Origin of the sequence: Phytomonospora endophytica (genome assembly GCF_014202425.1) — a bacterium.
In the GTDB taxonomy this organism is placed as follows: Bacteria; Actinomycetota; Actinomycetes; order Mycobacteriales; family Micromonosporaceae; genus Phytomonospora; species Phytomonospora endophytica.
On the sequence record NZ_JACHGT010000018.1, the window covers coordinates 55200 to 167034 of the forward strand.

At 71.9% G+C, this 111835-nt stretch carries 106 protein-coding genes (2 of these 106 only partly in view); 54 read left to right on the top strand and 52 right to left on the bottom strand.

Annotation, left to right across the window (positions count from 1 at the left end):
- The 4 genes in view from HNR73_RS32520 to HNR73_RS41020 are tightly spaced (at most 49 nt apart) and all read right to left on the bottom strand, a layout consistent with a single transcriptional unit that may run on beyond the window.
- Nucleotides 1-3692: the 5' portion of a tetratricopeptide repeat protein gene (locus HNR73_RS32520; protein WP_184791533.1), read on the bottom strand. The gene continues 463 nt to the left of window position 1, outside the view; only the first 3692 of its 4155 coding nucleotides appear in the window; its start codon is at nt 3690-3692; its stop codon lies beyond the left edge, outside the window.
- Nucleotides 3693-3740: 48 nt separating this feature from the next.
- Complete coding sequence (locus HNR73_RS39245) at nt 3741-6707, bottom strand: AfsR/SARP family transcriptional regulator (RefSeq protein WP_203686537.1); 2967 nt, start codon at nt 6705-6707, stop codon at nt 3741-3743.
- A gap of 49 nt (nt 6708-6756) precedes the next feature.
- Complete coding sequence (locus HNR73_RS32535; RefSeq protein ID WP_184791534.1) at nt 6757-7098, bottom strand: hypothetical protein; 342 nt, start codon at nt 7096-7098, stop codon at nt 6757-6759.
- Nucleotides 7095-9122 (bottom strand): helix-turn-helix domain-containing protein, encoded by a 2028-nt coding sequence (locus HNR73_RS41020; RefSeq protein WP_203686535.1) that lies wholly within the window; start codon nt 9120-9122, stop codon nt 7095-7097. Before HNR73_RS41020 ends, HNR73_RS32535 begins: the two co-directional genes overlap by 4 nt.
- Before the next feature lie 88 nt (nt 9123-9210).
- Between HNR73_RS41020 and HNR73_RS32545 the strand changes: the two genes are divergently transcribed.
- Nucleotides 9211-9579: a nuclear transport factor 2 family protein gene (locus HNR73_RS32545; protein WP_184791535.1), complete on the top strand. Its 369-nt coding sequence runs from the start codon at nt 9211-9213 to the stop codon at nt 9577-9579.
- A gap of 38 nt (nt 9580-9617) precedes the next feature.
- On the opposite strand, the gene HNR73_RS32550 is transcribed toward HNR73_RS32545, so the two are convergent.
- Entirely contained in the window at nt 9618-10988 is a 1371-nt protein-coding gene (locus HNR73_RS32550) for a tannase/feruloyl esterase family alpha/beta hydrolase (protein WP_184791536.1), read from the bottom strand.
- Between the two features lie 91 nt (nt 10989-11079).
- The gene (locus HNR73_RS32555) at nt 11080-12099 is read right to left on the bottom strand and encodes a saccharopine dehydrogenase family protein (protein ID WP_184791537.1); all 1020 of its coding nucleotides are present in this window, start codon (nt 12097-12099) and stop codon (nt 11080-11082) included.
- A 93-nt stretch (nt 12100-12192) separates the two neighbouring features.
- Between HNR73_RS32555 and HNR73_RS32560 the strand changes: the two genes are divergently transcribed.
- From HNR73_RS32560 to HNR73_RS32575, 4 genes are all read left to right on the top strand, one after another.
- A complete protein-coding gene (locus tag HNR73_RS32560) occupies nt 12193-13131 on the top strand; it encodes a helix-turn-helix domain-containing protein (protein WP_184791538.1) in 939 nt (312 codons plus the stop codon).
- Nucleotides 13132-13217: 86 nt separating this feature from the next.
- Nucleotides 13218-13913 carry a hypothetical protein gene (locus HNR73_RS32565; RefSeq protein ID WP_184791539.1) on the top strand — a complete coding sequence of 232 codons (696 nt, stop codon included), beginning with the start codon at nt 13218-13220 and terminating at the stop codon, nt 13911-13913.
- Complete coding sequence (locus tag HNR73_RS32570) at nt 13913-14473, top strand: hypothetical protein (RefSeq protein ID WP_184791540.1); 561 nt, start codon at nt 13913-13915, stop codon at nt 14471-14473. The genes HNR73_RS32565 and HNR73_RS32570 overlap by 1 nt, the downstream gene beginning before the upstream one ends.
- A gap of 71 nt (nt 14474-14544) precedes the next feature.
- Nucleotides 14545-15171, top strand: a complete 627-nt coding sequence (locus tag HNR73_RS32575; RefSeq protein ID WP_184791541.1) for a sulfotransferase family protein — start codon at nt 14545-14547, stop codon at nt 15169-15171.
- On the opposite strand, the gene HNR73_RS32580 is transcribed toward HNR73_RS32575, so the two are convergent.
- Nucleotides 15168-15338, bottom strand: a complete 171-nt coding sequence (locus tag HNR73_RS32580; RefSeq protein WP_184791542.1) for a DUF8730 family Cys-rich protein — start codon at nt 15336-15338, stop codon at nt 15168-15170. The two genes, HNR73_RS32575 and HNR73_RS32580, sit on opposite strands and share 4 nt — an antisense overlap.
- 33 nt (nt 15339-15371) lie before the next feature.
- The gene (locus HNR73_RS32585) at nt 15372-15773 is read right to left on the bottom strand and encodes a carboxymuconolactone decarboxylase family protein (protein ID WP_184791543.1); all 402 of its coding nucleotides are present in this window, start codon (nt 15771-15773) and stop codon (nt 15372-15374) included.
- A 116-nt stretch (nt 15774-15889) separates the two neighbouring features.
- On the opposite strand from HNR73_RS32585, the gene HNR73_RS32590 reads away from it, so the two are divergent.
- The 7 genes from HNR73_RS32590 (at nt 15890) to HNR73_RS32620 (ending at nt 21556) form a co-directional block, all read left to right on the top strand.
- Nucleotides 15890-16150 carry a metal-sensitive transcriptional regulator gene (locus HNR73_RS32590; RefSeq protein WP_184791544.1) on the top strand — a complete coding sequence of 87 codons (261 nt, stop codon included), beginning with the start codon at nt 15890-15892 and terminating at the stop codon, nt 16148-16150.
- A gap of 144 nt (nt 16151-16294) precedes the next feature.
- Entirely contained in the window at nt 16295-16975 is a 681-nt protein-coding gene (locus tag HNR73_RS32595) for a TetR/AcrR family transcriptional regulator (RefSeq protein WP_184791546.1), read from the top strand.
- A gap of 72 nt (nt 16976-17047) precedes the next feature.
- Nucleotides 17048-17953 (top strand): alpha/beta fold hydrolase, encoded by a 906-nt coding sequence (locus tag HNR73_RS32600; protein WP_184791561.1) that lies wholly within the window; start codon nt 17048-17050, stop codon nt 17951-17953.
- Entirely contained in the window at nt 17950-19551 is a 1602-nt protein-coding gene (locus HNR73_RS32605) for a long-chain-fatty-acid--CoA ligase (RefSeq protein ID WP_184791563.1), read from the top strand. Before HNR73_RS32600 ends, HNR73_RS32605 begins: the two co-directional genes overlap by 4 nt.
- Nucleotides 19548-20510 carry an extracellular catalytic domain type 1 short-chain-length polyhydroxyalkanoate depolymerase gene (locus HNR73_RS32610; protein WP_184791565.1) on the top strand — a complete coding sequence of 321 codons (963 nt, stop codon included), beginning with the start codon at nt 19548-19550 and terminating at the stop codon, nt 20508-20510. Before HNR73_RS32605 ends, HNR73_RS32610 begins: the two co-directional genes overlap by 4 nt.
- A gap of 27 nt (nt 20511-20537) precedes the next feature.
- Nucleotides 20538-21026 carry a sigma factor gene (locus HNR73_RS32615; protein ID WP_184791567.1) on the top strand — a complete coding sequence of 163 codons (489 nt, stop codon included), beginning with the start codon at nt 20538-20540 and terminating at the stop codon, nt 21024-21026.
- 59 nt (nt 21027-21085) lie between these two features.
- Nucleotides 21086-21556, top strand: coding sequence for a ribosomal maturation YjgA family protein (locus HNR73_RS32620; protein WP_184791569.1), 471 nt, complete (start codon nt 21086-21088; stop codon nt 21554-21556).
- Here HNR73_RS32620 and HNR73_RS32625 read toward each other — a convergent pair.
- Nucleotides 21523-22026, bottom strand: a complete 504-nt coding sequence (locus HNR73_RS32625) for an RDD family protein (protein WP_184791571.1) — start codon at nt 22024-22026, stop codon at nt 21523-21525. The two genes, HNR73_RS32620 and HNR73_RS32625, sit on opposite strands and share 34 nt — an antisense overlap.
- A gap of 107 nt (nt 22027-22133) precedes the next feature.
- Here HNR73_RS32625 and HNR73_RS32630 point away from each other — a divergent pair, with 107 nt between their 5' ends.
- Both HNR73_RS32630 and HNR73_RS32635 read left to right on the top strand, forming a co-directional pair.
- Nucleotides 22134-22943 carry an SDR family NAD(P)-dependent oxidoreductase gene (locus HNR73_RS32630; RefSeq protein WP_203686555.1) on the top strand — a complete coding sequence of 270 codons (810 nt, stop codon included), beginning with the start codon at nt 22134-22136 and terminating at the stop codon, nt 22941-22943.
- A gap of 53 nt (nt 22944-22996) precedes the next feature.
- Nucleotides 22997-23653, top strand: coding sequence for a maleylpyruvate isomerase N-terminal domain-containing protein (locus HNR73_RS32635; protein ID WP_184791575.1), 657 nt, complete (start codon nt 22997-22999; stop codon nt 23651-23653).
- 6 nt (nt 23654-23659) lie between these two features.
- On the opposite strand, the gene ptsP is transcribed toward HNR73_RS32635, so the two are convergent.
- The 9 genes from ptsP to HNR73_RS32680 form a co-directional block, all read right to left on the bottom strand.
- Nucleotides 23660-25291 (bottom strand): phosphoenolpyruvate--protein phosphotransferase, encoded by a 1632-nt coding sequence (gene ptsP, locus HNR73_RS32640; RefSeq protein ID WP_184791577.1) that lies wholly within the window; start codon nt 25289-25291, stop codon nt 23660-23662.
- Nucleotides 25284-25565, bottom strand: coding sequence for an HPr family phosphocarrier protein (locus tag HNR73_RS32645; RefSeq protein ID WP_184791579.1), 282 nt, complete (start codon nt 25563-25565; stop codon nt 25284-25286). The genes ptsP and HNR73_RS32645 overlap by 8 nt, the downstream gene beginning before the upstream one ends.
- Nucleotides 25566-25578: 13 nt before the next feature.
- A complete protein-coding gene (locus HNR73_RS32650) occupies nt 25579-26619 on the bottom strand; it encodes a zinc-dependent dehydrogenase (protein ID WP_184791581.1) in 1041 nt (346 codons plus the stop codon).
- Entirely contained in the window at nt 26620-27075 is a 456-nt protein-coding gene (locus HNR73_RS32655) for a PTS mannitol transporter subunit IIA (RefSeq protein WP_221331245.1), read from the bottom strand.
- A complete protein-coding gene (locus tag HNR73_RS32660; RefSeq protein WP_184791583.1) occupies nt 27062-27370 on the bottom strand; it encodes a PTS sugar transporter subunit IIBC family protein in 309 nt (102 codons plus the stop codon). Before HNR73_RS32660 ends, HNR73_RS32655 begins: the two co-directional genes overlap by 14 nt.
- A complete protein-coding gene (gene mtlA / locus HNR73_RS32665; protein WP_184791585.1) occupies nt 27367-28503 on the bottom strand; it encodes a mannitol-specific PTS transporter subunit IIC in 1137 nt (378 codons plus the stop codon). The genes HNR73_RS32660 and mtlA overlap by 4 nt, the downstream gene beginning before the upstream one ends.
- Nucleotides 28504-28514: 11 nt before the next feature.
- Entirely contained in the window at nt 28515-29480 is a 966-nt protein-coding gene (gene pfkB / locus HNR73_RS32670) for a 1-phosphofructokinase (protein ID WP_184791587.1), read from the bottom strand.
- Nucleotides 29477-30238 carry a DeoR/GlpR family DNA-binding transcription regulator gene (locus HNR73_RS32675; protein ID WP_184791589.1) on the bottom strand — a complete coding sequence of 254 codons (762 nt, stop codon included), beginning with the start codon at nt 30236-30238 and terminating at the stop codon, nt 29477-29479. Before HNR73_RS32675 ends, pfkB begins: the two co-directional genes overlap by 4 nt.
- Before the next feature lie 235 nt (nt 30239-30473).
- Nucleotides 30474-31181, bottom strand: a complete 708-nt coding sequence (locus HNR73_RS32680; protein WP_184791591.1) for a type 1 glutamine amidotransferase — start codon at nt 31179-31181, stop codon at nt 30474-30476.
- Between the two features lie 308 nt (nt 31182-31489).
- Here HNR73_RS32680 and HNR73_RS32685 point away from each other — a divergent pair, with 308 nt between their 5' ends.
- Together HNR73_RS32685 and HNR73_RS32690 are read left to right on the top strand one after the other, a co-directional pair.
- Nucleotides 31490-33130, top strand: coding sequence for an ABC-F family ATP-binding cassette domain-containing protein (locus HNR73_RS32685; protein WP_184791593.1), 1641 nt, complete (start codon nt 31490-31492; stop codon nt 33128-33130).
- Between the two features lie 22 nt (nt 33131-33152).
- Complete coding sequence (locus HNR73_RS32690; protein WP_184791595.1) at nt 33153-33365, top strand: helix-hairpin-helix domain-containing protein; 213 nt, start codon at nt 33153-33155, stop codon at nt 33363-33365.
- Here HNR73_RS32690 and HNR73_RS32695 read toward each other — a convergent pair.
- Nucleotides 33362-33811 carry a VOC family protein gene (locus HNR73_RS32695; protein WP_184791597.1) on the bottom strand — a complete coding sequence of 150 codons (450 nt, stop codon included), beginning with the start codon at nt 33809-33811 and terminating at the stop codon, nt 33362-33364. The genes HNR73_RS32690 and HNR73_RS32695 overlap by 4 nt on opposite strands.
- A 72-nt stretch (nt 33812-33883) precedes the next feature.
- Entirely contained in the window at nt 33884-35011 is a 1128-nt protein-coding gene (locus HNR73_RS32700) for an FAD-dependent oxidoreductase (protein ID WP_239122227.1), read from the bottom strand.
- Between the two features lie 24 nt (nt 35012-35035).
- On the opposite strand from HNR73_RS32700, the gene HNR73_RS32705 reads away from it, so the two are divergent.
- Entirely contained in the window at nt 35036-35761 is a 726-nt protein-coding gene (locus tag HNR73_RS32705; protein ID WP_239122226.1) for a TetR/AcrR family transcriptional regulator, read from the top strand.
- Between the two features lie 40 nt (nt 35762-35801).
- Here HNR73_RS32705 and HNR73_RS32710 read toward each other — a convergent pair whose 3' ends face one another.
- The gene (locus tag HNR73_RS32710; protein WP_184791601.1) at nt 35802-36182 is read right to left on the bottom strand and encodes a hypothetical protein; all 381 of its coding nucleotides are present in this window, start codon (nt 36180-36182) and stop codon (nt 35802-35804) included.
- A gap of 41 nt (nt 36183-36223) precedes the next feature.
- Nucleotides 36224-36787: a TetR family transcriptional regulator gene (locus tag HNR73_RS32715; protein ID WP_184791603.1), complete on the bottom strand. Its 564-nt coding sequence runs from the start codon at nt 36785-36787 to the stop codon at nt 36224-36226.
- Between the two features lie 88 nt (nt 36788-36875).
- Between HNR73_RS32715 and HNR73_RS32720 the strand changes: the two genes are divergently transcribed.
- The 5 genes from HNR73_RS32720 (at nt 36876) to HNR73_RS32740 (ending at nt 40607) form a co-directional block, all read left to right on the top strand.
- On the top strand, nt 36876-37799 hold the full coding sequence (locus tag HNR73_RS32720; RefSeq protein WP_184791605.1) for an SDR family oxidoreductase: 924 nt from the start codon (nt 36876-36878) through the stop codon (nt 37797-37799).
- A 131-nt stretch (nt 37800-37930) separates the two neighbouring features.
- Complete coding sequence (locus tag HNR73_RS32725; protein ID WP_184791607.1) at nt 37931-38161, top strand: hypothetical protein; 231 nt, start codon at nt 37931-37933, stop codon at nt 38159-38161.
- A 27-nt stretch (nt 38162-38188) separates the two neighbouring features.
- On the top strand, nt 38189-39502 hold the full coding sequence (locus HNR73_RS32730; protein ID WP_239122225.1) for a sensor histidine kinase: 1314 nt from the start codon (nt 38189-38191) through the stop codon (nt 39500-39502).
- Nucleotides 39487-40143: a response regulator transcription factor gene (locus tag HNR73_RS32735; RefSeq protein ID WP_184791609.1), complete on the top strand. Its 657-nt coding sequence runs from the start codon at nt 39487-39489 to the stop codon at nt 40141-40143. The genes HNR73_RS32730 and HNR73_RS32735 overlap by 16 nt, the downstream gene beginning before the upstream one ends.
- 71 nt (nt 40144-40214) lie before the next feature.
- The gene (locus tag HNR73_RS32740; RefSeq protein ID WP_184791611.1) at nt 40215-40607 is read left to right on the top strand and encodes an ASCH domain-containing protein; all 393 of its coding nucleotides are present in this window, start codon (nt 40215-40217) and stop codon (nt 40605-40607) included.
- A gap of 81 nt (nt 40608-40688) precedes the next feature.
- On the opposite strand, the gene HNR73_RS32745 is transcribed toward HNR73_RS32740, so the two are convergent.
- Nucleotides 40689-42320, bottom strand: a complete 1632-nt coding sequence (locus HNR73_RS32745; protein WP_239122224.1) for an MDR family MFS transporter — start codon at nt 42318-42320, stop codon at nt 40689-40691.
- Nucleotides 42320-42838, bottom strand: a complete 519-nt coding sequence (locus HNR73_RS32750; RefSeq protein WP_184791613.1) for a MarR family winged helix-turn-helix transcriptional regulator — start codon at nt 42836-42838, stop codon at nt 42320-42322. The genes HNR73_RS32745 and HNR73_RS32750 overlap by 1 nt, the downstream gene beginning before the upstream one ends.
- A gap of 85 nt (nt 42839-42923) precedes the next feature.
- Here HNR73_RS32750 and HNR73_RS32755 point away from each other — a divergent pair, with 85 nt between their 5' ends.
- Together HNR73_RS32755 and HNR73_RS32760 are read left to right on the top strand one after the other, a co-directional pair.
- A complete protein-coding gene (locus HNR73_RS32755; protein WP_184791614.1) occupies nt 42924-43514 on the top strand; it encodes a TetR/AcrR family transcriptional regulator in 591 nt (196 codons plus the stop codon).
- A gap of 44 nt (nt 43515-43558) precedes the next feature.
- Nucleotides 43559-43954 carry a hypothetical protein gene (locus tag HNR73_RS32760; protein WP_184791615.1) on the top strand — a complete coding sequence of 132 codons (396 nt, stop codon included), beginning with the start codon at nt 43559-43561 and terminating at the stop codon, nt 43952-43954.
- A gap of 1 nt (nt 43955) precedes the next feature.
- Here the strand turns inward: HNR73_RS32760 and HNR73_RS32765 are convergent, their stop codons facing one another.
- On the bottom strand, nt 43956-44837 hold the full coding sequence (locus HNR73_RS32765) for an aldo/keto reductase (protein WP_184791616.1): 882 nt from the start codon (nt 44835-44837) through the stop codon (nt 43956-43958).
- Nucleotides 44838-44963: 126 nt separating this feature from the next.
- Here HNR73_RS32765 and HNR73_RS32770 point away from each other — a divergent pair, with 126 nt between their 5' ends.
- Nucleotides 44964-45377, top strand: coding sequence for a VOC family protein (locus tag HNR73_RS32770; protein WP_184791617.1), 414 nt, complete (start codon nt 44964-44966; stop codon nt 45375-45377).
- Nucleotides 45378-45507: 130 nt separating this feature from the next.
- On the opposite strand, the gene HNR73_RS32775 is transcribed toward HNR73_RS32770, so the two are convergent.
- Nucleotides 45508-46113, bottom strand: a complete 606-nt coding sequence (locus HNR73_RS32775) for a helix-turn-helix domain-containing protein (RefSeq protein ID WP_184791618.1) — start codon at nt 46111-46113, stop codon at nt 45508-45510.
- Between the two features lie 90 nt (nt 46114-46203).
- On the opposite strand from HNR73_RS32775, the gene HNR73_RS32780 reads away from it, so the two are divergent.
- Nucleotides 46204-47385, top strand: a complete 1182-nt coding sequence (locus HNR73_RS32780; RefSeq protein WP_203686532.1) for an MFS transporter — start codon at nt 46204-46206, stop codon at nt 47383-47385.
- A gap of 66 nt (nt 47386-47451) precedes the next feature.
- Here HNR73_RS32780 and HNR73_RS32785 read toward each other — a convergent pair whose 3' ends face one another.
- Nucleotides 47452-47679, bottom strand: coding sequence for a hypothetical protein (locus HNR73_RS32785; protein WP_184791619.1), 228 nt, complete (start codon nt 47677-47679; stop codon nt 47452-47454).
- Between the two features lie 366 nt (nt 47680-48045).
- Here HNR73_RS32785 and HNR73_RS32790 point away from each other — a divergent pair, with 366 nt between their 5' ends.
- Nucleotides 48046-48546 carry a pyridoxamine 5'-phosphate oxidase family protein gene (locus HNR73_RS32790; RefSeq protein ID WP_184791620.1) on the top strand — a complete coding sequence of 167 codons (501 nt, stop codon included), beginning with the start codon at nt 48046-48048 and terminating at the stop codon, nt 48544-48546.
- 64 nt (nt 48547-48610) lie between these two features.
- Here the strand turns inward: HNR73_RS32790 and HNR73_RS32795 are convergent, their stop codons facing one another.
- The gene (locus tag HNR73_RS32795) at nt 48611-50176 is read right to left on the bottom strand and encodes a S8 family peptidase (RefSeq protein WP_184791622.1); all 1566 of its coding nucleotides are present in this window, start codon (nt 50174-50176) and stop codon (nt 48611-48613) included.
- 135 nt (nt 50177-50311) lie between these two features.
- Here HNR73_RS32795 and HNR73_RS32800 point away from each other — a divergent pair, with 135 nt between their 5' ends.
- The 3 genes from HNR73_RS32800 (at nt 50312) to HNR73_RS32810 (ending at nt 54553) form a co-directional block, all read left to right on the top strand.
- On the top strand, nt 50312-51274 hold the full coding sequence (locus HNR73_RS32800) for a helix-turn-helix domain-containing protein (RefSeq protein WP_184791623.1): 963 nt from the start codon (nt 50312-50314) through the stop codon (nt 51272-51274).
- A gap of 104 nt (nt 51275-51378) precedes the next feature.
- Complete coding sequence (locus HNR73_RS32805; protein WP_184791625.1) at nt 51379-54078, top strand: tetratricopeptide repeat protein; 2700 nt, start codon at nt 51379-51381, stop codon at nt 54076-54078.
- Between the two features lie 40 nt (nt 54079-54118).
- Complete coding sequence (locus HNR73_RS32810) at nt 54119-54553, top strand: GNAT family N-acetyltransferase (RefSeq protein WP_184791627.1); 435 nt, start codon at nt 54119-54121, stop codon at nt 54551-54553.
- A 6-nt stretch (nt 54554-54559) separates the two neighbouring features.
- On the opposite strand, the gene HNR73_RS32815 is transcribed toward HNR73_RS32810, so the two are convergent.
- Nucleotides 54560-55645 carry a helix-turn-helix domain-containing protein gene (locus HNR73_RS32815; RefSeq protein WP_184791629.1) on the bottom strand — a complete coding sequence of 362 codons (1086 nt, stop codon included), beginning with the start codon at nt 55643-55645 and terminating at the stop codon, nt 54560-54562.
- 99 nt (nt 55646-55744) lie between these two features.
- On the opposite strand from HNR73_RS32815, the gene HNR73_RS32820 reads away from it, so the two are divergent.
- The 6 genes from HNR73_RS32820 (at nt 55745) to HNR73_RS32845 (ending at nt 64225) form a co-directional block, all read left to right on the top strand.
- Nucleotides 55745-57022 carry an MFS transporter gene (locus HNR73_RS32820; RefSeq protein WP_184791631.1) on the top strand — a complete coding sequence of 426 codons (1278 nt, stop codon included), beginning with the start codon at nt 55745-55747 and terminating at the stop codon, nt 57020-57022.
- Between the two features lie 117 nt (nt 57023-57139).
- The gene (locus HNR73_RS32825) at nt 57140-59044 is read left to right on the top strand and encodes a serine hydrolase domain-containing protein (protein ID WP_184791633.1); all 1905 of its coding nucleotides are present in this window, start codon (nt 57140-57142) and stop codon (nt 59042-59044) included.
- 11 nt (nt 59045-59055) lie between these two features.
- The gene (locus tag HNR73_RS32830; protein ID WP_184791635.1) at nt 59056-60213 is read left to right on the top strand and encodes a sensor histidine kinase; all 1158 of its coding nucleotides are present in this window, start codon (nt 59056-59058) and stop codon (nt 60211-60213) included.
- Entirely contained in the window at nt 60210-60902 is a 693-nt protein-coding gene (locus HNR73_RS32835; RefSeq protein ID WP_184791637.1) for a response regulator, read from the top strand. The genes HNR73_RS32830 and HNR73_RS32835 overlap by 4 nt, the downstream gene beginning before the upstream one ends.
- Nucleotides 60903-61037: 135 nt before the next feature.
- Nucleotides 61038-62405: a hypothetical protein gene (locus tag HNR73_RS32840; protein WP_184791639.1), complete on the top strand. Its 1368-nt coding sequence runs from the start codon at nt 61038-61040 to the stop codon at nt 62403-62405.
- Between the two features lie 86 nt (nt 62406-62491).
- On the top strand, nt 62492-64225 hold the full coding sequence (locus HNR73_RS32845) for an SseB family protein (RefSeq protein WP_184791641.1): 1734 nt from the start codon (nt 62492-62494) through the stop codon (nt 64223-64225).
- Between the two features lie 27 nt (nt 64226-64252).
- Here the strand turns inward: HNR73_RS32845 and HNR73_RS32850 are convergent, their stop codons facing one another.
- The 3 genes from HNR73_RS32850 to HNR73_RS32860 all read right to left on the bottom strand — a co-directional run bounded on the left by HNR73_RS32850 (nt 64253) and on the right by HNR73_RS32860 (nt 69517).
- Entirely contained in the window at nt 64253-64846 is a 594-nt protein-coding gene (locus HNR73_RS32850; protein ID WP_184791643.1) for a TetR/AcrR family transcriptional regulator, read from the bottom strand.
- Between the two features lie 80 nt (nt 64847-64926).
- Complete coding sequence (locus tag HNR73_RS32855) at nt 64927-66489, bottom strand: FAD-dependent monooxygenase (protein WP_184791645.1); 1563 nt, start codon at nt 66487-66489, stop codon at nt 64927-64929.
- 121 nt (nt 66490-66610) lie between these two features.
- Complete coding sequence (locus HNR73_RS32860) at nt 66611-69517, bottom strand: AfsR/SARP family transcriptional regulator (protein WP_260337581.1); 2907 nt, start codon at nt 69515-69517, stop codon at nt 66611-66613.
- A 112-nt stretch (nt 69518-69629) separates the two neighbouring features.
- Here HNR73_RS32860 and HNR73_RS32865 point away from each other — a divergent pair, with 112 nt between their 5' ends.
- From HNR73_RS32865 to HNR73_RS32890, 6 genes are all read left to right on the top strand, one after another.
- The gene (locus HNR73_RS32865) at nt 69630-69800 is read left to right on the top strand and encodes a hypothetical protein (protein WP_184791649.1); all 171 of its coding nucleotides are present in this window, start codon (nt 69630-69632) and stop codon (nt 69798-69800) included.
- Nucleotides 69801-69805: 5 nt separating this feature from the next.
- The gene (locus HNR73_RS32870) at nt 69806-69979 is read left to right on the top strand and encodes a hypothetical protein (protein WP_184791651.1); all 174 of its coding nucleotides are present in this window, start codon (nt 69806-69808) and stop codon (nt 69977-69979) included.
- 74 nt (nt 69980-70053) lie between these two features.
- Nucleotides 70054-70566: a TlpA family protein disulfide reductase gene (locus HNR73_RS32875; RefSeq protein WP_184791653.1), complete on the top strand. Its 513-nt coding sequence runs from the start codon at nt 70054-70056 to the stop codon at nt 70564-70566.
- Entirely contained in the window at nt 70563-70976 is a 414-nt protein-coding gene (lepB, locus tag HNR73_RS32880; RefSeq protein WP_184791655.1) for a signal peptidase I, read from the top strand. The genes HNR73_RS32875 and lepB overlap by 4 nt, the downstream gene beginning before the upstream one ends.
- A gap of 1 nt (nt 70977) precedes the next feature.
- Nucleotides 70978-72018, top strand: coding sequence for a thioesterase domain-containing protein (locus tag HNR73_RS32885; RefSeq protein ID WP_184791657.1), 1041 nt, complete (start codon nt 70978-70980; stop codon nt 72016-72018).
- Entirely contained in the window at nt 72011-73501 is a 1491-nt protein-coding gene (locus HNR73_RS32890) for an amino acid adenylation domain-containing protein (protein WP_184791659.1), read from the top strand. Before HNR73_RS32885 ends, HNR73_RS32890 begins: the two co-directional genes overlap by 8 nt.
- Nucleotides 73502-73512: 11 nt before the next feature.
- Here the strand turns inward: HNR73_RS32890 and HNR73_RS32895 are convergent, their stop codons facing one another.
- The 8 genes from HNR73_RS32895 to HNR73_RS32930 all read right to left on the bottom strand — a co-directional run bounded on the left by HNR73_RS32895 (nt 73513) and on the right by HNR73_RS32930 (nt 82172).
- Complete coding sequence (locus HNR73_RS32895) at nt 73513-75090, bottom strand: Na+/H+ antiporter (RefSeq protein ID WP_184791661.1); 1578 nt, start codon at nt 75088-75090, stop codon at nt 73513-73515.
- Nucleotides 75091-75303: 213 nt separating this feature from the next.
- Nucleotides 75304-75534 (bottom strand): DUF2188 domain-containing protein, encoded by a 231-nt coding sequence (locus tag HNR73_RS32900; protein ID WP_184791663.1) that lies wholly within the window; start codon nt 75532-75534, stop codon nt 75304-75306.
- Nucleotides 75535-75643: 109 nt separating this feature from the next.
- A complete protein-coding gene (locus HNR73_RS32905) occupies nt 75644-76771 on the bottom strand; it encodes a serine hydrolase domain-containing protein (RefSeq protein WP_184791665.1) in 1128 nt (375 codons plus the stop codon).
- 317 nt (nt 76772-77088) lie between these two features.
- Complete coding sequence (locus HNR73_RS32910; RefSeq protein WP_184791667.1) at nt 77089-77700, bottom strand: maleylpyruvate isomerase family mycothiol-dependent enzyme; 612 nt, start codon at nt 77698-77700, stop codon at nt 77089-77091.
- 57 nt (nt 77701-77757) lie between these two features.
- A complete protein-coding gene (locus HNR73_RS32915; RefSeq protein ID WP_260337582.1) occupies nt 77758-78810 on the bottom strand; it encodes an RNA polymerase subunit sigma-70 in 1053 nt (350 codons plus the stop codon).
- A complete protein-coding gene (locus HNR73_RS32920; RefSeq protein WP_184791671.1) occupies nt 78807-79532 on the bottom strand; it encodes a helicase HerA-like domain-containing protein in 726 nt (241 codons plus the stop codon). The genes HNR73_RS32915 and HNR73_RS32920 overlap by 4 nt, the downstream gene beginning before the upstream one ends.
- A gap of 212 nt (nt 79533-79744) precedes the next feature.
- Nucleotides 79745-80059, bottom strand: coding sequence for a hypothetical protein (locus tag HNR73_RS32925; RefSeq protein ID WP_221331246.1), 315 nt, complete (start codon nt 80057-80059; stop codon nt 79745-79747).
- A 523-nt stretch (nt 80060-80582) separates the two neighbouring features.
- A complete protein-coding gene (locus tag HNR73_RS32930) occupies nt 80583-82172 on the bottom strand; it encodes a helicase HerA-like domain-containing protein (protein ID WP_184791675.1) in 1590 nt (529 codons plus the stop codon).
- Nucleotides 82173-82276: 104 nt separating this feature from the next.
- Between HNR73_RS32930 and HNR73_RS32935 the strand changes: the two genes are divergently transcribed.
- Nucleotides 82277-83128 (top strand): oxygenase MpaB family protein, encoded by an 852-nt coding sequence (locus HNR73_RS32935; RefSeq protein ID WP_184791677.1) that lies wholly within the window; start codon nt 82277-82279, stop codon nt 83126-83128.
- Here the strand turns inward: HNR73_RS32935 and HNR73_RS32940 are convergent.
- The 6 genes from HNR73_RS32940 to HNR73_RS32965 all read right to left on the bottom strand — a co-directional run bounded on the left by HNR73_RS32940 (nt 83125) and on the right by HNR73_RS32965 (nt 92944).
- Entirely contained in the window at nt 83125-83883 is a 759-nt protein-coding gene (locus HNR73_RS32940; protein WP_184791679.1) for an HNH endonuclease family protein, read from the bottom strand. The genes HNR73_RS32935 and HNR73_RS32940 overlap by 4 nt on opposite strands.
- Before the next feature lie 38 nt (nt 83884-83921).
- A complete protein-coding gene (locus HNR73_RS32945; protein WP_184791681.1) occupies nt 83922-84353 on the bottom strand; it encodes a DUF2871 domain-containing protein in 432 nt (143 codons plus the stop codon).
- 122 nt (nt 84354-84475) lie between these two features.
- Nucleotides 84476-87427 carry an AfsR/SARP family transcriptional regulator gene (locus HNR73_RS41025; RefSeq protein WP_203686530.1) on the bottom strand — a complete coding sequence of 984 codons (2952 nt, stop codon included), beginning with the start codon at nt 87425-87427 and terminating at the stop codon, nt 84476-84478.
- A 50-nt stretch (nt 87428-87477) separates the two neighbouring features.
- Nucleotides 87478-90396 carry an AfsR/SARP family transcriptional regulator gene (locus tag HNR73_RS32955; RefSeq protein WP_184791685.1) on the bottom strand — a complete coding sequence of 973 codons (2919 nt, stop codon included), beginning with the start codon at nt 90394-90396 and terminating at the stop codon, nt 87478-87480.
- Between the two features lie 240 nt (nt 90397-90636).
- Nucleotides 90637-91077 (bottom strand): (4Fe-4S)-binding protein, encoded by a 441-nt coding sequence (locus HNR73_RS40360; protein WP_184791687.1) that lies wholly within the window; start codon nt 91075-91077, stop codon nt 90637-90639.
- Between the two features lie 82 nt (nt 91078-91159).
- Entirely contained in the window at nt 91160-92944 is a 1785-nt protein-coding gene (locus tag HNR73_RS32965; protein ID WP_239122223.1) for a chitinase, read from the bottom strand.
- A gap of 143 nt (nt 92945-93087) precedes the next feature.
- On the opposite strand from HNR73_RS32965, the gene HNR73_RS32970 reads away from it, so the two are divergent.
- The 7 genes from HNR73_RS32970 (at nt 93088) to HNR73_RS33000 (ending at nt 101258) form a co-directional block, all read left to right on the top strand.
- Complete coding sequence (locus HNR73_RS32970) at nt 93088-94218, top strand: low temperature requirement protein A (RefSeq protein WP_184791689.1); 1131 nt, start codon at nt 93088-93090, stop codon at nt 94216-94218.
- Between the two features lie 82 nt (nt 94219-94300).
- Entirely contained in the window at nt 94301-94666 is a 366-nt protein-coding gene (locus HNR73_RS32975; RefSeq protein WP_184791691.1) for a nuclear transport factor 2 family protein, read from the top strand.
- A 29-nt stretch (nt 94667-94695) separates the two neighbouring features.
- Nucleotides 94696-95667 carry a TIGR03885 family FMN-dependent LLM class oxidoreductase gene (locus HNR73_RS32980; RefSeq protein ID WP_184791692.1) on the top strand — a complete coding sequence of 324 codons (972 nt, stop codon included), beginning with the start codon at nt 94696-94698 and terminating at the stop codon, nt 95665-95667.
- Nucleotides 95660-97327 carry an alpha-amylase family glycosyl hydrolase gene (locus HNR73_RS32985; RefSeq protein ID WP_184791693.1) on the top strand — a complete coding sequence of 556 codons (1668 nt, stop codon included), beginning with the start codon at nt 95660-95662 and terminating at the stop codon, nt 97325-97327. Before HNR73_RS32980 ends, HNR73_RS32985 begins: the two co-directional genes overlap by 8 nt.
- A gap of 73 nt (nt 97328-97400) precedes the next feature.
- A complete protein-coding gene (locus HNR73_RS32990; RefSeq protein ID WP_184791695.1) occupies nt 97401-98594 on the top strand; it encodes an ROK family transcriptional regulator in 1194 nt (397 codons plus the stop codon).
- A complete protein-coding gene (locus HNR73_RS32995; RefSeq protein ID WP_184791697.1) occupies nt 98591-100171 on the top strand; it encodes an alpha-amylase family glycosyl hydrolase in 1581 nt (526 codons plus the stop codon). Before HNR73_RS32990 ends, HNR73_RS32995 begins: the two co-directional genes overlap by 4 nt.
- Nucleotides 100172-100193: 22 nt before the next feature.
- Nucleotides 100194-101258: a hypothetical protein gene (locus tag HNR73_RS33000; RefSeq protein ID WP_184791699.1), complete on the top strand. Its 1065-nt coding sequence runs from the start codon at nt 100194-100196 to the stop codon at nt 101256-101258.
- Here the strand turns inward: HNR73_RS33000 and HNR73_RS33005 are convergent.
- Genes HNR73_RS33005 through HNR73_RS33015 form a run of 3 tightly spaced genes read right to left on the bottom strand, consistent with a single transcriptional unit; the run spans nt 101255 to nt 104069 of the window.
- The gene (locus HNR73_RS33005) at nt 101255-102151 is read right to left on the bottom strand and encodes a JmjC domain-containing protein (RefSeq protein ID WP_184791701.1); all 897 of its coding nucleotides are present in this window, start codon (nt 102149-102151) and stop codon (nt 101255-101257) included. The genes HNR73_RS33000 and HNR73_RS33005 overlap by 4 nt on opposite strands.
- A complete protein-coding gene (locus HNR73_RS33010; RefSeq protein WP_311677837.1) occupies nt 102148-103458 on the bottom strand; it encodes an MFS transporter in 1311 nt (436 codons plus the stop codon). Before HNR73_RS33010 ends, HNR73_RS33005 begins: the two co-directional genes overlap by 4 nt.
- Nucleotides 103455-104069: a hypothetical protein gene (locus HNR73_RS33015; protein ID WP_184791705.1), complete on the bottom strand. Its 615-nt coding sequence runs from the start codon at nt 104067-104069 to the stop codon at nt 103455-103457. The genes HNR73_RS33010 and HNR73_RS33015 overlap by 4 nt, the downstream gene beginning before the upstream one ends.
- Nucleotides 104070-104238: 169 nt before the next feature.
- Here HNR73_RS33015 and HNR73_RS33020 point away from each other — a divergent pair, with 169 nt between their 5' ends.
- The 4 genes from HNR73_RS33020 (at nt 104239) to HNR73_RS33035 (ending at nt 109352) form a co-directional block, all read left to right on the top strand.
- A complete protein-coding gene (locus HNR73_RS33020) occupies nt 104239-104394 on the top strand; it encodes a hypothetical protein (RefSeq protein ID WP_184791707.1) in 156 nt (51 codons plus the stop codon).
- A gap of 98 nt (nt 104395-104492) precedes the next feature.
- Entirely contained in the window at nt 104493-104960 is a 468-nt protein-coding gene (locus HNR73_RS33025) for a pyridoxamine 5'-phosphate oxidase family protein (protein ID WP_184791709.1), read from the top strand.
- Nucleotides 104957-107209, top strand: coding sequence for a SagD/YcaO family ATP-dependent cyclodehydratase (locus HNR73_RS41030; protein ID WP_184791711.1), 2253 nt, complete (start codon nt 104957-104959; stop codon nt 107207-107209). Before HNR73_RS33025 ends, HNR73_RS41030 begins: the two co-directional genes overlap by 4 nt.
- Entirely contained in the window at nt 107202-109352 is a 2151-nt protein-coding gene (locus HNR73_RS33035) for a prolyl oligopeptidase family serine peptidase (RefSeq protein WP_184791713.1), read from the top strand. The genes HNR73_RS41030 and HNR73_RS33035 overlap by 8 nt, the downstream gene beginning before the upstream one ends.
- Here the strand turns inward: HNR73_RS33035 and HNR73_RS33040 are convergent.
- The 3 genes from HNR73_RS33040 to HNR73_RS33050 all read right to left on the bottom strand — a co-directional run.
- On the bottom strand, nt 109248-109964 hold the full coding sequence (locus HNR73_RS33040; protein ID WP_184791715.1) for a hypothetical protein: 717 nt from the start codon (nt 109962-109964) through the stop codon (nt 109248-109250). The two genes, HNR73_RS33035 and HNR73_RS33040, sit on opposite strands and share 105 nt — an antisense overlap.
- A 144-nt stretch (nt 109965-110108) precedes the next feature.
- Complete coding sequence (locus HNR73_RS33045) at nt 110109-111680, bottom strand: FAD-dependent monooxygenase (RefSeq protein ID WP_184791717.1); 1572 nt, start codon at nt 111678-111680, stop codon at nt 110109-110111.
- Nucleotides 111681-111751: 71 nt separating this feature from the next.
- A protein-coding gene (locus HNR73_RS33050) for a TetR/AcrR family transcriptional regulator (RefSeq protein ID WP_184791718.1) crosses the window boundary here: on the bottom strand, nt 111752-111835 show its end. Its footprint extends 534 nt past the window's final position; the window shows 84 of its 618 coding nt (coding positions 535-618); the start codon falls outside the window, past its right edge; its stop codon occupies nt 111752-111754.

Below are 111835 nucleotides of genomic sequence, written 5' to 3' on the forward strand. Positions count from 1 at the left end.
AGTGCGAGGGCGCGGTCGGCGAGGACGATGGCCTCGTCGAACCGTCCGGCGGCGGCCAGGTATTCGGCCTGGTTGTCGAGGGCGAGGGCGAGGTCCAAACGGTTCCCGGCCGGGTCGTCGAGCTCTTCGGCGATCGCGAGGGCCTCGGCTCCCGGCGCGCAGCCGTCGTCGGCCCGGCCGTGGTTCTGGAGGCTCCAGGCGAGCTGGGACAGGGAGTCGCGCAGCAGGCGGCGGTGTGCGCCCGGATCGTCGGCGGCGAGTGCCCGGGCGATGTCGACGGCCTCGGCCGCGGCCGGAACGGCGGCGAGGCGGTTCCCGGCGAAGACGCTGCGCTCGGCGAAGGTGTTGCAGCGCCTGGCTAGTTTCCAGCGGAGGTCGTCGCGGCCGTCCTCGACCAGGCGGCGGGTGCGTTCGAGCGCTTCGGCGGCGAACGCGGCGGCGCGCGGGAGGTCGCCGATGTTGTCGTGGAACCCGGCCTGCCAGCCCGCCGCGGCCGCCTCGGTCTCCGCCCGCTTCTCCGGGTCCTGGTCGGCGGCGGCGTACCAGGCGCGCACAGCCTCGGCGATGACCGCCTCGGCCTCGGGGAGGCGGTCGGCCAGTCGGAGCGTGTAGGCGTGGAACTCCCTGGCCGAGGCGAGGTCCGCGCTGCGGGCGGTGTCGCTTTCGGCGACGAGCGCGAGGACCTCGACACGGCGGGCGGCGGCGTCGACGGCCTCGGCTCCCCGTCCGGTCCGGTCGAGCTGCTGGACGTACGCGTCGAGCGAGTCGGCCAGCGCGGGCAAGAACAGGCCGGGCTCACGGCCGGCGAGGGTCTCGCGGAGTTCGACGGCCCGCAGGGCGTGACCGATCGCCTCCTCGTGGCCGGAGACGCGGTGGAGGTGGACAGCGAGATTGTGGACGGCCTTGGCGAGCAGTTCGATATGGACATCGAAGTCGGCGGCGGCGAGGCCCTCGATCGTGGCGACGGCGCGCCTGGTGGTGGCGACGGCGTCGTCGTGGTCGCCGTTGTGGTCGAGGGTGTGGCCGAGGTTGAGCAGCGACTCGGCGACATCGCGAACGAAGGCGGGTTCACCGAAACCGGCCAGGCCTTCGCGCAGGCGCAGGGCCCGCTCGGCCGGGGCGAGGGCATCCTCGGCGCGGTCGGCCAGGGTGAGGCGGTGGGCGTAGTTGGACAGGGCGTTGGCGAAAGGCCGGTGACGTGCCGACTCCGTGCCGGCGAATTCCTCGAACATGGCCAAGGCCTCCTCCGAGCACGCGATCGCGTCGTCGATCCGGCCGACGCCTTCGAGCCTTGAGGCGTGGTTGCTGCGAGCCGACGCGACCTCGGGGAGGTGGCTCTCCCGGTCGACGGTGAGCAGGACACCGAAGACGGCCTGGGCACGTTCCGACTGTTCCAGGGCCTCGGCAAACCCGCCGATGTCGGAGAGGGCACAGGCGTACCGGTCGAGGTGGTAGGCGAACGCGTCGAGGTGGTGGCCGCGGATGTCGTCGTCGAGTTCCTCATAGATCGCGACCGCGCGGGCGACGTAGACGACGGCCTCACGTTCACGGCCCACACCACCGAGGCACAGCGCGTGGTTGGTCAGCGCGAAGGCACGTTCCACCGGCGCCGTACCCGGGCGGAGCTCGGCCAGGCGCTCCGCGGCGGCCACGGCCCGCTCCGACGGCCCGAGCTGCTCGCGGCGGGAGCGGCCGAGCCTGTCGAGACAGACCACCTCGGCGGTGTAGGTCCCCATCAGCGTCTCGGCATGGCGGCCGGGATCCTCGGCCACCAGTTCCTCGACGTCGTCGGCGGCGCTGGCCAGGTAGTCGAGGGCCTCGGCCTCCTTGCGTTCCTCGGCGAGTAGGGAGGCCAGGGCCTGGTAGGCCCCGATGCGCGCGAGACGATCGTGGTCGGGATCGTCGCGGCCGAGATCCTGGTAGATGTCAGCGGCGCGCCGGCAGCAGATGAGGGCGTCGAGGTTCCGGCCCAGCTGCCGCAGGGCGTGGTGGCCGCCGATCAGGGTGTTGGCGAGGTCGGCGCGGAGATGCGGATGCTCCTCGACGAGGTCGTCGTACACGGCGACGGACCGTTCGGTGGCCAGGAGGGCCTCGGCGTGGCGACGGAGGCGGTTGAGGGCGATGGACCGGTTGGTGAGGGCGTGGGCGAAGCGGGCACGGTCGGCGTCCCCTTCGCCGTCGGTCGCGAGAACCTCGGTCCAGGCGGCGATCTCGTCGTCGGAGGCGTCGAGGGCCTCCTGAGCGTGATCAGCGTGCAGTAGCTGCGTGACCAGCTTGTCGAGCGCGAAGGCGACCGCGAAGGTCGGCACCGTACCCGTCGTGGCCGCTTCTTCGGCGACCTCCACCGCGCGGCGGGCGTAGCCGACGGCTTCGTCGTCGCGCTCGGCGTCGTGGAGCCGGTCGATGAGCATGGGGAGGGCCTCGACCAGGCCGCTGCCGCGGGTGTTCCGCTCATGAGCCGTCTCGGCGAGTTCCACGGCGCGACACGCGGCCTCGACCGCGGCCTCACGTTCACCGAGGCCGGTGAGGATGTGCGCATGGCGCGACCAGGCGTCGATCTGCTCGCGTTCGGGGACGTCCCCCCTGCCGGGGTTCGCTTCGCACAAGGCGATGACCCGATGCGACACCGCCAGCGCGCTCGTGGGGTCGGGGACGGCCCGGAGCAGGCCGACATGATCGGCGAGGACGGCGATCAGGGTGCCGACGGGCGCGTTCTCGGCGAGCGCCGCGGCACGTTCGGCGAAGGCGAGCGCGGTGTGGCGGAATCCGGCACCGGCCACGCGTTCGGCGTGCCGCCGGTAGGCCACGGCGGCCGCCCGGACGTCGACCTCGCCTCCGGGGAGGAGGGCCTCGTAGTCGTGCAGGAGGCGCTGGGAGACCGCGAGGGCCTCGTCGCGGCGATGGGCGGCGTCGAGGCGCCCCAGGTGCAGGCGCACGGCGGTCGTCCAGGTGGCCAGCCGGCGAGCGGTGTCGGGTGGCAGGTGGCGGCGCTGGAAGGCGAGAACACGTGCCGAGTGCCCGATCGCTCGCACGCGGTCGTCGGTCCGGTCCAGAAAGGACGCGGCGGTGGAGGCCTCGGCGACCAGGCGCGGGATCGGCAGGAGCCCGTCCTCGGCCGCCCGCTCGCAGAGGTCGAGGAGTTCCCGCGCGTCGTCGGTGAGGCGACGCTGGAAACCCTTGACCTCCTCGGGAGCGGCTTCGGGGACGGCGAGGCTCACCAGTTCCACCGACCCGGCCAACGCGTCGAGGAGTGTCGACGGGTCGGCGAGTTCGCGGGCCTCGGCGACCAGCCGTGCCTGTACCTCGGCGGCCGGAATCCACCACTCCTCCTGCGCGTGCCACTCGGCGAGCTCGTCGAGGACGGCGATCCGTTCGGCCGGGCCGGCGAGTTCGGCGACACCGCGAAGCGCCGCGCGGGTGAGTCCCGTCGGCAGTTCGGTCTCGGCGAAGCACTCGCGTCTCGACACGCCGACGACCGCGGCGGCGGCCGCCCGGTCGACCTCGCCGAACCGCTCGCAGCGCCGCAGCGCCTCGGTGACCGCCCGGCCCCGGGCGGGATCGCCGATCCGCGCGTACTCCTCGGCGGCGTCCTCCAGCAGCGAGCCGAGACACCCGCCGAGGTGGGCGGCGATGGCCGCGGGGTCGTCCCCATTGAGCAGTTCGCCGAGCCTGTCGTGATCGCTGGTGCCCATGGACGGCGACGGTAGCCAGGCCTGTCGCGAGAGACCTTGAGCCAATCTTTACGGGCCCGCCGCCAGCCGCGCCGCGATCACCGCGGCCTCGGGGTGGTCGTCGACGGCGAAGTACGCGTGGGCGCTCTCCCAATGCACACGGGCCGACTCGCCGTCGCCGGCGGCGGCGAAGGCGTCGCCCAGGGCGTGCTCGGCGGTGGCCCTGACCCACTGGGCACCGATCGAGTCGGCGAGTTCGACGGCCGACCGCAGGTTCGCGACGCCCTCCTCGTGCTGACCGATCCCGGCCTGGGCGGCGCCGATCTGACGCAGGGCGGTGGCCTCCTGGAACGGGCGCTGATGCTGATCGAGGACATCGAGCTGCTCCATCGCGGTGCCGACGGCCTCGTCGTGGCGACCGGCGGCGAGAAGCGCGTCGGTCAGGAAGGACAGCGTCGAGGCGAGCCCGAAGGTATGGCCGTGCTCGCGGTGATAGGCGAGGCCTTCCCGCATCCCGGCGATCGCCGTGGCGTGATCGCCGGAGACGTAGGCGATCGCGTCGTACTTCCCCTTCAGTTCCAGCAGGGCGCGTGGATCACGGGTCGCCGACACCAGCTCGTCGAGGCGGGCGAGTTCGGTCCTCGCCTCGTCGACGCGGCCCAGCCTCGCGAGGGTCCCGACCGCGTGGTCGAGGATCTGGGACTCGGCCCTCGGATCGTTCTGCCGCCGGGCGATCGCCGCGGCCCGCAGCAGCATGTCGGCACCCTGCCCGTGGTCGCCCTGCCTGTTGCGGGCGAGGCCACCGTCGTAGAGGAACACGAACTCGCCTCGCGGGTCCCCGGCCTCGGTGCGCAACCGAGCAGCGCGGTTGAAGCACTCGATGGCCTCGTCGTAGGCGCCGAGATCGCGCAGGCTCATGCCGAGGCTGTTGACGAGGCGCGCCTCGGCCGCGGTGGAGCCGAGCAGACGGGCGGCCTTGAGCCCGTGCTCGGCCAGGCCGCGGCGTTCGAGGAGCCCGCCGTAGATGTTGAGGTAGGTCAGCACGATGCTGCAGAGATCCACGGCGTGGGCGGTGTTCCCCGCGGTGAGGTTGTCCTCGATGAGCTGGCGGATCGTGCCCAGCTGCGCGGCGAACCAGGCCTCGGCCTCAGCGAGGTCGCCCGGCAGCGGAATCGGGGCGGCCTCCGGTGTGATGAGCGCGAGGAGTCTGGTCTCGGGACTGACCAGGCGGATCGAGGCCTGCGCGACGGCGAGGTAGGCCTCGGTGAGGGCGAGCAGCGCGACGTCGCGCTCGGCGGCGTCCACGATGGACTGTGCGCCGTACTCGCGCAGCAGGTCGTGGATCCGGTAGCCGCCCGCGGCCGTGCCGTCGAGGACGAGATGCGCGTCGAGGAGTTCTTCGAGCACCGCCTCGGCGTCGCGCGAGGTGAGGCCGGTGAGGGCGGCGGCGATGTGGTGGTCGAACTCCGCCCCGGGGAACAGGCTCAGCAGCCGGAACAGGCGCCGGGTGGTGCCGTCGAGTTCACCGTAGGAGAGGTCGAAGGCGGCGAACACGCCACCGCGCACCACGTCGCCGCCGGAGGTGAGGCGCCGCAGCAGATCCGCGGCCGTCCAGGCCGGACGGTTCCGCAGCCGAGACGCGGCCACCCGCAACGCCAGCGGCAGCGATCCGCAGGCCGCGGCGATACCCCGCGTGGTCTCCTCGTCGGCGTCGGTGCCCGCCTCGGCGGCGAAGAGACGCATGGCCTCGGCCTCGGGCAGACTGCCCAGCGCGATCGGACGGGCGTCGACCAGGTCGACAAGCCGGCGCCTGCTCGTCACCAGGGCGAGGCACCCGCTCGTGCCGGGCAGCAGCGATCGCACCTGCTCGACGTCGCGGGCGTTATCGAGCAGCAGGAGCACACGGCGCCCGGCCAGCGCCGTCCGCCACGCCGCCGAACGCTCCCCCGGCTCGTCGGGCACATCGGCGCCGATCGACCGGAGCAGCCACTCCAGGGCCCGCGCGGGCGGCATCGGCGGCACACCGTCGGCGTAACCGCGCAGGTCGACATAGAGCTGGCCGTCGGGGTACTGCGGCGCCAGGGCCCGGGCGACGTGCACGGCCAGCGCCGTCTTGCCCACACCCGCCATCCCGTCGATGACCACGAGGCCCGTCGCGGCCGCCTGCCGCCGCACCTCGTCGCGTTCGGCGTCCCTGCCGACGAAACCGGGAGTGTCGGCGGGAAGTTGCGCCGGGACCTGCCGGGTCACGACCGCGGCGGGGGCGCCGACCGTGCCCGCCCTGCGCATCGACAGCGCCGGATCCTGTTCGAGGATGCGGCGGTGCAGTCCGCGCAGCTGCGCGGAGGGGTCACTGCCCAGCAGGTCGCGCAGCCCGACCCTGGTGTTCTCGTAGACGGTGAGCGCCTCGGCCGGGCGCCCGCAGCGGTACAGCGCGAGCATCAGGTGCGCCACCAGAGCCTCGGCGAGGGGTTCACCGGCGACCAGCGCGGCCAGTTCGTCTACCACGGCGGCGTGCTGGCCGGCCGCCAGTTCGAGCCGGAAGCGTTCGGCGAGGACGTTGTGCCGCTCCCGGCGGAACCCGGTGCGGAAGCCCTCGGCCCAGCGCCCGCCGATCCCGACGAGCGCCTCACCGTCGGCCAGCCGGGCCGCCGCCCGCCACACGGCGAGGGCATCGCCGGGGTTCCCGCCCTCGTCCAGCGTCGAGGCCTCGGCGGCAAGGCGCCGCAGGTCGTGCACGTCGACATGCCCGGAGGCCGTGTCCAGGACGTAGCCGCCTGCTCCCGCGCGGTCGATCCGCGCATCGGAGGTGTGCCGCAGCGCCGCCCGCAGACGGGTGATGTGGCTGTAGAGCACGTTCATCACCGACTCCGGCGGAGCACCGTCCCACACGTGGTCGATGAGGTCCTGTTTGGACACCGGCGTGCCGGGCCGGGCTGCCAGGACGGCGAGTACACACGCGCGTTTCGGCGCGACGATCGCCGTCGACTCGCCTCCGGCCGCGATCTGTACCGGGCCGATGAGGCTGATGCGCATCGTGTGGGCTCCTCGATCGCGGGCGGAGCATCGAGGATAACCGGCGTGTCTAGTCCGCGAGGACCTCCTGGACCGCCATGAGCGTCGGGACCGTGTCGGGCTGCGCGACCCACTCCGGTTGCCTCGGCGGGGATGCCACGAGGGTCCCCCGCGCGGCCACGTCGCGGCCTTCGAGGGAGTCGAGCTCCTCGGCCGGGCGGGCGCCCAGTTCGACGAAACCGCCGTCGGGGAACACGATCTGCGCCACCCGGTTCGAGGTCAGCGTCGTGCCGTCGGCGAGGGTCGTGGTGAGCCGGTGGCGGCCCATGTCGAGGACGGCGTAGCGGCCCCGGACGGTGACCTCGCGGCCGTCGAAGGCGGCGATGTCGGAGGTGCGGGCGACGTCGGTCATGGGGTCGGCTCCACTTCGAAGCTGCTGGCCCGCGTCCCGTGGGTACCGGAGCCGAGATGCTGGTCGTGGAAGGTCTGGCCCTTCTTGACCGTCCCGTACATCTCGAAGTTCCAGTCCTGGTTGGCCACCGCCGGGTCGCCCACGGCGTAGTTCTCCAGGGTCACGTTGTCGGAGCCGTCCTTGAGGATCACGCCCGCCCAGTGGAAGTTCCACCGCCGGTGACCGGGGACGACACCGGAGCCGGGCATGTTGTACTCGGTGTTCATCGTGTAGCCGCCCCCGACGTCGGGGTTGGCGCCGGAGTTGATGTGCGCCCACTTGTCGAGGTGCCGCTGCACGTACTCGGGCAGGGCCGCGTACTGGGCGCGCGCCTCGTCGGCGGTCGCCGGGTACTTCAAGACCCGCGGGTTGCCCGTGTAGTGGACGTTGACCGTCAGGTAGGACTTGTCCTTGGCGGCGTCGAGGAACTTCCGCATCATCTTCGGGTAGATCTCATCGGAGTAGGTGGCCGGGTTGTAGGCCGCCGACGTCGTGCCCCCACGCCAGCGCGCGTGCGGCGCCTTCCCGCTCTTGGTGCCCATCACCACCCGCGAGGACTTCCCGCAGTCGGCCCACAGGCTCATCAGGTTCGTCGAACCCGAGGGATTGAGGGTGTCCAGCTTGTCGTTCCCGGTGTCACCGGCGTGGTGGTGGTAGGCCGGTGTGACCTTCCCGTAGGTCTTGCCGTTGGTGTAGGCCTTGATGCCGGTGATGCCCAGGCCGATGTGGGAGGCGTCGGGCCGCTGGAGCGCGACGTTGGCGCTGTTCACGAGCGCCTCGGTGGCGTAGAGCTCGTGATCGCCCTTCTTGTAGACGTCCCGGTTCTCCGACAGGCGCCCGCCGCCGGTGACCGGGATGTAGGTCTGCACGACCGGCCGCGGCCCGGCGTGCCGCGCGAGGATCGCGCCGACGGCGGCGTTGCCCGCCCGGCGCTGCAGGGCCAGCGCCCCGCCGGCGTTGAGGACGCCGAGGCGTCCGTCGGGGGCGACACGGTAGGCGGGCGCGTCCTCGCGGCGGGGCCGGTGGACGTGCGCGACCGTTTCGGCCAGTGGCTGCTCGGCGTGACCGTGTCGCGTCATGCCGTCCACGCTAGCCGCCCGTCGGGCCGGTCGCCTTGCCCGCGAAGGGTTCCGGGCCCGATGGAGGCGGTGAGTGCGCAGGTCGGGGGCGGTCGTTTCCCGAAAGGGCAGATTGGCCCGGGACGGGCCGGCGTACGCGTCGGCGATGTCGCGCAGGGCCTCGGCGCTGTCGGCGTCGGCGGGGTAGTAGGACTCGATCGAGATCTCGTCGAGGGTGATGTCCTGCGCGGTCCCGAAGGTGGTGACGGTGGAGAAGAGCCTGACCTCGCGTCCCTGGAAGCGGAAGATCATGGGCGTGGCGACCTCGACCGCGGGGGCCGGGACCGGTGCGTCGGCTTCGGGTTCGGCGAAGAACTCCGCGTAGAGGGCGGCGAGCACCGGGTCGCCGGTCCTGGCGGCCTGCCGGGACAGGCGGGCGCGGAACAGCGCGCGGACCTCGGCGAGGTTGACGATCCGGGAGCCGAGCCCGTGCGGGGAGAGCCCGAGCCGCACCATGTTGACCGGCGCGACGAGGAGGCCGGGGTCGGCGTCGGCGAAGAAGAACGCGACCGGGGCGTTGTGCATCACGATGTTCCAGTGGCCGTCGACGACGAGCGCGGGATAGGGCTCGTGCGCGCGCAGGATCCTCCCGACGGCCTCGCGGACGGCGGCCATGTCCGGCCCGTCCAGGGGCCGCTGCCGGTAGCGGGGCGCGAACCCGGCGGCGACGAGCAGCCGGTTGCGGTCCCGCAGCGGAACGTCGAGGTGGGCGGCGAGCCGCAGCACCATCTCCGCGCTCGGCCGTGACCTGCCGGTCTCGACGAGACTGACGTGGCGCGCCGACACGTCGGCGGCGATCGCGAGGTCGAGCTGGCTCAGCCGCCGCTCGTGCCGCCACCGGCGCAACAGGCCGCCCACCGTCTCCACGGCGTCGACCCTAACCGCCGGGGCGGGCGCGGTCCATGAACTCCGAGTTCATCGACAGACCGCCGTCGCGCTGTGACACTTCCCAGCCATGACCGAAGATCACAAGAACCTCGTCCGCACGTGCCTGGAGCTCTACGGCAAGGGCGACCTCGACGCCGTGGCGCCCCTCATGCGCGACGACTACACCGACCACGGACTCCCGTTCCGGACGCGAACGAAGGCGGAGTGGCTCGACGCGGCGGCGAAACTGCCCTTGACCCGGCTGCGGATCGACATCCGCCTCCTCGTCGCCGAAGGCGACCTCGTCACGATGTTCTCGCGGCGGTGGCTGCCCGGCGGCGGGCTCGACATCGCCGTCGCCGACGTCTTCCGCGTCCAGGACGGCCTGATCGCCGAGCGCTGGGAGGTCGTCGAAGCGGTCGGGGCCGACACGCCCGATCCCCTGGCCTCGCTGTGAACCGGCGGGCCGGTGCCGTCATGGCACCGGCCCGCCGGCTAGCGGTCGGCCACCGAGCAGGAGTTGGCGAGGTCGCCGCCGGCCTGACGCGGCACCGTCCCGTCGGCGGGCGGCCGCAACCTCCACGTGGCCCAGTCGTCGAGGCGTTCGAAGGCGTCGCGGTAGCAGGGCAGGATAGGGCGCAGCAGGTCCGGATGGGCGTCGTAGAGGCCGTCGACGTGCGTCCCGTCGGCGATCACGTAGTAGCGGTGTAGGAAGGACCGGTGCTGCCCGGCGATGAGGTCGCGGTAGACGTCGGAGTCGGTGGGCGCCGGCAGCAGCGTGTCCAGGGTGCCGTGCAGGGTGATCAGCGGCCGCCCGATCCGGCCGGTGAGCTCGATCCTGGCGACGGCCTCGCGCACGGCGGCGGGCCGGGCGAAGTAGTCGTAGTCGGCGTCGCAGGCCGGTGTGCCGCTGCGGCAGAAGGGCGTGCCCGCCTCGGTGGCACCGTCGAAGCCGGGGTCGAGTTCTTCGCGGTAGATGCGCTGGGTCAGATCCCAGTAGTAGGTGTAGTGGTAGCCCCACAGGGGTTCCGAGCCCGGAGCGAAGCCCGCGCCGAGGAGTACCTCGCGTGCCTCGACGCTGCCCGCCTGGTAGTCGGGGTAGGCGCGCAGCGCGGTCGGGAGGTAGGTCAGCAGGTTGGGGCCTTCGGCGCGGAAGAGCGTGCCCTCCCAGTCGACGCCGCCGTCGTAGAGGTACGCGCGGTTCTCCAGCTGCCAGCGGGTGAGGTAGCCGCCGTTGGAGATCCCGGTCATGTAGGTGCGCAGCGGCGGCAGGCCGTACTTCTGCCGCACGACGCGCTTGGCCGCGATCGTCAGCTGCGTGACCCGGTCGTTCCATTCGACGATGGCGTCACCGGGCTCGGTCCCGTCGCGGTAGAAGGCCGCGCCGGTGTTGCCCTTGTCGGTCGCGGCGAAGGCGTAGCCCTGGGCGACGGCCCAGTCGGAGATGGTCGCGTCGAGCGCGTACTGGCGGCGCACGCCCGGCGCGCCGGTGACGATGAGCCGGCCGTTCCACCGGTCGGGCAGGCGCAGCACGAACTGGGCGTCGTGGTTCCAGCCGTTGTTGGCGTTCGTCGAGGAGGTGTCGGGGAAGTACCCGTCGACCTGGACACCGGGCACGCCGCTCGGGTTGACCGTCAGCGTCGAGCTCAGACCGGCCCAGTCGGCGGGAACGGTGTGTCCACTCGCGACGGTTCCGGCGGTGGTGAGGTCGTCGAGGCAGCTCGCGCGCTGGGTCTCGGCGCCGGGGACGTCGACGGAGCGCATGCGGGCGCAGTGCCCGCCCTCGGCCCGCGCCGGCAGGGCGAGGCCGGACAGGGCCAGGGCCACGATGGCGAGGCCGGCGCACAGGTGCTTGAGGCGTCTCATGGGCCGATCGTGGCGGCCCGGCGCCGGGCGGACCAGGTGACCGCGGCCCATAGTGGGCCGCCCGGATGTGTCCGGGCGGCCCACCGTCGGCTCAGGGCAGCTCGACCGTCACGTGCGGGGCGAGGGCCCGCAGGAAGTCGGCGGCGTCGAACATGGTGCCCGCCGACGCGATGCCCGCCGCCGTGGTGTTCCCGGCGAGGATCCGCTCGACGGCCTCGACCACGAGGGGCGCGGTGACGGCGTAGATGTCCTGCCCGGAGGCGGTCGCGCGCCGTTCGGCGCCGTCCTTGCGGACGCGGACGTCGACGACGAAGGTCTGGTCGGAGCGGCCCGACGCGTCGGCGGCCTCCGGTGCCGGGGTGTCGGCGTCGGCGAGGTCACCGGCGGCCGAGACGGTCATGTACGTGCGGACCTCGGCGACGTCGAGGTGGGTGGGGACGGTGACCACGTCGGCCATGCTGAACTCGGCGAGGACCTCGCGCGTGCCGGTCGGCTCCGGGAAGTCCCAGTCCTGGCGGGTGAGGTCGTCGTCGTGGTGCTGGAGGGCGCCGCCGGTGAAGCGCAGCCGCCGCCCGCCCCGGCGCTCGTGGGAGACCTTCCCGGCCTCGCGGGTACCGGCGGTGGGGCGCCAGCTGCTCAGGCCGTAGGCGACGTGGACCTCGTCGGCGGAGGTCCACTCCCCCATGGCGGCGGTCGCGAGGAGGTCGCCGAGGCCGCCGTAGAAGGCCATCGCGGGCAGGATCGCGGTGCCGGTGTGGCCCGCGTGGTCGGCGAACATCTGGAGGTTCGCCTCGATCTCGGCGGCGACGTCGAGATAGGGGATCCCGGCCCGCAGAGCGGCCTCGACGAGCGGGCCGGCGGTGATCGCGAAGGGACCGGCGGCGTTGATGACGGCGTCCGCGCCGACCAGGGCCCGGTCGAGGGCCTCGGCGTCGTCGACGGTGGCGGGGCGGACGGCGACGTCGCCCCACTCGGCGGCGAGCTTGTCCAGCCCGGCGGCGTCGCGGCCGGAGGCGATGGCGGTGATGCCGCGCCGGCGCAGTTCGGCGACGATGAAGCGGCCGGTGTGCCCGGTGGCGCCGTAGACCGCCACCGCGGGAGTTGTGCTCATGTTTCCCCGATCTCGATGTGTTGATCTCCAGTCTGCGGGCTCCGGGAGCACAACGTCGTAGTCCGGAACGACAACGTGCGTACACTTTCGGACATGCCTACCGTCGCCTTCCTCGCCGCCGGTGACCTGCTGCACTTCGAACTGGGCGTCGCCTACGAGGTCTTCGGCAACCCGCCCCTCGACGTCGACGGCTGGTACGACGTCGTCCTCTGCGGCCCCCGGCCGGTACGGATCGGGCCGTTCACCGTCGAACCCGACGACGGACTCGACCGCCTCGCACGCGCCGACACCGTGATCGTCCCCGCCTGCGCCGACGTCGACGCACCCCCACCGCGCGAGGCCGTCGACGCCGTCCGCGCCGCCCACGAAGCGGGCGCGCGCATCGCCTCGCTGTGCACCGGCGCCTTCCTCCTCGGCGAGGCGGGCCTCCTCGACGGAAGACGCGCCACCACCCACTGGGCACACGCCGCCGACCTCGCCGCGCGCCACCCGCACGCCATCGTCGACCCCGACGTCCTCTACACCGACAACGGCAGCGTCCTCACCGCCGCCGGAAAGGCCGCCGCCGTCGACCTGTGCCTGCACCTGATCAACCTCGACCACGGCGCCGCCGTGGCCAACACCGTCGCCCGCCGCCTCGTCGTACCACCCCACCGCTCCGGCGGACAGGCACAGTTCGTCGCCACACCCGTCCAGACCACCGGCGAGCACGGACTCGCCGACCTGCTCACCTGGACGCGCCAGCGCCTCGACCGGCCCCTGACGGTCACCGACCTGGCCCGCCGGGCCAACGTCAGCCCCCGCCACCTCGGCCGGCGGTTCCGCTCGGTCACCGGGAGCACGCCCCTGCAATGGCTGCTGACCGAACGGATCCGCCGCGCGCAGGAACTGCTGGAGACCACCGACGAGAGCGTCGTCGCCGTGGCCGTCGCCACCGGCATGGGCACCGCGACGACCCTGCGGCGCCAGTTCAAGCGCATCGTCGGCGTCCCGCCCGACGCCTACCGACGCGCCTTCCGCTCCACCGCCTGACGCCCACTCAAGAAACGGTCAAGATCGGCCACCAGCGTGCGTGCCACGCTGGCGCCACCACCCGCCCACCACCCCGGAAGCGAGCCATGACCGAACAACGCCGACTCGGCGGCGTCCTCGCGCTGCGCGAGACCTGGTGCCGACCCGACGAGAAGATCCTCTGGTGCTGCGACGGCGCCAAACCCCGCTTCGACGTGCCGGGCGTCAACCCCGACGGCAGCACCGGGAAAGGGCAGAAGCGCCTCGAAACCGCCTTCGCCGTAGCCGACCTCCTCTCCGGCGAACCCGACTCCGACACCGGCGTGCCGACACCGAAGGTGATCGCCTCCGGCACGAGCGCGAACACCGAGGCGCCCCGGCTCGCCTACGCCGCGGCCGCCGAACCGGGCCTGTGGGTACTCACCACGCAGCGCTTCGCCTACGTGGCACCGGTTCCCGACCCCACTCCCCCACCGGCACCTCAGCAGCGGGGACTGCTGGGAAAGCTGCGCTCCCAGGCCGAGAACGTCCGCTCCTTCGTCAGCGGCGGGCCCGCTTACGTCCCCGGCGAGCCGGTTCCGGTGCGGGCACAGCGAAGCGTCTTCGAACTCCACAGTGGACAGGTCACCGCGACCGGCCCGTCGGTCTGGAAGCGCCCGAGGTTCCACGACCTCGAACCGGTCTTCGACTCCTTCGTCTTCGCCGACCGGTCCATGCTCTCGTTCTTCGCCGGTCCCGGTGAAGGCCGGATCCAAGGCGCACGGCAGACCACCCGGCTGATGCCCCTCAGCGAGGAGAAGTGATGAGCACCCGGCGCATCGAGCTCGACCCGCAACTGGCGTGGTGCCGCCCGGGGGAACGCCTGCTCACCCGCGCCAAACCCACCGGACACATCGGCTCCAGCGTCGCCGGCGAGGTGACCGCACCGCACGAACCGCGAAGCGCCACACCACAACCCGTCGACCCGGCCCCACCGCTGCCACTGCCGACGGCATCGGTCGCCGAAGGACGCTTCCACGACGACGAATGGGTCCACGACCCGACCCTGTGGGGCTGGGTCCACGCCGAGTCCCCCGACCGGCTCGCCGTTCGCCTCGCCGACCCGCTCACCGCCGGACGCGGCGAGGTGACGCTGCTGTTGAGCACGCGGCGCATCGCGGTCGCGCGCACACATCAGCCCTTCACGGTCTGGTTCGAAGCCGACGTCCGGCACGTGACCGCCGTACGCCCCTTCGGGCTCCTCGGCGGCGGCGGACAGCGCGAGTTCCTGCGCGCCGACTTCGCCGACCGCTCGGTGCTGCTGTGGCAGGTGAACCGGGTCCGCAAAGAGGCCAGGGACGTCCGGACCGCACTCGGGCTCTGACTTCAGCGCTCGGTCATCACGAGACTCCGGTGCGTCTTGTGTTACCGCCACGTTTCCGTACTATGTGGACAATGATCCGAGTCATCGGCGCGGGCCTGCCGCGCACCGGAACGACCACCCTGAAAGCCGCACTGGGTTCCCTGCTCGGGGGCCGATGCCATCACATGACGGAGGTCTTCGAACATCCCGAGAGCATGGCCGGGTGGCAGGCCGCCCTCGACGGCGACACCGGCCGACTTCCCGAACTGCTCACCGGCTACGTCGCCGCCGTCGACTGGCCGTCGTCGGCGTTCTGGCCCGAACTCGCCGAGCTCCACCCGGAGGCCCCGATCCTGCTCTCGCTGCGCGACGACGGGCCGACCTGGTGGGGCAGCATGGACGCGACGGTCATCGAGTACGCCCATCGCCGGCGCGCCGGAGGCGACGAGTTCCTCGCCATGGCCATGAGCCTGTGGGGCAAGGTCTTCGGCGAGACGCTCGACGACGACCCGGTTCGCGGTGCCGCCGCCTACGACGAGTACGTCGCGCATGTGCGCGCCACCGCGCCGAAAGAGCGGCTTGTCGAGTGGAACGCCAAGGACGGCTGGGAGCCGCTGTGCTCCGCGCTCGGGGTGGCGGTGCCGGATGAGCCCTTGCCGCACCTCAACCCGCGCGAGGACTGGGTCAAGGCCGACGCGGAGGCCGAGTCGCAGGGTTAGCCGCCGAACAGTCGGCGGAACCATCCGCCTTTGTTGGTGCCGGGCTCGTTCGGGTGCCCGGCGCACCACTGGTCGGCGGGGACGGCGGCCTTGACCTGGTCGACGTGCTGGCCGCAGCCCGCCCAGGTCGTCTTGCCGCAGGTCTTGCAGCCGGTGGGACGGCACATGCGCGTTGCTCCTGTGGGTAGGTCGGTGGTGGATCAGGCCGCGGACTCGCCGGCTTCCAGCGCGTCGGCGAACTCACAGAACGCACTGTAGGCGCGGGCGCCGTGGATGGTGGCGGGGCCGCCGTGCATGAGGAAGGTGACGCCGATCGCCTCGGCGGCCTCCTGCCGCGTGGCCCCGGCGCGGGCCGCGGCCTGCGCGTGCGAGGCGATGCAGCCGTCGCAGCCCTCGACGACGCCGATGGCCACGGCGATCAGCTCCTTGGTCTTGCGCTCCAGCGCGCCGTCGGCGAAGGCCGCCTGGGACAGCGCCCCGAAACCCCGGTAGACCTCGGGAATCGCCCGGCGCAGGTCCCGGTGCAGTGGGGAGAGGTCGCGCAGGACGGCTCCGCCGTGGTGGTCGTGCCGGCCGGCGGCCGTCTTCGTCGCCTCCGACATGCGAAGGTCTCCTTTCGGGTCATCCCCCTGGGGGGATATCGAACGTTAACACATCCCCCCGGGGGGATGTAGGATCGGCACACACCCCGACGTTCGCGACCCGATCTGGAGAACGCATGCAGCTGCCCGCCGAGGACATGAAGGCCGTCATCACCCGCATGAAACGGGCGCACGGACACCTCGCCACCGTCATCCGCATGATGGAGGAGGGCGCCGAGTGCGAGGACGTGCTGACACAGCTCGCGGCCGTGAACAAGGCGCTGAGCCGCGGGGGGTACACCCTCGTCGCGACCGGCCTCCAGCACTGCCTGGCCAACGGCGGGCTCGACGGGGTCGACGCCAAGCGGATGGAGAAGTTGTTCCTGGCGCTGGCTTAGCGGTGGAGCGACGCCGGTGCCGTGATTCGGGCGGCGGAACAGAACACGCAGAGCGGATGCCGTTGTGAGTCGGGGTGCCGGATCACCGCCCCGCCCGCCCCCGAACCTCCACCGCCCCACCCCCGTCCCCTCTACACTCCCCCAGTGAGCTCCACCCCGCCGCACCTTCCCACGCCCGCCGCCCTGCTCCGCCTCGCCGCCGACCAGGGTCCGCCCATCGACGGTGCCGCCGGCGAGCTCTTCCCGCCGCGGGTCACCGCGACGGGCACGATGCGGCGGCTCCTCGCCGAGGCCCTGCGGCAGTTCGCGGCGCGTGGCTTCCACGCCGTCTCGGTGCGGGATCTGGCGGGCGCGGTCGGCATCCATCCGAGCACGGTCTACGCCCACGTCAAGTCCAAAGAGGACCTCCTCGCCGAGCTCATCCGGCACGGCCACGACGAGCACCTCGAACGTCTCACCCTCGCTCTCGAAGCGGTTGGTGAGGATCCGCTCGACCGGCTGTCGGCGCTTGTCGGCGCCCACGTGCGTCTGCACGCCGAATACCCGCTCCTCGCCCGTGTCTGCAGTCGCGAGCTGGAGGCCCTGACCGGCGACAGGCGTCGCCAGGCCTACGCGATGCGCGTGCGCGCCGAGGAGTTCTTCCTCGACGTCGTCGTCCGCGGCCAGCGCGCCGGGCTGTTCCGCGACTGCGAACCACTGCTCGCGGTCACCGCGCTGGGCTCGATGGGCATCCGCGTCGCCGAGTGGTGGCGGCCGGAGTTCGGCGTCGGCGTCGACCAGCTCGTCGACACCTACACCGCCTTCGCGCGGCGGATGCTCGCCTGAGGCCTTGACACCTTCCTCGTAACGCCATCACAATGGTCGCGTAACCAAACGATCGTTCGTATGGGAGTGTCCATGGCCATCACCCTCGACCAGGCCGCGCGCGGCCGCGTCACCGCCGACGGCGCCGACCTCGCCTTCGGCCACTGGCCCGGGCGCGGCCCGGCCGTCGTCGCGCTGCACGGACTGACCGCCTCCCACGTCAACTTCGCCGGCATCGCCGACCGGCTCGCCGGGCGGCGCCCCCTGCTCGCCTTCGACCTGCGCGGACGCGGCCGCTCCGACAAACACGGCCCCTTCGGCATGGCCCAGCACGCCAAGGACGTCGCCGCCGCGATGGCCTCCTTCGGTCTCGGCGAGAGCGTCGTCGTCGGGCACTCCATGGGCGCCTACGTCGCGGTCGCCCTCGCCGCGATGTACCCGCAGCGCGTCAGCGGCCTCGTCCTCATCGACGGCGGGGTCCCGGTTCCCGCGCCGCCCGTCCCGGTGGAGCAGCTCCTCGCGCCCCAGCTGGCGCGCCTGGACCAGATCTACCCCGACGTCGAGTCCTATCTGGACTTCTGGCGCGCGCTTCCGGTGCTGCCGAAGGAAAGCTGGGAGGGCCCGGGCCGCGCATGGATCGAGGCGTACCTGCGCTACGACCTCGGCGGCGAACCCCCGGCCCTGCGGCCACGCGCGTCGGCCGAGGCCGTCGCCGCCGACCTCGCCGACAGCCTCGACCCGCAGGTCCTGTCCGAGCGCCTCGCCGGGCTGACGGTGCCGGTCCTGCTGCTACGCGCCGAACACGGCTTCCTGCCCGGCCATCCCGGGCTCATCGCCGACCCGAGCCCGGCCGCCGGGCTCGTCGCGAACTTCACCGACCGGCTCCTGCCCGGCACGACGCACTACACGATCGCCATGGACGACCCCGGCGCCACGACCGTCGCCGAGGCCGTGCTGGCCTTCGCCGACGCGTGCGACCGCTTAAAGGAGCGGGCATGATCCTCAACATCTGGGCCGTCTTCGACCACGCCGCCCGCCACCACCGCGAAGTCGAGATCGTCACCGGCCTCCCCGACGGCGGCGTCCACCGCCACACCTACGGCGACTTCTGCGACCGCTCCGAACGGCTCATGTCCGCATTGGACGGTCTCGGCCTCGCCGAGGACGCCGTCGTCGGCACGCTCGCCTGGAACTCCTACCGCCACCTTGAGGCCTACTTCGCCGTGCCCGCGACGGGTCGCGTGCTGCACACCCTCAACCTGCGGCTCGCCCCGGCCGAACTGGCGCGCGTCATCGAGCACGGCGGCGACGAGGCGATCCTCGTCGACGCCGAACTGGTCCCGCTGCTGCTCGCCGCCCGCGAGGCCGGCGGCCTGGGGCGGGTGCGGCACGTGATCGTGTACGGAGACACCGAGGCCGACCTGCCCGGTCTCACCGACTACGAGGGCCTCATCGCCGCGCACGAACCCGGATACCCGCGCAGGCAGTGGGACGAGAACCGTCCACTGGGGATCTGCCACACCTCCGGCACGACCGGCAACCCGAAAGGCGCGGTCTACACACACCGCTCCACCGTGCTGCACGCCTTCGGCGTGGCCTCCGGCTCGGGGCTCGGTCTGGGACCCGGCGACTGCGGTCTCCCCGTGGTGCCGATGTTCCACGGCAACGCCTGGGGAATGCCGTACGCCGCGACGATGGTCGGCGCCAAACAGGTCTACCTCGCCGGTCCGCTCACCCCCGCCCGCCTCGCCGAGCTCATGCTCCGCGAGGAGGTCACCGTCTCGGCGGGCGTACCGACGGTCTGGCTCGACTTCGCCGAACACCTCAGCGCCACCGGCCTGCGGCTGCCCGCCCTGCGGCACGTCATCTGCGGCGGAGCTCAGCCACCGAGGTCCCTTGTGGACAGATATCGCGCGGAGTTCGGCATCCCGCTCGTCCAGGCGTGGGGCATGACCGAGACCTCGCCACTGGGCAGCGTCGCCTGGCCCAAACACCACATGCGGCACTGGGACCACCAACGCGTCCTCGACGAAGTCGGCTCCCAGGCCGGGCTCGCCTCCCCCGGCGTCGCGGTGTCCATAAGGGACGACGACGGCGCCGAGATCCCCTGGGACGGCGAGACCATGGGCGCGCTGCACGTCCGCGGCCTGTGGGTCGTCGACGGCTACCTCCACGGCGAAGGCGCCGGGCAGTTCACCGACGGCTGGTTCGCCACCGGCGACGTCGCCGTCGGCAGCCCCTACGGCTACATCCGCATCGCCGACCGCACCAAGGATCTGATCAAGTCGGGCGGCGAGTGGATCTCCTCGGTGGACATGGAGGCCGCCCTCATGGGCCACCCCGACGTCGCCGAGGCCGCGGTCGTCGCCGTCCCCGACCCGCGCTGGCAGGAACGGCCGCTGGCCTGCGTCGTCCCGGCGCCCGGCCGCGCGCCCGAACTCGACAGCCTGCGGGAACACCTGCTGGGCCACGGTTTCGCGCGCTGGCAACTGCCCGAGCGGATGGAACTGCTGACCGCGATCCCCCGCACCGGCGTCGGCAAGTTCGACAAGAAGACCCTGCGCGCGTCCCTCGAAGAGAAAGGACCCCCGAGATGATCAAAAGACTGCTCACCTTCGCGGCGGCATTAGCCACGCTGCTCACCACCGTCGCCGCCCCGGCACAGGCGGCGGAAGGCCGCTACTTCTACGGCGCCTACGCCAACCTCGCCGGAATCCGCGACTACCACGGCTACGTCCCGTCGACCTACCGTCCCGGCACGCCGATGCCGCTCCTGGTCGCCCTGCACGGCTGCACCGAGAACAGCTTCGGCTTCGACCTGCTCACCGGCTTCAGCGCACTGGCCGAACAGCGCGGCTTCATCGTCGTGTTCCCCGACCAGAGCACACTCGCCAACCCCGCCCAGTGCTGGAATTGGACGCTGCCGACCAACCGGCACCGCGGCCTCGGCGAGCCCTCCATCATCGCCGGGATCACCCGGAAGGTCCGCTCGCAGTACACCGTCGACACCGCCCGCACCTACGTCACCGGCATCTCGGCCGGCGCGGTGATGTCGGGCATCATGGGCGCCACCTACCCCGACGTCTACGCCGCCGTCGCGATGGGCGCCGGCTGCGAGTACCAATGTGACGTCCTCGGCGGCACCGACCCCGACGCACAGGGCCTCGCCGCCTACCGCGAGATGGGCTCGCGCGCACGCCCGGTACCGGTACTGGTGTTCCAGGGCACCGCCGACCCGGTCGTGCCGCCGTCGACGGCCGGGCGCGTGATCGCGCAGTGGGCACAGACCGACGACCTCGCCGTCGACGGCCGCGACGACGGCGACGTGGACGACGTCGCCGAGTCCGTCGCACACCGCACGGCACCGGGAGGCCGCACCTACACCCACTCCGTCTACGGCGGGCCTGGCACGGGTTCGATGCTGGAGCTGTACATGATCGACGGCGCCGGGCACTCCTACCCGGGCGGCTGCTCCTGCAGCCTGTACGGCGACCCCGCCGGTCCCGACGCCAGCGGCATCACCTGGGACTTCTTCCTGGCTCACCCGCGCGGGTGAGATGAACACCCGCGCCATCACGGCCGGGTGAACTTCGAGGTCTACCGCGGTGAGCTGGTCGCCCACTGCTACCGGATGCCCGGCGCGATCCACGAGGCCGAGGACCTGACCCAGGACACCATGCTGCGCGCCTGGAAGGCCCGCGACCGCTACGACGCCACGCGTGCGCCGGTCCGCACCTGGCTCCACCGGATCGCCACGAACGGCTGCCTGACCGCACTCGAAGGCCGGGCGCGCCGGCCCCTCCCCTCGGGGATCGGCGCGCCTTCGGCCGACGTGGCGGTCCGACGCGAGAAACGCGACGTCGTCGTCACCGGCAGCCTGAGCGTCGTGCACGCCCTGACGGCGGCCGACCTCGTCGACGAATACCGCCTGCTGACCTTCCCGACCGTCCTCGGCACCGGCGAGCGCCTGTTCCCCGCCGGGAGTCCCCCGGTGCACCTGGAGACACTGTCGGCCGAGCACGTGGGCGCGGCGGTCCTCACGACCTACGGTCGGGGCACACCGGGCGCGTGACCGTGCCCCCGGGCAACGGCCCGCTACCAGACGGCCGCGCCGCCGCCTACGATGGCGCGATGTCGCTCGCTCCACGCTGGACACGGCCGCTCCGGATCCGCTTGCCGATGGTCGTGATGGCCGCCTGCTTCGCGGGCGCGGCCTACGCGATCCGCGCGGTGTGGGACGGGCCCGTCGGGCAGTACTCGGGCGCCGCCTTGTCCGGGGCCATCGTCTACACGATCGTGGTCTTCGTCCGGCCGCCGGTCTCCCCGCTGCTCGCCGGTGGCGTCGCGATCGCGTACTGCTGGTGCACCGAGTTCGCGCAGCTCACCCCCGTACCCGCGATGATCTCCGAGCACAGCTGGTTCGCCCGCCAGCTGCTGGGCTCTCAGTTCGACCTCACCGACGTCGTCTGGTACCCCCTCGGCGTCGTCCCGCTGGTGGCCGCGCATCTGTTCCTTCGTGCTCGCGCACGTTCGTCAGAGGAATCGGTGCCCACCGAGGCGCGGGCCGATCACCGGATCGGGCGCGCCTCACGCGGCGGATAGATCCCCGCCTGGCGCTCGGCGCGCATCCGGCCGGTGCGCGCCACGTCGATGCCGACCCGCTGCTGCGTCCCGTCGACGGTGCCACCACCGGCCAGCACGCCGATGAGCATCGCCGGGAGCAGGATGGTCCGCACCAGCATCGCCCAGGGGCCCTTGGCACCGATCCGCTCGCCGTCGGCGATCCGCACCAGGCGCGTGCCGGTCACGACACCGCCGAGCGCGCGGCCACCGCGATAGAACAGGCCGCCGTAGAGCAGCGGCACCCCGATGAGCAGACCGCCCATGATCCCGATGACGACACCACCACCGACGTCGTCGGAGCTGAGCACTCCCGCCAGCGCCACGAACCCGGCGAGGAAACCGAACACGAACACCACGAAGTCGATCAGCCAGGCGAAGAACCCGGCCCACGCCCCCGCCGCGATGTAGGGCGTGCCGTTGCCGAAGGTCTCGATCTTCCGTGGGGCCATGGCCGACAGGCTAGCGGGCGATCTCCACGAATTGTTCCCGCGCCGACCCCGGGTTCACCCACCGGGCACCGCCCGGCATCGGGAAGGATGACGGCATGGCCAAGACGATCGTCATCACCGGCGCGAGCGACGGCATCGGCGCGGCCGCCGCGAGGCGGCTGCACCGCGACGGGCACCGCGTCGTCGTGGTCGGCCGCTCACCCGAGAAGACCGCCGCCGTCGCCACCGAACTCGGCACCGACGCACACCTCGCCGACTTCGCCCGCCTCGACGACGTCCGCGCCCTCGCCACCGCGCTCGACGAGGCGTACCCCCGCATCGACGTGCTCGCCAACAACGCCGGCGGCATCTTCGGCGACCCCACCAAGACCGTCGACGGCCACGAGAAGACCTTCCAGGTCAACCACCTGGCACCGTTCCTGCTGACGAACCTGTTGCTGGACAAGCTGATCGCCGCACGCGCCACGGTGCTCCAGACCTCCAGCGTCGCCGCCCGCGCCTTCGGCCGCCTCGACCTCGACGACCTCGAACACGACCGCGACTTCACCCCCGAACGCGCCTACGGCACCGCCAAACTCGCCAACATCCTCTTCACCCGCGAACTCCACCGCCGCTTCGGCGAACAGGGCCTCGCCGCCGCCGCGTTCCACCCCGGCGTCGTCGCCACCGGCTTCGCCTCGGAGTCGACGAGCCCGATGCGCCACTTCTACCGCAGCCCCATCGGCCGCGCCTTCATGACCGGCTCCGAACGCGGCGCCGACCAGCTCGTCTGGCTCGCCGAAAGCACCCCCGGCACCGACTGGACCCCCGGCGCCTACTACGAGAAACGCCGCCCGGCCAAACGCGTCAACCCCCAGGCACTCGACGACGCGCTCGCCACCGCCCTGTGGGACCGCTCCGCCGCGCTCCTCACCTGAAAACACCCGAAACGGACTTGCCCGTCATGCGGTACGGAACTAGCATCCGCCGGGTGGATCTCTTCTCGCGCTCGTGGACCGCGCTGCTCACGGCGGTCGCCGAGACCAAGGACGACGACTTCGGACGCCCCTCGGGCTGCACGGGCTGGCTCGTGCGCGACCTCGCGTGCCACCTGGTGATCGACGCCCAGGACGTGCTGATCACCCTCGTCACCCCCGCCGAAGGCCCCCCGACCGTCGACGCGGCCTCCTACTGGAAGGTCAGCGCCGAACCCCCCAGCGGCGACGACCCCCTCGCCGCACTCATCCCCCGCCTCGCCGCCGCCTACGGCGAACCCCGATGGCTCAAGTTCCACCTCGACGACCTCGGCACGGCCGCCGGACGCGCCGCCGCGCTCGCCGACCGGACCGCGCTGGTCGGCACCCAGGACGAGGTCGTGAGCGTCGACGACTACCTGTCGGCCTACGTCCTCGAATGGACACTCCACCACCTCGACCTCAACGCCCACCTCGACGCGGCGGCCCCACCGCCCGCCGAGACCCTCGCGGCGACCCGTGCGCTGCTGGAACGCATCGCCGGGGCGGCGTTCCCGGCGTCGATGAGCGACACCGACGCGCTGCTGGTCGGCACCGGCCGCCGCCCCGCCGGCGTCGAGGAACACCACGCCCTCGGCGAACTCGCCGAGAAACTGCCCCTGTACCTGGGCTGAGTCCGGTCACCCCACCGCCGCGCGCGCTCCCTCCGCGTCGCCGGCCGCCAGCGCCGCCGCGGCCGCCGCACGGCACTCCGCGAACGTCCGCGCGGCCAGGGCCTCCCGTACGGCCGGGATGGCCCGCGCCGACATCGAAAGGCTGTCGATCCCCAGCCCGGCCAGCACCACGGCCAGGGCCGGATCGGCGGCCGCCTCCCCGCAGACGCCGACGGGCTTGCCCGTCTCGGCCCCGGCCCGCGCGCACATGGCCAGCAGATCGAGCAGCGCGGGCTGCCAGGGGTCGAGGAGCTCGGCGAGTTCGGCGCACTGGCGGTCGGCGGCGAGGGTGTACTGGCTGAGGTCGTTGGTGCCGACGCTGATGAAGTCGACGACCTCCAGGATCGGCCGGGCGCGCAGGGCGGCGGCCGGAATCTCGACCATCACCCCGGCCTTGGCGATTCCCGCCGCGCGGCACCGGGCGACGAATCCGGCGGCTTCGGCGACGGTGGCGACCATCGGCGCCATCACCGCGACATCGGCCCCGGCGGCGCTCGCGGCGGTCGCGATCGCGTCGAGCTGGACGCGCAGGATCTCCGGGTGGCGGCGGGCGACGCGCAGGCCGCGCACCCCGAGGGCGGGATTGGGTTCACCATCGGCGAAGAGGAACGGGAGGGGCTTGTCGGCGCCCGCGTCGAGGGTGCGGACGACGACCTTGCGGCCCGGCATGGCCCGGAACACCCTGGTGTAGGCCTCGACCTGCTCGTCGAAGCCGGGCGCCTCGGTGCGGTCGAGGTAGCGCAGTTCGGTGCGGAACAGGCCGATGCCCTCCGCGCCGTCGAGATGGTCTTCGGCCGAACCGACGTTGGCCAGCAACGCCACGGGATGACCGTCGGACGTGCGGCCGGGTCCGCTCGTGGCCGACAGTCGTGCGCGACGGGCGGTCTCCTCCGCGCGGATCCCGGCGACGGTGCCCTCGTCGACGCCGGTCTCGACCAGCCCGCGTGTGCCGTCGACGGTGACCAGCGTGCCGTCGGGGATGTCGAGCGCTCCGGCGCAGCCGACGACGGCGGGCAGCCCGAGTGCCCGGGCGAGGATCGCGGTGTGGCTGGTCGGTCCGCCTTCAGCCGTGACCAGCGCGAGCACCTGCCCGGTGTCGAGCCCGGCGGTGTCGGCGGGCGAGAGGTCGGCGGCGACCAGCACGAACGGGCGGCCCGGCGCGGGAATCCCGGGCATGGCCAGCCCGAGACAGGCCGCGACGGCACGATCGCGCAGGTCGTCGAGGTCGGCGGCACGCTCGGCCAGGTAACCGCCCGCGGCCTCGAAGGCGGCACGGTGGACGGCGAGGGCCTCGGTGATCGCGTGCGGGGCGTCGGTCCCGGCGCCCACCCGGGCGGCGACGTCCTCGCCGAGCATCGCGTCCTCGGCCATCATGACCTGCGCGTCGAGGATGTCGGCGGCGACCGTGCCCGCCACCGCGGCGGCCCGTGCGCCGAGGTCGTCGGCGACGGTCTTCAGCGCGCCCAGTGCCCTCGCCGTCTCGGCGTCCACATCGGACACCGAGACGGCGGGGGGAAGCGCCGGGCGAGCGGCGATCCGGTGGGCCGGGCCCGCCGCCAGGCCGGGGCCCGCGGCGATCCCGCGCAGTGGCTCAGTCATGGCCGGACGTGGCGTCGAGGTCGGTGCCGAGCAGCGCGGCCAGGGCGTCGAGGGCCTCCTCGGCGCCTTCGCCCTCGGCGGCGATCGTCACCTCGGCGCCGTGCCCCGCACTGAGGGCGAGCACGTGCAGCATGCTGCCGGCCGGGACCGGGGCCTTGCCCCCGGCCTGAATGGTCACCGCGACCGGTTGTGCTTTGGCCGCCTTGACGAACAGGGCGGCGGGACGGGCGTGGAGGCCGCTCGCGGAGGCGACGGCGACGGTTCGAGACGGCATCATGGCTCCTCGGTCAGGGTTCGATCGTCACCTTGATCGCCTCGCCGCGCGCGACGAGGTCGAAGGCCTCGACCGCGGCCGACAGGGGCAGGCGGTGGGTGATCAGGTCGCTCACGGGGACGGCTCCGCCGGCGATCAGGGCCAGCGCCTCGGCGTTGTTCGCCGGGCTCGATCCGTTGGCGCCGACGATGGTCAGTTCGCGGTAGTGCACGAGGTTGGAGTCGCAGGCGATGATCGGGGCGTCCTTCGGCAGGCCGCCGAAGAAGCTGATCCGGCCCCGCCGCGCGGCCATCGCGATCGCCTGCTCCTGGGCACCACCCGAGGCGGCGGCGGTGATGACGACGTCGGCACCGCGTTCCTCGGTCAGTTTCAGGACGGCCTCGACGGCGTCGGTGTCCCCGCCGTGGACGGTGGCGTCGGGCCGGACGAGGGCCGCGGCCATCTCCAGGCGTTCGGCGTTGATGTCGACGAGGAACACCCGCCGCGCACCACGGGCCTTGGCCAGCCGGACGTGCAGGCAGCCGATCGGGCCCGAACCCATCACGACGACGTCGTCGCCGTCACCGACGCGGGCGAGGTTCTGGCCGTTGATGACGCAGGCGAGGGGTTCGGCGACGGAGGCCTCGGCGAAGCCGAGCCCGTCGGGGATCCGGTTGAGGCCGCCGACGGCGAGGACCTTGGCGGGGACCACCATGTACTCGGCGAAGCCGCCGTCGTAGTGGTAGCCCATCGACTCCTGCTTCGGGCAGACCGACATGCGGCCGCGCCGGCATTCCCCGCACTGTCCACAGGGGATGGCCGCGATGACCTGGACGCGGTCGCCGGGGGCCCACCCGCCGACCCCGTCGCCGAGTCCGGCGACCTCACCGGCGACCTCGTGGCCCATCACCCGCGGCGGGACGATGTGGTGGTGCCCGAAGCGGGAGATCTTGACGTCGGTCCCGCAGGTCGAGCAGTCGCGGACCCGGATGAGCACCTCGCCGGGCCCCGGTACGGGCTCGGGCGCGTCCTCGATCCGGACATCGCCTGGCGCGTGGAAACGGACCACCTTCATCTATTCCTCCTCGTCCGGCGTGAGCAGCCGGCGCACGTCGTCGGGTTCGGTCGCCGCGCGCAACAGGCGGGCGCGTTCGGGGTCGAGCAGGACCAGGGCGAGCTCGCCGAGCAGGGCGACGTGTCCGTCGCCGCGGGCGGCGATGGCCACGCAGACGGTGACGCGCTCGCCGTCCCAGTCGACGCCGTCGGGGAAGCGGAGCACGGCCAGGGCGTCGCGCTCGATGTCCTCTTTGGAGGTGAGCGTGCCGTGCGGGATGGCGACGCCTTCTCCGACATAGGTGGAGACGGAGCGTTCGCGGGCCAGCATGGCGTCCACATAGGATGGTTTGGCGGCGCCGATCGCGACGAGCGCCTCGCCGCAGCGGCGGACGGCGTCGTCACGGTCGGCGGCGGTCTCGGCGAGCCGGATGGCGCGGTCGTCGAGGAGGCCGGTCAGGGCGTCATTCACCGACATCACTTCCGGTCTGGATGGCGCTGACGAGCCGCGCCACGGCCGGGTCGCCGATGAACAGCTGGATCGAGACGATGACGGTGTCGGGGGCGACGCCGCGGACGCGGTCGGCGAGTCCCTGGTGGGTGACGATCACGTCGGCCTCGACGGGGATCTCGGCGACGGCGGCGTGCACGACGGTGACGCCGTTCTTCTTGAGCTGACGGCGGAGCTGACCGGCCAGCATGACGCTGCTGCCCATGCCGGCGTCGCAGGCGACGACGAGCGTCTTGATCGCCGATCCGTTGATGGTGGTCATGTCCTTGCCTTTCGGCTTTCGGCGGGGACGGTGCCCCGCGGGGCGGGTACGGCGGTGGTGGCTTCCGCTTCCTCTTGTTCGGCCCGTTTCTCGCCGCGACCGAAGCCCAGCAGGACCGAGGAGGCGGCGAAGCTCACGGCGGCGGAGATGACGATCCCCAGGATCACGCCGAACCAGTCGCCTTTGGGCGTGACCGCCATCCAGGCGAAGATGCTGCCCGGCGCGGGTGTGGCGACGAGTCCGACGCCGGTGACCATGAAGGTCGCGACACCGGCGGCGCCGCCGAGGATCGCCGCGAGGATCAGCCGCGGCTTCATCAGCACGTAGGGGAAGTAGATCTCGTGGATGCCGCCGAGGAACTGGATCGTGGCGGCGGCGGGGATGCTCGGGCGCAGGGCGCGCGGCCCGAAGAACATGAAGGCCAGCAGCAGGCCCAGACCGGGTCCGGGGTTGGACTCGATCATGAACAGGATCGAGCTGCCGGTGTCGGCGGCCTCGGCGGCGCCGAGGGGGCCGAGCACGCCGTGGTTGATGGCGTTGTTGAGGAAAAGGACCTTCGCCGGTTCGACCAGGACCGAGGAGGCGGGCAGGAGGTTGTGCGTGACCAGCCAGCTCACCGCGTCACCGGCGGCGTCGGTGACCACCCGGAACACCGGGCCGATGACCCAGGCGCCGAGCACCGCCATCCCGGCGCCGAGGATCCCGGCGGAGAAGTTGTCGATGAGCATCTCGAAACCGGGCTTGATCCGGTCTTCGAGGAGACCGTCGAAGAGTTTGAGCAGGTAGGCGGCGAGCGGGCCGATGACCATTGCGGCGAGGAACATCGGCTGTTCGGCGCCGACCACGACGCCGACGGTGGCCACCGCGCCGACCACGGCACCGCGCTGCCCGTGGACCATCCGGCCGCCGGTGTAGCCGATGAGCAGGGGCAGCAGGAACTTGATCATCGGGCCGACGAGTTCGCCGAAGTGCTCGTTGGGGATCCAGCCGGTCGGGATGAACAGCGCGGTGATCAGGCCCCAGGCGATGAAGGCGCCGATGTTGGGCATGACCATGCCCGCCAGGTAACCGCCGACGCGCTGGACGGAGGCCTTTAAACCGGTGCCGGTGACCTGTGGTGTGTAGTCGCTCATTGCTGTCTCCCTCAGGGACGATCCGGGGCTGCGGCCGCCGGAGTGTTCGGGGGCCGGACACCGTCCGGCAGGTGGTGGACGCGCACCAGGTCCCGGCGCAGGTCGGCCGGTCCGGGCATGCGGCTGCCCGGCAGGCTGACCGCCGCCGCGGCCCAGGCGAGGGCCTCGGCGAACGCGTCGGCGCCCGCGGCTCCGGCGGCGAGGAACCCGGCGAGAAGGGCGTCGCCGGCCCCGACGGAGCTGCGGGGGACGGGCACGTCGGCCTCGCCGGCGAGCACGCCGTCGGCTCCGACGAGCAGGGCGCCGTCGGCGCCGAGACTGGCCAGGACCGTGCCCGCGCCGAGCGCGCGCAGTTCCCGGGCCGCCGCGACGACCTCGGCCGTCGTGGCCGGGACCCGGCCGACGGCTTCGGCGAGTTCCTCCCGGTTGGGTTTGAGGAGATCCGCGCCGGCCTCGGCGGCGGCGCGCAGGGCCGGGCCGCTGGTGTCGACGGCCAGGCGCACGCCGGAGTCGACCACCCGGCGGCACAGGCCCGCGAACGCGCTGACCGGCAGGCCGGGGGGCACGCTTCCGCAGATGACGACCCAGGTGGCGTCGACGGCGGCGGTCAGGGCCCGGGTCGTGATGAGTTCGAACTCGGCGGGCGACAGGCTCGGACCCGGTTCGTTGATCTTGGTGACGGTGCCGTCGGGTTCGGCGAGGGTGATGTTGGAGCGGGTGCGCCCGACGATCGGGACCGAGCGCACGTCGACGCCCTCGTCACGCAGCAGCCGCATGATCTGCGCGCCCTCGTCCCCGCCGCAGGGCAGGACCGCGGGGGCCGAGACCCCGTTGGCCAGCAGTGCCCGGGACACGTTGACGCCCTTGCCGCCGGGATCGAGGTGCGCCGAGGCGGCGCGGATGACCTCACCGCGGACGAGGCGCTCGACGTCGACGGCCCGGTCGAGGCTGGGATTGAGCGTCACGGTGACGATCACGCGCGCACCACCCGCACGCCGTTGGCCTCGATGTCCTCGGCGAGGCCGGTGTCGAGACCGGTGTCGGTGATGAGCGTGTCCACTTCGGCCAGCGCGCCGAAGCGGGCCAGGTAGTCGTTGCCGATCTTGGTGTGGTCGGCGAGCACGACGCAGCGGCGGGCCGCGCGGATCATCGCGCGCTTCACCGCCGCCTCGGCGGGGTCGGGTGTGGTCAGGCCGCGCTCCACCGAGCAGCCGTTCGTGCCGAGGAAGGCCACGTCGACGTACATGTCGGCCAGGGGCCGCAGTGCCCAGTCGTCGACGGTCGCCAGGGTCTTGCCGCGCAGGCGCCCGCCGAGGAGCAGGACGTTGAGGTTGGGGCGGGTGCCCAGGAGCGTGGCGATCACCGGGGAGTTGACCACGACGGTGAGCTCGCGGTCGGCCGGCAGCGCGTGCGCCAGCCGCGAGGTGGTCGTCCCGGCGTCGAGGATGACGGCGCCGTCCGCGGGGACCTCGGCGAGGGCCGCCTTGGCGATGCGCTCCTTCTCCTCGGTGAGGACGGTGTCGCGGGTGGCCAGGGCGGGCTCGAAACCGAGTCTCTCCACCGGGATCGCCCCACCGTGGACCCGGCGCAGCACGCCGGCGCGTTCCAGCGTCGTCAAGTCCCGCCGGATCGTCTCCGCGGTCACGTCGAGGGTTTCGGCGAGACCGGCCACCTCCACGCGCCCGCCGGCGCGCGCGATGCGGACGATCTCCTGTTGCCGTTCCTCAGCGTACATGTGGTTTCACCGCCGTTTCGTTTTGTATCTCTTCTGTTTACGCCCGAGCTTGGGCGAAGTCAAGAGCGGATTCCTTGCCACAGAAGCATTTCCGGAGGCACCATCACGCAACCCGGGCGCGGCGAACAGACAGAAACGGGCATCGCCTCCACGCTCCGGCGGGGTGCCGGCTCGCGAAGGCGATGCGGTGACTGTCAAAGGGGCCCGATGCGGCGGCCCGCGACGCGGTGGGACGTCAGGCGCGCTCGCGCACGACCTCGGCGAACCTGCCGACGACGCTCCGCCAGACCGGCGTCGCCAGCGGCTCGTCGGCGACCGCGGCCTCGTACACGGCGGCCTTGTCGAGACCCTGCGCCCGCAGCTTCTCCGCGTCCCACGACAGCAGCGAGTCCGGGGCGACCTCGGGGTGGAACTGCGTTCCCCACGCCACCTCACCGACCCGGAAGGCCTGGAACGGGCAGATGTCGGTCTCGGCCAGCCAGGCGGCGCCCTCGGGAAGCCTGGTCACCGCGTCGATGTGATGCTCGATCGCCGTGACGACGGGGGGAAGCCCGCCGAACAGGCGGTCGTCCTCGGCTTCGGCGCGGACCCGGATCGGGACGCTGCCGGTCTCGGGCGCGCCGACGTCGGCCTCGACCACTCCCCCGGCGACGTGCGCCAGCAGCTGCCCGCCAAGGCAGATCCCCAGCATCGGCGTGCCCTCGTCGAGGGCCCTGCGCACGATCGCGCGCGTCGCGGCCAGCCACGGCGCCCGCGCGTCGTCGTCGGGCATGAATCCGCCACCGAGCACGAGCACCGCGTCGTGAACGGCCGTCTCCGACGGAGCCCGCTCGGGCCCATGGACCAGGTCGAGCCGCAGACCCGCCTCGACGAGCCACTCGCCGACACGGCGGGGCCCACCGCCCTCATGGTTCTGGACGACGAGGACACGCGGCTCGATCATGCCGACACGCTACGCCTCCCGCGCACGGCACGGCTCGCGGGAATCGTGCCCTTCGACGTGACACTCCGGGCGTGGAGTACCCGCCCCGAAACAAAGTTGACCTTCCGGCCGTTGTCCACGAGAGTCGTAGCCGGTCCCGGCCACCGTCGAAGGGAGTGGGCCCTTGCTCGTCTGAAGTCTTGAGGCACCCGGCGCCCCACCGGCGTCCCGTGCGCGACTTCGAACGAGCCCCGCCCTCCCGACGTCGACGCGCACCCGGTGTCTCGAACGTGACCGTCCCGTTCGCTTCGAGCACTCGCGAGGACCCCATGTCGACCGATACCACCATCACCTTCACCGGCCTCGTCCACGTCTGGCCGGACGGAACACCGCTCTTCGACGGCCTCAGCGGCGCCTTCGGACCCGGCCGGACCGGGCTGATCGGCCTCAACGGCTCGGGCAAGTCGACCCTGCTGCGCCTCGTCGCCGGCGAACTGAGTCCCACCGAAGGCGCCGTCGAGGTCACCGGCGAGATCGGATACCTGCCGCAGAACGTCGTGCTCACGACCGAACCGCGCGTCGACGAGGCCCTCGGCATCGCCGCCGTCCGGGCCGCCCTGCGCGCGATCGGCGACGGCGACACCGGTGAGGAGCACTTCGCGACCATCGGCGACGACTGGGACGCCGAGGAGCGCGCCACCGCCACCCTCGGAGGGCTCGGACTCGGCCACATCGGACTCGACCGGACCGTCGGCGAGTTGTCCGGCGGCGAGTCGGTGCTGCTGCGGCTGGCCGCGCTGCTGCTGCGCCGGCCCGACGTGCTGCTCCTCGACGAGCCGAGCAACAACCTCGACCTGCCCGCTCGCCACCGGCTCTACGCGGCGGTCGAGGCGTGGCGGGGCGTCCTCGTCGTGGTCAGCCACGACCGCGCCCTGCTGGAACGCGTCGACCAGATCGCCGACCTCCGCGACGGCGAGATCGTCTCCTACGGCGGGAACCTCTCCGCCTACGAGGCGGCGCTGGCCGTCGAGCAGGAAGCCGCCGCACGCATGGTCCGGGTCGCCGAGTCGGACCTGCGCAAACAGAAGCGCGAACTCGCCGAGGCCCAGGTGAAACTGGCGCGGCGGCGGCGCTTCGGGCAGAAGAAGTGGGACACCAAGCGCGAGCCGAAGGTCATCATGGGCAACCGCAAACGGCAGGCGCAGGTCTCCACGGGCAAGCACCGGATCATGCACGAGGAGCGCCTCGCCGAGGCCCGCGAGCGGCTCGACGAGGCGGTCGAGGCCGTCCGCGACGACGACGTGATCCGCGTCGACCTCGCCCACACCGCGGTGCCCGCCGGCCGCAGCGTGCTCACGCTGCGCGACCTGGTCCCCGAGCACGGCGCGAGGGTACGCGGCGAGTTCGAGATCCGCGGTCCCGAGCGGGTCGCGCTCGTCGGCCGCAACGGTTCGGGCAAGTCGACATTGCTGCGCACGATCGCCGGGGAGCTGCGGCCGTGCGCCGGCGAAGCCGTCGCGCACGTGCCGCTGCGGTATCTGCCGCAGCGGCTCGACGTTCTCGACGACGGCCTCGGCGTGGCGGCCAACGTCGCGCGCTTCGCGCCCGAGGCGACCGACAACGAGATCCGCGCGCGCCTGGCCCGGTTCCTGTTCAAAGGACAGCGTGCCGACCGGGCGGTCGGCGTGCTCTCCGGCGGCGAGCGTTTCCGGGCCTCCCTGGCCGCGCTCATGCTCGCCGAACCGGCGCCGCAGCTGCTGATGCTGGACGAGCCGACGAACAACCTCGATCTGGCCTCCGTGCGGGGACTCGTCGAGGCCCTCGCCTCCTACCGGGGCGCGCTGATCGTGGCGTCGCACGACATCGCGTTCCTCGACGCGCTCGGGATCACCCGGTGGGTCGAGCTCGACGGGGAGCTGCGGGACACCGGCTTTCGTCGCAACCGGCGCTTAGCCTGGTCGAGACGGTGACCCCGGCGGGGAAGGAAGCGCGATGGAGCAGGCGGAGACGGAGTTCCCGCACGGGATCGGCAAGGTCGCCACGCGCGAACTCGCGCTCAACGGCTACACCCGTTACGAGCAGCTGACGGGCGTGTCGGCCCGGACCCTGCTGCGGATCCACGGGGTCGGGCCGAAGGCGATCCGGATCCTCGGTGAGGAGCTGACCGGGCGGGGGCTGGCCTTCGCCGAGGACGAGGGGCCCTAGGCCGCGCAGAACTCGTTGCCCTCCGGGTCGCTCATGACCCACCAGTGCCCGGCGGGTCCCTGGTCGACTTCGCCGACCCTGGTCGCGCCGAGTCCTTCGAGGCGCGCCACGAGCGCGTCGAGGCCGTCTTCGGCGTGCACGTCGATGTGCAGGCGGTTCTTGACCGACTTCTTCTCCGGGACGTCCTGGAACAGCAGGCGCCGCCCCTGCCCGATGCCGCTGACGGGGTCGAAGGGGTCGCCGGGGTGCCGCACGGCGGCCAGGCCGCGGAAGTTCTTGCGCCCGTTGTGCTCGACCACGGCCGCTTCGGGCAGGTGCCCGGCGGCCAGCAGCTGGTCGATCAGCGCCGTGGGGTCCTCCACCTCGTACTCCAGGGCCGCGGCCCAGAAGTCGGCGAGCACCGGCGCGTTCTCGGTGTCGATGACGAGCTTCCAGTTCAATGCCATGTAACCAGTTATACCGGTTAGTGATCAGGAGCGCAAGCCGACGGCGGTTCACCCTCGGCTCGCGCGTCGGCGTCAGTCCACGGTGGCCGCTTCGGCGGGTCGTGGCGCGAAGAAGCGGACGAGGTCCTCGGCCGCCGTCGGGGACAGCATCATCGCCTGGACCCGCGCCGACATCTCCGCGATCGGGCCGATCCTGGCGAACATCTCCTCCTCGTAGGCCCTGATCGCGGTGTCGGGATCGGGGCCGGCGGCGAGCCGCGCGGCGAGTTCGGCGCCGTCGAGCATGGCCTGGTTGGCGCCTTCACCGACCGGCGGCATGAGGTGGGCGGCGTCGCCGATGAGGGTGACGCCCGGCCGGTGGGCCCAGCGGAAGTCGGTGGGCATGGCCTCGATCCTGCGCGGGATCGGCGGGCCGTCGCCTGCTTCGATGAGGGCGGTGAGGCCGGGGTCCCAGCCGTCGAACAGGTCCAGCAGGTCCCGCTTGCCGCGGTAGGCGTCCAGGTCGCGGTCGGTCGCGCGCAGGGACACGCCGACCTTGATGCCGCCGTCGCCGAGGCGTTGTGCGGCCAGGATCTGGTTCTCGCCGACGCACCAGAGGTTTCCCGGGCCGACCAGTTCGGCGAGCTTCGGGTGGCGCCGGTCGGCATCGCCGATGGTGAGCTCGACCAGGGTGGCCACGGGCGACAGCGCCGTGTCGGCCAGCAGCGACCGGACGGCCGAGCGTGCGCCGTCGGCGCCGATGAGGACGTCGCAGTCGGCGGTGTGCCCGCCCTCGAAGGTCAGCCCGAAGCCGCCGCCGGGCCGTGGCGCCGCCGCGAGAAGCCGGTGCCGCCAGGCCACCACGCCCTCGGGGAGGGATTCGAGCAGGAGGTCGCGCAGTACCGCGCGGTCGATCTCCGGGCGCCCGGAGAAGGAGCCGGGTTCGGGCACGTGGTGCACGAGCGTGCGCCCGGCCGTGTCGAGGATGCGGTGTTCCTCGCCTTCCGGCCGCGCCTCGGAGCGGAACCGCCCGGCGAGGCCCGCTTCGGCCAGGGCCCGCTGCCCCGACTCCGGGTGCAGGTCGAGCATGCCGCCCTGGGAGCGCGCGGTCCGGCTCGCCTCACGCTCGTAGACCACCGCCTCGATGCCGTTCAAGTGCAGGATTCGGGCCAGCGTCAAGCCGCCGAGGCCGCCACCGGCGATAGCGATGCGCATCTTCATCTCCGTTACCGTACGATGTACCTTATGGATACGTCGTACGGTAACACGCCCCTGCCCGTCTGGGAACGACCCGAACCCCAGCCCCGGGCCGCACCGGTGACCCTGAGCCGCACGAAGATCGCCGCCACCGCGATCGGCGTCGCCGACGAACACGGCCTCGACGGACTGTCGATCCGCAAGATCGCCAAGGAACTCGGCGTCGGCCCGATGCGGCTCTACGACTACGTCCTCAACAGATCCGAACTGCTCGACCTGATGGTCGACGCCGTCTACGCCCGCATCGCCGACGGCGACCCGCACACCACATGGCGCTCCACCGTCCTGACCATCGCGCACCGAACCCGCGAAGCCGCGCTCGCACACGAATGGTTCGCCGACCTGCTCGGAGCCCGGCCGCACCTCGGACCCCACGCACTCGCCGTCGGCGAGGCGACCGCGGCGGCGCTCGCCCAGGCGCCCGGACTGGACGGGATCGACGATCTCCAGCGCGCCCTGGGCGCCGTCAACGGGTTCATCATCGGCGCGCTCCGCAGGGAGATCACCGAGCGGCGTACCGCCCGCTCGACCGGCACCGACGAGGCCGCCTGGCAGGCCGCCCTCGGGCCCTACCTGACGCGCATGCTCGACACGGGCCGCTACCCCACCGTGGCCAGGCTCGTCGTCGACGGCGCCCACCTCAACGCCGAAGAGACCTTCCACCACAACCTGGCCGCCGTCGTCGACGGCGTCACCGGCCGCCCCCGCGCCTGAACGGCGGCTCCGGGGCGGAGCCGCGGTTCAGGGCTCGGGATCATGCCATCGCGTCGCCCTCATACTGGTCGCGGTAGATCCGGTAGGTCGGCCGCGACAACAGCTTGTTCTGGATCTCGTGGATCGCGGTGACGACCTCGGGGATCTCGGAGGGGTGCTGCACGGGCAGGCCGAAGAACGCCCCGCCCGCACGGGCGGTGAGCAGCCAGCACACCGCCTCCTCGGGCGTGAACCCGGCGGCGCGGATGTGTCGGTAATCGGTGCGTTCGGCCTCGGTCCAGCCGGGCAGCGACGGGACGCGCTCGTCGGTGAAGACCTCGGCCGCCGCGGCGGGCGAGGCGGGGACGGTCGTGGCGACCACGGCGCCTGCCGTGGCGGCGGCCACGGCGCGCAGGACGTGACGGCGATCAGGTGTCGACATTGGACGGACGCTATCGGCGCCCGGGACCGGACGTCAACGACTCACAGGCCCGCCGTCACGCCTTTCAGTTCGGCGAAGCAGTCGCGCACGAGCGCCGGCATGTCGGCCTCGCCGTGTTCGGCGAGCCATCGCCCGAAGGCGACCTTGAACACCGCGACGCCCGTCTCGGCCGCGAGGTGCGCCACGCCCTCGGGCGCGCCCCTGTCCCGCAGGGCCGCCGTGAGCGTGACCGCCCAGGACGCCAGCTTGATCAGCTCGCGCTCCCGGAGTTCGGCGTTGGCGTCGATGACCGCCTGCCGCCTCCGCGAGTGGACCGGGTCGCGGATCAGGCGCCCGGCGGCGGCGAGGGCGGCCGCCACGGCCTCGATCGGCGCGGCCCCTGCGGGTGCCGCCGCGACCGTCTCGGCCAGCAGGTCGAGGAGTTTCTCGGCGCCGCCGAACAGGACTTCGCGCTTGTCGCCGAAGTGCCGGAAGAACGTGCGCTCGGTGAGCCCGGCCCGCCCGGCGATCTCGGCGACGGTGGTCTGCTCGAAACCGCGCTCGGCGTACAGCTCCAGCGCGGCCTCGGACAGGCGCTCGCGCGCGTTGGGCTCCCAGCGACTCATGCCTTCAGCCTAGAGGATGTCAGTCACTGACATCAGCGTGCTACCGTCGATGTCAGTGACTGACATCAATCGACCGGGAGGTCCCCCCATGCACGTATTCGTCACCGGCGCGTCCGGCTGGATCGGCTCCGCCGTCGTCCCCGAACTCATCGGCGCAGGCCACCGCGTCACCGGCCTCGCCCGCTCCGAACCCTCCGCCGAGGCGCTGACCAGGGCCGGTGCCCAGGTCCGCCGCGGAACCCTCGACGACCTCGACGTCCTGCGCGACGCCGCCGCCGCCAGCGACGGCGTCGTCCACCTCGCCTTCAAACACGACATCGCCTTCACCGGCGACTTCCAGGGCGCGGCGGCCGCCGACCGCGCCGCCGTCGAAGTCTTCGGCGACGTCCTCGCCGGCACCGGCCGCCCACTCGTCATCGCCTCCGGCCTGCCCGGGATCACCCCCGGCCGCGTCACCACCGAACGCGACGGCGTCGAACCCGACCCCGCCGCCCGCCTCGACGACGGCCCACGCGCCCGCATGGCCACCGCCGACCTCACACGCACCCTCGCCTCCCGCGGCGTGCGCTCCTCGGTGCTGCGCCTGCCCCCGACCGTCCACGGCGAAGGCGACCCCGGCTTCATCTCCGCGATCATCGGCATCGCCCGCGCCACCGGAGTCTCCGCCTACATCGGCGACGGCTCCCACCGCTGGCCCGCCGGGCACCGCGACGACGCCGCCCACCTGTTCCGCCTGGCACTGGAAGACGCCGAGGCCGGTGCGACCCTCCACGCCGTCGCCGACGAAGGCGTCGCCGTCCGCGACATCGCCGAGGTGATCGGCCGCCACCTCGGCGTACCCGTCACCGCCCTGACCCCCGAGGAAGCGAGCGCCCACTTCGGCTGGATCGGCGCCTTCCTGGGCACCGACATGCCCGCGTCGAGCACCCTGACCCGCGCATGGACCGGCTGGTCACCGACCGGACCCGGCCTCATCGAAGACCTCGGCAAAGGTCACTACTTCCACACCTGACATCGCCACCCGGGAGGAGTGGGCCCAGCCCCACCCCACCCGGGGTCTGGACGGATACCCGCCGCCCCCGATCCTCCATAACTTCGTCATGTCGGCCGGTGCGCCCCGCACCACCGAGGACGGAGAAGACCATGTTCGTACTGCTGCTGCTCGGCAAACTCAGCCCCCGCCGTCGCGTCGTCTCCGGCGTCACCTGCGCCCTCGCCGGAATCCTGTGGATCGCCGTCTCCGCCGTGGCCGCACCCGGCCTGCTGGTCCACGGCGTCGTGCTGGCCGCCGTCGGCGCGATCCTGTGGATCAGCGGCGCCGTGGCCCGGCGCCGGGCGCGCGTCACCACCGTCGAATACGCCGGTGAGCGCTGACCCGCGATGGAGGAGACTGGGACGATCATGAAGGAGACGAGAAGAGGTTCCGGGCCGATGCTCGCGATCCCGCTCGGGCTGCGCCGGTCGGCGATCCTCATCGCGCTCACCGCGCCGATGGCCGTGATCGGCGTCGGCGTCGCCGTCGGCGGACTGCGCTTCGCGCTCGGCTGGTCCAAAGACGCCTCCCCGCCACCGCTGGTCGGCCTCCTGGCCACCACGGGCGAGGTCGGGATGGCCCTGCTCTGGACGAGCGTCGCGGTGTGGGCGACGTGGACCTTCGCCGGACGGGCACTGACCACCGCCGCACGCCGGATCATCGGCGGCTGGCTCGGCACCCCGATCGAAGCCGCCTACACGCCCCTCCCACAGGTGACGCACATGGCGACCGGCTACTGGTGGAACGGCTTCGAATACTACGAATCGGAGCGCGAAGCACGCCGCCGCGCCACGTGGGAAGCCCGCAAGCGCGACCCACAGGCCCGCCGCGAACTCCGCTGGCTCCTCGGGTCCATCGTGACGATCCTGCCCGTCGCCGCCCTGCCCCTCGCCGCGCTCGCCGCGGGAGCCTTCCTCGCGGTCGCGAACCCATGGCCGGCCGGTGTCGCGCTGCTCGTACTGGGCCTGGCGTCGGCGCCTTTCGCGTGGCGCATCGTGCTGCCCCTGGCACCCCGGCTCCTCGGACCCGCCCCCGCCCGGCCCGGACAGCGGGTCGAGGAACTGGAGGCGATCCGCGCCGACCTCACCCAGACGCAGGCCTCCGAACTGGAACGCATCGAGCGCGGCCTCCACGACGGGCCGCAGGCACGACTCGTCGCGCTCGGCATGTCGATGGGCGCCGCCGAAAGACTCGTGGAAACCGACCCGGCCGCCGCCAGGGCCATCCTCGCCGAGGCGCGCGCCGCCTCGGCCGCCGCGCTCGACGAACTGCGCTCGCTGGTCCGCGGCATCAACCCGCCGGTGCTCACCGAACGCGGCCTCGTCGACGCCGTGCGGGCGCTCGCGCTCGACGCGGCGGTGCCCGTCACCGTCCGCAGCAGTGTCCCGTCGCGGCCCGAGCGGCCCGTCGAGGCGGCGCTGTACTTCGCCGTCGCCGAACTGCTGGCCAACGTCGCCAAGCACGCCGGGGCGACCCGGGTCGTCATCGACCTCGACTACGGTGACCGCATGCTGACCGCGACGGTGACCGACGACGGTGTGGGCGGGGCCGCGGCCTCACCCGGTTCGGGTCTCAGCGGCATCGAGCGCCGGATGGCGGCCTTCGACGGCCGCGTCGCGATCGACAGTCCGGCCGGTGGGCCGACGAGCGTGCGGGTGGCGGTGCCGTGCGCGTTGTCATAGCCGAGGACCTGTTCCTTCTGCGCGACGGGCTCGTGCGTCTCGTGGAGGCCTTCGGGCATGAAGTCGTCGCCTCCGTCGACAACGGGCCGGCCGCCCTCGCAGCGCTCCTCGCCCACCGGCCCGACGTCGCGATCGTCGACGTAAGGCTGCCGCCGACCTTCTCCGACGAGGGCCTGCAGGCCGCACTGGAGGCACGCGGGCAGGTGCCCGGTCTGCCGGTGCTGATCCTGTCGCAGCACGTCGAGCAGCTGTACGCGCGCGAACTGCTCGCCGACGGCCACGGCGGGATCGGTTACCAGCTGAAGGACCGCGTCCTCGACGCCGAGCAGTTCATCGGCGCCGTCGAACGCGTCGCCGCCGGAGGGACGGCCCTCGACCCGACGGTCGTGGCGAGGCTGCTCGGCCGGCCGGAACGCGCCGATCCCCTCGCCGCCCTGACCGGGCGGGAACGCTCGGTGCTGGAGCTGATGGCCGAGGGCCTGTCGAACACGGCGATCGCGGGCCGGTTGTTCCTGAGCGAGGGCGCGATCAGCAAGTACACGACGACGATCTTCGCGAAGCTCGGGCTCTCCGCCGACGACGACACGAACCGGCGGGTGCGGGCGGTGCTGACGTATCTGAGCGCGGGCGCCGAGGAGTGATCGGAGGCGGGGGCGTCGACGCCGCCCTGGACTCCGCGGGATCGAGTTCGCGACGAACACAGGAGACCCACATGTGGCCCCGAGTCGACGGCCTGCGCGGCCTGGAACTGGGCACCCCCGGCGAGATGCGCCGATGGCTCACCGACCTCGTCCTCTCCGGTGAGACCGCCACGGCGGGTCTGCTCGCCGAGTACGCCGACGAGGGCGAGGAACTCGAACACCTCGGTGAACGCCTGGCGCTGATCGACGACGACGGCACCCACGCCGCCACCGTCGAGATCACCGGCGTCACGGTCGTGCCGTTCGCCGAGGTCTCCTTCGCCTTCGCCCGCGACGAGGGCGAAGGCCACACCTCGATCGAGCACTGGCGGGAGACCCACGCCGAGTTCTGGGCCGCCGAGGGCACCCGCGTCGATGACGGGACCGAGATAGCCTGCCTGCGCTTCACGGTCCTCCCCATGTGAAACACCGCCCCGAGGCGCCATTGCCTCGGGACGGTCGTCTGCACGGGGATGCGCCGGTGGACAAGCGCACCCCCGCGATTCCTACCTCCTGGACGGCTCCCGCAGCCCGTCCCCCGCGCCCGGCGGCAGGATCTCGACGTCGGCCATGGGGCTGGCGTCGGCGGCCGAGGCGGCGGTGGCCGCCGCGGTGGCCGGCTCCGGCACGTCGAGGCTGGTGCGCAGGGGCGCGGGCTTGAGGAAGATGGCCGCGATGACGCCGATGACGGCGATGGCCGCGCCGATGAGGAAGATGCGGCCGGTGGCGTCGCCGTAGGCGGCGCGCACGATGTGCTCGATGGCCGGGGGCAGCGCGTTGAGGTTCAGGCTGCCGCTGCCCTGCGAGCTGTCGGCGGGTACTCCCATGGCGGTGAGGTCACGGGTGATGTTCTCGGTCACGCGGTTGGCCAGCACGGCTCCCAGGACCGAGACACCCACGGCGCCACCGAGCGAACGGAAGAACGCGATCGACGACGAGGCCGCGCCGATGTCCTTGAGCCGGACGGTGTTCTGCACGGCGAGGACCAGGTTCTGCATGGTCGAGCCGACGCCGACGCCGACGGCGAACATGGCGGCGCCGAGGTAGATCAGCGAGGTCTCGTGGTCGATGAAGCTGAGCCCGAGCATGCCGATGACGAGCACGATGGCGCCACCGACGATGTAGGGCTTGACCTTGCCGGTCTTGCTGACGAGACGTCCGATGATGATCGACGAGCCGAGCACGCCGGCCATCATGGGGATGGTCATCAGGCCCGCTTCGGTCGGCGTGTAACCGCGGCCGATCTGGAAGTACTGGCCGAGGAACACCGATCCGCCGAACATGGCCATGCCCACCGCGAGGCTGGCGATGATCGCGAGCGCCGTGGTGCGCTGCCGCACGATCGGGAGCGGGACGACGGGCTCGGCGGCACGCGATTCGACGAGGACGGCGAAACCGAGCAGGAGCACCGAGCCGGCGACCATGGCGCCGCTCTGCCAGGAGATCCAGTCGAACTCGTGGTCGACGAAGGAGACCCAGATGAGCAGCAGGCTGACGCCGGCGGCGATGAGGGCGGCACCGAGGTAGTCGATCTTGACCTTGCGGCGCATGACGGGCAGGCGCAGGGTCTTCTGGAGCACGAAGAACGCGAGGATCGCGACGGGCACGCCGATGAAGAAGCACCAGCGCCAGCCGAGCCACGAGTCGACGATGACGCCGCCGAGGAGCGGTCCGCCGACGGTCGCCAGCGCCATGACGCCACCGAGGTAGCCGTTGTACCGGCCGCGCTCGCGGGGCGGGATCATGGCGGCGATGGCGACCTGGACGAGCGCCTGGAGGCCACCGACGCCGAGGCCCTGGAAGGCACGGGCGGCGATGAGCTGCCCGGCGTCCTGGGCGACGCCGCTGAGCACGGATCCCGCCGCGAAGATGAGGATGGCGATCTGGATGAGCGCCTTCTTGCTGAACAGGTCGGACAGCTTGCCCCAGATGGGCGTGGACGCCGTCGCGGTGAGGAGGGTCGCGGTGACGACCCAGGTGTACTGGCCCTGGGTGCCGTCCAGCGCTCCGATGATCTTCGGGAGCGCGGTCGACACGACGGTGCCGCTGAGCATGGCGACGAACAGGACGAGCAGGAGGCCGCTGAGGGCTTCGAGGATCTGCCGGTGGTTCATCTGAGTGGCGGGTGGTTCGCCCATCAGGCGGTCTCCTTGTGGTCGACGGGTCGTGGGAAGGCGCTCGGGCGATCCGAGGCCAGGTGACGGGCCACGTCGTCGGTGACGCGGAGCATCTGTGCGGCGAAGCTGCGCAGCTCGTCGCGGTTCCAGTCGGCGAGGGTCTCGGCGAAGACCTCGTGGTACCAGTCGCGACTGGCCGCGAGGGCTTCCCGCCCCGCCGGGGTGAGGGTGATCAGGCAGGCACGGCGGTCGTGTTCGTCGGCGACGCGTTCGGCGAGGCCGAGCGTGACGACGCCGCTGATGGAGCGGCTGACCGTCGAGGTGTCGAGGGCGAGCGCCTCGGCGAGGTCCTTGAGGTGGCAGCCGCGTGTTCCGGCGCTGGCCTCTTCGATCTGGCCGAGGAGCGGCATGACACCTGCGGGTAGTGCGGCGTGCGCCCCGGTCCAGCGGCGGCGGAGGAGCCTGATCGTCTTGAGCAGGCCGCGCAGTCCGTTGCGGAGGTCTTCTTCGAGGGCGTCGTCGCGCGGTGTTTCTTGCATGGCACAAGCAATCATTCACCTCGCTTCCCATTGGGCAAAGTTTCCCAATGGGAAATGAGGTAAGGATCACGGTACGATCGACGCGATGGACACCAATGCCGGCCTGCGCGAACGCAAGAAGATGGCGACGCGCACGGCTCTCCACCAGGCGGCCGTGCGACTCGCCGCCGACCAGGGCCTCGACAAGGTCACGGTCGAGGCGATCTGCGATGCGGCCGACGTGTCCCGCCGGACCTTCTCCAACCACTTCGCGTCGAAGGAGGAGGCGCTGCTCTACAGCGACCACGAGCGGCTACGGCGCTTCGTGACGCTCGTGCGGGAGCGCCCGGCGACCGAGACGCCCTGGCAGGCGCTGACCGCCGCCGTCGAGGGCTTCAACGCCGAGGGCCCGGCCTTCGACGAGGAGTTCATGGACAAGCTGCGGATGGTGCGGCGCCACATCAGCCTGGCCACCCACCAGGCGGCGACCTACGCCGCCGTCGAGCGGGACCTCGCCGCCGAGATCGCCACCCGCCTGCCGGAGGCCACGGCCTCCCCCCTGCGGGCGCGGCTGCTGGCGGCGGCGACGCTGACGTCGATGCGCGTGTCGTTCCAGTACTGGCTCGACCAGCCCGACGCCGGCCTCGATCAGCTGCGGCTGGACGCGCTGGGGATCGTCGGGGAGAAGTTCGACTGAAACCCGTGCGATCATCGTCCCGGCACGCCGAGGGAGGGGACGCGATGCGGCGGGTGGAGATCACACCGGGTTTCCCAGGGCTCGACCGGATCCCGCGCGACACCTCGCCGGGGATCTACCCGGTCGAGGCGCGCGCGGCCGTCGGGGCCCTGCGCACCCTCGGCTGGGACGCCGTCTACGCCACCGGCGAGCACCGGCACGTCGACGCCGGGGACGGCGCCTGCTGGCTGCCGCTGCTGCGTTTCGGTGAGGAAACGCGCGCACGCGTGGCCGCCGACGTGATGACCCGCCTCGTCGACGCCGTCGGCGACGGCCGCGAGGTGATCCACCTGGAGTACCACCGCCGCACCGATGGCGGGACGGAGAAGCTGCGCGCCAGTGGGTCGGCCGCCGACCTCAAGGGCCTGCTCCGCACCGTCGCCGCCGAGGACGCCGACTAGGTCACGCCTCGGGGATCTCCCGCCCGAAGGCCTCAAGGGTGATGTCGGAGGGGTCCGGACCGCGCCGGACACCGGTGTCGAGGGCGTCGAGGGCCTTCAGTTCCTCATCGGTGAGGGTGAAGCCGAACACGTCGAAGTTGGCGGCGATGCGCTCGGGATTCACCGACTTCGGGATCGCCGAACGCCCCTCCTGGAGGTGCCAACGCAGCATGACCTGCGCGGGCGTGCGGTCGTGCTCGGCGGCGATCCCGGTGATGACCGGGTCGTCGAAGGTGCGCCCGGCGCCGGTGTCGCGGTAACTGGTGATCCCGCCGATCGGCGACCACGCCTGCGTCACGATCTCGCGGGCCGCGTCGGCGCGCTGGACCTCGGGCTGCGCGAAGTACGGGTGCACCTCGACCTGGTTGACCGCCGGGACCACCGCGGCCTTGGCCAGCAGCGCGTCGAGATGATCCGGCATGAAGTTGCTGACCCCGATCGCGCGGACGCGCCCGTCGGCGAGCAGCGTCTCCAGCGCGCGGTAGGCCTCGATCGTGCGGTCGAAGTCGCCGGGGAGCGCCTGGTGCAGCAAGAGCAGGTCGATCCGTTCGACGCCGAGTTTCCCGGCGCTCTTGCCGAAGGCGTGGAGGGTCTCCTCGTAGCCGTAGTCGCTGATCCAGATCTTGGTCTCGATGAACACCTCGTCGCGGTCGAGCCCGGATTCGGCGACGGCCCGGCCGACCTCGCGTTCGTTGCCGTAGGCCGCGGCGGTGTCGACCAGCCGGTAGCCCGTGCGCAGGGCGGCGGCGACCGCGGCGACGGTCTCCTCGGGCGCGGCCTGATAGACACCCAGGCCCAGCGCGGGCATCGTCACCTGGTTGTTCAGCGTGATGATCTCGGTCATGACTTCGACGGTACGGAGGAAACACCGCGCCGGGGAGGCACTCTCATTACTCCCCTCCCCCGCCCGCGCCCGATCGGTCAGGAATGAAGAAGCGGCCCGCCAGCACCCCCACCTAGCGTTGATCACATGACCAACGAACTCTTCCAGACCTTCATCGCCGTCGACGACCACGACAGGGCCCTCACGTTCTACCGCGACGCCGTCGGCCTTGAGGTCCGCAACGACGTCGGCTACGAGTCGATGCGCTGGGTCACCCTCGGCGCGCCCTCGCAGCCGGGCATCGACATCGTCCTCGAACCGGCCGTCGGCGACCCGAACGCCGCCGAGGAGGACAAGGAGGCCGCCGCGCGCCTGCTCAGCCGCGGGCTGCTGCGCGCGGTGATCTTCCGGACCGACGACGTCGACGCCACCTTCGAGCAGATCCGCGCCACCGGCGCCGAGGTCATCCAGGAGCCGACCGACCAGGGCTGGGGCGTCCGCGACTGCGCCTTCCGCGACCCGGCGGGCAACATGGTCCGCTTCAGCCACCCGAAGAAGTAGAGGGCGGCGGGGGGTGGCGAAGCCACCTCGCGACTCGGTGTCGGCGGCCAGAGGGCTTTCGGCTTCCACGACGAGGTCGGCATGAGCCTCCTCCCGCGGTCCATCGAGGACGGCACGGCGACGCCGGTGATCACTCCGGATCCCGACGTGTGACGCCCGGCCCGGCGACCGCGCGCAGGTGCACCCGCTCCCCCTGCCTCCCGAACAGGCTGAGCACCTCCACCGGCCCGCGCCCGGCCGCGCCGAACCAGTGCGGGATCTGGCAGTCGAACTCCGCGGCCTCCCCCGCGCCCATCACGAAGTCCTGCTCACCCAGCCGCACGCGCAGCCGCCCGTCGAGGACGTACAGCCACTCGAAACCGGTGTGGGTGCGTGGATGCGGCTCCTCGTCGTGCGCGGGAATCGTCAGCTTGTAGGCACGCGGCTCGCCCTGCCTGCGCGACAGCGGGACCAGGATCCGGCCGCCCGACCGCGTCGGCTTCTGCGGCACCCGCGGGTCGACGATCCGCGGTGAGGCGACGATCTCGTCCAGCGGCACGCCGAGGGCCGCCGTGATCGGCAGCAGCAGCTCCAGGCTCGGTTTACGCTGCGCCGACTCCACCCGCGACAGCGTGCTCGTCGAGATCCCGGTCGCGCGGGCGAGCTCGGCCAGGCTCACGCCCTTCTTCTCCCGGGCCCGCCGCAGGCGCGGGGCGATCTGCTCGATCACGGCGTCGACGCTCGGTTGTCCGTCCATGTCCCCAGTGAAGCAAGCCGTCCCGGAAACGGCAAGGCTACTTGCCTGAAACGGGCATGGGTCCTGATCCTCGCGGTGGAGGTGATCCGAATGGACACGATGATCGAGACCCCGACGAACCGCTCAAGGCTGCCGGCCGGCGTCTACCTGCTCGGTTTCAGCCTGTTCGCGATGGGCAGCGCGGAGTTCCTGCTCGCCGGGGTGCTGCCGGCCGTGGCGGCCGACCTGGACGTCACGCTCTCCTCGGCCGGGATGCTCATCACGGCCTTCGCGCTGGGCGTCGTCGTGGGCGGTCCGCCGTTCGCGGTACTGAGCCTGCGCTGGCCCCGGCGTACGGCGCTGGTGGTCACGCAGGGCGTCTTCGCAGCGGCGATCGCCGCCGGGCTGCTCGGCGACTACTCGACCCTGCTGGTCAGCCGGGCGATCGCCGGTGTCGCCTACGCGGGCTTCTTCGCGGTCGCCTCGGTGACCGCGATCCGGCTGGTCACACCGGACCGCAACGCCCGCGCGTCCGGCGTCGTGATCAGCGGCCTGAGCGTGGCGATGGTCGCCGGCGGGCCCGCCGGGACACTGCTCGGCCACTTCACCGACTGGCGCGGCGGGTTCTGGGCCGTCGTGGCGCTCACCGTCGCCGGTATGGCCGCCTGCGTCCTCGGGCTGCCCGCCGCCGGCGCCGCGCCCACGGCGAAGCCCGGCGTCGCCGGCGAACTGGCGACGATGCGCAGGCCCGCGCTGTGGAACATGCTCGCCGTCACGATCCTGACCACGGCGGCGTACATGATCACGTTCAACTACCTGGCCGCGATGCTCGCCGAGGTCACCGGACTCGCCGAGATCTGGATCCCGGCGGTCCTCGCGCTCTTCGGCGTCGGCGCCTTCGCCGGGCTGTCGATCGGCGGGCGGATCGCCGACCGGCGTCCGCACCTGGCGCTGCTCGGCGGCACGGTCGCCGTCGCGGTCCTGTCGCTGGTCATGGTCGCCGCCGTGGAACAGGTCTGGGCCGTGGTCCCGGCGGTGTTCGCGCTGGGCGTCGCAGCCTTCGTGGTCAACCCGGCGATCTACGGCCGGGTCTTCGCCATCGCCGGCACCGCCCCCACACTCGCCGGGGCGACGACGGTGTCAGCCTTCCAGCTCGGCATCAGCGTCACGCCGGTGCTGGCGGCGGCGCCGCTGGCGTGGGGCGCCTCGCTCACCTCGGTGTCCCTGATCGGGGCGGCGCTGGCGGTGGTCGCGGTGCCCTTCGTCCTCCTCGACCGGGCGGGGAGGGGGTGATCGGCACGGGCGCGTGCCCGCTCGGGCGGGCACGACGCTCCGTGGCGCCGCCGGTCGCGTGAGGCCTCAGCCTCCGCTACCGGTGGCGCCCGCCTGCCAGTCGACGGCCCACAGGCACACGTCGCGGACGCGTTCGGCGGTCTCGTCACCGAGACCGAGGTCGGGCGCTCGCACGGCGCCACCGGTGTCGACACCGAGCCGTGAGGCCTGGGCGGTGACGACGGTGAGCGCCGTGTCGATCGAGTCGCCCGTCCGGTCGGCGAACTCCTCGGCGATGTCCCTGATCGTGATCATGATCGGCTCCCTCTTCTGATGTCGTGGGGCACGGGACTTCCACCGTCGACTCAAGGCCATCGGGCCGAGGCGGCGTGAAGCGCCTGGGAAAAGGCTGGGATGGTGCGGCCGGACGGCCGGTCGGCCCCCGCGGGGACGCGCTCGACGGCGGCCCTCCGGGAGGCGCGGCTTCCGCCGACGGCGGCTGCCAGGTACCCCATGACCCCAGCATATTGGCGCGGCGGGGACACCGACGGCGGGATGGGGGATCTGGAAGAGGCGTCACACCCGCGAAAAGGAGCCCGGCGGCGATGTCGAAACGCCGCACCCGGCTTCGTCCCCGTCACGTCGAGAGCCCGACACGCCACTCAGCCGAGGAGCACGACAGTGAACCCGAACGAGATCACCGCGATCCTGAACCTGCCGCTCAGCCGGGAGCTGCTGGCCCGCGACGTGACCCGCCTGGCCTACGTCGCCAAGGACGGCACACCGCGCAACATCCCGATCATCTTCGCCTGGAACGGCACCGAAGTCGTGGTGTGCACGCCCAAGAACGCACAGAAACTCGCCGCCTTGAAGGCCAACCCGGCTGTCGCCCTGACCATCGACACCGAGTCCCACCCGCCGAAGATCCTGTTCATCCGCGGCCGCGCCGAACTCGACTACGTCGACGGCATTCCCGAGGAGTACCTCCAGACGACCACGACCTACGAGATGACGCCCGAACAGCGCGTCGAGTGGGAGGCCGGGGTGCGCTCGCTGTACGAGGACGGCATGGTCCGCATCGTGATCACGCCGACCTGGGCGAAGCTCATCGACTTCGAGACGACCCTGCCGAGCGCCGTCGAGGAGTTGCTGCAACGGCAGCGGGAACGGCAGGGCGCGTGAGAGTGCCCGTGGGCGAGACGCCCCGGTCACCCGGTGCGTCCCGCCCGCGTCTGTCCCCTGTGGATCAGAGCGTCAGGGTCCAGGAGTTGACGTACCCGCTGTCGTTGGCCGCGGCATCGCGCACCCGCAGCGTCCAGGTCCCGTTGCGCGCCTCCGACGACAGGTCGACGGTGTAGGTCGTCTTGAGGTTGTCGGCGCTGCCGCCGGTCCGGTTGTGCAGGGTGCGGGCGGTGCCGTCGGGCGCGATCAGGGACACGACGAGGTCACCGCGGTAGGTGTGGACGATGTCGACCGCGACGGTGCTGGTGGCGGCGGCGCCGGTGCATCCGCTGACGGTGACGGGACTGTCGGCCGTCGCGAGGTCGGCGATCGGGACGTCGGTGGGATTGGTGACCGGAGCGCAGCCGCCGGTGCTGCCCGGCCCGGTGTACAGCAGGCGGTTGGGCGATCCGGTGCCGATGTCGGTCAGGAGACCGGTCGTGGCGTTGGTGATGACGTGATCCTTGGCCTGGGCCATGGTCAGCGACGGGTTCTTCTCCAGGTCCAGTGCCACCGCACCGGCGGCCAGCGGCGCGGCGAAGGACGTGCCGTACCAGCCGGACTGGGTCGCCGTGTCGCTCGCGCGGCCCGCGCCGGTGACGTTGGCGCCCGGCGCGAAGGCCGTCACGCAGGAGCCGTAGCTGGAGGCGTTGGTGCCGGTGTTGCGCGAATCGGTCCTCGTCGAGGCCGCCATGATGATCGCCCGGGCGTCCTTCGGGGAGTTCTGGCAGTCGCCCTTGTTGAAGTTCCCCGCGATGAGGACGAGCAGGATCCCCTTGTCGATCATGCCTTTCGCGGCGGTGTCCATCACCCGGTCGGCGTTGCCGCCCGAGCTCTGGACGCTCATGTTCGCCACGGCGGGCAGGACGGCGTTGTCGGCGGTCCAGTCCATGCCGTCGACGATCTGCTCGGTGGTCCCCGAGGCGCCGCAGTCGAGGATCCGCACGGCCTTGATCGAGGCCTTCTTCGCCGCACCGTAGGTCTTGCCGGCGATGTGGCTGGAGACGAAGGTGCCGTGCCCGTGGCAGTCGTTGGTGCCGTTGCCGTCGTTGATGGACGTGTAGACGCCCGACGCCCGGCCCTCGAACTCGGTGTGCGTGGCACGCACACCGGTGTCGAGGACGTAGACGCGGACCTCGTCGGCGTCATCGGCGTAGCCGTAGTTCCCGTCCAGCGGGAGCTGCCGCTGGTCGATGCGGTCGAGGTGCCAGGGCGCCCCGGGCTGGGTGCCGCCCCCGGCGAGGTCTTCCTGCCGGTGGACGCGGACCGACTGGACGTAGTCGACGTCCGGGTTCTTGCGGATGCCGTCGAGGGCGGCCGGTGGGAGGTCGGCCGAAAAGCCCTGGAACGCCGCCCGGTACCGGTGACGGACCGTGCCACCGGCGGCCGTGACGGCAGCGGTCGGGGCATCCAATGTGGACACGCTCGGTTTGAGGACCACGATGTAGCGGCCCGGCACGTCGGCCGTGCCATCGGTGTACAGCGGCGCGTCGGCCGGGGCGGCCGCCGCCGGTCCGGCGGCCGGGAACGCGGCGGCGGCCAGGAGCAGTGCGCACACCGCCCGCACCAAACTGCGCGCGAAGTCGGACATGATCGTCTCCGTTCGGTCAAGGAACTGGTGAGGGACGCTAGACCCGGCGAGCGCCGTCGCGGAACACCTTCTTCCCTCGCGCGGCAAATCTGTGGATGATGGGGCAAAACCCTGGCCACCCGGGCGGTGCTACCGATGACGACACCCGGCGGGAACCGGCGCCTCACCACCGGTTTCGCCTCCCCCGAGCTCCTGGCCGCCGTGCAGTCGGGTCCTTTCGAGGCCGCGCTGAGGTTCGCGTTGCGGGATTACGGACTCAGCCTCGACAGGATCGAGCACCGGCTGCGCGCGCTCGGCCTCAACGTCAGCGCGTCGAGTCTCAGCAACTGGCAGAACGGGCGCAGCAGACCCGAACGGGCCGAGTCGATCGAGGCACTGCGGTGGCTGGAGGAGGGCCTCGCGCTGCCCGGCGACACGCTCGTCCGGCTCTTCGGGCCACGCCGCGCGCGGGGTCGCTGGCTCCGGCACGTGCCGGGCTCGGTGCGCTACGACGCCCTGCTCGACGACCACGCGCGCCTCGCCGAGCTGCTGGCCGAAGTGGACACCGGCGCCGACCAGCGCATCCGGTCGGTCGCCTGCGACGAACTGGTGAGCCTCGACGCCGAGGGCCGGTTCCGCTCCGTGGCGATCCGCCAGCTGCTGACCTCGCGGGAGGACGGCGTCGCCAACTGCACCGTCTTCTACCACTCCGAAGACGACGGCCCGCTGCCCGACGTCGCCGCGCCGCCCGGCTGCCGCATCGGGCGATGCCGGAGCGACGAGGCCGCCGGGTTCACCGTGGCGGAGTTCCTGTTCGACCACGTCCTGGGACGCGGCGAGGTCATGCTCCTCGACTACGAGTTCCGCTTCCCCGAAGGCGCCGGACCCCGCGCCGACCGCTACTACCGCGTCCTGCGCAACCCTGGCGGCTCGGCCCTCCTTCGGGTCAGCTTCGCGCCCGCCGCCACACCCGTGCGCTGCGAGGGATTCCGCGCCGGACGCGTGGGCACGATCCCGGCCGAGGCGACGCCGCTGCCGTGCCAGCGCGGGCGGACCGTGCACTGGTACACCCCGGACGCCGCGCCGGGGGTCACGGGGATCAGGTGGGAGTGGGAGTAGGGGCCGTGAAACGCGAAGGCCCCGGCGTGTTCGCGTGATCCCGTCTCCCGGGCGAGGTGCGGATACGCTGAGAGCGCCCGCGCGCCGGTCAGGGGGATCGTGAAGTGCTGCCAGAACTGCTCACCGAAGGCTTACTGCAGGCCCTCACCGCGATCTTCGGCGACCGGATGCGGCCCAACCCGGTGACCCGCGCGATGAAGTCGGCGCTGTCGGAGGCCATCAAGCGAACGGCCCAGGAGCTGGGTTCCAGCGAAGCCGAACGGGCCGCGATCGCCGAACTCCTGCGCCGTCGGCTGCGCGGACTCGACGCCCGGACCGCCGCGATCACACCCGATGTGGACGGCGACGTCAGCCGCACGCTGACGACCGCGGTGACCCACTGGGTGAGCGCCGAGGACACCGCACGAGCGGAGTACACCGACGTAGAGGCCATGATCACCGCCCTCGACCGCAACATCCGGGTCGCCGTGGCCGGGCACGGCAAACCCGGCGGCCCGCTGGAGAGCTTCCACGACCGGCTCATCGCGACCAGCCGCCACCGCGAACAACTCGACGCCGTCGACGCCGTCCGCTCCGACGTCGCCGAGTTCTCCCGGCGGATGGACGAACGCCTCCAGCAGGGCTGGCTGTCGGGCGACCTGTTCGCGCTGCCCGCCTCGGGCGAGATGGCCGGACGCGACGAGGATCTGCGCACCCTCCTCGACCTCGTCGCCGCCTACGAACCCGTGCCGGGCCGGCCACTGATGATCGTCATCCACGGCATGCCCGGTGTCGGAAAGTCGACTCTCGCCACCGAACTGGCCTGGCGACTCAGCCGCGCGCAAGGCTTCGACGTACCGTTCGTGGCCCTCCACGGCTGGGAGGCCGACCCCAGCGGCGAACTGCTCCCGCCCGCCGACCCGACCTCCGTGCTCGGCGAACTGCTCGTCGCCTGCGGCGCGGCCACCGACAACGTCGTCGCCTCCCCCGCCATGCGCGCCAACGCCTGGCGTTCGGAAGTCGTCCGGCACGGCTTCCCCGTCGTGATTCTCGACAACGCCCGCGACGAACGGCAGGTCCGCGACCTCCTGCCCAGTTCCAGCAACTGCCTGGTGCTGATCACCAGCCGCGACCGGCTGTCGGGCCTTCGCGCGCACGAGTACCGCCTTCGCACGCTGTCCACACGAGACACCCGCCGGATCCTCGCCGAGGCGAGGCCCACCGCCACACCCGAAGCCGTGAACCGCCTCGCCGCGCTCACCGCCGAACTCCCCCTGGCCATCGACATCGTCCTGGCCACCCTGCGCCGCTACGAGGACCTGCCCGTCTCCGACATCGCCACCGAACTCGCCGAGGTGTGGGCGATCCGCGGCGCCACCGACCCCTCGCTCGCCGGACTGGAATCCCCCCTCGCACCCGCCGCGAAGGCCGTATGGGCCGCCTTCGACATGTCCTACCGTCGCCTGCGCGACATGGAACGCCGCGCCCTGTGCCTCCTGGTCCGCAAACCCGGCCGAACCGCCAGCGCCTTCGCGCTCGCGGCGCTCCTCGGCACCACCGAGGCACGCGCCAGGCTGCTGCTGGCCGAACTCGCCGCGGCGAACCTGCTCGAATCGCACCCCGGCGCCACCTGGCGCTTCCACAACCTGATCGCCGTCTACGTCAAGGAACGCGCCGCCACCGACATCGACGACGAACTCTGGCGGCAGGCCGCCGGCCGACTCCGCGCCGCACAGGCCGCGGTCGCCACGACCATCGCCGGACACCTGCACAGCTCGCCGTACGCCCTGGTGCACCCCGGGCCCTCCAACGGCGAACGAACCTCCGATGTGGACGGTGAAGCGGTCGCGGGCGCGCTGCGCCGGCTCGCCGACGAGCGCGAGAACCTCCTCGCGGCCCTGACCGTCGAACCCACCGACGACAAGGCCCGCACGGCGCTGACGACGATCGCGCTGTCGGTCGGCGGTCCCTTGCAGAACCTCGGCTTCACCGACGACGCCGAGACCTGCCACCGTTTCGTGCTGGCCACCGGCACGAGCCTCGGCGACGAACGCGGCCAGGCCGCCGGACTCGTCGGCCTCGGCAACGTCGCCCGCCTCAGAGACCAGTACGCCGAAGCCACCGGCTACTACGGCCGCGCCGTGGCGATCTACCGCGACCTCGACGACCGCTTCGGCATCGCCCGGGGCCTCACCGGGCTCGGCCACGTCGCACGCCTCAACGAACGCTACGGCGACGCCGGGGTGCACTTCGTCGAAGCACAGGCGATCTACCGCGAAGCCGGTGACACCGAAGGCGAAGCGGGCTGCCTGACCGGCCTCGGCGAGGTGGCGATGATGTGCGGCGACCTCACCGGCGCCACCACGCACTACGAGCGGGCCCTTGACATGTACCGCGACGACGGCGACCGCAGAGGCGAAGCCGAGAGCCTGTGGGGCCTTGCCGAACTGGCACGACTGCGCGAGCGGTGGCCCGAGGCCGGGACGCTGTACGAACGCTCCCACGGGCTCTACCGCGAGGCCGGGGACCTGCTCGGTGAGGCCGACAGCCTGCGCGGCATGGGCGAGGTGGCCCGCGCCGACGGCCGCTACGACGAGGCCGCCGACCTCTTCGCCCGCGGCCGCGCCCTCCACCGGCGGCTCGGGGACCGCATAGGCGAGGCCGACGCGCTGCGCGGACTCGGCGACGTGGCACGCGACCGCACAGAACCGGCGGCCGCGCGGGAGTACTGGACCGAAGCCGCCCGCATCTACGTCGCCATCGGATCGTCCTTCGCCGACGTCGTCGGCGCCTCGCTGTCCACTTTGGGCGAAGAATCGGACTGAACGGCCCGCTCAGGCCACCGGGAGGCGTACCCTCGCGACCATGCCGATCGACGCCGACGGGTACGAGATCTCGACCGACCGCGCACGACTCGACATGGACTGGTTGCACGACCGGCTGTCGACCGACACCTACTGGGCACCGGGCCGCCCCCGCGAACGCGTCGAACGCGCTCTCGACCACTCGGTCTGCTACGGCGTCTACCACCCCGACGGCCACCAGGTCGCCTTCGCGCGACTGGTCACCGACCACACGATCATCGCCTGGCTCGGCGACGTCTACGTCGATCGCAGCGTCCGCGGCACCGGCATCAGCCTGCGGCTCATCGCACGGATCATGGCCGACATCGAACCGATGGAACTGCGCCGCATGATCCTGTCCACCAAGGACGCCTCCGGCCTCTACGAACGCTTCGGCTTCGGCCCCCAGGAAGACCGCGACGAGTGGATGCAGATCGTGTGGGAAGAGCACCTCTAGACCCGCTCAGCGCATCACCGCCGCCAGCAGATCGCCCCCCAGCCCCGTCAGATCCACCAGATTGACGGTGTACCGGACGTACCGTCCCTCCCGCCGCGCCGTGAGCAACCCCGCACGACGCAAGACGGCGAGATGTCTGGATACCTCCGGCGCCGACAACTCCCAGGCATGCGCCAGCTCCCCGGTCGTATGCGGACCGCGAGCCAGGGTCCGCAACAACCGCAGCCGTACCGGATGCGCCAGCGCCTCCAGCCGCGACGTCACAGTCTCCAGCGACACCGGCGCCGACGGACCCGCCTCGGCCACGGGATACTGCAGCACCGGCTGCCACCCCGGCGCGTGCACCGCCACCAGATGCGGACGCCCGAAGACGCTGGCGAGAAACGTGACCCCGGCGCCCTGGGCCGTGGTCGCGTTGTCCTGCAACTTGTCCACGATGATGCGGTCCCCGTCCGGCGACAGCGTGATCGCACTGGACACCGACGCGAGCGCCGCCGCGACGCCCTGGCGCCTCAGCAGGTCGTTCTTCAACCGCAGATCGGTGGCGACGCGCACCGCGACGCTCGCCCAGGCGTCGTCGAAGAAGGCCCCGGCGCACTCTTCGAGGGTGCGCCGCACCCGCGCCCGCACGGCCGCCGGATCCGCCAGCAACCGCTCCGCGAAAGCCTCCTGAAGCACACCGCGCGCCTGAGCGAGGTCCAGCGCACGCTGCCGCGCCGACGCGTCGGCGAGCGGCGAAGGCGCCCCGAAATGGACCCGGTTGCTGCCGCACGTGGTGATCAGCGCAGCGGTCACATAGGTCTCGTCGTCGAGGCGGTCGACGTCGTCCAGCTCCTCGGCGAGTGTCTGGCGCGGACGGGCGGGAACCAGGAAGTCGGCTCGCGAGGAACGCCAGAGGAACTCCGCCTCCCGAAGCCGCTCGGCCAGCTCCGGGCGCAGCCCGGACCAGGTGTCGGCGGCCCAGCCCGCGAGCTGCGGATGATGCCCGGGCTCGGCCAGGACGTGCAGCATCGCGGTCAGCTCGGCCAGCGGGGAGGCAGCGAAGCGCAAGCGCCCGGCCGGAAGGCCACCGATGTCGATCCTCAACGTCACTCCCCCATTCTGGCCGGTCCGGCCGCCGGGAACCGCGTCGGTTGACGGAGTTCGTCAACCGACGTGGCGAGCCCGCCACCCCGCCGCACCGTTGTCGCCATGGCGACCACCACCACGATCCGGCCGCGCGCCCTCATCCGTGCCTCCGGCGGCCCCCGCTACGCCGTGGCCATGGCCGTCGACGCGCTCGGCACCGGCCTGCTGCGCCCCTTCCTGCTGCTCTACGGCGTCATGGTGCTCGAACTGTCCCCGGCGGCCACCGGCATCGCCATGACCGCGGGCGTCGTCGTGGCCCTGGCGTGCACACCCGCCGTCGGACGATGGCTCGACCGGGGCGCCCGCAGCACGGTCGTCGCGGCCTCGATGCTGGTACGCGTCGTCGGCGTCGCACTGCTGCTGGCCGCCCCGACCGGACACGTCTGGCTGTTCACCGCGGCGGTGCTCTTCCTCGGCATCGGCAACCAGGCCTGGCCAGCCGCCCACGCCGCCCTCGTCGCCACCGTCGCCCACGGCCGCGAACGCGACGCCGCCCTCGCCGCCGGACGCGCCCTGCGCAACGCCGGCCTGGGCGTGGGCGCCCTCCTGGCCACCGCCTGCCTCGCCGGCGGCCCCACCGCCCTCCAGGCACTCGCCGCCGTCACCGGCCTCGCCTACCTCGCCGCGGCCACCCTCGCGTGGTCGGTCCACCTGCACACGACCCCGGCCACCGCCCCCACCGGGGACCACGCCGACCGGCCGCCGCCCCGGATGCGCGCCCTGCTGGCCGCCAACGTCATCTACGTCTTTTGCCTCAACGTCCCCGAAATCGCGCTCCCCCTCGTCCTGGTGACCCAGCTGCACGCCTCACCGGCATGGTCGGCGGCCATCTTCGTGGCCAACACCGTCCTGGTCGTCACCCTGCAAGTGCCGGTCACCGTCCTGCTGTCGCGCTTCTCCCGACGGGCCGTGCTCGCCTTCGGCGGCCTCGTCATCGCCGCGTCCTACCTGGGCTTCCTCGCCGCGACCGCCCTCGGACACGGCTGGGCCGCCCCGGCCGTCGCCGCGGTGTCGGTCGTCTGCACCATCGGCGAGATCATCTACGCCGGCAGCTCCACCGCACTCGTCACCGCCCTCGCCCCACCACACGCCCTGGGCCGCGCCCTCGCCCGCTTCCAGCTCTCGACCGGCCTCGGCCTCGCGGTGTCCCCGGCCGTGATCACGTCCCTGGCGTCACTCGGATCGGGAGCCCTGTGGGGCGGCCTCGCGGCGGGGACGCTCGCCTCCGCCGCCGCGGTCGCCGCGGAGAGGGACGGCGGGCCGCGACGGCGAAGAGACGATGTGGCGGCGGACGCCTTGGACGCGGCCAGGCCCTCCGAGCGCGCAGTGGCCCCTCGGTGAGACGTCCGCCCCCGTGACTCCCTCGCGCGGGTGAGTCGCAAGATGGGTCGCGTCGGCGATGTCCTTTCGCCCCACGGATTCCAGACTGGTGCTCATCCCCCACGAGTCTGGAGCCCCATGTTCAAGCAGGTCATCGCGAGGTTCGCCGCCGTCGGCACCGCCGCGCTCGCACTCGTCGGCATCGTGCCGGCGGCGGCCTCCGCCGATCCCGCGAGCGGAGTTCCGCTCGACGGTCTCGACTCCCTCGTCAGCGGCTACGTGACCGACGCCCTCTTCGCCAATGACGTGCCCGGGGCGGCGGTGAGCGTCGTCGCCGGCGGACAGGTCGTCTACTCGGGAGGCTTCGGTGTCGCTGACATCGCCGCGGCGGAAGCGGTCGATCCCGAGCGCACCGGTTTCCTCATCGGCTCGCAGACGAAGCTCTTCACCGCGCAGGCGGCGCTGCGGCTGGTCGGGGAAGGCGTGCTCGACCTCGACGCCGACGTCAACGACCACCTCGGCGACTTCCAGATCGACGACGCCTACCCCGGGCGGCCGGTGACGCTGCGGCACCTGCTCACCCACACCGCCGGGTTCGACGACGACAACCTCATCGGCAGCGGCGGCACCGACGCCGCCGAGATCCCCGACTTCGCCGAGCGCATGGCCGCCGTCCAGCCCGAACGCGTCCGGCCGCCGGGCGAGACCGTCACCTACAGCAACTACGGCTACTCCCTGATCGGCTACCTCGTGCAGTCCGCCTCCGGAGTCCCCTACGACCGCTACGTCGCCGACAACGTCCTCGCACCACTGGGCATGAACCGGACCACCGTCTCCATGCCATATCCCGCCACCATCGGCGAGACCCTGGCCACGGGCTACTCCATCGACATGGGCCACAACGACCCCGTCGAACTGGCCTACGCCGACACCCCCGCGGCCGGCGCCGGGCCGGTGTCCACGTCGGCCGACATGGCCCGCTACATGATCGCCGCGCTCGGCGCCGATCCGCGAATGGGACCCGGCGCCGAGGAGATGCTCCGGCCGCAGTACACCGAGGACGCTTCGCTGCCGGGCATGGGCTTCGGATGGGAGCAGATCCTCATCGGCGGGCACCCGGCCTGGTTCAAGGGCGGCGACTTCCCCGGATTCCACGGCACGATGTTCCTCCTGCCCGAATACGGCATCGGCCTGCACATCGTCGCCAACGGCGACGGCTACAGCGGCGGCGGCATCGACGGATTCGGGCTCGCCCGCCAGATCGCCGACCGCTACCTGCCCTCACCGGCCCCGCCCACGGCGGCGGCGACGCCCGACGCCGACGCGACCGCCTACGAGGGCTGGTACCACTCCAGCCGCACCAGCCAGAACAGCTTCTACAAGGTCAAGGCCCTCTTCGAACGGCCGATCCGGGTCCGCGCGACCGACGGCGGAGGCATCGTCACCGACGGGATCTGGGCCGACGGCATCGCATGGGTCCAGGTCGCGCCGGGACACTTCCAGCGCCCGGGCACCTGGGACCGGCTGGTGTTCGGGGAAGACGGCACGATCGCCCTCAGCGGAGCCACCGAAGTCCTGGAACGCACCGGGCCGCTGGAACACCCGTACCCGCACATGGCGCTGCTCGCAGCGGCCGTGCTCACCGCGCTGACCGCACTGGTCTGGCTGCCGCTCGCCGCCCTGATCCGACGCCGCCGGGGTATGCCGAGCCCGTCGCGGACCGCCCGCGCCGCCCGCCTGACCGCATGGACCGCCTGCGCCTCGACGGTCGGCTCGGTGGTCCTCCTCGTCGCCCTGGCCGCGGTGCCCTCGCAGTTCCAGGTCGCGCTCGCCACCGCCTCGGTCCCGCTGCTCGCCATGCTGATCCTGGCCTCCCTGACGGTTCCGGCGAGCGTCGCGCTGGCCGGGTTCACCGCCGCCGCGTGGAGTCGCGGCTGGTGGAGCCGGCGGGGCCGCCTCGGCTACACCGCGGTGACCGTCGCCACGATGGCCTTCGCCGCGGTCGCGATGATCTATAACATGACCGGACCTTCGTTCACGTGAGAGTGCCCCTCATGCCGCGTCCGACCGCCATCCGCCCACGCCGGTTCCGCCCGCCGCCGTTCGCCTTCGACGCCGCCGTCGCCGTGGCGGTGCTGGCCGCGCACACCGCTCCATTCCTGTTCACCACCCGGGTCGCCGACCCGGTCGCCGGCTGGACGTGGTGGCAGTACCTGCCGGTCCCGGCGATGGCGGTCGCGCTCCTGTGGCGCCGCCGGGCGCCGCTGCCGGTGCTGCTGGCCGTATTGGCGCTCCAGATCTGTTACGCCGCGCCCGATCCGGACACCGCGCCGCAGGAGGTGCCCTACGCGGTCCTCGTGGCGGCGTACTCGACGGCGGCGCTCTGCGGGCCGAGGGCCCGGGTGTGGGCGGTGGCCGTCCTGGCGGTGCTCGGATCGGTCCAGGCGCTCGGCCTGGTGCTGGACACCACGAGCGGTGAGACCGCCACGCGGGGCCTCATCCTGGTGGTCACCGCCTGGATCCTCGGGCGGCTCACGGCCGGCCGGCAGGCGCTGGCCGAGCGGCTGCGCGCCGAGAAGGCCGACGAGGCGAAGCGCGCGGTGGCGCGCGAACGCACCATGATCGCCCGCGATACCCACGACATCCTCGGGCACGCGATCAGTCTCATCGTCGTCCAGGCCGAAGCCGGAGCGGTGGTCGTGCACACCGCGCCCGACCGCGCCGAGACGGCCCTCCGGGCGATCGCCGAGTCGGGACGCGGTGCGATGACACAGGTACGCGGACTGCTCGGGCTGTGGGAGGGCCGCGAACGAGCCGACGCCGAGCGGCCCTCGATCCCGGGGATATCGGACCTCGTCGAAGGCACCGGCCGAACCGGGCGAAGAGTCGGTCTGACCGTCACCGGCGCGCCCGGAGCGCTGGCGGCCGACGCCGAGGTCGCCGCCTACCGCATCGTCCAGGAGGCCCTGACCAACGTGGTCAAACACGCCGGTCCGGCCGACGTCGAAGTCCGGCTGGACTGGGCCGCCGACGGCTTGACCGTCTCGGTGACCGACGACGGCAACGGCACCGGCACGAACGGCGGTGGCGGCCGCGGCCTCATCGGTATCCGCGAGCGCGCCCGCGCCTGCGGTGGAACGGCCTCGTTCGCGCGCGGCCGAGACGGCCGCGGCTTCGCCGTCGAGGCCCGCTTGCCCGGGAGGGCGCTGTGACGATCCGCGTGGTGATCGCCGACGACCAGGAGCTGGTGCGCGTCGGCTTCGGCATGATCCTCGGGGCGCAGCCCGACATGGAGGTCGTGGCCGAAGTCGACGACGGTGCCGCCGCGATCGAGGCGGTGCGGGCGCTGGAGCCCGACGTCGTGCTCCTCGACATCCAGATGCCGGGCGTCGACGGCATCGAGGCGGCCAGGAGCATCTGCGCCGGGAGCACCGCGAAGGTCATCATGCTGACCACCTTCGCCCGGGACGAGTACCTGTACGCGTCGCTGCGCGCGGGTGCCAGCGGATTCCTGCTCAAGGACGTCCGCGGTGAGGACCTCGTACACGCCGTCCGCGTCGCACGCTCCGGGGAGGCCCTGCTCGCGCCGGCCGTCACCCGGCGGCTGATCGACGACGTCGCACGCCAGACGGTTCGCCCCCGCCTGGACGACTCGGTCCTGGACCGGCTGACCGAACGCGAACGGCAGACCCTGCTGCTGCTCGGCCGCGCCATGTCGAACGCCGAGATCGCCCGGGAGATGGTGGTCAGCGACCACACCGTCAAGACGCACGTCTCGAACGTCCTGACCAAACTGGGGCTGCGCGACCGGGCACAGGCGGTGATCAGCGCATACGAGACGGGCCTGATCGTGCCGGGCGGGGAACCGCCGGGGGCCGGGGGCGGTCCTTTGCGGACGTGAGCGCCCCTGACCGGTCAAGACCGGCTCAAGACCCGACGCGTCGAACCGTGCCACCGTGGCCTCGCCGCCGCATCACGCGACGGCCCGGGCGGCCGGACACGTCGGCCGCCGGGACCGACGATGATGGGATCAGGGATGACTGTGCCCGCAGGCCTCGCCGAGTCGGCGGCCGCGACCTTGGTGCGGCTGATGGTCACCGAGCTCGCGGGGGTCGACGTCGGCTACGTCGGGCGCTTCGCCGCGCTCGACACGACCGGTGACGCGCGGGCCGTGCGGAACATCGAGGCACGGCTGACCATCGACGCGCGCTGTCTCGAAGCCGCGTTGACGGCCGGGGCGAGCGGGGTCACGAGCATGGCGCCGACAGAACTTGGTTCCGGTCTCCATCCGAAGTCGCCGCCGGAGGTCCACGAGCGGTGGGCCGGGCTGATCGAGGAGGCACTGGCGCGGGGATTCGTGCGGGCCGCCGAACTGAACGCGTTCCTCGCCGAGTTCGCGCCGGCGGCCGAGGACGGGCACGAACTGCTGGAGGTCTTCACCGAGCTGGACGCGCGGCGGCGGGCACTGTGGCACCGGACGGGTCGGCGGACGCTTCTGCCCGGCCGTGACCTGGACGAGCTGCGGACGCTCAACGTGAAGCGCGGGCAGCTGTGCGCCCGGATCCGGAGCCGCCATCCGGCGGCGGTGCGCGCCGACCGCGTCCAGTCGGCGCTGCAACGCCGGTACGAGGCCCGGCGTGCCGAACTGCTGGCATCGCGGTCGCGGTACACCAGCCCCGAAGCCCAGGCGGGCTTCGCGATGACGCTGGAGCACCTCGACAGTGCCCACGAGCTCGCGCTGCGGCGGCAGAGCGTTCCGCGGTACGGGTCTCAGCCGGAGGCGGCTCCCGTGGCCGCGCGGGCCGCGGGGTCCATCGCCGCGGCGGTCGGGCAGATGCGGCAGTCCACGGCGGCGCGGATGGAGGAGCAGCGCGCCGTGCTGGTGCGCATGCGCGACCAGCACCTCACGGCCGAAGGCCGCGCCGCGTACGACCAGGCGATCGCCCAGATCGACCTCGGCACGCGCTCGATGGGGCGACAGCCCGCGATCACGCCCGAGGCGGAGGCGGCCATGAGCGACGAGCAGCGACGTGCCACCGAACAGGCGATCGCGGACGTCGTGCGGGCCACGGCGGGCCTGGGCGGGCTGGGAGCCGCGGTGCAGGCCGCGGCCGCCCACGGCGATCACATGCTGGCGCAGGCGACCCTGCTCTCCGGCCTGAACGCCGAGCTCCACGCGGCCGGGCAGGACCGCGACAGGGCGTACCGGGCCGAACTCAACGCCAAGGCCGCCGTGGACAAGGCGAGGCTCTCCGGCGTCCGGGCCGACCACCGCCCCGCACTGCGGCACTACGAACAGGCCCGGCAGCGGCACGAGGCCGCCACGGCCCGGATGGCCGACATCCAGGCCCGCGTCGACGACCGGCAACGAGATCTCCACAGTGGACTCCCGCCGGCGTCGTAGTCAAGTTCGAGTCAAGACTCCCCGCCGCGACCCGCAGTACGGTCCGTTTCGTCAACACGGAGGAAGCGAAACGGAAGGCGGTCAACGTGACGGACTCGTTCGGCCCGTCGAACGACCTGGAGGTCGCGCTGTGCTCGGCGGTCGACCGGGGTGACCTGGAGGCCTACCTCGACATACTGCGAGGCGCCACGGTCGTCCTCCCGTGCCCCAACGGCAATGAACTCGGCCCGGGCACCAGCGGCTGGCCGGTGATGACCGTCGACGGGCGCGGGTACGTACCGGTGTTCACCTCTGCCGAGGCGATGCTCGCCAATCCCGCCGCTCGCGACATGTCCGGCGTCCCCCACACCTTGCCCAAGCTGGCGAGGATGTGGCCGGAGGCGACGTGGGGCCTGGCCGTCGACCCGGGATCGCCCATCGCGGTCTGCGTTCCGAGCAGCTACGTCATGAGCACCGGGTTCCGGCTCGGGGCCGTCGACCCGGTCGACGCCCTGCACATCCCCGACATCCGGCTGGACGGCTTCGAGGAGATCCGGACCGGCACGCTCATCACCGACGGCGCGGCCGAAGAGGAGCTGGCGCGGGCGATCGCGGGCGGCGATGCCGAACGGGCGCTGCGGGCACTGTTCGCGCCGCCGCTGTTCCTCATCTCCACCGAGAAGGACGGCTACACCCTGCCCGGCGAACCGGGATTCCGGTGGCTGACGCTGCGAACCAAGCAGGGTAAGGCGGTGCCGGTCTTCACCTCACGAAACCGGGTGGACCTCGGACTCGGCCCCAACACCTACACCACGTTGCCGACCCGCCTGCTCGACCTGGCCGAAGCCTGGCCGAACGACGGTTTCGGGATCGTTGTGAACCCGAACACGCCGCTGACCGTGCACCTGCCCGGCGCCGGCGTTCTGGGACTGACCGACTTCGCCGACAGGCTGGACCTGCGCCCGGACACCGACGACTTCCGGCCCGGCGCCGAGCCCGACGAGGCGCTGTTCGACGCGGCGGCCGTCGCGCTGGCACTGGAGCACACGCCCGGGGTGGCGATCCAGTCCAACGAACAGACCGACCACACCCTGCTGGCGGCCGCGTCGCGGGGCGATCGCGTCGCCTACCTCAAGATCCTGCTGAACCTGAACGTGCGGCTCCCCGCTCCACCGGACCAGGATCCGGGGACCCGGTACGCCGGGCGGCCGTTCCCGTGGCGGACGGTACGGGCCGGCGACCGGACCGTGATGGAGGTCTTCACGTCGACGTACATGCTGCGGGGGACCGGCATCAGGACCCGCTCCGGCGCGGAGGTCCCCAACCTGCTGCGCCACTGGCCCGACCCGGCCTGGGATCTGGCGATCAACCCCGGCACGCCGCTCGGCGCGTTCCTGCCGGGCGATCGGATCGCGTCGCTCTCCCTCTGGCACGACCAGGCGCTCGCACACGCGCTGTCGCACCACTTCCCCGTCGACGATCGCGCCGACCTGAAACTCCTCGACGCGGCCCGGCGAGGAGACCGGTCCGGGTTCCTCGAAATGCTGCGTCCGGCCAAGGTCATCCTCGTGACCGAGGACCGCGGCCTCGACTGGAACACGCCGCCGACCGATCCGAGGTTCCCGTGGGACCCGGTTCCGCTGCGCGGACGGCCCTCGATCCCGGTGTACAGCTCACGCACCTGGCAGGAGCGGAGTGGGGGGTCGGGCAAGACCGTGCGAGCGCCGTTCGGTGAACTCGCGGCCGCGTGGCCGGAAGGCGGGCCCGACCTCGTCCTCAACCCGGCATCCCCGATCTCGGTGACGATGACGGCCGAGGAGGTGCGGGCGTTCGCGGGGTGAGGGGGCACGCGGGCCGCCGCGGTCCCCTCACGGACGAACCCCCGGCTCCGCCGCGACCGTGATCGCCTCGACGATCTCGCGGACGGCGGAGGCGTCGGGGAGCGCGCCGAGTTCGCCGGCGAACAGGAGGTGGCCGGTGCCGATCAGGGTCAGGGCGAGTGTGCGGGTGTCGGCGCCGGGGTTGACGCGGCCGCGGCGGCGTTCGGCGTCGAGGTAGGCGGCGAGGCGGGTACTGGCCTCGCTGAGCAGGGGGATGCCGTGCGGGGTCGTGGTGCGCAGTCGCGTCCGCAGGTGGTCGCGCGTGATCACGAGGCTGACCAAGCCCAGGTTCACCGGCGTGAAGATGCGCGTGAGCGCCCGGGTCAGGTTGGCGACGAGCGTGCCGGTCGACTCGTCGAGCGAGTCGATCTCCGCCTCGATTCCGGCGGCGCGGGCGCGCACGAACTCGGCGAGGAAGTCGTCGAAGTCGGCGAAATGGCGGTGCAGGACCCCTTTGGCGACTCCGGCCTCCTCGGTCACGGCGCGGCTGGTCAAGGCACCGGCGCCGTCGCGCGTCAGGACCCGCTCGGCGGCGGCGAGCAGCCGTGCCCGGGCATCGTGCAGGGCGACACCGGTCGGCAAGGGTCCTCCTACGGGCAGGTCGAACAGGGCGTGCGGCCCCTCGGATGGGTGCCAGCCCAATCTACCGCCGCCGCGGTCCCCTAGCGGCCGACCAGGCGCTGCAAGTAGTCGGACACCGACCGCTCCTCCCAGGTGCCGCCCGCGAGGGCGACGTAGCCGTCGGGGCGGATCAGTACGAGCCCGGCACCGTCGACGCCGTAGAGCTCGTGCGCCTCACCGGTCGTGTCGTGGAGCGCTTTCTCGTCGTGGGCGGCGAGGAGGACGCGGTGAGTGCGAACCTCGCCGTCGTCCACTCGCGGTGCGGGTCCCGAACCGAAGACGAGCAGGGTGAAATGCGGCCCGCGGAACAGGTCGAACAGCCGCACCGGCGCACCCGTCGCGAGGTCGACGCAGGTCGCGTCCGGGGCGCGGTCGCCGGCCCGGATCCCGATCGTGTCGTCCAGGTCGTGGGAGAGGCCGGCACCTCGGTAGGTGATGCTCAGCTGGCTGACGTCGCTGAACGGGTCGCGGCCCTGGAAGGCGCCGATGATGCGGTCGGACACGCGTGCGGTGTCGGTGCCACTCCAGTGCCTGCCTCTGGCGGTGGTGGAGGCGAGCACGTGCTCGGCGATCGGGAGGCGCTCCTCCTGGTAGGTGTCGAGCAGCGTTTCGGGCGCGCCGCGCAGGACGCGGCCGAGTTTCCAGCCGAGGTTGTAGGCGTCCTGGACGCCGGTGTTCATTCCCTGACCACCGGCGGGTGTGTGCACATGGGCGGCGTCTCCCGCCAGGAGGACGCGGCCGTCGCGGTAGCGGTCCACCATGCGGATGTTGACCTGGTAGACCGAGAGGTAGACCGGGTCGAAGAAGCGCACGCCGGGCAGGCCGACGCGTTCGGCGAAGATGTCGGCGAAGGCCTCGACCGACATCGTCGCCGTGCCGCCGTCCTCGGGCAGAGGCGCGGTGAAGAACCAGGTGTCGCTCCGGGGCATCGGTGACAGGGTCAGCATCCCGCGTGGGCCGTGCGCCCACATGTGGGTGACGGAGTCGTCGAGGCCTTCGACGCGGAGGTTGCCGAACAGCATCCGCTGCCGCTCCCAGGTCTCGCCGAGGAAGCTGATCCCCGCGAGCTTGCGCACGGTGCTGCCGCCGCCGTCGCACCCGACCAGGTACCGCGCCCGGATCTCCTCGCGACGCCCGGCACGCAGGACGGTCGCGGTGACCCGGCCGCCGTCCTGGACGAGGTCGACGAGTGCCGCATCGAGTTCCACGCGGACCCCGAGCGATGCGAGCCGATCGCGCAGGACCGCCTCGGTGAACTGCTGCCCCACCATCAGGCTGCCGGGATACGGCGCGCCGGGGACCGAAGGCGCGTCGTACATGACCGCCTCGCGCACGACGTGCCCGTCGGCGTCGTAGAAGCGTGTGGACAGCTGCGTCTCGGCGTGCTTGGCCAGATCTTCGAGCACCCCGAGATCCTCGAACACCTCCTGTGTGCGGGCGCGGACGCCACGGGCCCGCGTACCGACCGCATGGGCGGGCGCCCGATCGACGATCCGCACGCCGACCCCACGCCGCGCGAGGTCGCACGCCAACGTGAGCCCGACCGGCCCCGCGCCGATGACGACGACGTCGGTGGTGGTGGTGGTGGTGGCTGAAGGTTTCATGGCGTCTTCTCCCTTCGCGGCGGGGTTGGAGTGACCGCGCGCCCATTATTAGCGGGCGCGTGCCCACTTGTCAACGCGAGGAAGCGGGCGGGACATCCGAACATGACAGGAGGGGCCGCCCTCAGCCCTCGTCGCCCAAGCCCTCCAGCCGCTCCGCCGCGTCGGCCGCGGCCGATGTGTCGCCGATGGCCTCCGCCACCGCGAGGGCCTCGCGGAAGGCCCGCGCGGCCATGGCCGGGTCTCCCGCCTTCTGGCGGATGCGGCCCAGGGCGCTGTAGATGACGCAGCGGCGCTGCTGGTCGGCGGTGGCCTCGACGATGGCCACCGCCTCGGTGATGGCGTCGACGGCCTCGGGGTGGCGTCCTTGACGCGACCGCGCCATGGCGAGGTTGAGCAGCCCGTACTCCTCAAGGCTGATCGCGCCGAGCCGGCGGGCGGCGTCGACGGCGCGGGTCGCGTGCTCGGCGGCGGCGTCGAGCTCACCCAGTTCGCACAGGCAGTAGCTGACGCAGGCCAGTGCCGCGGTCGCCGCGGTCTGATCCTCGGCGATGGTGAAGTACTCGTATCCGCTGCGCATGAGCGGCAGCGCCTTGTCGTAGGCACCGAGGTAGGTGTGGACATTGCCGATGTTGACACCGCACCGCGCCACTTCGCTGTGAATCCCGGCCGCCTCGGCCACCGCGACCGCCCGCTCGAACAGCGCGAGCGCGTCGTCGAAGTCCCCGGCACGGGCGGCGGCGATGCCCATGCCGCGAAGCACCGCCGCCTGTCCCTGCGAATCCCCGGCCTTCTCATAGAGGCGGGCGGCGTGTTCGTGATGCGTTCGGGCCTTGTCGAGGCGATAGGCGACGGTGTGCGCCTTGCCCATGCCGGAGGCGACATCGGCTTCGGCCGCCACGTCGCCGAGCCGCGCCGCCGCGGTCGCGGCGAGATCCAGCACGTCGAGGGCCTGGTCGACGTCACGACGCTGAAGCAGGAAGGAGACCAGTGGGTAGTGCAGGTCGCGAACGTGTTCGTGCCGGTCGTGCTCGGCCGCGAGCCGGATCGCGGTGATCATGGCCTGCAGGTTCGACGCCAGCCACAGCGCGGCGTCCCCCTGGCCGGCGAACGGCGGCTGCGGGAACAACGGCGGCGGGCAGGGCGGGGTGGGATCGCGCAAGGGTGCCAGCAGGTCCATGGCGGCGTTGGCGGTGTGCCGGTACCAGGTGAGCATCCCGTCCATCGCACCGCGACGGGTGGCCTCGTCGTCGGTCTCGCGCGCGGCCGCCGCGGCGAAGGCCCGCAGCAGATCGTGCAGTCCGTAGCGGTCAGCACCCGTCGACGTGACCAGTGAGGCGTTGGCCAGCAGCTCCAGGCCCCGTGCGGCGGCGCTCGGCTCCAGCCCGGTGAGGTTGGCCGCGAAATGGGCCGTCGGTTCGGCGTTGGGGTGCACGCCGAGCAGGCGGAAGAGGCGCGCCGTCTCCTGCGGAAGATCCCGCAGCGACCAGGCGATCACCCCGTGGACACGGGTGCGCGGATCACCGGCGTCGAGGACTTCGAAGCGGCGCAACTCGTCGGTGAGTTCTTCGGCGACGGTACTCAACGGCAGACCCGGGCGCCGGGCGGCGCGCTCGGCGGCCAGACGAAGTGCCAGCGGCAGGCGCGCGCAACCCTGGACGATCGCCTCCACGGCACCGCGTTGACCGGTCAGCCGGTCGCCGCCGACGACCCTGCCGAGCAGCCCGATCGATTCCTCCACCGTGAGGCGGTCGAGGAGCAGTCTGGTGGCCCCTTCGCCGGCGATGAGGCCGGCCAGCATGTCGCGGCTGGTGACCAGGACGCTCGTCTCGGGACACCCCGGCAACAACGGCCGTAGTTGCTCGGAGTCGCGGGCGTTGTCAAGGACGATGAGCATGCGCCTGCCCGCGACCGCCGTGCGCCACGCGGCCGCGCGCGCGTCGAGGTCGGCGGGAATCTCCGACTCCGGCGTGGCCACGGCCATGAGCAGCAGCCCCAAGGCCCCGGCCGACGGCATCGGCTCCGACTCGTCGTAACCGCGCAGGTTGACGTAGATCTGCCCGTCGGGAAACAGGTCCGACCGGGTGTGCGCCCAGTGCAGCGCCAGCGCCGTCTTACCGACCCCGGGGGAACCGACCACCGCGACGGACGCCGACGGCGTCTCGACCGCCGCGTCGAGTGCGGCGAGGATGTCGGTACGCCCGACGAAGTGCCGCGGAGCCGCCGGCAACTGCCGCGGAATCCGGTGCGACGGTGGCGGAAGGGCCCCGCGCCCGCGGCGTTCGGCGATCAGATCGGTGTAGGCCGCCTGGAGCGCGGCTCCGGGTTCCACACCCAGCTCATCGTCGAGGATCCGCCGGAACTCGTGGTACTCGCCGATGGCCTCGCCACGGCGATCGGTGCGGTCGAGGGCGAGGATCCGCAGACGGCGAAGGCGCTCGTCGACGGGCCGATCGCTGATCAGCTCGGAGAGTTCGCCCAGGACGTCACCGGCGTCGCCGAGGTCGATCGCGGCGGCGATCCGGTCGCAGCGCGCGGCCAGGAGCTGCTCTTCGAGACCCGGCCCGAAGGCACGGGCCAGTTCGTCGGTCGTGCCCGCGAGAGCCGGCCCACGCCAGAGGGCGAGTGCCTCACGGAGGAGCCCGGCCGCCGCCTTCACGTCGCCGCGGGCCAGTGCCGAGCGGGCCGCGGCACAGTCGTCCTCGAAGACGTGCGCGTCGACGGCGGCGCGGGCCGCGTGCAGGACGTAACCGGTGCCTTGGCGGCGGAGCAGCTCAGGGTCCTTGATCAGACCGCGAAGAGCCGAAACCTGTTTCTGCAGTAACCGCGGAGCCGTGGTCACGGTCTCGCCGGGCCAGACGAGCCGCAGGATCCGTTCGACGGGGACGACGCGTCCGGCGTTGAGGGACAGCAAGGCCAGCAGCGATCGTGTTCTGCGACCGGTCAAGTGCACTCGTTCACCATGACGATCGAGCTCCACGGTCCCCAGTAGACGGATGTCCACGCGCCCCTCCCCACGGCGGCCGGGCATACCGCCGGCGACCGATTCTACAAGATCGAGACATTTCCGGGAACAAGATCACGACCGCCCCGACAGACGCTGTGGCGGCAAGTGAGAGCCACTTCGACAAGGGAGAACCACCGTGAAGTTCTTCACCCGTCTCGCCGACGCGGCGCTCCGCCGCGTCGCTCCGGAAGTAGAGGCCGAGGCCGCCTGCATCCTCATCCAGGTGTACTCGCCGAACTGTGACGGCTGGTGCGTCTGGACCTACGACAACTGCGCGAACAAGTACGGCCGTTGCCCGTGGGCGTGAAGCGGATGAGCATCCTGAGCTCCACAGCCGAGCGAATCCTCTCGCTGATCTCCCCGGCGGTCACCGTCGAGGCCGCCTGCATCGTCATCGATCACTACTGCTGGTGCACCGCGACGTGCGTCAACGAGTGCGTGACCGTGTACGACAACTGCCCGACCCGCAGGGTCTGCGTCAAATAGCCCGGTCCAGGGGCGCCCGCGCTCGATGCGCGGGCGCCCCGCACCGTCCACACCCGACTCTGAGGGGTCCCGCCATGTACGTCTACGCCGCCCTCGCCACTCTGCTCACGGTCTTCTGCGTGGCGAACCTGCTGCTCATGCTGGCCGTCGTACGCCGGTTGCGTTCCCACGAATCGAGGCTGGCGGCGAACTCGCGCCCGCTGACCCTGCCGACCGGCACCCGCATCGCCCCCTTCACGACGACCACCGTGGACGGCGATCGGATCTCGGCGGCCGGCCTCGCCGACGGCACCCTCATCGGCGTGTTCTCGCCAGCCTGCGAGCCCTGCCACGCACAGTTGCCCGCCTTCGTCGAACACTCCCGAAGCTCCCCGGCCCTCGCCGTCGTCCTCAGCGACGGCGACGAGGCCACCGACATGGTCGCCGCACTCGCCGAGGCCTGCCCTCTGGTCGTCGAAGGACACGGCGGAGCGGTGAGCACCGCGCTCGGCGTGCAGGGCACACCCGCCCTGGTGATCGTCGCTCAAGGCGCCATCGTCGCCACCGAGTCCGCCGTCTCCCGGCTTCCTCAGCCGGCACGCACATGATCACCACCGCCGCGGTCGTCACCGCCATCGCCCTTCTCACCGCCGGCTGGGTCCGGCTGCGCTACCTCGTCACCCGCGTCGACGGCCCGAGCATGCAGCCCACCTTCCACGACGGCGACCGCCTCCTCGCCCGCCGGGGAAACCACCACGCCGACCGGGGACAGGTCGTCGTCTTCCGCAACCCCCGCCCCGTCGGAGTACCCGGCTCATCGTCAGGGCCACTGCTGCTCAAACGCGTCGTCGCCGTCGCCGGAGACGAGGTCCACATGGGAGCAACCCCCGAACGGGTCCCCGCCGGGCACGTCATGGTCCTCGGCGACAACGCCGCGCAGAGCCTCGACTCACGCCACCTCGGCTACATCCCGGCGGCCAACATCATCGGCACCGTCCTGCGGCGAATGGGGAACTGACATGACCGACGCGACCACGACCATCCGCCGCGCCTGGACCCGGCTGCTCGACATCGAGGTCGGCCCCGGCGACGACTTCTTCGCGCTCGGCGGCTACTCCCTGCTGGTGCCCACGGCCGTCGAGATCATCGCCGAATCCGGCCTCGACGTCACCGCCACCGACATCCTCGAACACCGCACGCCCCACGCGATCGCCGAGATCATCAGCGGCCGCGGCGACCGCGAGGCCACCACCCACCCCTCATTCAACGACGTGTGGAACCAACGCCGCCACGACCCCGGCGGACCCGCCCCGATCGTGCGCCTCGCCGGCGGCACCGGCGGCCCGATCTTCTGCTTCCACTGGGACACCGGGAACATCGCCTTCCTGCGCCGCCACGTCGACGCCTTCCGCTCCGGGCGCCCCGTATGGGGCACCCAGGCCATCGGGCTCCACGACCGCGCCACACCGGCCACCGACCTCGACCACGCCGCCGACCGCTACCTGCGAGCCGTCCGCACCGTGCGACCACGAGGCCCCTACACCTTCTTCGGCCTGTGCGACGGCGGCCGGCTCGCCGTCGAGATCGCGGGCCGGATCGAACAACAGACCGGGGATACGACCACCGTCGTCATGCTCAACACCACGGCCCCCGGCACCGCAGGCGCCAATCCCGCCCTCAGCCTGCGCGAACGATACGACTTCCGCCTCAGCTTGCTCCGCTTCCACTTCGACATCCCCGACCTGGCCGCCGAAGCCGACCGGCTCACCGCGCTACTCAAGGACAACGACTGGATCGACGACGACACCACCACCGCCGCCGACCTGTACTGGCGGCAACTGATCTGGGCCGCCGAACAGCACTCCCACGCCAGATACCACCCCCTGCCGTACAGCGGACGCGTCCTGCTCATCGAGTCCACCGACCTCGCCCTCGGCGAGAAGTGGCGCCCGTGGCTCACCTCCCTCGACGTCCGCACCGTGGGCACCTCGGGCACACGACGCATGCTCCACGACCCCGACACCGCCGCGATCCTGCACGAGGAGTTCGGACGTGCCTGAATCCCTCCCCGAGCTCTTCTCCCGGACCGTCGCCGAACACGGCGACCGCACGGCCCTGATCCACGACGACACGACCACGACCTACCGCGACCTCGACACCGCCACCACCGGCCTGGCGAGCAGGCTCCTCACCGAGGGCGTCCGGCCCGGCGACCACGTCGCCGTCGCCGCCCCACGCGGCATCGACGTCCCCGTGGCCGTCCTCGCGGCCCTGAAGACCGGCGCCGCCTACGTACCCGTCGACACCACGCTTCCCGACGCGCGCATCGCCCACGTCCTCGACGATTCCGGTGCACGCACGATCGTCACCACCAAGGAACTCGCGCACCGTTTCACCGGTGTGACACCGATCCTCGTCGACGAACGCGGTCCCCACCGTCCACTCTCGACGGTCGGCGCCGACGACACCGCCTACATCATCTACACCTCCGGCTCGACCGGACGGCCGAAAGGCTGCGTCGTCACACACGGCAACGTCCTCGCGCTCCTCGACGCCGCCCTGCCGATGTTCGACGTCACCGAAACCGACAGGTGGGCGCAGTTCCACTCCCACGCCTTCGACGTCTCCGTCTGGGAACTCTGGGCATGCCTGGCCACCGGCGCCGCCGCCGTACTGATCCCCGACGACACCGCGCGCTCCGGCGACCGGCTCCTGGCGCACCTCGCCGCCACCCGAGTCAGCGTCCTGTGCCAGGTCCCGTCGGCCTTCCGGGCACTCGCCCTCACCTTCGCCCGTCACCCCGTCGACCTCGCCCTGCGACACGTGATCCTGGCCGGCGAGAGCGTCGAACTCGACGTCGTCGCCGGGTTCCTGGACCGCTTCGAGCGGCCCCCGGCGTGCAGCAACCTGTACGGACCGACCGAGACCACCGTCTACGTCAGCGGGCACCGCCTTACCCCGGCCGACCTCGCGAGCCCCGTACGGACACCGATCGGCCGCCCCTTCCCGACCGTCGGCTTCGAGATCCTCGACGACGACGGCGCTCCCGTCGCCGACGGAGCCGAAGGCGAACTGTGGATCGCCGGGCCGACCGTCGCCGCGGGCTACCTCCACCGGCCCGAACTTACCGCCGAACGCTTCGGCACCACCTGCGACGGGCGACGCCGCTACCGCAGTGGCGACCTCGCCCGGCGGCTCCCCGACGGATCCTTCGAATTCCGCGGCCGACGCGACCATCAGATCAAGTTCCGCGGCTACCGCATCGAACTCGGCGACATCGAAAACGCCCTGCGCACCAGCCCCGACGTGGAAGCCGCCGCCGTCGCCCTCACCGAGACCGCGGCGGGAGCCCGGCTCATTACCGCCTGGATCCAGCCCACCGGGGCGAAACAGGACCCGGACCTGCCCGCCCGGCTGCGCACGCACCTGTCCCGCCGCCTGCCGGAGTACATGGTCCCCGGCAGGTACCGGACCGTGACGGCGCTGCCCGTCGGGCTGGCGGGGAAACTGGACCGGGCGGCGCTGATCTACCCGGTCACCTGACACCGCGCGGGTCAGTCGACGAGGTCTTCCCTGGACAGGCGTGCCTCTTCGATGTCGAGCTGGGTCTGGACCCGGCGCAGAACGGTGTCGTCGATGGTGTGCTCGTCGCGAAGCCGCAGGACGGTGGCGCGTTTGCGCGCGATGAGCGCCAGGCGCAGCTCGTTGTAGTCGTCCTTGTGGAGCACGGCGTCGTCGTCGGCGTCGTCGGCGTGCAGGGCGGCGAGGTGCTGTTCGTACTCGCGGACGGTCTGGTCGACGACGGCCTCGCGGGTGCCGAGCCCGGCGGCGACGTCGGGGATGGCGGCCATGGCCTCCTCGGCGGCGGTGGTCTCGGCGAGTTCCTCCTCCTCGTCGATGTCGGTGTCGTCGGGAAGCCGGGCCCAGCGCAGCAGGCGGGGCAGGGCGAGGCCGTTGACGACCAGGGTGAGGGCGATGACGCCGGCGGTCACGAAGATGATGAAGTCGCGGTCGGGGAAGGCGCCACCTGCGGTGAGCGTGACCGGGACACCGAGGGCCGCGGCCAGCGACACCGCGCCTCGGAACCCGGCGACGGCGTTGACGCACCTGACGCGGTTGCTGATGCGCAGGGTCTTCTGCTTCGGGCGGCGGTCGAGGAGCCGGATGGTGTAGGCCGAGGCGAACTGGAAGACGAAGCGCAGGCCTATCACCGTCGTGTAGATGACCGCGACGGCGATGAGCGCGTCGACGATGTCGACGCTTTCCAGGCCTTCCACGGCCGGCGGCAGTTCGAGGCCGACGAGGACGAACAGGGCGCCGTTCAGGATGAACGTCGCCAGCGACCAGAACGCGTTGACCTGCAGGCGGGTGTCGGCGCGCCCGGCGCGCGGTCCGACCTGGCTGATGATGAGCCCGCACACGACCACGGCCAGCACGCCCGAGGCGTGGACGAGTTCGGCGAGCAGGTAGGCGGTGAACGGGATGACGATCATCGCGACGTTGCCGAGGATCGGCGAGTCGATGCGCCGGCGGACGACGGTCCCGGTCCAGGCGGTGAGAACTCCGGCGAGCGCGCCGCCGAGGTAGGAGATGGCGAACATGCCGCTGACGTGGCCGAGGCTGAAGGTCTCCTCGCCCACGGTCACGCCGACGGCGACGCCGTAGAGGACCAGGGCGGTGCCGTCGTTGACGAGGCTTTCGGCGCGCAGGACGGTGACGGTGCGGCGTGGCAGGGACCGCGCCAGGGCGGCGACCGCGGTGGCGTCGGTGGGGGCGACGGCGGCGCCGAGCACCCATGCCGGTCCCCAGGGGACGCCGAAGGCGTGCGCGATGGCGGCGACGGCCGCGGCGGTCAGGACTACCAGGACGGTGCTCATCAGCAGGATGCCGCGCGCGTCGCGTTTGATCTCGCGCAGGGAGGTCGTCAGGCTCTCCCAGTAGAGCAGGGCGGGCAGGAACAGCAGCAGCATCGTCTCCGGCGGCAGGCTCACCGACGTGAACACGGGCACGAAACCGAGCCCGACGCCGCAGGCGAGCAGCAGGATCGGTGGCGCGATGCGCAAAACCCTGCCGAGGGTGTGGCAGGCCAGCAGGGCCACGCCCAAGACGACGACCAGTTCCAGGCCGACCATGGAAGCCTCCAGCCGTAGTCGCCGCGCGGTCGAGAGCCGGCGGTGTGGACCGCCGGCCGCGTCAAGATCTCCGTGCCCCCGGTGAGACGTTCCCACGCCTCGATGCGGCTCGTACCTGGAATGGCATCCCGCGGCGGGACGCTCCCGCCGTCGCGCGTGGCGACGGCGGGAGCGTTCGCTTGGCTCGGCCGCCGATCCGGCGGCGTGACCCGGTCAGCCCTGCGGCGGGTTCGGGTCGGCGCGGTAGGTGTTGCGCTCGTTGATCTGACCGTCCTTGCGGTGGCCGATCCATTCCAGGCCTTCCCGCCTGGCGGTCGTCTGCGCGGAGGTGACCGCCTGTTCCTTGCGGTCGAAGTACCCCGAGACGCGCGAGGCGCCTTCACGCTGGTTCATCCACTGTCCACGGTCGCTGCTCCACATGGTGTGGATCTCGCGAGTAGCCATGGTCGTCGAGCCTCCTTGCGTGATGGTCGTGTGGTTCCCCTCTGGCGTACCCGTTCGCCGGAAGATCAATCATGTTCGCGCCCGCCCGGTCGTCCGCCCGCGGTCGATGTCAGGCGATGTCCGGCAGCGGCGCGGGAGTTCCGGCCGGGGTCCCGGCCGGGCAGAAGGCCGCCGTGAGCGCGTTGAACAGGGCGACGTCGGGGACCACGGCGTAGCTCGTGGCGGAGAGGCTGAAGTAGCGGCTGGTCCCGGGCTGGTGGAAGGAGAAGGTGAGGTAGCCGGGGATGCCGCCGGTGTGGCCCCAGATCTCGGCGCCGCAGGGCAGGGCGACCTTGCTCAGGCCGAGACCGTAGCCGGAGTCGAAGGCCGTGATCTTCATCGCGGTGAGCTGGGCCGGTGTGAGGAGCCGGCCGCCGAGCAGGGCCTGGTAGAACGTGTTCAGATCGCGGGTGGTGGAGATGATGTCGCCGACGGCGTAGGACGAGGAGACGTTCAGGGCGGTGATGTCGACGGGTTCGCCGTTGACCTGAAGGTAGCCGTGGGCGTGGGGGCCGCTGATCCGCACCGAGTGCCTGGCGGGCACCTCGGTGTCGCGCAGGCCGAGCGGGCGGACGATGCGACGGTCGACCTCGGTCTGGAGGGAACGGCCGGTGACCCGCTCGATCACGAGACCGATCAGGACGTAGTTGGTGTTGGAGTAGGACCACGCGGTGCCGGGCGGGAAGAGCGGATCGCGACTGGTCGCCAGGTCGACCAGCTGTTGCGGGGTCCAGCGCTTGTAGCGGTCGCGGACGACCTGCTCGGGGGTGACCAGGACGTCGTCGGTGTAGTTGTAGAGACCGCTGGTGTGGTTCAGCAGCTGACGCAGGGTGATGTTCTGGCCGTTGGGCACCGTGCCCGGCAGCCACCGCTCCAGGCTGTCGTCGAGCGAGATGCGCCCTTCGCCGACCAGCTGAAGGGCGACGGTGGACGTGAAGGTCTTCGTGACGCTGCCGATCCGGAACCGGCCGTCGACGGGGGCCGGCCGCTGTCGTCCGAGCTCGGCGACGCCGCCGGCCAGGCGCTCGACGCGAGGCCCGTCCCGAAACTCCAGAACCGCCGAAGGCGACCCGTCGGCGACGACGGCGTCGAGTTCGTCGCGCAGGGTGCCGGTGGCCGGGCCGGCGGCGGCGGGGCCGGACACGAGGGTGACGAGGGCGAGGGCGAGGACCACTGCCCCGATCCGTTGCAGTCTCATGTGCCGAGTCTCAGTGTCCAATCTGGACCGCGGAAGGGGGCGATCCCCTAGGGCCGGTCCCGGAGGGACCCGGCGGACAGGCCCGTGACCTGCGCGGATGCGGACGGCGGCGTGGTGAGGGCGAGCAAGGTCACCCTCACCACGTCCACGGTGACCGGCAGCGGCCCCCTCGGACGCCACCGATCCCGCCGACATCGTCTGCCCCCATGCGTCACCCACGGCACCGGTCAGGTGCCGATAGACCGGACCCCGAACGAGCCGCCGGAGCCCGGTGCCGAAATGAACGGGTGCGCGGTGCGGTAACCGCGGACGGCGTCCTATCCCCGGCGGGCCTGGAAACCGTCGAGGGGCACGCGACCGGTGGCCACCAGCAGGATGTCCTTCGCCGCCATCGGCACGTCCCGCGGTCCCTCACCGACCGACACGTCGGCGTCGGTGGCCGTCATCCGCCGCCCTTCGATGTCGGCGCCGAAGTACTTGAGATGCCGGGGACTGACGGGAGCCAGCACCAGGGCGACGCGTTCGGGCGGCGGTGCCGGCAGGCCGAGCGGTTCGGTGACGTCGAGGCCGTGGATCACGTCGTGGCTGAGCGCGCTGACGGGTCCTTCGCCCGGGGGCCGCCAGGGATTGTCGAGGTTGCGGCGGAGGAGGGCGACGAGTTCGGCTCCGTCCATGCGTCGCGCCGTCGCTCGGGCGTCGCGGTCGGCGTAGCGGTGGAACGAGAAACCGGCCCGGACGATGCCGGCCAGCAACCTCAGCGGCTTGGTGCGGTACGGCATCGTCATGTGAGCGACGACTTCGCGCACGCGCCAGCCCGCGCACAGCGACGGGACGTCCCACTGCTCGGGCGCCAGGCCGGCGAAGAGGTCGGCGAGGCGCTCGCGCTCCGCGCGCACCTCGCCGGTCACGTGGTCTGAGGAGATGGTCATGGCGTTCCTTCTGCGTCGATGAGTCTTCCCGACTTCTACGACGCCCGAGGAGGGAACTCATCGGTCGCGGAGGAGAAGATCCTCGCGGCGAAGGACGGCGGGCAGACCGAACTCGCCGAAGCGGCCCGCCGTGCCGAGGAACGCGACGGTCCGCGCGATCAGACCGCCCCGGATCTCGACGGTGACCAGTGCGAAGGGGTGGAGAAGGCCGTCGTCGTCCGGACGGTACTGGCCGAAGCCCCGGGCTCCGTTGACGTCGCACGGCACCAGCCGCGCGCCCGCACACTCGCCGCCGACGCCGAGGAGACTCGCGATCGCGGGCCCTCCGTCGAGCCGCCACAGGAACGGGGGCATGGTCGAGACGGCATCGGCGCGCAGGACCGCGGTCAGCTCGGCGACGTCGTGCGTCTCGAAGGCCCGCACGTAGCGCCGCAGCAGGTCCCGCTGCGCCGGATCGGCGGGATCGTCGACGTCGAAAGGATCAGGCCGGTGCTCGTCCAGCACCGCGCGTGCACGCTGCAGGGCGCTGTTCACCGAGGCCGTCGTCGTGTCGAGGACCTCGGCGGTCTCCCGGGCGGTGAAGGCGAGCACGTCACGCAGGATGAGGACGGCCCGCTGACGGGGCGCCAGGTGCTGCAGCGCCGCGATGAACGCCAAGCGCACCGACTCCCGTTCGAGAACCACGTCGCCGGGGTCCCGCGACGCGACCAGCCGAGCGTCGGGCATCGGCTCCACCCACGCCCGCGCCGGCAGCGGCGCCCCCAGCCCCGGCCCCCGACCGGCGGCCGCCTCCACGTCGACAACCAACTCCCGACGCCGCGCCGAGCGCAGCATGTCCAGGCACACGTTCGTCGCGATCCGGTGCACCCACGTGCTCACCCGGCCACGACTCGGGTCGAACAGGTCCCACTTGGACGAGGCCCGGATCAGCGTCTCCTGGACGGCGTCGTCGGTGTCGGCCGCCGAACCGAGCAGCCGGTAGCAGTAGCCGGTCAAGGGGACGCGCAAGGCCTCCAGGTCCTCGGCCGCGTGCGCGTCCATCGCCATCTTCGTCTCCTCGACTCGACCGGTCGCAAGTGTGCACCTGGCCGCCGCGCCGCGGCGCGTCAAGTCTCCCGGGGACTCCTGGCGTTGCTCACCTTCGTTTGGCGGTGCCGAAGAGGGTGCGGGTGATTTCGCGGCCGAAGGTGGTGGCGGCGGACTTGGCGAGGGTGTCGAGGAAGCCGGTGGGACTGGAGGCTGGTTGCTTCGCGGCCTTGGTTTTCTTGGTGGCGCGGGACTTTGGGGCAGGGTCCAGGGATGGGATCGGTTCGTACTTCGGCGCATCTGGTGCCGGTGCGGTGGCGGCGGGCTCGGGGACAGCGGATCTCGTAGGCGGAGTCGCGGTCGATGTCGGTGCCGTATTTGGCTTTCATCGCCGAGGCGTTGATGAGGCCGGTCATGGTGGCCTCGTCGGAGGGACCCATGCGCGATCTGGGCGCGTACATCCGGGTCCAGGCAACGGGAGTCGGCCGGCCCTTGTCGTCCAGGACGGTGACCATCGCCTCGCCGATGCCCAGCCGGGTCAGGTCCTCTTCAAGGTCGTAGGCCGAGTGCGGGAAGGTTGTGACGGTGGCCCTCAACGCCTTCGCATCTTGCGGGGTGAAGGCGCGCAGGGCGTGTTGCACCCACGCACCGAGCTGAGCGAGAACGTCGGCGGGCACGTCCTTCGGGGTCTGCGTCACGAAGAAGACGCCCACGCCTTTGGAGCGGATCAGGCGGACGGTTTGGGTGATGGCGGTGAGGAACGCCTCGGAGGAGCAGTCAAAGAGGAGGCGCGCCTCGTCGAACATGTACTAGCATTCGACGCTTGCCTGACGGTGCAAGTCACCTAACAGGTAGCGACCTTTGGCCGGTACGGACTCCGGCAACCACGAGCCAACTAGACGTTGCGTTGAAGGCAGGATTTCAGTGCCCGCGCTTCCGGGTCGGGTCGTTCAATCAAACCCATCGACGCATTTCGACCCAAGCGACATAGCATGCCAATAAGCGAGGCCATTCCGCATCAAAATCGCCGACGACTATTCCTCGCCAGGATCTTCTGCAGATCGTGGACGAGGCAGACAAAGAGGAGCGCGCCTGCGGCACCGACAACCAGGACTTCGCGACTGTGACCAACATACTCCCGCAGCCACCAAGTACCGGCGATCGCAACAACTGCAAAAATCGATATCCCTACTCGCGTTCGCCGAACACCCAATACTGGATATTTCAAGAAAGCCGCAGTAAAGAGGCCGACGAAGAATATAGGCGTGATAATCACATCAAATGGTTCTCCGAGCGAATCAGCCAAAAGATGTACGACGATCGCAAAGGCCACCGATAGAAATATAGCAAAGACTGGCCGCAGAGCCTTCATGAAGCTGCCATAAACTTGCCCCAGAGCCATGCGCCTCCAGTTGCACAGCGACGATTGTACTTGTGGTTGCAACAATTAGGCGCGTGGGGACGCCAAGGGGCGCGAAGCCGGGCACGGGCACTTCCTTTGGAATAAGGGGTTATGGCTCGAAGGGCGTCGAGCACTGCAGAGAATCTTGGAGCGCGGCGGCCGTGATGTCAAGGCCCACAACGTATCTAGTCGTGGCAGCTACAAATCCAACAGCGGACAGATCATCACAGGTTGGCTCGAAGTTGCCTGCGTCGTGAGCGGTCAGTTGGCGATCTGAATTGCCCCTGGACTATGTGGATGGCCGCAGCGATCCCAGCTGGAACAGCTGCATGAGCGGCCCATCGATACAGAACCCGCTCAGGCACGCAGGACCGGATCCCACAGCGCGTCAGGAACGGCGGAACACTCCCCAACCCAGGTACGGGGCATCCAGACTCCTGACTGCCCATGCAACTCAGCGTCGTTTGGCGGTGCCGAAGAGGGTGCGGGTGATTTCGCGGCCGAAGGTCGTGGCGGCGGATTTGGCGAGGGTGTCGAGGAAGCCGGTGGGGCTGGAGGCGGGTTGCTTCGCGGCCTTGGACTTCTTGGCGGCGCGGGACTTCGGGGACGGGTCAAGGGATGGGATCGGCTCGTACTGCGGCGTAGGAGGAGCCGGCGCGGTGGTGGCGGGTTCGGGGACGGCGGCTGCCGCCGCCGCGGCGACTTTGCGGGCCAGGATCTCGTAGGCGGAGTCGCGGTCGATGTCGGTGCCGTACTTGGCCTTCATCGCCGAGGCGTTGATGAGGCCCGACATGGTCGCCTCGTCGGAAGGACCCATCCGCGACCGAGGCGCGTACATCCTCGTCCACGCAACGGGAGTGGGGCGACCCTTGTCGTCCAGGACGGTGACCATGGCTTCGCCGATACCCAGGCGGGTCAGGTCTTCCTCCAGGTCGTAGGCCGAGTGCGGGAACGTCGTCACCGTCGCCTTCAACGCCTTGGCGTCCTGCGGCGTGAACGCTCGCAGCGCGTGCTGCACCCGCGCACCCAGCTGCGCCAGCACGTCGGCGGGCACGTCTTTCGGGGTTTGGGTAACGAAGAAGACGCCGACACCCTTCGACCGGATCAGCCGCACAGTCTGGGTGATCGCCGTGAGGAACGCCTTCGAGGAGCCGTTGAACAGGAGGTGGGCCTCGTCGAAGAAGAAGACGAGTTTGGGTTTGTCGAGGTCGCCGACTTCAGGGAGGTCCTGGAAGAGCTCTGCCAGTAGCCACATGAGGAAGGTGGAGAAGAGGGCGGGCTGGGCTTGGAGGTCGGGGAGTTCGAGGATCGACACGGTGCCGCGGCCGTCTGGGCTGGTGGTGAGGAGATCGGCGGGGTTGAATTCGGGTTCGCCGAAGAACCTGTCGGCGCCCTGGTCGGCGAAGTTGATGAGGGCTCGGAGAATGACGCCGGCGGTTTGGGCGGAGAGGCCGCCGAGGGCTTTGAGTTCCGCTTTGCCCTCGTCGCTGATGAGGTGTTGGACGACTGCTCTCAAGTCCTTCAGGTCGAGGAGGGGGAGCCCTTGAGCGTCGGCGTAGTGGAAGATCAGGCCGAGTGAGCTCTCCTGGGTGTCGTTGAGATCGAGGACCTTCGACAGCAGTGTGGGGCCGAAGGCGGTCATGGTGGCCCGCAGCGGGGTGCCTTCGCCCTGTCCGCCCAGGGCGTAGAACTCGACGGGGAAGGCTTGCGGGGACCAGTCCTGGCCGAGCGCGGCGGTGCGTTTGAGTAGCTTCTCGCCGCCGTCGCCGTTGGTGGCCATGCCGGACAGGTCGCCTTTGATGTCGGCCAGGAACACCGGGACGCCGGCCTGGGCGAGTTGTTCGGCGAGGACCTGCAAGGTCACCGTCTTGCCGGTTCCGGTGGCTCCGGCGACGAGGCCGTGGCGGTTGAACATGGCCAGGGGGATGGCGACCTTGGCGTCGGGGACGGCCTTGTCGTCGTCGACGACGAGTGCGCCCACGCCGACGGCGGGTTCGTCGAAGGCGTAGCCCTCGGTCACCGTCGTGATGATGTCCTCGGCCATCGCCCGCCCCCGTGCGCGTCACATCCGCCAGTGTCTTCGCAGCGTATCGACCCGGGATCGGGCGTGTCCGGTGGTTGCGCCGAACCCGCAGTAGCCTTGCGCGCATGAACGGCGACCACGGACTCTTCGGGCCGGACTCGGTCACCTGGCCCGTGCACACCGAACTCGTCATGTGGATCGGCGGGCTGCGCGCGCTCTACCTCCAGTCGCTGCACCCGCGCGTCATGCGCGCCACCTTCCAGAACAGCGCCCTCTTCGACCCCAAGAAGGCCTGGTCGCGCTTCGTCCGCACCGCGCAGTTCGTCCACGTCCGCACCTTCGGCGACACCCCCGACGTCGAGCGCGCCGCCGCGCGCGTCCGCGCCATCCACGCCGGGCTCACTGGACACGACCCCGACACCGGCGAGACCTTCCGCCTCGACGAACCCGCCGGGCTGCTGTGGGTCCACTGCGCCGAGATCGACTCCTACGTCGACGTCGCCCGCCGCTCCGGCGCCATCCCCACCGACGAACTCGCCGACCGCTACGTCGACGAGAATCGCGCCGCCGCCGAGGCCATCGGCCTCGACCGGGCCGACGTCCCCGCCTCGCGCGGTGAACTGCGCGAGTACTTCGACGGTGTCCGTCCCGGCCTCTACGCCTGCGACGAGGCCAGGAGCGGTCTCGTGCGCTCCTTCAACCCGCCGCTGCCGCGCGCGCTGGCGGTCCTGCGCCTCGGCGTCCCCGCCGCCAACACCCTCGCCATCAGCACGCTGCCCGGATGGGCGAAGGCCATGTTCGGCATCCCGACCCTCCCCGGCAACCACACCGCGACGACCCTCCAGCTCCGCGCGCTGCGCGGTGTCCTGCGCCTCGCCGTCCGCGAGTCGACCGAGCAGCTGATCGCCGACTGCCGCCGCGACGCGCGCGCCATGTCCGACGGGACCTTCGTGTCGAAGCTGATGCCCGCCCGCTAACCGCACCCTTTCAGCACGCCCGTCAGCGTCGCCTTCTCCTGCTTGGTCACCGTCAGCGTGTACTTCGCCTTGATCCCGACCCACCTCGCCGCGTATTCGCAGTGGAAGGCCGCGGCGGGCGGCAGCCACTTGTCCGGGGTCTTGCTGCCCTTGTCCTGGTTGGCGTCCTTGTCGACGGCCAGGAGCACGTCGAGGTCGTTGAAGTAGGTGTTGCGCTCGGCGTCGGTCCACGCCCAGGCACCGCCGCGCCAGGCCGCGCCGAGAGCGACCAGGTGGTCGGACTCGATGCGGGAGGCCTTCCGGTACCGGTAGGGCAGGTCCGCGCCGGTGAAAGGGTCACGCAGCACACCGGAGAACACCACGCAGGGATTGCGGTCGCCGACACGAAGCTCGTCCAGGTCGCGGATGAGCAGGTCGGCACGGGTGTCGCAGCCGTTGCGGCCGCCGACGCCGTCGGTGTCGTCGTTCCAGAAGCCGAAGCGGCCGCGGTCGTAGGTCTGCCAGTTCTTCCCCGGCTCGACGGTGAGGCGGGCCAGCAGGGTCCGCGCGTCGCCGGTTCCAGGCGGGAAACCCGACACGGGCGGGGCCGGTGAGGCGACGGGCAGACCCGGTGAGGGCGTCGGCGCGTCCTCGGCGAAGCGGGAGATGACCTGGGTGTGCACCAGGCCGATCGCGGCGACTCCCGCGATCGGCAGCACGATGACGGCGGCCAGTGCGGCCCCCAGGCGCGCCCAACGCCCCAGCGGACGCCTCATGATCCGAGCCTAGGTCAGCGCGCGGGTCTCCACCGGCGCTAGGAGCTTTCAGCCGGGGTGTCCGCCGTGGGCTTCTTGACGCGCTTGCCGAGCGCACCGAAGAAGGCGATCAGGCCGATGGTCAGCACGATGTGCCCGGCACCCGACAGGAAGGCGAAGACCTCGGGGATCTCGTTGCCCAGAACCGTCTGGACACCGCGGAAGACCATGCTGCCGACGGTGATCACCATGCCGGTGTTGTAGAGCCAGTAGAAGACGTTGAAGGACTTCATGCCCGACAGGCCGAAGACCTTGTCCAGGCCGAGGACGATGAGGAAGACGAGCATGCCCAGGGCGAGCAGGTGGGTGTGCACGACGGACAGCTGGCTCTCGCCGGTGAAGTCGTTGAGCTTGGTGAACTCGCGGTAGAAGAGCCCGGAGACCAGGCCGAGGATCATGTAGACGTGGGCGGTGTGCAACGACCTGCGCATGCGGGGTGGGCTCCTTCGAGTACACCGGCCGGAGGGGTCGGCCGGGCGAAGATCATTGAAGCTCCCGGCGGCTAGATCCACAACGCGCCAAGGCAATCCGTTACCGCTTTGCGGCCGGGACGCTACCGGCCCAGCGCGCGCAGGGCCGCGGCGTGGCGTTCCTCGGCACGGCGGGCCTCGCCCAGGGCGCCCGCGCGGGTGAGGCGGGCGACGAGGTCGCGGTGGGCGCGCATGTCGTAGGGGTCCTTGTCGAGCAGCCGGTGCAGGTAGCCCACGGCGTCGCGTTCGGCGAGGTCGGACAGCGCGCGCAGGACGCGCAGGTACACCGCGCGGGCCTCTTCGCGCAGGGACACCGACCAGTCCTCGTAGGGCTCGTCTTCGAGGAAGTCGCCGGTGTAGGAGCGTTCCACGGTGGACAGCGCGGGTACGGCCTGGGCGCGGAGGGCGTATCCGGCGCCGTCGAGGAAGGTGTAGACGTCGACTTCGACGAGGTCGGTGCGGGTGCGGTCGAGGGCGACGCGGGCGGCGTCGGCTCGGATGACCTCGGCGGCGGTGTGGCGGCCGCGTCCTCCGTCGAGGACCTTCCGCAGGATCGACAGGGCCACCGACAGGCGGTGGGCGACCTTCCCGGCGTCCTCGCCGGGCCAGAGGAGTTCGGCGAGTTCTTCGCGCGGGACCGGCCGCCCCCTGCGGGCGACGAGGATGCGCAGCAGGTCGCGGGCCTTGCGGGACTGCCAGGCGGCGGGCGGGACGATCTCACCGCCGACGACGACGGCGAAGCCGCCGAGGGTCTGGATCGCCGCGGCGGGCGCGTCGGTGTGGGCGGGCCATTCGTGGCCGGGGTGGCCGGTGGAGGCGATGCGGATGCGGGCGAGACCGGCGGCGGCGCGCTCGTCGGCGGTGGCGCCGGGGAGTGCTCCGAGGCGGGCGTCGGCCTTCTCGGCGGCGGGGAGCGCTCCGGCCCGACGCCAGATCGAGGCGGCCTCGCGCAGCGCGACGCGGGCGGCGGACGGGTCGGGAACGGCGGCGGCTTCGAGTTCGAGCGCTTCGGCGAGGCCGACCCAGTCGCGGTGGCGGCGGGCGGTGGCGGCGGCCTCTTGGGCGGCCTTGACGGCACCGTCGCGGTCCCCGCCGGTCAGGGTGACGTGGCCGAGGGCGATCGCGGCCTCGATCCCGATCCGGCCGCCCGCGAGGGACACCGCGCGCAACGCGGCGGCCTGCGCGGCGTCGGGGTCGGTGTGCACGAGGACGCGGGCGAGCCCGGCGAGGGCGGGGACGAGGCCCTGCACGTCGGCCTCGACCTCGGAGGTGCGGATCGCCTCCTCGTAGGCCGCGCGGGCCTGGTTGTCGCGGCGCTGCCAGCGGTGCACCATGCCGATCCCGTGGAGGGGGTAGGAGGCTTTGCGCGAGCCCATCTTCTGGTAGCAGGCCAGTGCGCCCTGGTAGCTGTCGAGGGCCTCGTCGAGGCGCCCGAGCCGGGCGAAGGTCTCCGCCCGGTTGCACAAGGCGACGGGCAGGAGGGTCTCGTGTCCTGCGCGGGTGCACAGGCCGACGGCCTCCTGAGCCTCGTCGAGCGCGTCGGACAGGCGGGCCTCCTCCAGGTACATGCCGGAGCGGTTGGCGCGGATGCGCGCGGCCTGGACGAGGTCGCCGATGGCCGCCGCGTGCTGGAGACCGGTCTCGTAGGCGGCGAGGTTCTCGGGGCGGTCGCCGGTGAGGACGGCGTGCAGCGCGAGCGCGATGTGCGCGGTGACCAGCGCACGGCTCGACCCGCCGGGCGCGGCGAGTTCCCGCGCGCGGGCGGCGAGTTCGCCGCAGCGTTCGGTGTCGCCGAGCTTCCAGTGCACGGTCGCCGACCAGGCAAGGCAGTGGGCGCGGTCGTTGGGGTGCCCGCCGGGCTCGGCGGCGTCGAGGGCGGCGAGGGACGCGCGGAACTCGCCCTGGTGGTAGTGGGCGGCGCCGAGTCGCCAGGCGAGGCCGGCGGGGAGGGTCGTGCGTCCGGCGGCGAGAGCGCGCAAGACGGTGACGCCGTCGGCGTGGCGGCCGACGACCGACAGCGCCTCGCCGTGGGACAGCAGCACGGCGGGGTCGTCGACGCCGGTCGACTCGACGAGGTCGATGTAGGTGCGAACGCCGCCGCCGGTGATGAGTTCGGGTCCGTGTTCGGCGAGGATCGCCGCGCAGGCCGCGTGGTCACCGGCCCGTTCGGCGGCCACGGCGGCGGCGAGATGCCTGCCCCGGTCGCGGTTCCAGCGGGCCGCGGCGCTCCACAGTCGCCGGGCCCGGTCGGCGCGGATCGGCCGGTGGCGGGTGAGCGCGCCGGCGACGAGCGGGACGGGACGGCACTGGCGGTCCTCGCCGGTGGTGGCCAGGCCGATCCGGGTCAGCAGGGTCATGGTCGCGCCCGGCGTGCGGTGGCCGAGCTCCTCGGCGAGGCCGATGGGGAGACCGTCGAGGTGGGCGGCGTCGCGCAGGAGACGGCGGGCGGCGTCGGGCAGGCCGGGCATGACTTCCCCGAGGACGTACTCGACGACCGGCCCGTCGGCGGCCAGGAGTCGCTCGGTCAGGGCGCCCGGCGGGGCCGTGGCGAGGACGTCGGCGGACAGCTGGACGAGGGCGGGCCAGCCCGCGGTGAGGTCGTGCAGTTCGGCGGCGGTCGCGGTGTCGGCGGGCAGACCGCGCGCGGCGAGGGCTTCGGCGACGGCATCCGCCGACAGGGCCAGCTCGGCCGGGCCGAGCTCGGCGAGGGTCCCGCGACCGCGCCAGCGGGCGAGGGAGAACCCCGGCGGGAGGCGGGCGACGAGGACGGCGGTCCGGCCGGGCGGGAGCCGTCCGGCGGCCTCCAGAAGCGCGCGGACGGCGCCGGTGTCGTCGAGGTCGGCGTCGTCGAAGACGACGAGGGGCGCGGGACCGTCGAGCAGCGCCGGGTCGAGCGTCGCGTGATGCCAGGCGGCGTCGGCACCGGCCGCGGCGGCCACGGTGCTCGTCTTGCCGTAACCGGCGGCGGCCACGACGACCACGCAGCGGCGGTCGGGTAAGGCGGTCGCGTCCATGGTGTCCTCCCCGGTCGGCACGGCCGTAGTCCAGATTACGGCGGGCGGTCGCGTCGCCGGGGTCCGTGAGTTCAGGCGGGGACGAGCGCGGCGGCCTCCGCGCGGCAGGCGGCGGCGGCTTCACGGTCGCCGAGGCCCTCGTGGGCGTCGGCGAGGATGTGGAGGGCGTCCGCCTCCTGCGCGCGCCACGGCATGGACCGATAGATCTCCAGCGCCTCGGACGCCAATTCCCTGGCCTGGCCGTGCCGGCCGCGTCCGTTGTGGATGACGGCCAGGGTGAGCATCGACAGCGACCGGCCCTTGGCCGTCCGCGACCAGCCCGAGGCCTGCCCCTCCGCCATGTGCCGTTCGGCGTCGTCAAAGTGCCCGAGGCGCGCCTCCACATGCGCCAGCGCCTCCAGCGACTCGCGGACGATCGTCACCCGGCGGCCGTCCCGGCCGCTGGCGAGCTCGACCCGGTGCAGGTCCAGCGCGTGCTTGAGCCGCCCCGCCCTGGCGTGCACGGCGGCCAGCTCGCCGAGGCACTGGGCTTCCAGGTACCCGTTTCCCGCGCGGCGGGCGATGGCCAGGCCGCGTTCGGCGGCCGCGATCGCCTCGTCGAAACGGTGCTGCCCGGTGAGGATGATCGCCTCGTAGAGCCGGAACTGGCCCCGGTACGGCGCGGTGGCCTCGGGGTGACGGGTCTCGACCCCATGGAGATGTGCGGCGGCCCGCTCGTACTCCCCCAGCATGACCCGTACCTGGACCACGGCGTTGGTGAAGATGACCAGCGTGCGGATGTTCCCGCCGGCCGCCGCCAGGTCCGAGGCCTCGGTCAGCAGCCGCTCGGCCTCGACGTTGTCCCCGGCCTCCGAGAGATAGATCCCCAGGTTCCCCTTCGCCGGCGCCAGTTCCATCGCGGTCAGCCCGGTGGCCATCTCGACGGCCTCGCGGCCGAGTTCGATCGCGATCGAGTGGTCGAAGTGCACGCGGTGCAGGTTCGCCAGCTGGCTCGTCATCCGGAACACACCGACGCGGTCACCGGCCTCCTCGCTCAGGCGCCGGGCGCGCAGGATCGCCGGCCGGATCCGGTCGAGGAAACGGCCCTCGTTGATCGTGGCGCGCAGCGAGTACACCAGCCGCCACGACCGCGGATCGTCGGCGAGCGCGTCGAGGGCCATGATGACGTTGGTCTCCTCGGGGTTGTGCGGCTGATGGGCACGCTCGAAGTGCCACCCGATGAACGCGTCGACCACCGCTTCCAGCTCTCCCGCCGTCAGATCCCGCTCGGCGCGGGCCGCCGCGTACAACCGGACCAGGTCGTGCATCCGGTACCGGCCCGGCACGTGCTCCTCCAGCAGATGCCCGCTCACGAGCTTGCGCAACGCCGTCGCGCAGGCCCGCTCCGCAAGGCCCGAGACCGCCTCGACCAGTTCCCTCGGCGCGTCCTCGCCCGGAATCGCGCCGAGGCGGAGGAACAGCTCCCGTGCGTCGCCGGCGAGCACCCGGTAGGACAACTCCAGGGTCGCCGCGACGGTCGCGTCGTCGTCACCGTCGATGGCCAGGGCGGCCAGCCGGTCCTGCCCCCGGAGTTCGGCGGTGTAGGACGCGATCGACGCCACCGGGGACACCGCGAGGTTGGCCGCCGCGATCCGCAGCGCCAGCGGCAGGCGACCGCACAGCCCGGCGAGCGCTTCGGCCTCGGCCCGCTCCGCCCGGACGCGCTCGTCGCCCAGAACACGGCCGAGCAGTTCCAGTGCCTCGTCGGCGCTCAGGACCGTGACCGGTACCGGCCGGGCGTCGTTGACCGCCACCAGTCCGGTGAGGCGGTCGCGGCTGGTCACCAGCGTCATGCACCCGCCGCCGGGGAGCAGCGGCCGGACCTGCTCGGCGTCGCGCGCGTTGTCCAGGACGACCAGGACCCGCCGGCCGGTGGTCAGCCCCCGGTACATCTCCCCCGCGGAGTCCACATCGGACGGTACGGCGTCGCCGACCACGCCGAGGGCGCCGAGGAGCCTGCCGAGCGCCTCCACCGGTGCGACCGGCTCGCCCCGGTCGAAGCCGCGCAGGTTGACGTACAGGCGCCCGCCGGGAAAGCGCGCGGCCTGGGCGTGTCCCCAGTGGACGGCGAGCGCGGTCTTCCCCGAACCGCCGGGCCCGGCGATGGCGGCGATGGGCGAGTCCCCGCCGTCGGCGGTCAGCGCGGCGAGCTCGGCGAGCTCGCCGTCGCGGCCGGTGAAGCTCGCGATGTCGGGCGGCAGCATGGACCGCCCGGCGCCCGGCGGTTCCAGCGCCGGGTCCTGGTCGAGGACGCGCAGGTGCAGGTCGCGCAGGCCGGGCGAGGGGTCGGCGCCGAGGTCGCGGCGGACCCGGCGGCGGACCTTCTCGAAGTGGGCGAGGGCGTCGGCGGGCCGGCCGCAGCGGTAGTAGGCGAGCATCAGGTGCTCGGCGATCGGCCCGCACAGCGGTTCGGCGGCGGCGAGCGCGGCGAGGTCGGCGAGGACGGCCTCGTGGTTTCCCGCCTCCAGTTCGGCGGCGTAACGCCCGGCGAGGAGGTTGAGGCGTTCGGCGGCGAAGGACGCGCGGAACCCCTCGGCCCAGGCGCCGCCGATTCCGGCCAGGGCGGTGCCGTCGGCGAGTTCGCAGGCGCGGCGCCAGTTCGCCAGGGGGTCGGCCGCGCCCGGTGCTTCGGCGGCCAGTGCGCGGGCGGCGTGCACGTCGATCTCACCGGCGGGCACGTCGAGGACGTAGCCCTGTGATCCGGCGCGGTGGATGGCGGCCGGTGACGAGCGCAGGGACGCGCGCAGGCGGGTGATGTAGGTGTAGAGCACGCCGACGACCGTCTCCGGCGGTTCGGTTCCCCAGACGCGGGTGATCAGTTCGGCCTGCGACACCGGTTCGCCGGGGCGGGCGGCGAGCGCGGCGAGCACGCTGGCGCGTTTGGGGGCGCCGACGGGCTCGACGGAGCCGGCGTGTTCGATGCGGACGGGACCGATCAGTCGGATCAGCATGAGGGCTCCCGGGGCGAGTCCGCGGCCGACGTCGGCCGTTCGGGTTCGCTCAAGGCTCGCACACGCGGGCGGTGGGGGACGCTGCCCGGCGTCCCCCACAGGATCACCGGGCTGTCGGGGCCGCCCGGTGATGGTCCTCCCGTGCGGCTCCCCCGGCCCGCGCAGGCGCGGCGGGAACCGCGTCGTCCAGTCTCCGGCGGCGTCTCACGGTGGCCTCAAGGTCGCGTCAAGGCGACCGGGTCACGGGCTTTCGGAGGTCCAGCCGGTGCGCAGGTGCGAGCCGTCGCAGAAGGGCTTGTTGCCGCTGTTCCCGCAGCGGCACAGCAGCGCGCGGACTTCGCGGTGTCCGTCGATCTCGAACTCGCCGCGCACGAAGAGCGGGCCGTCGGGCAGGGCCGTCACCGTGGCGGGGACGGGGCCGTGCTCCTCCGGGCCGTCGGGCAGCGAGAAGTGCAGGGCACCGCTCGGGCAGTGCCGGATGGTCGCGGCGATCTCGGCGGGCGTCGCCTGCGACGGGTCGATCCACGGGCGGCGGCCGGTGTCGAAGACCTTCGGGAGCCGGTTGACGCATTCGGCGGCGTGGGCACAACGCCGGGCGTCGTAGCGGACGGTCACCCCGGGGGCGGCGTAGTTCTTGACCCGCTCACCGGGCGGCCACGGGTCGGTCTCGGCGTCGTCCATGGGCTGAGTGTCCCCCACCGCCCCTGCCGGCGGTGGGGAACACGTGAGGCCCGTCCCGCCAGAAACGGGCCTCACGCTGGCTCTACGGGAGGGCGTTGAGATAGGGCTCGTGACTGTTGGCGAACTCCCAGTTGTAGTAGCGGTCCCAGTTGACCGACCAGGTCATCAGCCCGCGGAAGGCCGGGGAGGCGCCACCGCGCAGGGTGTAGCCGCCGCAGTTGACGCCCTTGGCGAGGCAGTCGACGGCCTGGTGCACCGCCGCCGGGGAGGTGTAGCCGTTGCCCGCGCTGACGGCCGCGGGGAGACCGAAGGCGATCTGGTCGGCCCGCAGCCCGGGGAAGGTCTGACCGGTGTTGGCGACGGTGAAGCCCGCCTTGATCATGTCGGTCATCGCGATGTGGAAGTCGGCGTTGCCGATGTTGTGGTACTGCCCGTCGAGGCCCATGACCGGACCGGAGTTGTAGTCCTGGACGTGCAGCACGGTCAGCGCGTCCCGCATCGCGTGGATGACCGGCAGGTAGGACCCGGTCCGGTTGTCCCCGCCGCCGGCACCGCCGTAGAACTGGTGGCCGACCTGCACGAAGAAGGTCTCCGGCGCCATGGTGAGCACGAACTTGGCGCCGTAGCGGGCCTTGAGGGTCTTCAGCGCCGAGATCAGGTTGACGATCACCGGGGTGGTCGGGTTGCGGAAGTCGGTGTCACCGGAGTTGAAGTACAGCGAGTGGCCCTCGAAGTCGATGTCGAGACCGTCGAGTCCGTAGCGGTCGATGATCGCCGACACCGAGCTGACGAACGCGTCCCGCGCGGCGGTCGTGGTCAGCTGGACCTGGCCGTTCTGGCCGCCGATCGAGATCAGCACCTTCTTGCCCTTGGCCTGTTTGGCGCGGATCGCGGCGATGAAGTCGGCCTCGCTCTCCACATTGGGACACTCGGCGGCCGGGCACAGCCGGAAGCGGATGTCGCCGGAGGTCACCGAGGTCGGCTCACCGAAGGCCAGGTTGACGATGTCCCAGGAGTCGGGGACGTCGGCCATACGGATGTAGCCCGATCCGTTGGCGAAGCTGGAGTGCAGGTACCCGATCAGCGCGTGCTTGGGCAGACCGGGGTTGGTGCACCCGGACGTGGTCGCACTCGCCGCGCCGGACTTCGCCGACTCGCCGTTGGCGTTGTACGCCGCAACGGTGAAGGAGTGCGAGGAGCACACCGCCAGAGCGTCCACCGTGACCGAGGTGCCCGTGACGGTCTTGACGACGCTGGAGCCCTCGTAGACGCGGTAGCCGGTGACGGTGCCGGTCGAGGCCGCCCAGGACAGTGCGATCGCGGTGTTCGTGACCGTCCCGACGGCCGGGGTGCCGGGTACTCCGGGAGCGCCGGGCTGCGGGTTGCCGCCGGGGCCGTCGAGGTTGACGTCGTCGGCGTAGTAGGTGCCCTGGCCGTACCAGCCGTGCAGGAAGACCTCGGCGGTCGTCTGGCTCGCGCCGGTGGTGAAGGCGACCGTGAGCTGCGTGTACGCCGACGCCGACGGGGTCCAGGTCGAGGCGCCGCCGGTGACGCCGAGGTAGACGTAGTTGCCGCGGACCCAAGCCGACAGCGTGTAGGCGGTGTTCGGCACGACCGTCACCGACTGGGAGCACTTCGCCTGGTCGGCCGAACTCGCCGCCGCAGCCAGGGCCTTGGTGCCGGAGCGGACCGGGGTCGACACGACGCTTCCGGTGCCGCCGGAGCAGACCCACGGCGAGACCGAGCCGGTCTCGAAGCCGGGGTTGGTGAGGATGTTGGCCGCGCTCGCGGTGCCGGGAACGGCGAACAGGGCGGCGATCAGGATCAGGGGGACGAGGGCCGCGCGGAGGCGGGGTAAGTGCTTCACCGGAACTCCTGGGACGGGGGAATCAAGGGAAGGAAATTAACTGTTAAGAGACTATCAGTTAAGTGTGGGCGGTGTCACTGAATGGACTCCGCCCACCGTGGCTACAGTTTCGGCGCCCCCGCCGTCCCCCTTGGGAGTCCCCGATGTCCGAAACCACCGAGACCGCGCCGCGCGAGCGCCGCGCGACCTGGTTCGAGCTGCTCTTCGACCTGGTGTTCGTCGCCGCCGTCGGCCAGGTCGCCCACCGGGTCGTCGGGCACCCGACGGCACTCGAACTGCTGGTGACGGCCGGGCTCTTCGTTCCGCTCTGGTGGACCTGGGTGATCTACACCTACCAGGCCAACCGCTTCGACACCGACGAACGCGGCGGGCACCGGCTCGTCGCGCTGGCCGGGATGTTCGGGATCTGCCTGGTCGCCGTCGCCCTGCCCGGCGTGGGCTCACACGGTTCCGACGACCTCAAGTTCGTGGCCGGATACCTCCTCGCCAGGGCCGTCCCGGCGGTGCTCTACGTCCTGGCGGGCCGGACCGACCCGGCCGCACTGCCCATCGCCCGCCGCTACGCCACCGGAAGCGCCGTCGCCGCCGTCGGCTGGATCGGCGGGCTGTTCCTGCCCGGCGGGTGGCAGACCGCGGCGTGGATCGCCGCGATGGCCGTCGAACTGGCGCTGCCCTTCGCCGCCGCCCGGCCGACCAACGCCGTCTCCCACAGCGTCGAGCACCTCAAGGAACGCTTCGGGCTGTTCACGATCATCGTCATCGGCGAGGCGATCCTGTCCGTCGTCGCCGGGCTGAGCGGAACGAGCCTGGACGCCGCCGGCGGACTGACCGCCGTCTTCGCCTTCGTGCTCGCCGCCGGGGTGTGGTGGATCTACTTCAACACCGGCAGCCTCCGGGAGGGCACGCACGATTCGATGCTGTCCCGCCAATGGCTGCGGCACGTGTTCACCTACGGGCATCTCCCCGCACAGCTCGGGCTGGCGCTGGCCGGGGCGGGCGCGTCGGTCGCCATCATCGACGCGCCCCACGCGCTGCCCGGCGCGATCGCCGGCGCCCTGTTCGGCGGGACCGGGCTCTACCTGCTGGCGATCCTGGCCGTACGGGTCGCCTTCCAGCACCGCCTGACCCGCACCACCGTGGTCCGGGGCGTCGCCGCGATCGCCGCGCTGAGCCTGCTGTGGCCGGCGACGCTGATGCCCGCCCACCTCGGCGTCGGGCTGCTGGCCCTCCTGGTCATCGCCGTCGCCGTCGCCGAGACGCGCCTGGCGGACTGAGCGACCCATCACGAAGCCCCGAAACGGGTACCCAAGGGCCGACCGGCCGCGATGATGGTGCCGGAGACCGAAAGGAGCCCGGGTGAGCGGCGCAGAGGAACTCATCGAACTGGAACGACGCGGCTGGGCGGCATTGTCGACCGACGCGGACACCGCGGCGTCCTTCTACCGCGAGCTGCTCACCGACGACGCCCTCATGCTCTTCCCCGGAGGCCTGCGCCTGCACGGGAAACCCGCGATCCTGGCCACCTTGGACACCCCACCATGGGACTCCCACGCGCTGACGGAGGTCGCGGTCACCCGCCCGGGCGACGACGTCGGCGTCGTCTCCTACGTCGTGGGCGCCGTCCGGGGCGGGAAACCCTACGCGGCCCTCGTCAGCAGTCACTACATCCGCACCACCGAAGGCTGGCGCCTCTACTTCCACCAGCACACGCCCAAGGAGTAGCCGGGACGGACGGCGGGTAACCGGCGACCATGCCCCTCATCGGTTACCACGCCAGCCACGAGCAGTTCCCGCCCGGCGAACTGCTCGCCCACGTCCGCCGCGCCGAGACCGCCGGGTTCACCGCGGCGATGTCCTCCGATCACCTCAGCCCCTGGCTGCCTGGACAGCGCGGCGTCGGTTTCGCCTACGCCTGGCTCGGCGCGGCCATGAACGCGACCTCCCTGCCCTTCGGCGTGGTGACCGCCCCCGGCCAGCGCTACCACCCGGCGGTGATCGCCCAGGCCGCCGTGACCCTCGCCGAGATGTTCCCCGGCCGCTTCTGGCTCGCCCTCGGCAGCGGCGAGGCCTCCAACGAGCAGGTCACCGGCGACCCGTGGCCCTCCAAGGCCGACCGGCTCGGCCGACTGCGCGAATGCGTCGACGTCATTCGCGCGCTCTGGCGCGGCGAGACCGTCGACCACCACGGCCACGTCCGCGTCAAACACGGCCGCGTCCACACCACCTGCGAACATCCCCCGGCACTGATCGCCGCCGCCGTCACCCCACCCACCGCGAAATGGGCCGCCGCCTGGGCCGACGGCCTGATCACCGTCGGCGGCCCGGCCGAACAGGTCGAACGCACCATCGGCGCCTACCGCGACAACGGCGGCACCGGCCCGGTCACCGTCCAGCACCACCTGTCCTGGGCCGAGACCGACAAGCTGGCCGCCCGACACGCCTTCGAGCAATGGCGCCACGCCGGCATCCCCCACCCGGCCTGCATGGAACTCGAACTCCCCGAGCACATCGAGGCCGCCGCCACGACCGTCCGGCCCGAAGACCTCCACGAGGCCATCGCCATCGGCGCCGACCTCGACCGCCACGCCGAGCACATCGCCACCTACATCCGCCTCGGCGCCGACCAGGTCCAGCTCCACCAGGTCGGCCCCAACCAGGCCGAGTTCATCGACGCCTTCGCCACCGGCGTCCTCCCCGCCTTCGAAGGAGACGACCGTGCCTGAGAGCTCCATGACCGACCTGTGGTGGAAGAACGGCCTCGTCTACGCCGTCGACGTCAAGACCTTCCTCGACGGCGACGGCGACGGCATCGGCGACTTCAAAGGCCTCGCCGCCGGCATCGACTACCTCGCCGCCCTCGGCGTCACCTGCCTGTGGGTCCTGCCGCCCTTCCCCTCCCCCTGGCGCGACGACGGCTACGACACCAGCGACTACCTGTCGATCGACCCCCGGCTCGGCGACCTCGGCGACTTCGTCGCCTTCACCCGAGCCGCCCGCCAGAACGGGATCCGCGTCATCCTCGACATCGCCCTCAACCACACCAGCGACGAACACCCCTGGTTCACCGACGCGCGCTCCTCCCGCGACGCGAAGTACCGCGACTACTACGTCTGGTCCGACGAACCGCCGGCCGACCCACCCGAACCCGTCCTGCCCGGCGAACAGACCGGCACCTACACCTTCGACGAGGGCTCCGGCCAGTACTACCTGCACCGCTACCACGACTTCATGCCCGACCTCAACACCAACAACCCCGCCGTCCGCGCCGAGATGTACAAGGTCCTGGGATTCTGGCTCGCCGTCGGCGTCAGCGGCTTCCGCGTCGACTCCGTCCCCTTCCTCGTCGAGGAGATCGCCGACAGCGGCGGCGGCGAGGACTCCTCCCACGACTACCTGCGCGACCTGCGCTCCTTCATCGCCCGCCGCAGCAGCGACGCGATCCTGGTCGGGGAGGCCAACCTGCCGCTCGACCTGCTCGGCCGCTACTTCGGCGAAGAGGGTGCCGAGGAGATGCGGGTGATGTTCGACTTCGCCGGCTGCGGCGGCATCTGGGCCTCCCTCGCCCTCGGCGAGGCCGCCCCGATCGCCCGCCAGCTCACCGCGCGGCCGACGCCTCCCCCGGTCTGCTCCTACCTGTCGTTCCTGCGCCACCACGACGAACTGAACCTCGACCTGCACTACACCGACGAGGAACGCGAGGCCGTCTTCGCGTCCTTCGCGCCACGCGAGGACCAGCGCGCCTACGGTCGCGGGATCCGCCGCAGAATGACGCCGATGCTCGACGACGACGAGGCACGAGTGCGACTGGCCTTCTCACTGATGTTCTCCCTGCCGGGAACCCCGACGATCTTCTACGGCGACGAGTACGGCCTCGGCGACAACCCCGAACTGCCCGGCCGCCTGGCCAACCGGCCCCCGATGCAGTGGAACGCCCTCGACAACGGCGGCTTCTCCCACGGACGGCCCGCCGAACTCGTCCGGCCCACCACCCCCGACGGCCACTACGGGTACCGCACGCGCAACATCGCCGCCCAGCTGCCCGACCCCGGCTCCCGCCTGAACTGGCTGCGCCGCCTGGCCGCCAACCGCCGCGAATGCGCCGAGATCGGCACCGGCCGCCACCGGCTCCTCGACTCCGGCGACCCCGGAATCCTGGCCGTACGCCACGACCAGTTCCACTCGCTCGTGGTCCTGCACAACCTCGCCGACGAGGAACGCACCGCCCACCTCGGCGACGAACTCGACGTCGGCTGCGACGAGGTCTTCGCCGACCGCTCCTACGAACCCGCCGACACCACCACCGGCGAGGTGCCACTCGGCCCCAGCGGCTTCCGCTGGCTTCGCCTGCACCGCACGGGAACGAGCACCCCCGGCATCGACTGACCCGCCTTCTTTTCTTGACACACGAAAGTAACTCTGCTTGGCTGCGCCTTGATCGACATCGACGGAAGAGGCCATGAGCAGCAACCCCGGGCGCCCGGCACCCTCCGGCCCGTTCGGTGAACGGACGCGCGCCGAGGTCTTCGCGCTGATCCTCACCGACGGACCGCTCTCGCGCGTCGAGGTGGCCGCGAAACTCGGCCTGTCCCCCTCGACGGTGACCCGGCTCCTGCCTCCCCTCCTCGACGGCGACTACATCCGCGAAACGGGCCGCGCCGCCACCGCCCTCGGACGGCCCCGGCGCCTGCTGGAGGTCAATGCGGCCCGCCACCTCGTCGTCGGCGTGAAGATCTCACCGACGCACGTCACCGGCGTCCTCACCGACATGGCCGCCCGCGTCGTCGGCCGCGCCGAGACCCCCGTCCCCGACACGCTCCCCACCACGATCCTCCGCGCGACCACCGCACTCACCCGCGACCTGCTGTCCGGAGTGGACACCTCCCTCGTGCTCGGCATCGGTGTCGGCGTCGGCGGCCACGTCGGCCGCGAGGCCGGAATCTGCCACACCTCGGCCCTCCTCGACTGGCACGAAGTCCCCGTCGCCGCACCCCTCGCCGAAGCCACCGGCCTGCCCGTCGTCGTCGAGAACGACGTCAACACCCTCGTCGTCGCCGAACGCTGGTTCGGCGCCGGACGCGACACCCGCTCCTTCGCCGTGGTCACCATCGGGCCCGGCGTCGGCTGCGGCCTGCTCCTCGGCGGCGCCATGTACACCGGCGCCACCGGCATGGCCGGCGAGTTCGGCCACCTACCCCTCGACCCAGCCGGACCGAAGTGCCTCTGCGGAAACCACGGCTGCCTGGAGGCGCTGGCGTCGAGCGCGGCGATCGTGCGCGACCTCGCCCACGAAGGCGTCCGGGTCTCCTCCGCCGAGCAGGCCGCCGCACTCGCCCGCGCGGGAAACCCCGCGGCCCGGGAGGTCTACGCCCGGGTCGGAAACGCCCTCGGCCGCGGCCTCGCCGCCCTGGTCAACCTCCTGGACCTGGAACTGATCGTCCTGGCCGGCGAAGGCGCCGCCGAACACGACCTGTTCGGCCCGGCGATGACGGCGGGCCTGCGCGCGCACGCCTTCTCCAAGGCCGCCGAACGTCCCGTCCACATCGACCCCGCCACCGACGACCTGTGGGCCCGGGGCGCCGCCTGCCTGATGATCGGCGCGGCGGTCGCCGGCCCACTGACCCCACCCCGCGTAGAGAGGCACCACCCGTGACCGCACAGCACTGGCTCGCCGACGCCGTCCTGTACCAGATCTACCCGCAGAGCTTCGCCGACTCCAACGGCGACGGCATCGGCGACCTGCCCGGCATCAAGGCCCACCTCGACCACCTCTCCTGGCTCGGCGTGGACACCATGTGGATCAATCCGTGCTTCGTGTCGCCCTTCAACGACGCCGGCTACGACGTCGCCGACTACACCCGCATCGCTCCCCGCTACGGCACCGAGGACGACCTGGCCGCCCTCACCGCCGCCGCCGGCGAACGCGGGATCCGCGTGATGCTCGACCTGGTCGCCGGACACACCTCCGACCAGCACCCGTGGTTCGTCCACTCCGCCGCCGACCCCACCGACGACCGCTACATCTGGGCCGACCGCCAGGCCGAGCACTTCGTCGCCTCCCCCGGCACCCGCGAAGGCTTCTACCTGCCGAACTTCTTCGACAGCCAGCCCGCCCTCAACTTCGGCTACGCGCGCACGCACCCCGACGAGCCGTGGCGCCTGCCGGTCGACGCGCCCGGTCCCCTGGCCAACCGCCGCGCCCTGCGCGACGTCATGGACTTCTGGCTGAGCCGGGGCATCGCGGGCTTCCGTGTCGACATGGCCCACTCACTGGTCAAGGACGACGCCGACCGCACCGAGACCGGCAGGATCTGGCGCGAACTGCGCGACTGGCTCGACACCGCGCACCCCGAGGCGGCCATCGTCGCCGAATGGAGCGACCCGGCGGTGTCGGTCCCGGCCGGTTTCCACGCCGACTTCTTCCTCCACTTCGGCGGCGACAGCGACGGCATGCCGCTGCGCTCGCTGTGGAACAACAACGCCGGCACCCGCAAGGAGACCTGGGGCGGCCCGCAGGACTGCTACTTCGACGCCGAGGCCAAAGGCTCGATGTCGACCTTCCTCGACGCCTGGCGCCACGCGCGCGAGGTCATCGGCGACCGCGGCTTCAGCGCGCTCCCCTCCTCCAACCACGACTTCTCCCGCCTGGCCTGCGGACCGCGCACCGCCGAACAACTCGGCGCCGCCCTCACCTTCCTGCTCACCTGGCAGACCGTCCCCGCGATCTACGCCGGCGACGAGATCGGCATGCGCTACGTCCCGGGCATGCCCGTCCACGAAGGCAGCGCCCTCGGCCCCAACCACAACCGCGCAGGCTGCCGCACCCCCATGCAGTGGGACGACGGCCCCAACGCCGGGTTCTCCACCGCCGAACCCGACGCGCTCTACCTGCCCCTCGACCCCGCCCCCGACCGGCCCACCGTCGCCGCCCAACGCGAGGACGCCGACTCGGTGCTCCACCTGGTCCGCCGCCTGATCACCCTGCGCAAGGCCAACCCCGAACTCGGCCCGGCGGGCGAGGTCGAGATCCTCTCGACCGGCTACCCCTTCGCCTACATCCGCGGCGGGCGCTTCCTCGTCGTCGTCAACCCCGGACGCGACGCCGTCACCCTCGACGTGCCCGCCCTCGCCCGCGCGGCGAGCCCGGTCGAGGTCAAGGGCATCACCGTCGACGGCGGCCGCGTCGAGGCCGCGGGCTTCTCCTACGGCGTCTTCGAGCTGGCGCCCTGAGCCCGGCGGCTACCATCCGTCGGTGACCTCAGACCTCGACAGCGCGTGCGCGGAACTCGAAACCGCCATCGCCGACCGCGACATCGACGCCTTCGGCCAGGCCATGGGCCTGCTGTGGAACGCCGGACAGCAGGCCCCGGCCGAAGAGCTCACCGCGATCCTGCCGCGCTGCGCCGACATCCTCGGGACCCTCCACATCGGCATGGGCAGCCAGCTCGCGCTGATGTGCGGGGCCTTCGCCGAGCGCGGCGCCGACCCGGCACCGCTGGTCACGCCGGTCGCCGAAGGCCTGCGCGAGGCCATGCGACGCGCCCGTCTCCTGCGCAAGGCCTGGCGCGCCATGGGCGACCCCTCGCCGCTGCCCGGCGAGGAGACCACCGTCGAGGAGTACGACGCGATCGTGACCGCCCTGGCCGCCTCGGTCGGCGAGGAGGAGGCCCGCGCCCTCGCCGAGGGCTGGGACACCCTCAACCTCTGGCAGATGCCGGCGACCTCACTGCTCCAGCTCGACAGGTCCGTCCGCGCCGCCTTCCCCCACCGTGCGGAGATCCTCGAAGGCTGCCTCGAACTCGTCGACGACCAGCCCTCCCTGAGCTGGCTGCAAGGCCTGCTGACCGTCCTCGACAACGAGCCGCTCCTCGTCCTGCACCGCCCGAGCGGCCGCGGCTACGAGGTCACCATCGCCGGGCTCGGCGACAACTTCCAGCTGCACTCCCTGCTCGCCGCCGCGCTCGACGGGCCCGTCGAGGAGGGCCTCCTCGGCGACCTCGGCCTCGACCCGCACTGGGCCGCCGTCGCCACCGACGCGCCGCCCGAGGACTTCGGCGGAACCGCCGAGGGCCGCTTCAACCCCGCCGACGCCACCGGCGCGTGGATCTGGAACGAAGGCCGCCCCGCCGACATCCCGCTCTTCGAGGACCGCCGCGTCGTCGTGCTCGACCCGCCGTCCTACCCGCGCTCGTGGAACAACGACCGCCAGTACCCGATGATGACCGGATCCCTGACGCTCGACCGGGTCCTGCCCGAGGCCGAGGCGGCCGCGTGGCTGGCCAAGGTCGGGCCGGCGCAGGACGTACCGGCGGTCTAGGGCGCGTCGCTCCCCAGCAACCGGTCGATGACCTCGGCGGTGTCGCCGGCGTGGATCCGCTCGACACCGTCCCTGCCCGGCAGCGCGGCGACCGCGCGGGCGGCCTCGTCGAGCACGCCGTGCAGTTCGGCGGCGATCGCGGCCAGGTTGTGCTCACCGACCTCGGTGGAGTCGGTGCCGTCGAGCCGGTCCACGACGTGTTTGACGATCCGGTGGCGTAGTTCCCCGGCGGTGGTTCCCTCCAGCGCGAAGGAGATGTGGAACGACGAGGAGGTCTCGGCGGCCGCACAATGCGCGTAGCCGTAGGGCAGGTACAGGATGTCGCCCGCCTCCAGCTCGACCCGGGTCTCCTCGCCGGGCTCGGGCGTCTTCATCGCCGACCACGCTTCCTCGGGGCAGGGGCCGCCGAGAATCCAGCCCTTGCGGCCGTCGAGCTGCACGGCCACGACGTGCGCCGGATCGCGATGTGCGGGGACGAGCCGCTGGGCGTGCGGAGACAGGAAACCCCACACCTTCACCTTCTTGCCGCGGGCCGCGCCGATCTCCGAGGCCAGCGCCGCCACCGCCGGACTCCACAGTTCCAGCCGGTTGAACTTGACCGCCGCACCGGCCGACAGCAGGCCGTCGAGCGCATCCGCGTCGACGATCTGCTCCGCCCGGCCGGGGCTGGCGAAAGCCTCCGCACGGCAGTACCGGGACGGCGCCACGGGCGTGCCCTCGTCGAGGACGGTGATGAACGGTGGCCGCAGCAAGGGCGTGGCCAGGAGCTCGTCCGCGCCCGGCAGGAGCGCCGTGAGAGGGCCGTCCCGGACGACCGTCGGGATCGTTCCCCACGCCCGCCCGATCGCGCCGTCCGGGCCGAACAGTTCGGTTGCCGCGACCGCCGTCGTCATGCCTGACCTACCTTCGTCTTGTCGAGGTGAACCATCCAGACCCGCCGGCGCAGCACGAGCGCGAGGGAGAGGAGCATGCCGACGGCACCGATCACCAGCGCCGTCCGCAGCCCGAAGGCCGAGCCGAGCGCGCCGCCGAGCAGTCCGGAACAGGCGACCAGCACGCCGGTGAGCACCCCGGAGGCACCGATGACCCGGCCCCGGACCTCGTCGGCGGTCCTGATCTGGAAGAGGGTCCGGCTGCCCACGCCCCAGAAGGACATCCCGATCGCGAAGAAGGCCTCGGCGACCAGCATCGTCCCGGCGGCCTGGACCGTGGAACCCGCCACGGACGCCAGCAGCACCCCGCCCGCGACCATGGCGCCCTGGCCGAGCACCAGCAGGCGCCCGACGCCCAGGGTCCCGGCGAGACGGCCGCCGAGGAGGGCCGCGCCGAAGCCCACCACGCCCGACAGGGCGAAGACGAGGCCGATCACGATCGGCGGGAAGTGCAGATTGCGGACCAGGAAGAGCATGTAGACGACCATCTGGATCTGCGCGAACAGCGCCAGGGAGGCATAGGAGACGCTGATCGAGCGCAGCACCTCGTCCGTCCACATCAGCCGAAAGCCGGTCACGGTGTCGCGCCAGAACCCCTTGAGGCTGCGGCCCCGCGGTTTAACGGCGGCACTCGCGGCGGAGGAGAACCTCACCCTCGCCAGGCTGACCGCCGAGACCACATAGGACCCGGCGTCGACGAGAACCGTCACCGCCGGCCCGACCGCGGTCACCAGCAGCCCGGCCGCGCCGGGCCCGCTGACGTCGGCGACCGACTGGCTCGCCTCCAGCTTGCTGTTGCCGTCGGCGAGGCTCTCCTCCTCGACGACACTGGGCAGAAAGGTCATGTGGGCCAGGTTGAACAACCGGGTCAGCACGGCCAGTCCTCCGCCGACCACGATGAGCTGCGCCATCGACAGCACGCCGAACAGCGTCGCGAGCGGAATGGACACGATCAGCAACGCGCGGCCCAGGTCGGCGCCGATCATCAGCCGCCGCCGGTCCACCCGGTCCACGATGGTCCCCGAGAACGGGCTCAGCAGCACACCGGGAACGGTGCTCGCGGTGGCCACGAGGCCCATCTCGAAGGCGCTGAGCTCCAGCAGGAGCACACCGATGAGCGGCAGGGCGATGAAGCTGACCGTCGAGCCGAACATCGACGCCGACTGGCCGAGCCACACGAGCATGAAGTCACGGTGCCTCCACAGACTCCGCCGCACCGGCGGAGAAGGGGGCTCCAGCGTCTCCACACTCTCCTCACCGGCCGTCACGCGGGCGACCAGCCCTCGGCGGGGTGCCAGAACTCCGGGGCGTCGACCGGCCCGGCGGGAGTGAACCCGATGCCGAGATTGACCGCCCGCTCGTCATTGTTGTCCGAGATCGGAGTGCGGGCGTGGATGACCCGGCGGGCATAGAACAAAATGACCTCGCCGACCTCCAGCAGAACCGTCACCGGGTCTTTCCCATGCGGGAAAAGCAGCAGACCCGAGCGCCGTTCACTGACCCAATCATGCTCCAGCATCACGATCACGTTGAGCGCGAACTGGTCGGTGTCGATATGCGGCACGACATGACTGTGCGGAATGTCGTAATACCGGTAGTTCCCTTTTCCGCTCGCGGTCGCCGAAACTCCGGCATTCGTCTCGACATAGTTGCGCAGCTCATCCGACTCGCGCAGGGAACACCCGACCGGACCGAGTTCGGCGAAGTGCTGCTCACGGATCTTCTCGGCTCCCGCGCGCTGCTCCCGCGATTCTCGCAAAAGCCCGTCGAACAGTTCCCCGGTAAGCCAGCCGGGACGGCCGAGGTGAAAGACGCCGTCGTCGCGGCCCAGGCTCCTGGTCGCTCTGGTATCGGTCAACGTGTGAGCTGCCCTGGCCATTCGTGCCTCCCGGTGGCTCGGCGAGGGTGGACTGCGACCGAAGCTACCGCCCTCACCGGGCTCCGGCGGCGGCCGTGGCGACAAGTCGCCAAGGAAGATTTCGACCACGCCATCCCCGCGATCCCCGGATACGTTGGCGATTCCTCACCACCAGAAAAGAGGTGCCGCAATGTTCGAAGAGATCGAAAAGGCGAACGACGGCCGTGAACTGCTGATCGCGCCGCAGAACCACCCCGACGCCCGCCTGTCCTTCGTATGGGACACCACGGCCGGCACCGAGGAGACCTTCTCCGAGGAGACGGCGACCGAGTCCGACACGGTCTGAATCAGTCGCAAGAACTGAACTGGTTCGCCAGCGGCGAGCTGCGTTCCCACCTCGGAACGCAGCTCGCTTTCAGCCGACCCATCCTTGAGGGGAGAACCATGGCAACGTGGCAGGAATTCGCCGAGCAGGCACCCGACATCGCCGAGCTCGGACTTCGCATCTTCACCAATTACGGGATCGCCTACCTCGGCACGATCCGCGCCGACGGCGGACCCCGCGTCGTGCCGGTCTCGCCGGTGGTCGTCGGCGACCGGATCTACATCGGCGTCATGCCCGACACCCCCAAGCGTCACGACCTCGACCGGGACCCGCGCTGTGTCGTCCACTCCCTGCCGGGCCCGATGGACGCCGAGGTGTGCCTCACCGGGACCGCGCGCCAGGTGTCCGCCGAATGGGTCGAGACCCTCATCGCCACCGCCCCGCCCAACATCCGCTTCGCGCGCGACACCTTCGTCTACGAGATCGACCTGGAACGGGTCAACTGCACCAACTTCGACAACCTCGTGCCCGGCCGCCGACCACGCCCCACGCGATCGAAGTGGACGGCACAGGGCGTCGCGGCGTGACCCGCGCCGACCGGCCACGGCTCGTCCGCGTCGACGCCGTAGCCCATCCCGAAGGGGGCATGGTCCTGACCACCCCGCGCGGAAGGACGTTCCGGCTCGTCCTCGGCGAGCGAGAACTGGCCGAGGTCCTGGCCGCCTGCGACGGCAGCACGCCGGTCAGCGAGATCGTCGCCGGCCGCGAGCGCCCGGCGGAACTCGCGTCTCTTGTGGACATGCTGACCGAGGAGGGTTGTCTCTCCCTCAAGGCTCCCGGCCCCGCCGACGCCGACTGGGCCCGTTTCGCCGAGGCCGACGCCGCCGGGCCCGCGCGCACGACGGTGGTCGTGCTCGGCACCGGCGCCTTCGCGGCCACGACCGTCGAACTTCTCGGCCGGGTCGGCGACCGCTTCGGCGAGGTCCGAACCGCGTCCTCACCAAACGCCCTCACCGGTCTCGATCCGTCGGCCACCGTCGTCCTGGCCTGCCTCGACCGCTTCGACCCGGCGGAACTGTCCCGGCTGGAGCGAGCCTGCGCGTCCGCGGGCCTGCGATGGAGTCACTTCCACTTCGAGGCGGAACGGGGATGGTTCGGCCCGCACCATGAACCGGGCGGCGGGCCGACCTTCGGTGACCTCCACGGCCGCCGACTGGCCGCCACGGCGGATCCCGCCGCGCTGCGGGCCCGCTCGCAACCGGCGCCGGGTGACGCCTACCTGCCGCCGCCCCACGAGCGTTTCTGGATGGTCTCGGCCTTCCTCGTCGACGTCGAACGCTGGCTCGCCGGCGCCGGGCCCCTGGGCTCCTGGCACGAGGTCGAGCTGGACCCGGTCGATCTGGGCGTCGAGCGCCGCCCGGTACTCCCGCTGCCCGACGCGCCGCCGTCGTCGCCGCCACCCGGGTTGTTCACCGATCCGGCCGGGCCCCTGACCGACCGGCGTCTGGGCATCGTCACCCGCCTGGAGAAGATCCCGTCGCACCCGCTCGGGCCACCCGGGATGACCACCGTCCACGCGGCGGGCTGCAACATCGGGCGGATCAGTCGCTGGCGCAACGATCCCTCCGGTGGAGGGAGCTCCTTCGGCGATCCGGAAGCCGCCGCGAAGGCCGCCGTCGGTGAGCTCGTGGAACGCTACTGCGGCAACATCGTCCGGGCCGATCTGCTGCGCCGGGCGAGCCACCGGGAGCTGACACGGGCCGGTGAGCACGCCGTCGACCCCGAACGCCTGGCGTTGTTCTCCGCCGCCCAGTACGCGGCACCCGGGTTCCCTTTCGCTCCCATGACCCGCGACACGCCGATCCACTGGGTCCGCGGCCGCAACCTGACCCGGAACGTACCGGCGTGGCTGCCGGCCAGCCTCGTCTATGTCAACTGGTACAAGACCTCTCCCGAGGACGCTCCCCCGACGAACGGGACCGCCTACGCCGGTGTCGCGGCGGGGGTGAGCCTCGACGACGCCGTCCTGTCCGGTCTGCAGGAGGTCGTGGAGCGGCACAGCACGATGGTCTGGTGGCTCAACCGGCCGACCCTGCCCGCAGTGGTCCCCTCGCCACGGCTCGCCGAGGCCTGGCCGAACGGAACACCGGACGGTCCCTTGCGCGCGTGGCTGATCCACCTGGACAACGAGTTCTCGATCCCGGTCATGGCGGGCGTCGTCGAGGACGCCGACCAGGGTCTGTTCACCATCGGCTTCGCCTCACGCTCCGATCCGGAGGACGCGGCCCTGAAGGCCTGGGCCGAAGGCCTGACGCTGCAGGAGATCGCCCGCGACCTGGCGGGGCCCGACAACCAGTACGGCCGGGCCGTCGCCAACGGGCGTCTCCCGGACCAGGGACTCAAGCCGTGGCGCGCGGACCGTCGCTACCTCGACGACTACCGGCCGGACTTCCGCGACGTGCCCACCCTGATCTGCCAAACGCAGGTCCACCTGGATCCACGCGCGGTGGAGCGGATCCGCCCCTGGGTCGACGTCCCACTCACCCGTGCCGTGTCCGACCTGCCGCGACTCGGCGGCGCCGACCTCGACACCTACCGCAAGGCCGTCGAGGCGCCCGGATACGAGGTCTTCTACGCCGACATCACCACTCCCGACGTGGCCGCGGCGGGCCTGAGCGTCACGCGGACGCTGGTACCGGGCCTCGTCGGGAACTTCCCGGCGGCCTTCCCCTTCCTCGGCCGCGGTGTCGTTCAGGACAGCGCCGTGCGGCTCGGCTGGCGCTCCGAACCCAGGCCCGAGGGCGATCTCACCACGATTCCGATTCCCCATGCCTAGCCCCGCCGCTTCGGGCGAGGCCCCGTTCGCGCACCGGGACACGACCGCCGACATGCTGCACGGTGTCCTGGTCCCGGACCCCTACCGGTGGCTGGAAGACCGGTCGTCGGCCGCGACCCGAAGCTGGAGCGCCGACCAGGATCTGCACTGGTCGGCCGTCCGCGACAGGCTGCCGGGGCTGGACCGGTGGCGCGCGGCCGTCGCCGAACACCTCGACGTCGACTACGCCAGCGCACCGATCTGGCGGGGCCGAACGCGCTTCGAGATGCGCCACACGCGCGGCGGAACGCGGCCGGGGCTGTACGCGACCGGCCCGGACGGGCCGGCGCGCAATCTTCTGGACCTGTTGCCGCCGCACCTCGCGGCCGCCGCCGAACTGCACGCCTGGAGACCGTCGCCCGATGGGGACCGGCTGGCCCTGAACCTCGCCGTCGGCGGTTCCGAGCAGGCCGCGCTGTACATCATGGACGTCGCCTCCGGCCGGATCACCGACGGTCCGATCGAGGGCTGCGGCCACTCCTCGGTCGCCTGGTTCCCCTGCGGACGCAGGCTGTACTACGTCCGCGGCGGCACCGACGAGGCCCCGCGACGCGGGGTCTACCTGCACAACGTCGGCGCCGACTGGCGCGACGATCCACAGGTCTACGGCGGGGACCAAGACCGGTACTACTCGGTGTCGGTCTCGCCCGACGGGAACTGGGCGGCGGTGTCGGTCACCGACGGGAGCGCCGCCTCCGGCAACGAGCTCCTACTCTCCGACCTGCGGTCCGCACCGCCCGAGCGGCCGGTCCCGGTCCAGGTGCAGGCTCCCGGCACCGCCAGCAGCGGCATCACCTTCGGGACCGACGGTCTGCTGTACATCCTCACCAATCGGGAGGCGCCGAACCGGCGCATCGTCGTCGCCGATCCCGAACGGCCCGGGCACGACGGCTGGCGCCCCCTCGCCGGACCCGATCCCGGCGCGGTCATCGTCGATTTCGCGATCGTCGGCGACCATCTCCTGGTGTCGTGGAGCCGATCGGCGCTCAGCGAGGTGTCGCTGCACCGGCTCGGCGACGGCGAGCGCCTGCGCGAGGTGCCGTTGCCGGGCGAGGGCAAGGTCGGCCCCCTTCTCACCCGCGCGGGCGACGGTGATCGGGCGTGGTTCAGCTACACCGACGTCACGACCTCACCGCGGGTCGTCACCTACCGGATCTCCACCGGTCTCGCCGAGAGCGGCACCGAGCGGCCGAACCGGTCACAGCCGACGGCGGTGCGCACCGACCGGATCCGGTGCGTCTCGGCCGACGGCACCCCCATCGAGATGATCATGGTTCGGCCGCGTGCCGCACACGGCCCCATCTCGACGATCCTGAGCGGCTACGGCGGCTTCGGCACCTCCCGCCCGCCGACCTACTCGGCGGCCACCATGGCATGGCTCCGCGCGGGCGGCGGCTATGTCAGCGCGAGCCTGCGCGGCGGCGGCGAGCACGGCGAGACCTGGCACGCGGCGGGACGCCGCCACGGGAAGCAGAACGTCATCGACGACCTGCTGGCCTGCGCGCGGCATCTCATCGACGAGGGCTGGACGTCGCGGGAACGGCTGGCGGTCTGGGGCGGCAGCAACGGGGCCCTCGTCGCCGCCGCCGCGGTGACACAGGACCCCGATCTGTTCGCCGCGGCGGTCTGCACCGCGCCGCTGTGCGACATGGTCCGCTACGAGTCGTCGGGCCTGGGCCCGATCTGGCGCTCGGAGTACGGGACCGTCGCCGACGCCGAGGACTTCCGGCACCTGCTCGCCTACTCCCCCTACCACCGCGTCACCGACGGCCGCCGCTATCCGGCGACGCTGTTCACCGTCTCCGAGGACGACGAGCGCGTCGATCCACTGCACGGCCGCAAGATGTGCGCGGCCCTCCAGCGCGCGAGCACGGGTCCGGGGCCGGTGGCGATCCGGCGGGACCGCCGGGTCGGGCACGGCAACCGGGCGCTGGCGTCGACCGTCGCCCACACCGGCGACGTCCTGGCCTTCATGGCCGCCCACACCGGACTGCTCGGGCTAGACGAGGCCGCGTCTGGCGGCGACGATCCCGGCCTGGAAGCGGCTGGTCGCGTCGAGGCTGTCGAGGAGTTCCCGCGCGCGGCGGCTGAGCGTGCGTCCTGATAGGTGCAGGTTGCGCGCGGCCGTCGCGTCGGTGGCTCCCGTCGCCAGTTCCTTGAGTAGTTCCAGGAGGTCCGGGGGCAGCGGATCGTGCGTCTCTTCGGCGCGTATGTCGTCGCTCATGGCCCACCACAGCAGGTCGTAGCAGGCGCGCAACTCGGCGAGGGCCTTCTGGTCGCCGACGACCAGGAGCCGGGGCGGCGCCGGCACGGCGCGCTCGGCGCCGAGGACGACCTTGTCGGGCGTGATCACCATGAAGGGGAGCTCCAGCGGCGTGCTGCGCACCGGCCGCGCGGCGGGCGGTGCGTCGTAGGCGCCGGACACCGCCGTGTCGGTCGAGCGGATGACCCGCACACCGGTCCCGGTGGCGTCGTCGCACTTGAGTCTGGCGAGCAGCATCCGTTCGATGGCGCCGAACCCCTCGGCGACCATCATCCGGTGGGTGACCCCGCGCGGCTGGGGGCGATGCGGGATTAAGACGTCGTTGACGACCTGCTCGGCGGCCCGCCCACCGCGCGGGCCGTCGGCGTCGGGGAAGAGCCGCCGGATCCGCAGCACCGCCTCCTGCAGATAACCCGCCGCGAACATCGTCAGCCGCCGAGCATGTTCGTTCATGTCTCTCCCGCTCCCCTCGCACCGCGACCGATTCCGCCTCGCCGGTCCACGTGGTCACCACTGTGACCGGACCGCCTCGCCGAAACCTTGAGCGGAACTTGGTCGCGGCTTGAAGCGCGAGCGCGGACCGGATCACCGGTGAGGTCAGTGAAGCGAGGTTCCGGGCGCGCGGCTGTCCCGTCGGCCGTCCGCCGGGGCCGCGGTGAACCACTCCCCCAAGGCCTTCTCCAACTCGGCCGGATCGGGCCGGGCCGCCGAGGAGGCCCAGGCCACGTACCCGTCCGGGCGCAGGAGCAGCGCGGTCGGCGCGTCGGGCCCGGCGCTCGCCGTGACGACGTCGACGGGCGGCTCGGTGAGCGCGGCGGCGAGGGAGCCGTTGCTGGTCAGGTCGAGGAGGAGGGGCCGGGCCGAGCGGGCGAGTTCGGCGAGGCGGGTGGGGCCGTCGGGGGTCTCCAGGGCAAGGTCGGGGGCGAAGGTTCCGGTCAGCGGGTGTTCGCCGGTGATGGCGTAGCGGACGTCGGCACCGGCGGTGAGTGCGGCGAGGCGTCCGACCGTGGCGGGGTCGCCGAGCAGTTCGGTGAACAGCTCGCGCATGCCGGTGACGTCGGGGCCGGGTGCGATGAGGGCCGACTGGGCCCGGGCGTTCATCACCATGCGTTCGGCGGCGAGGCGCCGTTCGGTCTCGTAGGTGTCGAGGAGCCCGTCGGGGGCGCGGCCGTCGAGGGCGGCGGCGAGTTTCCAGCCGAGGTTGACCGCGTCCTGGAGGCCGAGGTTGAGTCCGGGTCCGCCACCGGCGGCGTAGACGTGGGCGGCGTCGCCGACGAGGAACACGCGGCGGTCGCGGAAGCGCTCGGCGATGCGGGTGTTGCCTCCGGCGAGGCGCCGCAGCACGTGCGGTCCTTCGCCAGGCGGTGCTTCGAGGGGCAGGTCGGCGCCGAGGACGCGGGCGACGCTCGCGCGCATCTCGGCGAGGGTCATCGGCTCGGTCGTCGCAGGCGGCTCCCACTCGGTCGTGCTGATCAGCGGGGGGTGCCCGGGCAGCGGCGCGTAGGAGAAGCCGCCGCGTTCGGTCCGGTGCGGCAGGAACGGCAGGACGGGCCCGTGCCCGGGCACGTTCAGTGCCCCGCTGCCGGGATTGATCCACGCCGCCGGGAGGCTCGCGTGGGCAGAGCGGACGGTCGCGCGATCGTAGGAGACGCCGGGGAACTCGATGCCCGCGAGCTTGCGGGTCACGCTGTGGGCTCCGTCGGCGCCGACGAGGTGGCGCGCCCGCAGCGTGTAGGGACCGTCCGGTCCGGTGACCGTGACGGTCACGGCGTCGTCGTCCTGGGAAAGGCCGGTGACCTCGTGCCCGCGCAGGACCGGCACACCCAGTTCGCGGGCGCGGTCGTCGAGGACGCGCACGATGTGGTGCTGTGGGGCGGGAAGGGCGTAGAGGGGGCTGTCGTCGAGGACGCTGAGGTCGAGGGGCAGCGCGCCGAACATGAAGTAGGCCCGGTTCGGTGACGGCGGGCCGTCGCCGCCGCTCAAGGATTCGAACAGTCCGCGCTGGTCCATCAGGCGCACGACCTGGCCGAGCAGTCCGTTGGCCTTCGGTTCGCGGCTCGGTTCGGCCAGCCGCTCCAGCACGAGCGGCCGGATCCCGGCGAGGGCGAGTTCGCAGGCCAGCATCAGGCCGTTGGGTCCGCCTCCGGCGATGACGACGTCGGTGTCCATGTGGGTTTCCTCGTTTCAGGGCAGGGGTGAGCGGCCCGGCGGTCGCCGGGCTGCGTTGGGCGAGATGGGGGTTAGGGGGTGGGGAGGCCGGCGCGCAGGCCGTCGAAGACCTCGCGCAGGAGCGGCCCGAGCGGTGGCGGGTCGTCGGCCCGGAG

What these genes read in the sequence shown, in the direction of transcription:
- HNR73_RS39245 (WP_203686537.1), bottom strand. Translation starts at nt 6,707, where the DNA reads ATGCGCATCAGCCTCATCGGCCCGGTACAGATCGCGGCCGGAGGCGAG.
- HNR73_RS32535 (WP_184791534.1), bottom strand. Translation starts at nt 7,098, where the DNA reads ATGACCGACGTCGCCCGCACCTCCGACATCGCCGCCTTCGACGGCCGC.
- HNR73_RS32545 (WP_184791535.1), top strand. Translation starts at nt 9,211, where the DNA reads ATGACCGAAGATCACAAGAACCTCGTCCGCACGTGCCTGGAGCTCTAC.
- HNR73_RS32550 (WP_184791536.1), bottom strand. Translation starts at nt 10,988, where the DNA reads ATGAGACGCCTCAAGCACCTGTGCGCCGGCCTCGCCATCGTGGCCCTG.
- HNR73_RS32555 (WP_184791537.1), bottom strand. Translation starts at nt 12,099, where the DNA reads ATGAGCACAACTCCCGCGGTGGCGGTCTACGGCGCCACCGGGCACACC.
- HNR73_RS32560 (WP_184791538.1), top strand. Translation starts at nt 12,193, where the DNA reads ATGCCTACCGTCGCCTTCCTCGCCGCCGGTGACCTGCTGCACTTCGAA.
- HNR73_RS32565 (WP_184791539.1), top strand. Translation starts at nt 13,218, where the DNA reads ATGACCGAACAACGCCGACTCGGCGGCGTCCTCGCGCTGCGCGAGACC.
- HNR73_RS32570 (WP_184791540.1), top strand. Translation starts at nt 13,913, where the DNA reads ATGAGCACCCGGCGCATCGAGCTCGACCCGCAACTGGCGTGGTGCCGC.
- HNR73_RS32575 (WP_184791541.1), top strand. Translation starts at nt 14,545, where the DNA reads ATGATCCGAGTCATCGGCGCGGGCCTGCCGCGCACCGGAACGACCACC.
- HNR73_RS32580 (WP_184791542.1), bottom strand. Translation starts at nt 15,338, where the DNA reads ATGTGCCGTCCCACCGGCTGCAAGACCTGCGGCAAGACGACCTGGGCG.
- HNR73_RS32585 (WP_184791543.1), bottom strand. Translation starts at nt 15,773, where the DNA reads ATGTCGGAGGCGACGAAGACGGCCGCCGGCCGGCACGACCACCACGGC.
- HNR73_RS32590 (WP_184791544.1), top strand. Translation starts at nt 15,890, where the DNA reads ATGCAGCTGCCCGCCGAGGACATGAAGGCCGTCATCACCCGCATGAAA.
- HNR73_RS32600 (WP_184791561.1), top strand. Translation starts at nt 17,048, where the DNA reads ATGGCCATCACCCTCGACCAGGCCGCGCGCGGCCGCGTCACCGCCGAC.
- HNR73_RS32605 (WP_184791563.1), top strand. Translation starts at nt 17,950, where the DNA reads ATGATCCTCAACATCTGGGCCGTCTTCGACCACGCCGCCCGCCACCAC.
- HNR73_RS32610 (WP_184791565.1), top strand. Translation starts at nt 19,548, where the DNA reads ATGATCAAAAGACTGCTCACCTTCGCGGCGGCATTAGCCACGCTGCTC.
- HNR73_RS32620 (WP_184791569.1), top strand. Translation starts at nt 21,086, where the DNA reads ATGTCGCTCGCTCCACGCTGGACACGGCCGCTCCGGATCCGCTTGCCG.
- HNR73_RS32625 (WP_184791571.1), bottom strand. Translation starts at nt 22,026, where the DNA reads ATGGCCCCACGGAAGATCGAGACCTTCGGCAACGGCACGCCCTACATC.
- ptsP (WP_184791577.1), bottom strand. Translation starts at nt 25,291, where the DNA reads ATGACTGAGCCACTGCGCGGGATCGCCGCGGGCCCCGGCCTGGCGGCG.
- HNR73_RS32645 (WP_184791579.1), bottom strand. Translation starts at nt 25,565, where the DNA reads ATGCCGTCTCGAACCGTCGCCGTCGCCTCCGCGAGCGGCCTCCACGCC.
- HNR73_RS32650 (WP_184791581.1), bottom strand. Translation starts at nt 26,619, where the DNA reads ATGAAGGTGGTCCGTTTCCACGCGCCAGGCGATGTCCGGATCGAGGAC.
- HNR73_RS32655 (WP_221331245.1), bottom strand. Translation starts at nt 27,075, where the DNA reads ATGTCGGTGAATGACGCCCTGACCGGCCTCCTCGACGACCGCGCCATC.
- HNR73_RS32660 (WP_184791583.1), bottom strand. Translation starts at nt 27,370, where the DNA reads ATGACCACCATCAACGGATCGGCGATCAAGACGCTCGTCGTCGCCTGC.
- mtlA (WP_184791585.1), bottom strand. Translation starts at nt 28,503, where the DNA reads ATGAGCGACTACACACCACAGGTCACCGGCACCGGTTTAAAGGCCTCC.
- HNR73_RS32675 (WP_184791589.1), bottom strand. Translation starts at nt 30,238, where the DNA reads ATGTACGCTGAGGAACGGCAACAGGAGATCGTCCGCATCGCGCGCGCC.
- HNR73_RS32680 (WP_184791591.1), bottom strand. Translation starts at nt 31,181, where the DNA reads ATGATCGAGCCGCGTGTCCTCGTCGTCCAGAACCATGAGGGCGGTGGG.
- HNR73_RS32685 (WP_184791593.1), top strand. Translation starts at nt 31,490, where the DNA reads ATGTCGACCGATACCACCATCACCTTCACCGGCCTCGTCCACGTCTGG.
- HNR73_RS32690 (WP_184791595.1), top strand. Translation starts at nt 33,153, where the DNA reads ATGGAGCAGGCGGAGACGGAGTTCCCGCACGGGATCGGCAAGGTCGCC.
- HNR73_RS32695 (WP_184791597.1), bottom strand. Translation starts at nt 33,811, where the DNA reads ATGGCATTGAACTGGAAGCTCGTCATCGACACCGAGAACGCGCCGGTG.
- HNR73_RS32700 (WP_239122227.1), bottom strand. Translation starts at nt 35,011, where the DNA reads ATGAAGATGCGCATCGCTATCGCCGGTGGCGGCCTCGGCGGCTTGACG.
- HNR73_RS32705 (WP_239122226.1), top strand. Translation starts at nt 35,036, where the DNA reads ATGGATACGTCGTACGGTAACACGCCCCTGCCCGTCTGGGAACGACCC.
- HNR73_RS32710 (WP_184791601.1), bottom strand. Translation starts at nt 36,182, where the DNA reads ATGTCGACACCTGATCGCCGTCACGTCCTGCGCGCCGTGGCCGCCGCC.
- HNR73_RS32715 (WP_184791603.1), bottom strand. Translation starts at nt 36,787, where the DNA reads ATGAGTCGCTGGGAGCCCAACGCGCGCGAGCGCCTGTCCGAGGCCGCG.
- HNR73_RS32720 (WP_184791605.1), top strand. Translation starts at nt 36,876, where the DNA reads ATGCACGTATTCGTCACCGGCGCGTCCGGCTGGATCGGCTCCGCCGTC.
- HNR73_RS32725 (WP_184791607.1), top strand. Translation starts at nt 37,931, where the DNA reads ATGTTCGTACTGCTGCTGCTCGGCAAACTCAGCCCCCGCCGTCGCGTC.
- HNR73_RS32730 (WP_239122225.1), top strand. Translation starts at nt 38,189, where the DNA reads ATGAAGGAGACGAGAAGAGGTTCCGGGCCGATGCTCGCGATCCCGCTC.
- HNR73_RS32740 (WP_184791611.1), top strand. Translation starts at nt 40,215, where the DNA reads ATGTGGCCCCGAGTCGACGGCCTGCGCGGCCTGGAACTGGGCACCCCC.
- HNR73_RS32745 (WP_239122224.1), bottom strand. Translation starts at nt 42,320, where the DNA reads ATGGGCGAACCACCCGCCACTCAGATGAACCACCGGCAGATCCTCGAA.
- HNR73_RS32750 (WP_184791613.1), bottom strand. Translation starts at nt 42,838, where the DNA reads ATGCAAGAAACACCGCGCGACGACGCCCTCGAAGAAGACCTCCGCAAC.
- HNR73_RS32755 (WP_184791614.1), top strand. Translation starts at nt 42,924, where the DNA reads ATGGACACCAATGCCGGCCTGCGCGAACGCAAGAAGATGGCGACGCGC.
- HNR73_RS32760 (WP_184791615.1), top strand. Translation starts at nt 43,559, where the DNA reads ATGCGGCGGGTGGAGATCACACCGGGTTTCCCAGGGCTCGACCGGATC.
- HNR73_RS32765 (WP_184791616.1), bottom strand. Translation starts at nt 44,837, where the DNA reads ATGACCGAGATCATCACGCTGAACAACCAGGTGACGATGCCCGCGCTG.
- HNR73_RS32770 (WP_184791617.1), top strand. Translation starts at nt 44,964, where the DNA reads ATGACCAACGAACTCTTCCAGACCTTCATCGCCGTCGACGACCACGAC.
- HNR73_RS32775 (WP_184791618.1), bottom strand. Translation starts at nt 46,113, where the DNA reads ATGGACGGACAACCGAGCGTCGACGCCGTGATCGAGCAGATCGCCCCG.
- HNR73_RS32780 (WP_203686532.1), top strand. Translation starts at nt 46,204, where the DNA reads ATGGACACGATGATCGAGACCCCGACGAACCGCTCAAGGCTGCCGGCC.
- HNR73_RS32785 (WP_184791619.1), bottom strand. Translation starts at nt 47,679, where the DNA reads ATGATCACGATCAGGGACATCGCCGAGGAGTTCGCCGACCGGACGGGC.
- HNR73_RS32795 (WP_184791622.1), bottom strand. Translation starts at nt 50,176, where the DNA reads ATGTCCGACTTCGCGCGCAGTTTGGTGCGGGCGGTGTGCGCACTGCTC.
- HNR73_RS32800 (WP_184791623.1), top strand. Translation starts at nt 50,312, where the DNA reads ATGACGACACCCGGCGGGAACCGGCGCCTCACCACCGGTTTCGCCTCC.
- HNR73_RS32810 (WP_184791627.1), top strand. Translation starts at nt 54,119, where the DNA reads ATGCCGATCGACGCCGACGGGTACGAGATCTCGACCGACCGCGCACGA.
- HNR73_RS32820 (WP_184791631.1), top strand. Translation starts at nt 55,745, where the DNA reads ATGGCGACCACCACCACGATCCGGCCGCGCGCCCTCATCCGTGCCTCC.
- HNR73_RS32825 (WP_184791633.1), top strand. Translation starts at nt 57,140, where the DNA reads ATGTTCAAGCAGGTCATCGCGAGGTTCGCCGCCGTCGGCACCGCCGCG.
- HNR73_RS32830 (WP_184791635.1), top strand. Translation starts at nt 59,056, where the DNA reads ATGCCGCGTCCGACCGCCATCCGCCCACGCCGGTTCCGCCCGCCGCCG.
- HNR73_RS32840 (WP_184791639.1), top strand. Translation starts at nt 61,038, where the DNA reads ATGACTGTGCCCGCAGGCCTCGCCGAGTCGGCGGCCGCGACCTTGGTG.
- HNR73_RS32855 (WP_184791645.1), bottom strand. Translation starts at nt 66,489, where the DNA reads ATGAAACCTTCAGCCACCACCACCACCACCACCGACGTCGTCGTCATC.
- HNR73_RS32860 (WP_260337581.1), bottom strand. Translation starts at nt 69,517, where the DNA reads ATGCCCGGCCGCCGTGGGGAGGGGCGCGTGGACATCCGTCTACTGGGG.
- HNR73_RS32870 (WP_184791651.1), top strand. Translation starts at nt 69,806, where the DNA reads ATGAGCATCCTGAGCTCCACAGCCGAGCGAATCCTCTCGCTGATCTCC.
- HNR73_RS32875 (WP_184791653.1), top strand. Translation starts at nt 70,054, where the DNA reads ATGTACGTCTACGCCGCCCTCGCCACTCTGCTCACGGTCTTCTGCGTG.
- lepB (WP_184791655.1), top strand. Translation starts at nt 70,563, where the DNA reads ATGATCACCACCGCCGCGGTCGTCACCGCCATCGCCCTTCTCACCGCC.
- HNR73_RS32885 (WP_184791657.1), top strand. Translation starts at nt 70,978, where the DNA reads ATGACCGACGCGACCACGACCATCCGCCGCGCCTGGACCCGGCTGCTC.
- HNR73_RS32895 (WP_184791661.1), bottom strand. Translation starts at nt 75,090, where the DNA reads ATGGTCGGCCTGGAACTGGTCGTCGTCTTGGGCGTGGCCCTGCTGGCC.
- HNR73_RS32900 (WP_184791663.1), bottom strand. Translation starts at nt 75,534, where the DNA reads ATGGCTACTCGCGAGATCCACACCATGTGGAGCAGCGACCGTGGACAG.
- HNR73_RS32905 (WP_184791665.1), bottom strand. Translation starts at nt 76,771, where the DNA reads ATGAGACTGCAACGGATCGGGGCAGTGGTCCTCGCCCTCGCCCTCGTC.
- HNR73_RS32910 (WP_184791667.1), bottom strand. Translation starts at nt 77,700, where the DNA reads ATGACCATCTCCTCAGACCACGTGACCGGCGAGGTGCGCGCGGAGCGC.
- HNR73_RS32920 (WP_184791671.1), bottom strand. Translation starts at nt 79,532, where the DNA reads ATGTTCGACGAGGCGCGCCTCCTCTTTGACTGCTCCTCCGAGGCGTTC.
- HNR73_RS32930 (WP_184791675.1), bottom strand. Translation starts at nt 82,172, where the DNA reads ATGGCCGAGGACATCATCACGACGGTGACCGAGGGCTACGCCTTCGAC.
- HNR73_RS32935 (WP_184791677.1), top strand. Translation starts at nt 82,277, where the DNA reads ATGAACGGCGACCACGGACTCTTCGGGCCGGACTCGGTCACCTGGCCC.
- HNR73_RS32940 (WP_184791679.1), bottom strand. Translation starts at nt 83,883, where the DNA reads ATGAGGCGTCCGCTGGGGCGTTGGGCGCGCCTGGGGGCCGCACTGGCC.
- HNR73_RS32945 (WP_184791681.1), bottom strand. Translation starts at nt 84,353, where the DNA reads ATGCGCAGGTCGTTGCACACCGCCCACGTCTACATGATCCTCGGCCTG.
- HNR73_RS32955 (WP_184791685.1), bottom strand. Translation starts at nt 90,396, where the DNA reads ATGCTGATCCGACTGATCGGTCCCGTCCGCATCGAACACGCCGGCTCC.
- HNR73_RS40360 (WP_184791687.1), bottom strand. Translation starts at nt 91,077, where the DNA reads ATGGACGACGCCGAGACCGACCCGTGGCCGCCCGGTGAGCGGGTCAAG.
- HNR73_RS32970 (WP_184791689.1), top strand. Translation starts at nt 93,088, where the DNA reads ATGTCCGAAACCACCGAGACCGCGCCGCGCGAGCGCCGCGCGACCTGG.
- HNR73_RS32980 (WP_184791692.1), top strand. Translation starts at nt 94,696, where the DNA reads ATGCCCCTCATCGGTTACCACGCCAGCCACGAGCAGTTCCCGCCCGGC.
- HNR73_RS32990 (WP_184791695.1), top strand. Translation starts at nt 97,401, where the DNA reads ATGAGCAGCAACCCCGGGCGCCCGGCACCCTCCGGCCCGTTCGGTGAA.
- HNR73_RS33005 (WP_184791701.1), bottom strand. Translation starts at nt 102,151, where the DNA reads ATGACGACGGCGGTCGCGGCAACCGAACTGTTCGGCCCGGACGGCGCG.
- HNR73_RS33015 (WP_184791705.1), bottom strand. Translation starts at nt 104,069, where the DNA reads ATGGCCAGGGCAGCTCACACGTTGACCGATACCAGAGCGACCAGGAGC.
- HNR73_RS33020 (WP_184791707.1), top strand. Translation starts at nt 104,239, where the DNA reads ATGTTCGAAGAGATCGAAAAGGCGAACGACGGCCGTGAACTGCTGATC.
- HNR73_RS33025 (WP_184791709.1), top strand. Translation starts at nt 104,493, where the DNA reads ATGGCAACGTGGCAGGAATTCGCCGAGCAGGCACCCGACATCGCCGAG.
- HNR73_RS33035 (WP_184791713.1), top strand. Translation starts at nt 107,202, where the DNA reads ATGCCTAGCCCCGCCGCTTCGGGCGAGGCCCCGTTCGCGCACCGGGAC.
- HNR73_RS33040 (WP_184791715.1), bottom strand. Translation starts at nt 109,964, where the DNA reads ATGAACGAACATGCTCGGCGGCTGACGATGTTCGCGGCGGGTTATCTG.
- HNR73_RS33045 (WP_184791717.1), bottom strand. Translation starts at nt 111,680, where the DNA reads ATGGACACCGACGTCGTCATCGCCGGAGGCGGACCCAACGGCCTGATG.